Genomic DNA, 115,343 nt, shown 5'->3' on the forward strand with positions numbered 1-115,343 from the left:
ACGCGCACCGTCGCCGTCTCCTGGGCGGGGCACGCGAGTTGGGTGATCCGCACAGGTGGGCTCACCGTCCTCACCGACCCGGTCTGGTCCCGCAGGATCCTCGGCACCCCGGCCCGGATCACACCCGTCGGGGTGGCCTGGAGCGCGTTGCCGCGCGTCGACGCGGTCGTCATCAGCCACAACCACTACGACCATCTGGACGCCCCGACCCTGAGCCGTCTCCCGCGCCACACACCGGTGTTCGTGCCGGCCGGACTCGGGCGCTGGTTCCGGCGCCGCCGGTTCACCCGTGTCACCGAGCTGGACTGGTGGGAGGCGGCCGAACTCGGCGGCGTGCGCTTCGACTTCGTCCCTGCCCACCACTGGTCCAAGCGCGGTCTCACCGACACCTGCCGGACCCTGTGGGGCGGTTGGGTCCTGACGGAGCCCGGGGGACAACGGGTGTACTTCGCGGGGGACACCGGGTACGGCCACTGGTTCGAGCACATCGGCCGGCGGTATCCGGGCATCGACCTCGCCCTGCTGCCCATCGGCGCGTACGACCCCCGGTGGTGGCTCAGCGACGTCCACTGCGACCCGGAGGAGGCCGTCCGGGCCGCCGCAGACCTCGGCGCCCGCCGGATGGCGCCCATGCACTGGGGGACGTTCGTGCTCTCGGCGGAGCCGGTGCTGGAGCCCCTGACCAGGGTGCGGGCGGCCTGGGAGCGGGCGGGACTCGAGCGGGTGGACCTGTGGGATCTGCCGGTGGGGGGTTCCCGGGTGCTCGGGTGACGATGCTCGGGTGAGGGCAGGGGGTGACGGTGCCCTGACGAGGACGAAAGGCGAGGACCAGGACTAGGAACGAGGACGAGGGCGACGGGAGGGCGCCCGGGCGCGGGCCGTCAGCGGTTGCCCGGGTCGCCCGCGGGGTTCTCCGTACCCTTGCCCGGACGCTCGCGCGGCTCCGTCCCGCGCACCCGGCGCCACAAACCCGGCGCCAGGCTGAGAGCCACCGTCAGGACGACCGCCGCCACCACTCCCTCCCAGGGTTCGTCGAAGAGGGATCCGCCGAGTATGCCGATGACCTGGTAGGTGGCCGCCCAGGCCAGGCACGCGGGTATGTCGCCGCGGGCGAAGGCGCGCAGCGGCATCTTCGCCAGCAGGCAGGCCAGCATCACCGGTATGCGGCCCGCCGGGACCAGCCGGGACAGCACGAGGACGGTGGCGCCGTGGTCGCGCAGCTTCTCCTGGGCCTGGGCGAGACGGTCCTCGGGGGCGCGGACCCGGATCGCCTCCAGCCAGCGCGAGCCGTTCCTGGATTTCATGCCGCGCCGGCCGAGCCAGTACAGCGCCACGTCACCGAGGAACGCGGCGAGGGAGGCCACCGCGAACACCAGCAGCAGCGCGAACGGCGTCGTCTGGTGGAAGGCCACCACGGCCGCCGAACTCACCAGCGCGCCCGTCGGCACCACCGGCACCAGCGCGCCGATCAGCACCAGCAGGAACAGCGACGGATAGCCGATCGCCTGCTGCGTGGTCTCCGGTGTGACGGCCGCGCCCGTGGCGGCGAGGAACACCGTCGCGGCGCTGTTCCTCGCGGACAGGAACAGCATCGGGGTGGTGCCCGCGGCGGACAGCGACATCACCGCGCGACCTCCGGCCGAACGCTCTGGCCGTGGTCGAGCCGGTGCACCGCCACCTCGGGCGCGGACTCGGCGGCCAGGCGCACGAACTCATCACCCGGCGCATGGAATTCATGGGGGCGCACACCGTCCATGCCGATCGGCCAGTATGTGCCGTAGTGCACCGGCACGGCGCTGCGTGGCATCAGACGGGCCAGCGCCTGCGCCGCCCGCCCCGCGTCCAGATGCCCCTCCCCGAGGAAGGGGCCCCAGCCGCCGACCGGCAGCAGCGCCACATCGACCGGTCCGACCTCCTCGGCCATCGAGTCGAACAGCCCGGTGTCCCCGGCGAAATACGTCCGCGCCTCGCCCTCGACCACGAAGCCCAGCGCGGGCGAGCGGTGCGGTCCGACCGGCAGCCGTCGCCCGTCGTGCCGCGCCGACACGGTACGTACCACCAGGTCACCGACCTGGATCCGATCCCCGGGCGCCACTTCGGTGAGCCGCAGATGGTCCAGTCCGCGCAGCGCGGGCACCGCACGGCTCGCCCCCTCGGGGACCAGCAACAGCGTGCCCGGCGCGAGCCGCCGCAGCGAGGGCACGTGCAGATGGTCGGCGTGCAGATGCGAGACCAGCGCCACCTCCGCGGCCGCCGCCTCGGGAGGGGGCGGCGCCCCGCGCCTGCGTCGCAGATGCGCGAGCCGGCGCGCGAAGAGCGGATCCGTGAGGACGCGTGTACCGGAGTCCTCCAGCGTGCAGGTGGCGTGCCCCCACCAGGTGATCTCCACCGGCACCTCTTTGCCTCCTTCGCGCGACTCCCCCCGAGCCTACGGGCAGGAGTAGGGTCGGCGGCGAAACCCGGAGGTGAGGGGGACGCCATGGGAAACGCGCGCAGTGCCTCCGCCGTGCCGAGCACGGTGCGCGTCACGGCCATCGCGAGCCTGACACCCCTGGAGGAGCTCGAAGCGGACCCCTTCCTCGTCGACTCCCGCAGCCAGCACGCGATGTGCGCCCGCTGGGCCGCCGAGCGCGGCTACGTCGTCACCCGCGAGCTTCTCGTCCGGGGACTGCGGCCCGACCATCGCACCCTGTGGACCGATGTCGAGGCGGGCCTCGTCGACCTGTTCGTCGCACCGAGCCACCGTGTCCTGGAGCGCGCCCTCGCCTCCGTCGACGAGTTCACCGCCGAGTGCGCCCGCCGGGGCGTCCGGATCGAGACGGTGGGCAGCGCGGAACCCTCGTACGACGCCCAGATGAAGGCCCGGGTCCACCGCCGGCTGTCGATGCCGACCGCGGGGTACGACGGCCGCTGACCGGCGCACGACGGCCGCCGGCCGGCGCTCGCGACGGGACCGCGATCGAGGAGACGGGCACATCCGGCCGTGTCCGCCCGTTGTGACAGGGTGGGAGCAGGCCTCGCGGACCGGGCGGGCCCGGGACGTGAGGTGGGACAGGGCGTGGGTGGCGGACGGTGGCGACGGGTCCTCAGCGGGGTCTGGCGGAGCATCGCGGTGTGGGCCGTGTCCACGGTCACGATGCTGGTGCTGGCCGGCGCGCTGCCCGACTTCCAGCTGCAGTCCGACAACGGGGACAGCGCCACCCGCATCGCCGTCACGGCGGCGGCGGGCGCGGGTGTCTTCGGTCTGCTGTCGTCGCTGGTGTGGCCGCTGCTCGTGCGGGCCCTGCTGCTCGTGCCCGCGCTGATACTCGGTCTGCTCGTCTTCTTCCTCAACGGGTCGCTGCTGCTGCTCGCCCTGCGCATCAACCCCTCCGGACAGGGTGAGGCCGCGCCGGAGACCGCCGTGGTCGTCGCCGCCGTGATGTCCGCGGTCGCCTCCGCCGCGGGGGGCGCGCTCGCCGTCCGGGACGACGACGCCTACCGGCGCAGGCTCTACCGGCTCGCGGCCCGCCGCCGGAGCCGCTCCGACGGCCACCTCGGGCCCTCGACCCCCGGCATCGTCTTCGTCCAGCTCGACGGCGTGGGCCACGACGTGCTGGAGGAGGCGGCGGGCAAGGGACTCATGCCGGCCCTCGCGCGGTGGCTCGGCACCACCCACCGTCTCACCCCCTGGCGTACCGACTGGTCGAGCCAGACCGGCGCCAGCCAGCTCGGCATCCTGCACGGCAGCAACCACGACATACCGGCCTTCAGGTGGTACGAGAAGGAGAGCCACGAGGTCATGGTCTGCAACCGGCCCAGCAGCGCCGCCGAACTCCAGCGCCGGGCCATCGGGTACACCGGCGACGGGGGACTGCTCACCGTCGACGGGGCCAGCCGCGGCAACCTCTTCAGCGGCGGCGCCGACGAACTGGCCCTCGTGCTGTCCATGGCGGCGCGCAGAGGCCGGGAGAACCGTTCCCGCTCGGGCTACTTCGCGTACTTCTCCGACCCCGCCAACGCCGTCCGTACGGCGCTGTCCTTCGTCGCCGAGGTGCTCCGCGAGATGGGCCAGTCCACCCGCGCCCGGTTGCAGAAGCGGCGCCCGCGGGTCGGGCGCGGCGGGCTGTATCCCTTCGTCCGCGCCTTCGCGACCGTCGTCGAGCGGGACGTCGTCGTCGCCGCGGTGATCGGCGACATGCTCGCCGGGCGCAACGCGGTCTACGCGGACCTGGTGGCGTACGACGAGGTGGCGCACCACTCCGGGCCGCGCGGCCGGGACACGGAGAAGGTCCTTCAGCGCCTCGACCGCTCGCTCGCGCTGATCGAGAAGGTCGCCGAACACGCCCCCCGGCCCTACCGGATCGTCGTGCTGTCGGACCACGGGCAGAGCCCCGGCGAGACCTTCCTGACCCGCTACGGCCTCAGCCTCGGCAACCTGGTCCGGGCCGGCTGCGGGCTGCCCGTGCCGCGCCGGGCGCGGGGTACGCACAGCGGCGCCGAGGCCCGGGCGGCGGTCCGGGCCGCGCTGCGCCGACCCGTCGAGGAGGGCGGCGAGCGCCACCGCCCCTCGCGCCGCTCCGAGCCGGTCGTACTGGCCTCCGGCAACCTCGGCCTCGTCTCCTTCCCGGACATGCCGCACCGGATGAGCCGCGAGGAGATCGACCGCCGCCACCCCGCGCTGCTGTCCACGCTCGCCAACCACCCCGGCGTCGGCTTCCTGCTGGTGCGCAGCGAGGAGCACGGCGGGCTGGTGCTCGGCGCGCACGGCGCGGAGGCGCCCGTCGACACGCTCGACGACGAACACCCGGGCCCGCTCGCCGACTTCGGCCCCGGCGCCGCCGACGCCGTACGGCGCACCCACACGTTCCCGCACACGGCCGACATCATGGTCAACTCCTGGTACGACCCCGAGGAGGGCGAGGTGCTCGCCTTCGAGGAGCAGATCGGCTCGCACGGCGGACTCGGCGGCGCCCAGGGGCATCCCTTCCTGATGTCGCCGCTCGCCCTGTCCGAGCCGATCGACGACGGCGCCGACCTGGTGGGCGCGGAGCGGGTGCACCGCGTCCTGCGCGGCTGGCTGCGCGAGTGCGACGGACCACAGGTGCCGCTGCCGGCGGCCGAGAGCGAGCGCGCCGCCTGAAAAATGGGCTGCGGTGCACGGACTCGCGCGCACACACTGGTCGTTCCGGACACCGCGCAGCCGCGCGCTCCGCTCCCACACCTCCCAGGAGTCCGTGCGTGCACGCAGCCGTCACCGTCACCCCCGCCCGCCTCCCGGAGCTGCTGCTCGGTCTCGCCACCGTGCGGCCCGTCTTCATCTGGGGCGCGCCCGGCATCGGAAAGTCCTCCCTGGTACGGGAGTTCGCCGACTCGCTGGGACTGGAGTGCGTGAGCCTGCTCGGCACCCAGCTCGCCCCCGAGGACCTCATCGGTGTCCCGCAGATCCGTGACGGACGGTCCGTCTTCTGCCCGCCGGAGGCGATCGCCCGCGACGAGCCCTACTGCCTGTTCCTGGACGAGCTGAACGCGGCGACGCCCGACGTCCAGAAGGCCTTCTACTCGCTGATCCTGGACCGCCGCATCGGCACCTACGAACTGCCCGCCGGGTCGATCGTCATCGGGGCGGGCAACCGCGCGACCGACAACGCCCTGGCCCGCCCGATCGCCTCCGCGCTCGTCAACCGCCTCGCCCATGTGCACCTGGCGGCCTCGCCGAAGGACTGGCTGGTCTGGGCCGCGGGCAACGGCATCCACCCCTGGGTCCTGGACCACCTCACCGACCGCCCCGACCACCTGTGGTCCAAGCCGCCCAAGACGGAGGAGCCCTTCTCCACGCCCCGCTCCTGGCACATGCTCTCCGACGCGCTGCACTCCTTCGGTCCCGCCCTCGACGAGGCCACCCTGGCCGTCATCGCGCACGGCACGCTGACGCCCGCGCACGCGGTCGCCTTCAGCGGCTACGTCAAGATCGTGCGCAGCCGGTTCGGCATCGAGGCCGTCCTCAAGGGCGACGCCCGCTGGCCGCACCGCCCGGAGGACCGCGACCTGCTCTACTACCTCGCCGAGTCCTTCCGCGGACGTCTGGTCAAGGAGCTGCCCGCGAGCAAGGACCACCTCTCGGCGGCCGGACAGCAGACCGCGTTCCGTGCCAAGTCGCTGCTCGTGCAGCTCGCCGAGATCTCGGTGGAGGTGGCGCAGAGCGTGATCTCGCCGGACACCGACGGCAATCCGGTACTGCCCGCGTGGTTCCTGGTCGAGGCGGCCCGGGACATGCCCCGGCTGGTGGAGGCCCGCCGGTGAGCCGCGGGCGCGGCCGGGACCGGCCCAAGAAGGATCTGGCGGGGGAGGCGTTCGCGGAGGGCATGCGCATGGTCCGGGCCAACCGCGCGCTCGCCGCCATCGGGTTCAGCACCTGCCGCCAGGAGGACTGCGCCGCGTCGCCCCGCGAGGGCCTCGTCCGTGTCGACTCCGACGGCGTGCTGCACGTCCACCCCACCCGCCGGGCCGAACCCGCCGAGTGGGCCTGGGCGGTCGCGCACGGCGTCATCCACCTCGGCTTCGGCCACGTCCCCGCGGCGACGGGCCGGCGCGAGCAGCCCGATCGCCACGACCTCGCCGCGCGCTGCGCCGTGGTCAACCGCTTCCTGCTCGGCTTCCCGGTCGGCAGCACTCCCGAGGACCTGCCGCCGTCGTACCCCGACGGCGACGAGGAGCAGCTCGCCGCCCGCTGGCGCCGCGACGGGATCCCGGCCGCGTACGACCGCTGCGGTACGGCCGGCTCCGACCCGGACCAGCTGCTGGTGCCCTGGGACACCTGGAAGGGGGGCACCGCGCCGGACTGGCAGCTCGCCTTCGCGCACGCCCTGACGCGCACCGTGGCCACGGCGATGGATGTGGCAGGCGGCCGTCGTTCCTCGATGCGCGGCGGACCCACCCGGCTGCAGCCCTGGGAGCGGGCGCTGAGCTGGTTCATCTCCTCCTACCCGCTGCTCGGCGGCATCGCGGCGGGCATCACCCTGGTCGCCGACGCCGAACTCGCGCGCGCCCACGACATCTCCGTCGCGGCGGTCGACGCGGAGGCGGGCGAGATCTACATCAACCCGCTGCGTGAACTCGACGACGAGGAATGGCGGTTCGTCCTCGCCCACGAGATGCTGCACGCCGCCCTGCGCCACGGCGACCGGTGCGGCACCCGCGACCCGTACCTCTTCAACGTCGCCTGCGACTACGTCGTCAACGGCTGGCTGTGCGCCATGCAGGTCGGCACGATGCCCGACGGGCTGCTGTACGACGCGCAGTTGACGGACCTGTCGGCGGAGGAGGTCTACGACCGGATCGCGAGCGACCTGCGCCGGATGCGCCGCCTGTCCACGCTGCGCGGCAAGGGCGCCGGCGACATCCTCGGCGGCCCGATCGGCTCGCCGCGCGACTACGTCGACCTCGACGAGCTGTACCGCCGCGGGCTGGCCCGGGGCCTCGACCTGCACCAGCACCAGGAGCGGGGCTTCCTGCCGGGCGGTCTGGTGGAGGAGATCCGTGCTCTCAGCCATCCGCCGCTGCCCTGGGACGCCCGACTCGCCCGCTGGTTCGACGAGTTCGTGCCGCGCCCCGAGCCCGTACGGACGTACGCGCGTCCGGCGCGGCGGCAGGCCTCGACCCCCGACATCCCGCGCGCCGGACGGTACTTCCCGCCCGAGGAGATCGCCCGCTGCACCTTCGGTGTCGTCCTCGACACCTCCGGCTCCATGGACCGCACGCTGCTCGGCAAGGCGCTGGGCGCGATCGCCTCGTACGCCGAGGCCCGTGACGTACCCGCCGCGCGCGTCGTGTTCTGCGACGCCGCGCCGCACGACGCGGGTTATCTGCCGGTCACCGAGATCGCCGGACGTGTGCGGGTGCACGGCCGCGGCGGTACGGTGCTGCAGCCCGGCATCGACCTGCTGCACCGCGCCGACGACTTCCCGCCCGGGGCGCCGGTGCTGGTCATCACGGACGGCTGGTGCGACGTGCTGCGGGTGCGGCGCGAGCACGCGTATCTGATCCCGGACGGCGCGCGGCTCCCGTTCACGGCGCGCGGGCCGGTCTTCCGCGTGCAGTGAGCTGTCATTCTGGGTGAGCGGCGTGCGGGTGTGATCGGATGGTGCGCACGGGCCCGGGAAACGGGACCCGATCGCCCCATCGAAGGGAATCATCGTGGCAACCACGCGCACCGCGCACACCGTGTGGGAAGGCAACCTGCTCGAGGGCAGCGGCGTCGTCACCTTCGACTCCTCCGGCATCGGCGAGCAGCCGGTGACGTGGGCGTCGCGGGCGCAGGACGCCAACGGCAGGACCAGCCCCGAGGAGCTGATCGCCGCGGCCCACTCCAGCTGCTTCTCCATGGCGCTGTCGCACGCCCTCGCGGGCGCGGGCACCCCGCCCACCAAGCTGATCACCAACGCCGACGTCACGTTCCAGCCCGGTGAGGGCATCACCGGCATCCACCTCACCGTCGAGGGCACGGTACCGGGCCTCGACAACGACGGCTTCGTGGCCGCGGCCGAGGACGCCAAGAAGAACTGCCCGGTCAGCGCGGCCCTGACGGGTACGACGATCACCCTGACCGCCAAGCTGGCCTGACACCCCGTACGCCACGGTGCCGCGGTCCCACGGGGGCCGCGGCACCGCTGTGTCCGGACCCGCCGGAGAAGCACGCCCCATTGACAAGACGGCACTCAAGTTTTGTGCTGGAGGCCGGGCAGCACCCCGGCGGAAGGGGACGGACATGGCACGTGCGGTCGGGATCGACCTCGGTACGACGAACTCGGTGGTGGCCGTCCTCGAGGGAGGCGACCCCACCGTCGTCACCAACGCGGAGGGCGCGCGCACCACACCCTCCGTCGTGGCCTTCGCCAAGAACGGCGAGGTGCTCGTCGGCGAGGTCGCCAAGCGGCAGGCCGTGACGAACGTGGAGCGCACCGCACGGTCGGTCAAGCGGTACATGGGCGACGCGGACTGGCGCTTCCCGGAGCACGGCTCCGTCGACGGCACCCGCTACCGTGCCCAGGAACTGTCGGCGCGCGTGCTGCAGAAGCTGAAGCGGGACGCGGAGGCGTATCTCGGCGAGGACGTCACGGACGCCGTGATCACCGTGCCCGCCTACTTCGACGACGCCCAGCGCCAGGCCACCAAGGAGGCCGGCGAGATCGCGGGCCTGAGGGTCCTGCGGATCATCAACGAGCCGACGGCCGCCGCCCTCGCGTACGGGCTCGACCGGGGCGAGGAACAGACCGTCCTCGTCTTCGACCTGGGCGGCGGCACCTTCGACGTGTCGCTCCTGGAGATCGGCGACGGCGTCATCGAGGTCAAGGCCACCAACGGCGACACCCGGCTCGGCGGGGACGACTGGGACCAGCGGATCGTCGAACACCTCGCCCAGCGCTTCAAGGGCTCCCACGGCATCGATCTGGGCCGCGACAAGATGGCGCTGCAACGGCTGCGCGAGGGCGCCGAGAAGGCCAAGATCGAGCTGTCCAGTTCCTCGGAGACCACCGTCAACCTGCCCTACATCACCGCGTCCGCCGAGGGGCCCCTGCACCTGGAGGAGAAACTGACGCGCGCTCAGTTCCAGGAGCTGACCGCCGATCTGCTGGACCGCTGCAAGACGCCCTTCCACCGGGCGGTCAAGGACGCGGGTGTGCAACTCGCCGCGATCGACCACGTCATCCTGGTCGGCGGCTCGACGCGGATGCCCGCGGTGACGGACCTGGTCCGCGAACTCACCGGCAAGGACCCGCACAAGGGCGTCAACCCGGACGAGGTGGTGGCGCTCGGAGCGGCTCTCCAGGCGGGTGTCATCCGGGGGGACGTCAAGGACGTCCTGCTGCTCGACGTCACCCCGCTGTCGCTCGGCATCGAGACCAAGGGCGGCATCATGACCAGGCTCATCGAGCGCAACACCACGATCCCGACGCGTCGTTCGGAGATCTTCACGACGGCGGCCGACAACCAGCCGTCGGTCGGCATCCAGGTCTACCAGGGTGAGCGGGACATCGCCGCGTACAACAAGAAGCTCGGTGTCTTCGACCTGACCGGGCTGCCGCCCTCGCCGCGCGGGGTCCCGCAGATCGAGGTCGCCTTCGACATCGACGCCAACGGGATCATGCACGTCTCCGCGAAGGACCTGGCCACCGGGCGCGAGCAGAAGATGACGGTCACCGGCGGCTCCGCACTGCCCAAGGACGCCATCGACCGGATGATGCGCGAGGCCGAGCAGTACGCCGACGAGGACCGCGAGCGCCGCGAGGCCGCCGAGACCCGCAACCAGGCCGAGCAACTCGTCTACCAGACCGAGAAGTTCCTCCGCGAGAACGACGAGCGCATACCGTCCGACACCGGGCCGGAGGTCGAGAGCGCGATCGCGGACCTCAAACGGCTTCTGGTGGACTCGGCCGACGACACGACCGCCCTGCGGGCCGGCGTCGAGAACCTGGCCTCCGTGAGCCAGCGGATGGGCCAGGCGATGTACGCGCAGGCCGCGCAGACCCCCCGGGACGAACCGGCCGACGAGCACGCCCCGGCCGAGGAGGACGGCGTGGTGGACGCCGAGATCGTGGACGACGACAGGGAGGCGAGGGGCGGCGCGGCCTGAGGCCTGTCGGCTGGATCACATGGCGGGACGCGGGGGAGTTCCGCGTGCGGGCACGCATGTCGGTCAGGGGCAGCGATACATGCCCGCCGGGCCCGAACCCGAACCCGGGCCCGGACCGGTACGGGGAGTGGTCAGCGCCCTTCGTAGTCCATTTCGTGGTCCGGGCCGTCCGCCAGGAACGCCGCGACGGCGCGGCGATGGTCAGTGGTGCCGGCGACTTCGGCGGCGACGGCCGGGAGGGCGGAGTCCGCCGCCGGCACGCCGCCGGCGAGGTACCGGCGCACGATGTCCTTGCTGGCCTCGTGGGCGCGGGTGGGGCCGGTGGCGAGGCGCATGCCGTAGGCGTGGGCGTCGGCGTGGAAGGAGGCCGGCGGGAAGAGGGCGTTGACGACACCCCAGTCGGCGAGCACCGTCCCGCGATAGAGGTCGCCGGTCATGACGAGTTCACGGGCGCGGGACGGACCGACGCGCTGAGCCAGGCGTTGGGTGCCGCCCATCGCCGGAGTGAACCCGATCTTCCGTTCGACGAGGCCGAACCGGGCCTGTGGTGTAGCCACCACGAGGTCGCAGGCCAGCGCCAGTTCGAAGGCCGCGGTGAGGGTCAGCGAGTGCGCGGCGAACACGGTGGGACAGGGCAGGGCCTCCAGGGCCTGCGTGATACCCAGCCGGCTGCCCCAGAAGGATGCCGCGTCCGCCGCGTCGAGCCCGGCGAAGACGCGCACGTCGACACCCGCGCTGACCACCCGCCCCTCGGCCCGGACCAGCAGGGCGCGGGGCGGACGGGCGGTCAGCCACTCGACCGCGTCCGCCCACGCACCCCACATCGCCTCGTCGAACAGGTTCATCGGCGCGCTGTCCATGGTGAGGACGGCGAGCGGACCGTCGAAGGTCAGCCGCAGCACCGACGTCGCGCCCGCGAGGGACGAGGGGAGTGTCATGAGACGTTCCGGAAGATACTGATCGCGTTGTTGCCGCCGAAGCCGAAGGCGTTGTTCTGGACGTGGCGCAGATCCGGCAGGGACAGCGGTTCTCCGGTGACCAGGTTGATGTCCAGCTCGATATCGTCGGGATCGACCGCGGTGGGCGGCACCAGACGGTGACGCAGCGCCAGGCATGCGGCCACGGCGCCGGCCGCGCCGGCCGCGCCCATCAGATGCCCGATGGTGCTCTTGATCGCGGTGACCGCGGCTCGCGGGTACCGCTCCGCGAAGATGCCGCCCTCGATGGTGTCGTTGGCCCGGCTCCCCGTGCCGTGCGCGAAGATCACGTCGATGTCGTCGGCGTTCAGTCCGGCTTCGTCGAGCGAGCGTCGGTGGCAGGCGGCGACGCCGTCGCGGTCGGGGGCGGTCGGGTGGCTCGCGTCGTTGCTGACGGTGGTGGCCAGCACCTCGGCGTACGGTGTCGTCCCCGGGCGCAGGGCGCGCTCGGTCTGCAGGACGTACATGCCCGCGCCCTCCGACGGCGTGACATGACGCCGGCTCCTGGTGAAGGGCTTGCAGGGCGTGCGGCCGATAGCCTGCAGGGTGTTGAACCCGATGATGTTCTTCTCGGAGTACGGGTCGCAGCCCCCGACGACGGCGGTGTCGGCGATGCCCGCGCGGAGCATCTCCAGGGCGCAGGACAGCGCGACGTTCGCGGAGGCGCACGTGCTCTGCAGCAGGAAGGCCGGGCCGTGGGCGCCCACCGTGCGTGCCACTCCCTGGGCGATGGAGTAGCTGGAGAAGCCACCGGTCTCGGCGATGTCCCGGCGCCCGGCGACCACGTCCTCCAGCGCCTCGGCCTGCCCGTCGCTGCTGCCGACACAGACGACGGCGTTCCGCAGCGTGTCGTCCCCGGGGGCCAGCCCGGCGTCCCGCAGCGCCTCCAACGCGGCGAACTCCGCGAAGAGCGAAGCAGCCCGGGGGCGTTCCCGGGTTACCGCGTCCACGCGGGCCAGGGCGATCTCGCGGGCCTTCTCGGGCACGCGTCCACCGAGGATTCCGGGCTTCATGCCGGCGTAGAGCGGGGGCAGTTCCTCGAAGCGGCTGCGGCCCGCGCACAGGTCGTCCCAGAAGGGCTCGACGCCCGCACCGGCCGGCGAGATGACGCCGAGCCCGGTGATGAAGACCCTTGCTGTTCCCTGGTTCACCAGGACCTCCCGTTGGTGCTGCTCGCTTGCCGCCGGGTCACCGTCACGGTGGCGTGACGGCCGTCCGGGGCATGGCATTCGAGGACCGCCCGCTCGGCGGGCGCCAGGGAGTGGACCAGGTCCAGGAAGGCGCGGGTGGCGAAGGCGCTGTTGCGCTCCGCGAAGGCGATGGGCTCCGCGGTGACGGGCCGGCCGTCGGGGGCGCCGATCCCGCACACGGTACGCACGGGGCCCGGGTGCGGGGCGTCGGTGGTGCCGAAGCCGAACTCGGCGGTGAAGTCGGCGCCCTTGTGCAGGAAGGCGTGGGCGACGCCGTCCCGGCAGGACACGTTCCGGGTGTCGAGCGCCGCGTCCTCGACGGCCTCCGGCGCGTAGATATCACCGATGAGGAGCCGGCTGACGGCGGAGCGCTCCTGTTCGAGGGCCGACAGCGCCTGCCACAGGGCCATGACCGGGGTGAGCACACCCGCGTTGATCGTCATGTTGCGTCCGGTGGCCCCGACGCGGAGGTTGACGAACGCCGAGGCCGAACTGGACGTGGCGTTGGGGAAGTGCTGGGCGGACAGCAGTTTCCCCTTGGTCGCCGCGTCGCGCTGCAGGCGGGCCAGCGCGGCGGTGTTGCCGTACTCGGTGCCGATCACGATGGTGTCGTCCGTGCGTTCTTCGGAGGTCTCCGCCGAGCTGAGGACGAGGTAGAGGCAGATCCGCGTGAACGCGTCGCGGAACTGGTCGCCGACGGTGCCGATCACCTCGCGCAGATCGGGTGGCAGGCCGTCGTGTCCGTTCTGGCCGTCCGTCGGCCCGGGGGCGCACAACGCGACCGAGCCAAGGGTGAACTCAAACAACACAATTCTCCGTGGCGCTGGAATCGGGTGGGCAGGGCACGCGGTGCGTCAGCCGCTGATCTGCTCGCTCACGTGTCGTTGCAGGTCCCCCACGGTCACGAGGTCGCGCGAGAAATCGTCACCGAGCTCGATGTCCAGAGCCGCCTCCACCTGGACGACGACATCGATCAGTTTCAGGGAGTCAATATCCAGGTCGGCCCTGAGGTCCTGATCGGCTGAGATCTCGAAGGAATCGGGAAGTTCGGCGATCTGCTTCAGTATCTCGGAAATTCGCCCGTCGATCACGGTGGTCGACATTCTTTTCCCCCATTTTTTCAGGATTCTTTCGATCAAGATAATCGTGGGGTGAACGACATGTCAACGAAACGCCCGTGAAACATTTCATCCCTGGGTGTGCAGAGCGTCCCGTTTTCGACCGTCTTTCAATATGGCCGAAAACGGGCGCCCGATGGGCGTCCGATCGGCAGATTCGGCCAAAGGCACGAAAAATCGGCGCCTTTTCAGTCAGGAAGGCGATTTTTTTCTGCCAGTCGGACAGCTTGGCCGAAAATGTTCGTGACCTTTATTACATTGCGCTGCTGTATCCGTTCAACTAATCTCTGGCTTTCGAAAGGCTCATTTGCAACGGGGGGATTTCTGCTGTGCCCGAAAACATTTCGACTCTCGCGCGCCAGGGGTACGACCGCTGGGATCTCGGTACGCATTTCGGTGTCGACGAGGAAAGCGCGGTCTACAAGGAACTCAAGGCGGCTTACGAGGATCTCCCCGAGGATCCGTACGCGATCGGCTCGGGCCGGTACCGCCGATACGCGCGCGGCGTGTTCCTGCCCTGGTCGAAGGAATTCTTCTGGATGCCGGCCACGGAGAGCCAGGCGCGTGAAGGGATGAACGGTTACTACCAGGGCGACAACAACCCCGAATACGTCAACGTCACCCGCGACCTTCCCGCCATCAGTGACGAGGTGTGCAACAACAAACTTCTCCTGGACCTGATCCAGTTCGACTTCTCCCAGACTCACTGGAGCGAGGACGACGCGGTCTGGCCGCTCTACGTCGGGGTCCACCTGATCAAGCTGCACATCGCGGACGACGGCCACGAGGCCGTGTCGTCCCCCAACGAGCTGCACCAGGACGGCGAGCCCTACGTCTTCGCCCACCTGATCCACCGTCACAACGCCGAGGGCGGGGCGAACCTCATCGCCACCCCCGAGTACCGCGGCAAGCAGCCCGAGGACGTGCCGCCCGCGGACCGGCTCGCCGAGTTCGACATGCGGCGTCCGCTGGAGGCGTACGCCATCACGGACGACCTCGTCAGCCACTACGTCGGCCCCATTCGCAAGGGCAGCGCCCAGGAGCCTGGCGAGCGTGCCATCCTCCTGGCCGACTGGGTCCCCATGCGCCACCGCATCTGAAAGGGCACCACGTGACCGGCGTGCGATACCGCTACGAGCGCCCGGTGGACGCCGGGGCCGCTGACGAACTGCGCAAGGCCCTGGCGTTCCACTACGGCGACGTCACCGTGGAGCGGCTGGACAAGGGCGTCGACGTCGTTGTACCGGCCGGCCCGACCGAGCGGGAACTGGGCGAGATGGTCCGCCACTTCCTGCGGGGCCACCGGGAGGTGGCGGCCACGGTCATCACCGAGCACCCGGGGCGCCCCGGCCTCTCCTGCGCGCTGCCCGACGACGACCGGATCGCCGTGGCCAGGGGCGCCTATCTGCACGGGCCGGAGTGGACGGCGGCGATGGACCACGTGCGCCGACTGTGCCGGGAGCGGTTCGCCGAGACGTTCGGCGCACCGCTGCTGGCCGGATCGGCTCAGATCGCCCGCGACGTCCTCGTGCGGGCAGGCTACTACCAGAAGTTCCCGAACCTCGTGAACGCGGTCGCCCGCATCCGCGACCGCTACTGGGACGGCGTCACCGTCTCCCAGCTGAGGCCCAACCAGACCGAGGCGCTGGACTCCTTCTACGCGCCGGCCGACACCGTCCTCACCCCGGTCACGTGTTACCACGTGTACGCGAACGCGGCCGAGCTGAAGGACCGCTACGACACCGGGCTGTTCGCCATCGACGGGCCGGTCTTCCGGCACGAGTCGCACAACCACAACGCCACCCGGCTGGGCGAGTTCAGGATGTTCGAACTCGTCCGGATGGGCAGCGCCGAGGACGTCGCGTACGACTACGAGCGGATCCTGAAGGCGTTCACGGCGTTCTTCGCGGAGCTCGACGTGCCGCACCGCATCGTCAGCGCCTCCGACGCGTTCTTCGGTGACGCGCCGACCATGACCCGCGAGGCTCAACTGCTCAACAAGAGCAAGTTCGAGGTGCGGGTGCCGCTCGGGGACGGCGAACTGTCCGTGGCCAGCGTCAACGCGCACGGCGAAGTGTTCGCCGACGCGTTCGGGCTGCGCGACCTGGGAACCGACGCGACCTGCTGCGCGGGGATCGGACTCGACCGGCTCACCTACGCCCTGCTGTCGTACGGCCTGCTCGGCACATCGGTCTGATCGGCCGCCTCCCGCACCCCGACCCATCGAGGGAATGAATTCCATGCAAGACCTGAGGAACGTCGTCGACGACCTGCTCCGGCAACTCGCCGCCGCGCGGGATGTCCCGGCCGACGCCGAACTGTCGCAGATCATCATCAGCTCGCTCGACCAGATGCGGTTTCTGGTCGGCCTGGAGGAGCGGCTCGACGTGATGCTGGACGTCGGCGACGTGCTGCCCTTCGACCTGTCCGACCGCGACGCTCTGCTCAAGAGCGTGCGGGAACTGCTGGTGGAATCCGGAGTGGCCCTGTGACCGGCGCCCGTCCGTCCGCCGCGCTCCGGCGCGGCGGGCACCCCGGCCGCGGTGGCCACCGATGAGCGCTACCCGGGCGCGGTTGCTCGACCTGGACACGGTGCGCGAGGTCGTGCGCGTCTCGGTCCCGCTGATGTTCGGCATGCTCGGGAACCTGATCCTGCTGCTGGTCGACCGGATCTGCCTGGCCCGCTACTCGGAGGACACCCTCACCGCGTCCGGCCCCGCCGTCTTCACCGCGACCACGGTGATCATGGTGACCACGGGGGCGGTCGGCATCACCCGCTCCTACGTGGCGCAGGCCCGCGGCCGCGGGGAGAAGCGCGAGGCGATGGACGAGGGCGCCAACGGCTTCGTCCTGGCCCTGCTGCTCTGCGCGCTGCTGTTCGCCTCCACCCCGCTGCTGATGTGGGTGCCCACGCTGAGCGGGCAGCCCACGCACATCCAGGAGCTGGAGGCGCAGTTCCTCGGCCTGTCCACGCTCTACGGCGCGGTCATGACCCTCAACATGGCGCTGTCCTCCTACTTCAACGGCATGGGCCGGACCCGGGTGCCGATGGTCGTCGGCATCCTCGGCCAGATGGTCGGCGTCGTGATGACGATCGGCCTGGTCTTCGGCCGCTTCGGCCTGCCGGAGCTGGGCATGCGGGGCTCCGCGCTCGGCACGCTGAGCGCGGTGTCCGTCATGTTCGTCGGCTACGCCGTGTACCTGCCCAAGGGGTACGCCGCGGGCTTCGGCCGGCTCGTCCGCCAGGGCGGCCGCCGGGCCGCCGGGACGCTGTGGCTGCGGCTGCGGCGCGGCGCCCCCGCCGGCGGCTCCCTGAGCCTGGAGGAGCTGGGGCAGACCGCGTTCGTGTGGCTGGCCGGCGTCCTGGGCCCGGTGGCGCTCGCCGCCAACAACGTGGCGCTGGCCCTGAACTACGCGGCCGTCATTCCCCTGATCGGCCTCGGCATGGGGTGCAACATCCTGTGCGGCAAGGCCGTCGGCGCCGGAGCGCACCGGAACATTCCGCACATCATGCGGGTCACCCTGAGCATCTCGGGCCTGTACGTGGCCGTGGTCGCGCTCTTCCAGATCGTCACCCCGACCCTGCTGCTGAGTCCGTTCGGTCTCGACGGAGCCGACTCCGCCGTCACCGCCCACGCCGTGGCCACCTCGCGGGTGCTGTGGACGTACTCCTTCGCGTTCATGTTCTCGATGGTCGGTTCGGCGGTCCTGGAGTGTCTCGGCCTGGCCCGCTTCGGGTTCCTGGCGCGCGTCGTCCTCATGTGGTGTCTGTGCGTTCCCACGATCATCGCGTTCGTGCTGCTCAACCGTGATGACGCGGACATGCTGCCGGCGATGTGGGTGATCTTCTCGGCCTTCGAGGCCGCGATGGCCGCGGTCTGCCTGTGGCGCGTCAGGCAGGCCGTCGCCAACGAGGAGAACCGGCTCCACCACACCGAACCGGTCCAGCAGACGATCTGACCGACCACCCGACAGAGAGTGTGGCCTTTTCCGTGAACGTATTGATCCTCGGCCGCGAGGAAGACTGCCGCGACTACCTCGACTACGCGCACCAACGAGGCTTCACCGTCCGGTTCTTCGCCCCGCCGCGGCTCACCGCCGACGACCGGGCGAACTGGCAGCGGACCGTCGCCGACGCCGCGCGCGAGACCGTGGACCTGAGCACCGTCGACGACATCATCTCCTTCCACGACAGCCACCAGATCCAACTGGAGCTGCTGCGCGGCGAACTGGGTATGCCCACTCGCGACATCGACACCCTGCTGTGCCTCGCCGACAAGACCCGGTTCAAGGCGCACCCGGCGGTCCGTGACCACATCACCCGCCACATCGAGCTGGACACGTCGGCGAAGGCGCCCGCGGCGCTGGCGGCCGTCGACGCCGCCCTCACCTTCCCGGTCGTCGTCAAGCCGTCGAACGGCTTCTACAGCGCGGGCGTGGTGAAGGCCGCGACGCCCGAGGAGTTCCCCAAGGCGTTCATCCAGACCAAGCGGGTCTGCACGGTCCTGCGGGAGAGCTCCGGCGAGTCGCGGATGCTCGCCGAGGAGTACCTCGAGGGCAACGAGTACGCCATCGACGGCATGGTCAGCGAGGGCCGGGTCATCCCCCTCCAGATCCACCGCAAGCTGCCGCCCCTGGTCGGCCCCCTCTTCCATGAAGTGGCCTACCTGACCGAGCCGTTCGACGCGGAGCTGGGCCGCGACTTCACCGCCCTGCTGGAGAGCATCGTCCCGGGCGTCGGCCTCGACAATTCCCCCTTCCACGCGGAATTCCGCTTCGACGGCCAGGGCCGGCTGCGCGTCCTGGAACTCGCGCCGCGGCTGTGCGGCGGCGGCACCACCACCTATCAGCAACTGCGCATCTGCACCGGCCTCGACGCGTACGACCTGCTGCACCGGCTGGGCCGTGAGGCCATCGCCCCCGAGCCGCTCTACCACCGGGTGGCGCTGGAGTACGACGCTCCCATCGAGAGCAGCGGCTTCCTGAAGAACACCGCCCGCGCGGTCGAGGTGTGCCACAAGAACGATGTCACCACCGTGCATCTGCACCGCCCGGACGGCCAGTTCGTCCTCGCCCCGCCGCTCAACTTCGAGACGGTCCTGACCGCCTACTTCGCCCGCGACACCCGCGAAGAGGCCGAGGCACTGCTGGACGTCCTGATGATCGACTGCACGATCGACACCGAAAAGGAAAAATCCTCATGAGGCCGGAAATCAAGCGCGCCCAGCACGTCATCCCCATCGGCGCCAGCTCGCCGCTGCGCGCCTGCCGCAACGTGGAGACCGACCCACTGGTCGTCGCCGAGGCACACGGCCAGTACCTGCACGACATCGACGGCACCCGGTACGTGGACTTCATGTACGGGTTCGGGCCGTTGATCCTCGGACACGCGCCACCGGCCGTCAGCTCCGCCATCGCCCGGCAGGCCGCCAACGGCACACTGTTCGGCACGTACTCCACGCAGGAGATCGAGCTCGCCGAGCGCATCGCCGAGACCGCCGAGCACCTGGAGCAGCTGCGTTTCGTGTGCAGCGGCACAGAGGCCGTGATGTCCACCCTGCGGCTGGCCCGCGCCTACACCGGGCGCACCCGCGTGCTGCGCTTCAACGGCGGCTACCACGGCCACTTCGACCTGGTCCAGAACAAGGACGAGGCCCGTATGCGCGACGCCGGCCTCGACCCGGACGCCATGCGCTCCAACGTCTTCGCGGAGTACAACGACGCCGAGAGCGTCGAGCGGGCCTTCGCCGACCACCCCGGCGAGATCGCGGCAGTCGTCGTCGAGCCCGTCGCCTGCAACATGTCCCTCGTCCTGCCCGAGGAGGGGTTCCTCGCCGATCTGCGGCGCATCTGCGACCGCGAGGGCGCCCTGCTCGTCTTCGACGAGGTCATCACCGGCTTCCGGCTCACCTACGGCCCGGTGAGCAACCTTCTCGGCGTCTCTCCCGACCTCACCGCCTTCGGCAAGATCATCGGTGGTGGCACGCCCGTCGGCGCGTTCGGCGGCCGCCGCGACATCATGCGGCTGCTCGACGAGGAGCGGGTCCTGCAGGGCGGCACCCTGGCCGGCAATCCACTGACCATGGCGGCCGGTCTGGCCACCCTCGACGTCCTGGCGCAGCCGGGCTTCTACGAGGAGCTGGAGCGCAAGGGCGCCCTCCTGCAGGCCGCCGTGGAGCGCCACCGGGCCGAGCAGGGACTCGACTTCACCTTCACCCGGACCGGCAGCATCTTCGCGTTCATCTTCGTCCCGCAGCGCTCGCCGATCCGCGTCAAGGCGGACGTCGCCGCGCAGGCGCACTCGCCGTACACCACGCTGTACGCGGGCATGCGGCAGGCCGGCTACCACCTGGCGCCGGACATCGAGGAGCCGATGTACGTGTCCGCCGAGACGACGGACGAGACGATCGAGGACTTCGCGGCCCGCGCCGTCGCGCTCCTCGCCACGGACCCGAACACGCCGGTGGCCACCGCGGCCTAGTGCCGCCGCACCAGCCCGCGTTCGACCCTTCGTGCCGCTCAGCGGGTGCCGTCCGGTGCCGTGCGTCGCAAGACGGAGGATCTCCCGCGTACCGGGCGTACTCGGGTGATCCGACGACGCGGCGAGGCGCCGTGCCGGCGCCGACCGTCTGACCGGAATCGTCAGGAACCAGCCCCGTCCACGGGCCGTGCTCCTCGGAGCGCGGCCCCCACCGCCCCGCACCGCCGTACGGCCCCGCGTCACCGCACGGCACGTGCGGGCCCTCCGCCGCCCGGCCCATGCCGCCCGCAACGCCGGACCTCCGCGCTGCCCGCCCCCTGCCGACGGGACTCCACCATGAACGACGAGGCCAGGAACCTCCCCCTCCTCCCTGCCCAGGAGAGCATGCTGTTCGCCGAAGCGGCGCACGGCCGACCGGGCACCCACAACCTGGCTCTGGCGCTGCGGCTCACCGGGCCGCTCGACCGGCGCGCCCTCGACGCCGCACTGCACGCCCTGACCGAGCGGCACGAGGCGCTGCGGGTGAGCATCACCGAGCACGAGGGCGTGCCGCGGCAGACGATCGCCGCCGAGGTGAGCGTCACCGTCGAGGAGGCCGACCTCACCGCCCCGGACCCGGACACCACCGACCTCGACGGGCACTTCGCCGCGGCGCAGGACCGCCCGTTCCCACTCGACCGGGCGCCACTGCTGCGGGCCACCGTGTTCCGGCTCGGCGAGCGGCAGCACGTCCTGCTGCTCGTCGCGCACCACAGCGTCGCCGACGGCCACTCCATGGACGTCCTCGCCCGCGAGTTCGAGACGCTCTACGAGGCATTCGCCGAGCACCGGCCGAACCCGCTCGGGCCACCTGCCCTGAGCTACAGCGAGCACGTCGCCGCCACCCTCGCCGGCGTCTCCGACCGCCGCCGGGCCCGGGCCCTCGACCACTGGCGCACCGAACTCGACGGCGCCCCCGCCACCCTCGACCTGCCCATGGCCCGACTGAGCGGCACCACCCGCCGACACGCGGCCACGCACCGCCGTGACCTGCCCAGGCCCGTCGTGGCCCGGCTGCGCGAGCTCACCGGCGAACACCGCACCAGCCTCTTCGCGGGGCTCGCCGCCGGCGCCTTCGCGCTGTTGGGCCGCTACACGGGCGAGAGCGACCTCGTGCTGGGCGTACCCCTGTCCACCCGCACGGAGGCGGGCTCGGAGAGCGTGGTCGGGCTCACCGTCAACACCATGCCGCTGCGTGTCGGATACGACGCCCGTGAGGGCTTCCTGCCCCTGCTGCGCCATGTCCAGGGCCGCACCTTCCAGGCGATGCGCCACCAGAACACTCCTTTCCACGAGCTGGTCCAGGCGCTCAACCCGCCCCGCTCCGCGCACCGTCAACCGGTGTTCCAGCTGGGCCTCAACCACGTACGGACCGGCCCCGCGGCCACCCCGCGGGCCGGGCTGCTCATCGAGGCGATGCCGATCGCCAACGCGACGGCCGCGTTCGAACTGATGCTGACCTTCGTGGAGTCGGACGACGACGTCCGGGTGTACGTCGAGTACGACACCGAGCGCTTCGACGCGAACGCCGTCCACGCCCTCGCCGACCACCTCGCGAACCTCCTCGCCGGGGTCTCCGCCGACCCCGGCGTCCCGCTCGCCGACATCGAGCTGATGGACGAGGAGGAACGGCAGCGCGCCCTGCACCTGTGGAACGACACCGCAGCGCCCCTCACCGACGACACCGTCGTGTCCCTGTTCGCCCGGCAGGCCGCCCGGCGCGGTGACGCCACCGCTGTCGTCTGCGGCCAGCACAGCCTCGGCTACGACGCCCTGGACCGGCGCTCCGCACGCCTGGCGCGGCTGCTCGCCGAACGCGGCGTGGGACAGGGCGCCTTCGTCGGCATCTCGCTGCACCGTTCCACGGCCACCGTCGTGGCCGTGCTCGCCGTGCTCAGAGCGGGCGCCGCTTATGTGCCGCTGGACCCGGCCTACCCCGCGGAACGGCTGGCGTTCATGGTGCAGGACGCCGCCCCCGCGCTGGTGATCACCGAGTCGTCGGCCCTCGGCAGCTTCGGTGCCGGTCCCGGCACGCCCCCCGTGCTCCTGCTGGACGACCCCGCCGTGCAGGCCGCCCTTGACGCGTACGACGACACGTTCGAGCGGGAGGTGACACCCGACCACACCGCCTACGTGATCTTCACCTCCGGCTCCACCGGCCGGCCCAAGGGTGTCCGCGTCACCCACCGTAACGTCGCCAACCTCACCGCGTGGGCGGCGGCCGCCTTCGGCGACGGGCTGCAGCGGGTGCTCGCCGCGACCTCCCTCAATTTCGACGTCTCCGTGTTCGAGATCCTCGCGCCGCTGCTCAACGGCGGCAGCGTCGAGATCGTCCGCGACCTCCTGGAGATAGGCGAACGCGGCGGATGGCAGGGCACGCTCGTCAGCGGCGTCCCCTCGGTGCTGGCCCGGCTGATCGCCGACGGTGCCCTCGACCTGCGCGTCGACCACCTCGTCCTCGCCGGCGAGGCGCTGACCCCGCAGGTGGCCGGGCGGCTGCGGGCCGCCGTGCCGGGGGCCCGGCTCGTCAACGCCTACGGGCCCACCGAGACCACCGTGTACGCCAGCGCGTCGGCCACCGGCAGCCACGGCACGGACGTGGCCGAGGAGGACACCCCGCCCATCGGCAGCCCCCTGCGCAACACCCGTCTGTACGTGCTCGACGACCGGATGCGGCCCCTGCCCCTCGGGGTGCCCGGCGAGCTGTACATCGCGGGTGCCGGCGTCGCCCAGGGCTATCTGCACCGCCCCGACCTCACCGGATCCCGCTTCGTGACCGACCCCTTCGGGGCGCCCGGCGAGCGCATGTACCGCTCCGGCGACGTGGTGCTGCGCCGCTTCGACGGACAGCTGCAGTACGTAGGCCGCTCCGACGACCAGGTCAAGCTGCGCGGCTTCCGCGTGGAGCCCAGCGAGGTGGAGGCGGTCCTCGCCGAGCAGCCCGAGGTCGCACAGGCCGCCGTCGTGCTGCACGAGGACCGGCACAGCGAACGCCGGCTCGTCGCGTACGTCACTCCCGTGCCCGGCGCCACACCCGACCCGGCACGGCTGCGCGCCGCCGCCGCCCGGCTGCTTCCCGAGTACATGGTCCCGGCGGCCGTCGTACCCCTGGACGTACTGCCGCTCTCGCCCAGCGGCAAACTCGACCGCGACCGGCTGCCCGGCCCCGGCTTCGGCACCTCCGCCGGCCGGCCGCCCGCCACCCCCGACGAAGTCGCCCTCGCGACCCTGTTCGCCGACGCGCTCGGCCAGCCCGACGTGTCGGCCACCGACAGCTTCTTCGACCTCGGCGGCCACTCCCTGATGGCGATCCGGCTCGTGGAGCGCATACGCGCGGAACTGCGCACCGAACTGACCGTGCGCGACCTCTTCGAGACACCGACCGTCCAGGGCCTGGCCCAGCGGCTGCGCCCGGACGGCACCGTACCCGAGAACACGCCGGCCGCCGGCAGCCCGGCCGACGACTTCGCGGTCCTCCTTCCGCTGCGCACCCGGGGCAGCAGGCCCCCACTGTTCTGCTTCCACCCCGGATTCGGGCTCAGCTGGAGCTACGCCGCACTGATGCGCAGGCTCGACCCGGACCAGCCGGTGTACGCGCTGCAGGCGCGCGGTGTCGCCTCCGGTGAGCAACTCCCCAGCACCTTCGAGGAGTTGCTAGAGGACTACGTGCGGCACATCCGCGCGGTCCGCCCGCACGGACCGTACCGGCTGCTCGGCTGGTCCTTCGGCGGCCTCGTCGCCCACTCGCTGGCCACCCGGTTCCAGGCCGAGGGCGAACAGGTCGAGCTGGTCGCGATGCTGGACACCCTGATGGTCGGCACCGACGAGGAACTCGATCCGCAGGAGATGCGCCGGCTCATCGAGTCCGAGACCGCCGCTGTGCGCCAGGTCGTGCCCGACGCCCGGCGGTTGCTGGCGGTCATCGAGAACCTGATCCGGCTCCGTGGCCAGTTTCGTCCCGGACGGTTCCGGGGCGACGTGCTGTACTTCACCGCCGCGCACGAACCGGGCCGGTCGGAGTCGGTCAGCGAACCGTGGGAGCCGTACGTCGAGGGGCGGCTGGTGGAACACCGAGTCGCCTGCGCCCATCTGGAGATGATGAACGCCCACCCCGCCCGCGAGATCGGCAACGCGGTGAGCAAGGCACTGGACGCGCTCGGAGGCACCGCACCGGAGCAGGACGCCCGCGGCACCGGCGCCCCCACCGCGTGAACACCACCGGGACGACTCACGCACCAAGCCCTGGAAGAACGACGAAGGAACCTCACATGCCCCGTACTGCCCTGGTCCTCGGTGGGAACCGCGGCATCGGCCTGGCCGTGGCGCGCCATCTGGCCGCCCGCGGCGACCGGGTCGCGGTCAGCCACCGTACGGGCGAGCCGCCCGAGCAGCTGTTCGGCGTGCGCTGCGACGTCACCGACGCCGAGGCGGTGACCGCGGCCTGCGCGCGGGTCAAGGAGGAACTGGGCCCGGTGGAGGTACTCGTCCTCAACGCCGGCATCACCCGCGATCGGCTGTTCGCCGTCATGACCGCCGAGGACTTCGAGGCACCGCTGCGCACCAACCTGCTCGGCGCGTTCCACGGGGTCAAACCGGTGCTGCGGGGCATGATGCGCGCCCGGTGGGGGCGGATCGTCCTGATGTCCTCGACCGTGGCGCTGTCCGGCGCGACTGGCCAGACCAACTACGCGGCCTCCAAGGCCGGTCTCATCGGCTTCGCCCGGTCGCTGGCGCTGGAGGTGGCCGCCCACGGCATCACCGTCAACGTCGTCGCTCCCGGCTACACGGACACTGACATGGTCGCGGCCATGCCCGAGGAGCAGCGCAGAAGCCTGCTGGCGACCGTCCCGATGCGCCGGATGGCCACCTCCGACGAGATCGCGGCCGCGGTCGGCTATCTCACCGGCGAGGACGCGGGCTACGTCACCGGCACGGTCCTGCACGTCGACGGCGGCATCGGCATGGGCCACTGACCCGGCGCGCTTCCCCGCACACCACCCGGCGCCTCACCTCAGGCGGCCGGACGAACCGACACACGGAGGGACCGCCAGTGCTCACCCGACCGCCGCAGCCACCGCGCACCGGCCCCGGCACGCCCACAGACGCGCTCACCCGACCGGCCGCCGCGCCGTCCCCCCGGTCCCCTTCGCGGCCGGCCGGCCACCTGCCGTACGACGCCCCTCTCGTCATGTTCCGCCCCACCGCGGAGGTCCTGCGGCTCATCGGCTCGGTCACTCTCGCCCCCTACGAACAGCAGCGCGCCGCCCGGCTTCCCGTCGGCCCCCACGAGGACTACCTGGCCGCGCACATCCTGGTCCGGCTGTGCGCGGCACGCCTCACCGGCGTACCCCTGGCCACCCTGGTCCTCGGACAGCTCTGCGGCGACTGCGGGGGAGAGGACCACGGCAGGCCCTTCCTCCGGGGCCGTCCCGGCATCCAGGTCAGCCTCTCGCACGCCCGGGGCGCGGTCGCCGCCGCCGCGGGCGCGGACCCCGTCGGCGTCGACGTGGAGGACGTCGCGACCGCGGCCTTCGACCCGCGGGTCGCCGCCCGGGTACTGGCGCCCGCCGAACTCGACGCCGTCCGCGCCGACCCCGACCCCGCACGGGCCTTCCTGTGCCTGTGGGTCCGCAAGGAGGCCCTGGTGAAGGTGGGCGTCGCGACGCTCGGCCGACTGCGCGATCTCGACCTCACGGCCCCCGGCGCGCTGCCCGGCTGGCGGTTTCTCGAATGGAACAGCCCGGACGGCGGCGTCACCGCCGCCGCCGTCGCCCGCACCACGCCGGCCGCCGACGGCGCCCATGACCTCGGCCCCTCTCGTTTCCCCTACCAAGGAGAGCAACAGACATGACTGCGAACCAGTCCGTCGCACACGACAGGACCCGCACGGCGACCCCGCGCCGGCTCCTGATGTGCCCTCCCGACCACTTCGACGTCACCTACTCCATCAACCCGTGGATGCACCCCGGCAAACCCGTGGACGGCGGCCTCGCGCTGCGCCAGTGGGAGGGGCTGCGCGCCCTGTACCAGGAGCTGGGCCACACGGTGCTGGAGATCGACCCCGTCCGCGGGCTGCCGGACATGGTCTTCGCCGCCAACGGCGCGACCGTCGTCGACGGCAAGGTGTTCGGCGCCCGCTTCCGCCACGTCGAGCGCACCGCGGAGGGCCCCGCCTATCTGGAGTGGTTCCGGCGCCAGGGGTTCGAAGAGCTCTACTGGCCCGAGCACATCAACGAGGGCGAGGGGGACTACCTGGTCGCCGGCCGCCGACTGCTCGCCGGCACGGGCTTCCGCACCGACCAGCGCTCGCACTTCGAGGCCCAGGAGTTCTTCGGGCTGCCCGTCACCGGCCTCCGGTTGGTGAACTCCTCGTACTACCACCTGGACACGGCGCTAGCGGTGCTGTCGGCCGACGAGGTGGTGTACCACCCCGAGGCGTTCTCCGAGGGCAGCCAGGCGGTGCTGCGCGAGATGTTCCCGGACGCGATCCTGGCGAGCGCCACGGACGCGGCGGTGTTCGGGCTGAACATGTTCTGCGACGGCCGGCACGTGCTGCTGCCCAAGGCGGCCACGGGGCTCGCGCGGCAACTCGCCGAGCGGGGCTTCGAGCCGATCGGAGTGGACCTCACCGAACTCCTCAAGGCCGGCGGCAGCGTGAAGTGCTGCACGCTCGAACTGCGGGGCTGACGCCGATGAACAGCCACATCCTCGAGCGGTTCGAGCAGACGGCCGTCAACTGCCTGACCGGAAGCTACTCCGTCCTCGCCGGCATCGCGGGCCGCACGGTCGAGGAACGGGCCGTCTTCGAGCGGGGGGACGGCTACCTGTTCCAGGCGGGCCTGGACGAGTCCGGGTACCCGGAGTACATCTTCCCGGTGGAAGAGGCCGGCGCGCTCGGCATCACCCGGTCTGCCTTCACCGTGCACAAGGAACCCGTCGACTTCGACGCGACGGGCCCGCAGCTCGCCGCGCTCCTGAAGCGGTACCGGGCGGTCATCGTCTGGGTCAACACAGCCCACCTCAACTACGCCGACGTGTACCGCGACAACGCCCCGTATCTGCACGCGGTCGTGGTCGACAAGATCGCCGACGACCACAGCCATGTCGAGGTCCACGACTCGCTCGTCGTCGACCTGAAGCCGTTCAGCTGCCGGGCCGTGGTGACCCTCGACGACCTGGTCCGGTCGGCCGCCGACCGGATCAGGAGCGAGGCCCACGACGCCATGGGCTTCTTCTACGCCATATCCGACGACGCGACCGGCCTTCCCGGCGAAGGACGCCCGGACGAGGCGGCGTTGAGCGGCGCACTGACCCGCCAGGCGGAGCGCTTCTTCGCGGAGGACCGCTTCCGGGAGGCCATCCGCCGCTACCAGGCGCTGTGCGAGGAGTGCTTCGCGGGCTCACCCGAGCGCGCCGCCCGCGGCGCCCGCCGTCTGTTCCACCACGCCTCGGTCCTCTACGCGGTGCCCAGCCTGAAACTGATGGCCGAGTCCCTGCACGCCGCAGGCGCGTCGGCGGACAGCCTCGCCCTGCACGCGGCGGCCACGCGGCACTGGGAGGCGATGGGTGTGCTCGCGCTGCGTCATGAGGCGACGTCCTCTCCGGCGGTGCTGCATCGGATGACGCAGCGATTCGGTCTGCTGGACGAGGTGACCGTGAAGCTGTGGGAGTCCGTCGCGGCGGACACCGGGGCGCGCGACGACGCACCCGGCGCTCCGACACGGACCGCCGGGCATCGGACGGCGACGACCGGGACACCGCAGGGCGCGGGACTCCCTCCTGGACAGGGGCTCCGTCAGTAGGAGTCGCGCAGTTCCCGCAGGATCTCCTTCGTGCGGGGGACGGAGGCGGCCTGGGCCGACATGTGGTCCAGGACCTCCAGATGCGTGGCCACCTCGCGCCGCGAGTCGAGATAGACGGCACCGGTCAGGTACTCGCTGTAGACCATGTCCGGCAGTTCCGGCTCCGCGAAGCGGAACAGGGCGAAGGACGTGTACGTCCCCGGATGCGGCCCGCTCGCGTACTCGGCGACCTGGAGGGAGATGTCGTCGCTCTCCAACTCCCTCAGGAGCCGGTCGATCTGGTGGCGCATCACCTCGCCGCGGATGCTCACGGGCCGCCGCAGCGCCGTCTCGTCCATGATCACCCAGAGGTGGGGCCGGTTCTCCCGTCCCAGCAGCAGTTGCTGCCGCGTCATGCGCAGCGTGACATGCCGCTCGATGGCCTCCGGACCCCTCTGCCCGACCGTCCCGGCCTCCAGCACGGCCCGCGCGTACTCCTCGGTCTGCAGCAGACCGGGCACGAAGTGTGGCTCGTACGAGCGGATCATCCGGGCGGCGCCCTCCAGACTGACATGCAGGCTGAACCAGTCCGGCAGTACGTCGTGGAACCGCTGCCACCACCCCGGCCGGTTCGCCTCCTCGGCCAGCGCGACGAAAGCGGCGACCTCTTCGTCCGCCACCCCGTACGTCGTCAGCAGCACCTGGAGGTAAGGGATCTTGAGGGCGACCTCGGCCATCTCCATGCGCCGCACGGTCGCCGGAGCCACACGCAGAACACGCGCGGCCTCCTCCCGCCGCAGACCGGTCGCCTCCCGCAACTCCTGCAGCCGCCGTCCGAGCACCACTTGCCCCACGGTGGGCGCAGCCCGCCGTTCACTCACGCCACGCCCTCCCCACGCGCCGAAGCCCCCCGAGCAGTGTGTCATGCGCCCCGGGACCTCCATGGGGTCCGACAGGACGAGAATGACTCAAACGGATCGTTGACCGTTCGTCAAGACGCAAGTGACTGAAGGTATTTGGCTGTGGCCGGGTCGGCGGGCAGGAACGTCTCGATGGCCAGCTCGGCTACCGTCACGTCCATCGGGGTGTTGAAGGTGGAGATGGACGAGACGAACGACAGGATCCGGCCGTCGTGTTCGATCCGCATCGGCAGCGCGAAGTACGGAACCGGCTCGGCGGCCTCCGCGCCGGCGGGCTCCGGATCCACGGGCGGAACCGGGTACGCGGCCACCTCCTCGTACAGCGCGCGCAGCGGCTCGGAGCGGCGCAGGGCGATCTGACGCTCCATCTGCGCGAGCAGGTGCTCACGCCATTCCCGCAGGTTGCGGATGCGCGGAGCCAGGCCCTGGGGGTGCAGGGTCAGCCGCATCGCGTTCAGCGGCGGCGCGAGCAGCGACTCGGGGACACCGTCGAGGAACATGGCGACGCCCCGGTTCGCGGCGAGCACGGTGTACGTGGCGTCGACGACCAGCGCCGGGTAGGGCTCGTACCCCTGGATCAGCCGCTCGACGCCCTGACGCACCGCGTCCATCGCCGGGGCGTCGAGCGGGGTCTCCGGGTAGTGCGGGGCGTAACCGGCGGCCAGCAGCAGCGCGTTGCGTTCGCGCACCGGCACGTCGAGGTGTTCGGCCAGCCGCAGCACCATCTCCTCGCTGGGACGGGAGCGTCCCGTCTCGATGAAGCTGATGTGCCGGGCGGAGGAGTCGGCCCGCAGCGCCAGCTCCAGCTGGCTGACCCGACGCTGCTCCCGCCAGCCGCGCAGCAGCGGGCCGACTCCCGCCCCGGCCCGGGGGATCGGGGACGTGCTGGAACCGGACGTGACCATGGGCATACGCCGACCGTAGTCCAGGAGCGGGCGTCTACGACAACTTGAACCGGGGCCCGCCCTGGGAGACCGCGACCGTTTCCTCGTCCCCGCCGTCCCCGCCGTCCCCGCCGACCCGCTCAGACCTGGGGGGGCTCGGCCCCGGACCCCCGTCCGGCCTGAACGTCCTTGTTCTCAGGCGCCGGACGGGCCGGGACGGCTGGGCCCGGCCGGCATCTCCCGCCGGGATCGGAGACGATCCCGCCCGGCCGGAACCATCCGGCGCGGGCCCGCATCCACAGCCCGTCCGGCGTTCGAGGACGAGCCGTCGGGCGCGAGGCCGGTGCGTTTCGAGGGTCACCGCCGCGTTCGAGGCCCCCCTGGGCCGGAAGAGGCGAGGCGGCGGCACGGGGGTTCAGGGAAGGAGGACGACCTTGCCCTTGTTGCGGCGGGCCTCGATGTCCCGGTGGGCGATGACGGCCTGGTCGAGCGGGTACGTACGCCACACGGGGATGTCGAGTCCGCCGGCCGCGGCCAGCCGTACCAGCTGGGGCAGGGGGTCTTCGGCGTGGTCGGCGCCGCCGGCGCTGAAGCGGACACCGTGGTCGGCGGCGGACAGGTCGGCGATGGTGATCACGCGTGCGCTGTCGCCGGCCAGGGCGACGGATTCGGGGAGGACGCCGGCGCCCGAGGCGTCGAGGACGAAGTCGACTCCCTCGGGGGCGGCGGCCGTCACCCGGTCCGGCCATCCTTCGCCGTAACGGACCGCGGTGGCGCCCAGCGCGGTGAGGCGCTCGACGTCGTGCTCGCCGACGGTCCCGACGACGGCGATCCCGCGGGCGACGGCCAGTTGCACCGCGATGGTGCCCACACTGCCCGCGGCGCCGTGGACGAGCAGGGTCTGCCCGGCCCGCGCACCCAGCTGGCGCAGGACGCGGGACGCGGTCTCGCCGACCGTGACCAGCGAGGCGGCGACCTCCCACGACAGGGTCCGGGGCCGGGGCACCGGCCGCTCCAGCAGGGCGTACTCGGCGTAGCTGCCGCCGACGGCGGCACCGAGGACCTCGTCCCCCACGGCCGCACCGGCTCCCTCACCGACGGCATCGACGACACCGGCCGCGTCCAGGCCGGGGACCACGGGGAAGCGCGCCGGGACGGCCTTGGCCATCAGGCCCGACCGGATCTTGAGGTCGAGGGGGTTCACGGAGGCGGCCCGCACCCGGATCCGGACCTGGCCCGGCGCGGGCTCCGGCGGGGTGACCTCGGACGGCCGCAGCACATCGGGCGCGCCGTACTCGGAGAAGGTGATCGCTTTGGACATCGGAAACTCCTGGTCGGATTCGAGAAGGGTGGCAATCGCACGCGCCACGGCTCACGGTGCGGCTGCCTGGGGGCGGTCGCCGCTCAGGCGGTGAGGGTGGGGTAGTCGGTGTAGCCGCGGTGGTCGCCGCCGTAGAAGGTGGCCTGGTCGGGGTCGTTGAACGGGCCGCCGGAGGCGAGGCGCCGGGGCAGGTCGGGGTTGGCGAGGAACAGCGCCCCGTAGGCCACCATGTCCGCGCTCCCGTCCTCGATCAGACCCAGCGCGTCGGGGCCGGTGACGTCGGGATAGGTGAACGGGTTGATGACGAACGTGCCGGGCCAGACCTTGCGCAGCCGCGGGGTCAGGTCGCGGTGCGGGCCTTCCATCAGGTGCAGGTAGGCGAGGTCCAGGCCGGCGAGCCGGTCCAGCAGGGCGAGATAGACCTCGTCCGGGGTGTCCTCGGAGATGTCGTTGAACTGGTTCCCGGGTGAGATCCGCAGCCCCACCCGGTCGCTGCCGATCGCCTCGGCCACGGCGGTGACGACCTCCACGGCGAAGCGGATCCGGCCCTCGGTGGTGCCGCCCCACTCGTCGGTGCGGTGGTTGGTGTTGGGCGCGAGGAACTGGTGGATCAGGTAACCGTTGGCGCCGTGCAGCTCCACGCCGTCGAACCCGGCCTCGACCGCGTTGCGGGCGGCGTCCGCGAAGTCGGCGACGGTCTGCCGGATCTCCGCCCCGCTCAGCTCCTTCGGCGTGACGAACTCCTTCGGCCCCGCGTGGGTGTAGACCCGCCCCTCGGCGGCCACCGCCGACGGCCCCACCGGCACCAGCCCGTCGGGCAGCAGGCTCGGGTGCCCGATCCGGCCGGTGTGCATCAGCTGCGCGAAGATCGCACCGCCCTCCCGGTGCACGGCGTCGGTCACCGTCCGCCATGCCCGTACCTGCCCGGGCGTGTGCAGCCCGGCGGTGTCGGGGTAGCCCTGGCCGAGGGGTGAGGGCTGGATGCCCTCCGTGACGATCAGCCCGGCGGTGGCGCGCTGCGCGTAGTACGTCGCCATCAGCTCGGTCGGCTCCGCGCCGGGACCGTGGGCACGGCTGCGGGTCATCGGTGCCATCACGAGGCGGTTCGCCAGGCGCTTGCCGCCCAGGACGATCGGATCGAAAGCGGTGGTCATGGTTTCTTCCTCCGGGGGAGTGGTGCTCCGTGGCAGCGCGCTCACGAGCCGCACCAGTGGATGCCTGTCCGAACAAGTAAATCACCTGTCCGAACAGGTAATCACCCGGAATGCATTCCCGCTCCCCTCTGTGAACCACGCAACATGGTGCTGGCTGCTCTTATGTGCCCTGGTGGTGGCGCAGGTGCCGCCAGGTGTCCCTTGGGAGGTAGGCTTATCCTGCCCAAGCAGGAAAGTGAGGTTCCGATGACGCAGTCCACGCCCGGCCTCGGGAAGGGCCCCGCGGAGCAGGAGGTCACCGTCCCGGTGCCGGCCGCCGCCGGCAGCGGGCCGGTCAGTCACGCGATCTTCCGCCTGGCCCGCCTGCACCGCATGTTCGCCGGACAGCTGCTGCGCCGGATCGGGCTCCATCCGGGCCAGGAGCTGGTGATGATGCACCTGTGGGAGCTCGGCCCCCAGAGACAGGCCGACCTGGTGCGGCTGATGGACTCCGACGCCGCCACCATGACCCGTACCGTCCGGCGCCTGGAGCAGGCCGGCTTCGTCCGCCGCCGCCCCTCGCCCACCGACAGGCGCGCCTCGCTCATCGAACCCACGGCGGCCAGTCATGCCCTGCGCCGCGAGGTCGAGCAGGTCTGGAGTCACCTGGAGGACCTCTCCACGGCGGGCCTCTCCGCCGACGAGCGGACCGCCGCCCTGCACACCCTCGAACGCCTGGAACAGAACCTCGTCCGGGCTGCCGCCGATCCCGACGGAGCGTGCGGGGAGAACTAGTGCCGCGGCAGGCAACGTTCGCCCCGTCGCGACGCCCGGCACGCACTCTCGCCGCACCGGCCGAAAGCCCAAGTACGTCCAGTACGAGGACTTCCGGCCGGCACGCCGAGAGCACGCACCGGACGCCGCTCCTCGAAGGGCGAACGTTGCCTGCCGCGGCACTAGCACCTCGACGGCTCCCATGGCGGTAGAGCCGGTGCGGGCAAAGGAGACTGACCATTGGTCAGTGGCCGCCCGGGCTGTCGTCGGCGCCCTGGGTCGGGTAGGGGCGACGGGGGCGCGGAACCCGGGTGACGAGAGCGGACACAAGGACTGTGGCACGCTGAGAATCGGCCCCGCCCAAGGACACCCCCGCCGTACCGAAGGAGCAACGTCATGCCCGTCGAACCCCTGTCGCAGAAGGAGATCGAGACGCGCCTGGCGGACCTGCCCGGCTGGTCGCTCGACGGCGACCACCTCACCCGCTCCTACCGCCTCGCCTCCCACTCCGCCGCGACCGCGATGGTCGTGCACATCGCCCAGGTGCAGGATGAGCTCGACCACCACTCCGACCTCACACTCGGCTACAACACGATCACCCTCACCGTGAACACGCACAGCGTCGGCGGCGCCGTCACCGACCTCGACCTCGCACTCGCCCGCAGGGTGGAGAACCTCGCCCCGGGACACGGCGCGGCCTGACCCGCATGCTGGACTACGAGAAGGAAGCCGCCGCCTACGACGCCAGCCGCGGCGGTGAACCCCGCGCCGAGGCGGCCGCGACGGCGGTGCTCGGCCTCGTCCCCGAGGACGCGCGCAACCTGCTCGACACGGCCTGCGGCACCGGAACGGTCACCCGCCGACTCGCCGTCGCACGCCCCCGGCTGCGGGTGACAGGCGTGGACGCGGCGCACAGCATGACCCGGATGGCCGCGGCACGGCTCCCCGGCCGCGTGATACGCACCGACAGCCGCCGACTGCCTTTCGCCGACGGCTCGTTCGACGCCGTCGCCAGCGTATGGCTGCTGCATCTGGCCGACAGCGGCGCGGACGTCCGGGACATCGTCGCCGAGTGCGCGCGGGTGTTGCGCCCGGGCGGGGTGTACGTCACCACCGTCGACAAGGCCGCCGCGCACGACGTGGGCAGCGACATCGACGCCGTACTCGCGCCGCGCCCGCGTCGATCCGCCCGGGACGCGGCGGACCAGGTGACGGCGTACGCCGGCGAGTACGGCCTCGTCCCGGCCGGCCGGAGCCGGTTCCGGGGCCACGGACAGGGCCGCAGCCCGCGCAGCACGGTGGCGGACCTGCGACGCGGCTGGTTCACCCGGCTGGCGCCCGGCGATCCGCTGACGGAGCACTTCGTCACGCTGCTTGAAGCACTGCCCGGTCAGGAAGTCCCGCGCCCCGAACCCCGGTTCGCGCTGCGCGCGTTCAGGAAGGCGCCGGCCGGGTGAACTCCATGACCCAGTTGGTCACCCAGGTTCTCTCCCCGTCCACGGAGAAGGCCTGTTCCCAACGGGCCGTGGTCGCCGAGATCCCCGACCACACGAACCGCACCCGAACGTCCTTCCCGTCGTACGTGTCGTCGCCGAGGAACACCCCGCGTCCATCGCTCCCGAACGCCCCGGTCACCGGCGGGTACAGCTTCCCGCTGCGGCTGGAGGACCAGTTCAGCGACCACGCCCGCGCCACCGGGTCGAACAACCGCAAGGTGAGTCCCTTCCAGCCCTGACCCGGTACCGCCATCTCGTCGATGTTCGCGGCCGCGTCGAACAGACTCCAGCAGCGGCTCGTGGCCGGGAACTCCTCCCAGCCGCTCTCGTCGTCGAGGAAGTCCGCCCGGCGCCGGTTGCGGACGTTCCAGTCGCCGTGCAGGAAGTCGAAGTCGTGCGGGCCGCTCATGAACGGTCTCCCGTGGTGCCCCCGGGAAGCGAGTCGGCGAGATAGGCGGCGAGGTCGGGGACCGCGGGCGAGAGCAAGTGCCGTACCCAGGCGTCACGTTCGTGCAGGATCGGTGGCAGTTCCCAGACGCAGCCGATCCAGGGCATCGCGAGCGTCCCGAAGTGGGCGGGGTCCCGGTCCGGGCAGCCCAGGACCGGCTGGCCCGCCGCCGCGCCCCGGAAGTGCAGGACGTTGTCCCACACCCAGCTGTAGGCGTTGAGGTAGGCGCCGTCGTCCCCGCCCCGGTGCAGGACGACGAACGTCGCAGGCGGGGTGCCGTCCGGTTCCGGCAGCAGGGCCGGCAGCAGCGCGTACGCCGCCTCCTCGACCTCGGGCGCGATGCCCGCCGGGTCGGCGGTGACGTGATACCGCTTGATCCACCGTCCCGCCACCTCGATGGGCGGCGGTACGGTCAGCAGCTTCTCCTTGAAGCCCGTGGGGGCCGCGGCGTCCGCGGGCGCCGCGCGGGACCCGGATGCCGCCGCGCGGGTCGCGGCCGTCGTGGACGTCGCCGCGGTCGTGGCGATCGGAGGGCGCGCCGGTGACAGGGGATGCGCCGGACTCGTCGAGGTGCTCGGATTCGCTGGGGTCGTCGAGGTCATGGCAGGACGGTAGAGCCGCTCCACTGACATCCTGTGTCAGTGAAGTCCAGCCGCCTGGTGTCCATTCTTCTGCTGCTGCAGACACGCGACCGGATGACGGCCGCCCAGCTCGCCGAGGAACTGGAGGTGTCGGTGCGGACCGTGTACCGGGACGTGGAGTCGCTGCACGCGGCCGGCGTGCCGCTCTACGGAGACGCGGGCCACGCGGGCGGATACCGGCTCCTGGACGGCTACCGCACCCGGCTCACCGGACTCACGGCCGGCGAGGCCGAGGCGCTGTTCCTCGTGGGCGTGCCCGGCCCCGCCGCCGAACTAGGACTCGGCCGGGTCCTCGCCGCCGCCCGGCTGAAGGTCCGCGCCGCCCTCCCGCGCGAGCTGCGTGCGCACGCCGACCGGATCAGCGACCGCTTCCACCTCGACGCGCCGGGCTGGTACGCGGACGCCGACGACACCCCGTACCTGCCCGCCGTCGCCGACGCCGTCTGGAACGGCCGTGTCCTGAGCGTCCTGTACCGGCGATGGCGCGAACCGACCGATGTGCGGCGCCGCCTGGAGCCGTACGGCCTGGTCCTGAAGGCCGGGCGCTGGTACGTGGTGGCGGGACCGGGGCCGCGAACCTTCCGCGTCGACCAGATCCTCCGACTCGACCCGACGGGGGAGGAGTTCGCGCGACCCGAGGCCTTCGACCTGGCCGCGTACTGGACCGCGTACCAACGGGACTTCCACGACCGGCTGCACCGGGGTGAGGCGGTGATCAGGGTCGCGCCGGGAACCCGGCTCACCGGCGTGGCGGGCGACGCCCTGGCGGACAACGGCACCAGGGAGGCGGACGGTTGGACCCGGGCCACCGTCCCGATCGAGTCCGTCGACCGCGCCCACGACGAGTTCCTCGCCCTCGGAGCCGGAATCGAGGTGCTGGAGCCCGCCGAACTGCGGAACCGGATCGCGCGGACGGCGACCGCGCTCGCCCGTCTTTACGCCTAGAGCTCGCTTGAACCGGGCGCATGTCCTGGTTCCTCCCTGCAACGGAACACCGGCGGCCAGTGGTTCGGGCGGCTTCGGCTTCAACGCCTCCTACGGCGGCACCGACGCCCTGCCCACCAGCTTCACCCTCGACGGAGTGACCTGCAACGTCGACGACGGAGGGGGCGGCGGAGGCGGCAGCGACCCGTCCGGCAGGGTCGACAACCCGTACGCGGGCGCCAAGGTGTACGTGAACCCCGAGTGGTCCGCGAAGGCCGCGGCCGAGACCGGTGGCGGCCGTGTCTCCGGCCGGCCCACCGGAGTCCGGCTCGACCGGATCGCCGCGTTCCGGCGTGCCGGAACCCGTCGACTGGAACCGCCACGTCGACGAGCTGTCCTTCGGACACTGGATCCCGGCGCAGTTCCAGCAGCTGCTGACGAACGCGTATCCGCCGCTGTAGGCCCTGTGACCCGGTGATCCGCCGGAGGGTCAGGCCTTCTTGGCCAGCCCCCGGCGGATCGCCGACTCCACCGCCGAGTAGCCGCCGTCCGCCCGCTCCAGCTCGTGGGGCACCGCCGGGTACAGCGGTGGCTGCGCCATGAGACGCGGGCGCGTGCCGTGGTGCGGCTGCGCCGCGTGCACCAGGAACGGGTGGCAGAGGTACACGTCGCCGGGGCGGCCGGTGGCCAGGGCGAGCGGGCGGTGCGCGGACGCGCCGGCCACCTTCGGACCGAGTTCGAGGAAGGAGGCACCATCCTCGCCGTACGGCTCCAGGACCGGCGGCACGTCGAGGTGCGAGCCCACCCTGATGCGGGTCGGGGCGTCGTCCTCGGTCACCTCGCTGAACAGGAAGAGCATCAGCAGCGCCCGGCCCCGTGAGGAGAGGTTGGAGTGGTACAGCGACTGGCCGTCGGGGAGATAGCTCCCCTCGATGTGCCAGCCCGCGTCGTCCGGCTCGTCCGGGTGCGGGAACCGCAGCGGGAAACTGCCCAGCGCGTAGCGGGGCTGCCAGCGCCGCTCGCCGACCAGCAGGTCGAAGGCGCGGTGCAGCGCGGGGGAGTTGGCCGCGGCGGCGAACGGGCCCTGCGCCATGCTGCTCACCCAGCGCACGGGGTCCTCCCAGGTGCCGGGGTCGTCCGGGTCGTATCCCGTCTCCTTCCACAGCAGCCGCGCACCGTCCTCGGCGACGCGGGGCGGGAAGGCGCCCTCGATCCTGACGAACCCGTCCTCGACGAACCGTTCCACCATCTCGTCGTCCATGGGGCCATGGTCGGGGACGGGCCGCCCGGGCCGCACCGGATTTTCCCGGCGCGGTTTTGCTGTTCGAGCAACACGATTGGCCGTTTCCGGGATCCGTGGAGCACGCTGTGCACCAACCCGGACGAGAGGCCGACCACCATGGCGCACGACCACGACCACGAGAACACCCATCGGCACGACCACGCGAGCACTCCCCGGCACGCCCACGACCACTCCTACATGGACTTCGCCGACATGGTTCCCATGCTGGAGCAGGAGGCGGAGCTGTTCAGCCCGCTCTACGCCGAGGCGGCGGCCTGGCTGCGGGAGCAGCGCCCCGGCTCCGGGCTGATAGTGGACGCGGGCAGTGGCCCCGGCGTCATCTCCTGCCTTCTCGCGGGCGCCTTCCCCGCGGCGCGGGTCGTCGCCGTGGACGGTGTGGAATCCCTGCTGGAGCGCGCCCGCGCCCGCGCCGGCCGGCTCGGCGTCGGCGACCGCTTCAGCACGGTGCGGGCCGACCTCGCCGACGGACTGGGGGACGTGGAGTACCCGGCCGACCTGCTGTGGGCCAGCAGGTCCCTGCACCACGTCGGTGACCAGGGCGCCGCACTGGCCGGGTTCGCGCGCGCCCTCGCGCCCGGCGGCATCCTCGCGCTCCTGGAGGGTGGTCTGCCTCCTCGCTACCTCCCGCGTGACATCGGCATCGGCCGTCCCGGTCTGCAGTCCAGGATCGACGTGGTCCACGACGAGTTCTTCGACCGGATGCGCGCCGAGCTGCCCGGAGCGGTGGCGGAGACCGAGGACTGGCCCGCGCTGCTGACGGCGGCCGGTCTGCGTCACACGGCGACCCGCACCTTCCTCGTCGATCTGCCCGCCCCGCTGTCGGAGGAGGCCCGCGCGTTCGTCGTCACGGCCCTCACCCGCCTGCGCGATTCCCTCACCGACGGGCTCGACCCGGACGACCTCGCCACCCTCGAGCGGCTCCTCGACCCGGAGGACAAGGCGAGCGTGCACCGGCGCCCGGACGTGTTCCTGCTGACGGCGCACACGGTGTACGTCGCGGAGAAGCCGGAGTAGCCCGGGCCGGCGGGCACGCGCCCGGCGGCCCGGTCCACCGACGTCCAGGGCGGTCCGCCGACGTCCAGGGCGGTCCGCCGACGTCCAGGGCGGTCCGCCGACTGCCGAGTCCGACCGCCCCGCTCGCCGTGCCGCCGCGGTCGTCCTTGACTTCGAGAGCGCTTCAAGTGATGTACTCCCGCGGTCGACCGGATGCATACGGGGGTACTCATGAACGACTCGCCTGTCGCGCTCATCACCGGTGGCGGCAGCGGTATCGGTGCCGCGGTCGCGCGACAACTGCTCGATGCCGGGCACCGGGTCACGGTCACCGGGCGCGGTGCGGAGCGGCTGCGGGCCTTCGCCGAGGAACTCGGGCGTCCCGAAGGGCTGTTGACGGTCGTGGGGAACGCGGCCGAGTACGACCAGGTGCGGGCGGCCGTCGAGTTGACGCTCAAGGAGTTCGGCCGCCTGGACACCGTCGTCGCCAACGCCGGTTTCGCCACGCACGATTCCGTGGCCGGGGGCGACCCGGCCGGCTGGACCGAGATGGTGCTGACCAATGTGCTGGGTCCGGCGCTGCTGATCAGGGCCTCGATCGACGCCCTGAAGGAGACGCGGGGCCGGATCGTGCTGGTCGGGAGTGTGGCGGGCCACGTCCACACGCCGGGCAACATCTACGGGGCCACCAAGTGGGCCGTGACCGGGCTCGCCGAGAACGCCCGCCGGGAGGTGACCGAGTTCGGTGTCGGCGTGACCCTGATCTCGCCGGGCCGGGTGGAGACCCCGTTCTGGGACAGCTACGGGAGCCTTCCGCCCGGCGACCTCCTGACGGCCGATCAGCTCGCCCAGTCGATCGTCTGGGCGATCGGCCGGCCGGCCGGCGTCGATGTGAACACCGTGGTGGTACGGCCGATCGGTCAGCCCAACTGACCTGCCCCGTAGGCATCTTTGGGGTGTGGGCCGGTGAACTGTGTGCTTCGGCGGGTGGGCGCCGCACCGGCCCACGACGACCCGCGCCCACCCGCCGAACCCGCGCGCGCCTCAGTTGCTCTGCAGGAACTGCTTCGCCAGGGAGTCTCCGAGCGACACGGCCGCGGTGTGACTCTCGATCGGCGACACCTGTGAGTTCTTGAACAGGATGTACGTCACGCCGGAGTCCGCGCCGCCGGTCTCCGGGTCGGGGTCGACGCCGAGGGCCTTGGCGGTGGCGTACGAGGCCTCACCGATGATCTGTGTCGGCCCTGTGTCGCCCACGACGGCGTACTCGACCTTGTTGTTGTAGATCACCGCGACGACTCCGCCGCCCTTGATCCCGTAGCTCGTGTACTTCCAGATGCTGCTGGTGCTCGGCACCACGACGTACGGCAGCGACTCGGCCCGCAGCGGCTTGCCGTCGGACTGGTGGAAGGCGGTGTCGTCCTGGAACCAGGGGTCGGTGTCGCCGTTGCACTGGGTGGTGACCTGGCCGTCGCAGTCGATGTCCATGTCGGCCTTCCAGAACACGGCACCGTTCTTGCCGCACACCGGGATGGTGGCCGAGGTCTCGTCGTCGGTCTTGTACTTCCCGCTCGATATCTGCGAACAGGACGTCACCTTGGCGAGCAGGTCGGCCGCGCTGACCGAGCCCTCCTGGGCGGACGCAGGGGTTCCGGCGCCGGACGGGGCGGCGGTGGCCGGGAGTGCGGCGGTGGCGAGGAGCGCGGCACCGGCGACGGCCGCGAGGGTCAGTGTTCGAGAACGCATGTGGGGGATCCCTCTGGTTAGGAAAGTTTCCTTACCGGGTTGCCGTACAAGGTGGCCCCGTTTACATGACCCCGTCAAGACCTTCGGCGGAGTTGGTCCGGTCCAGGAATCGGATCACGGTGCGTTCCGGGGGCTGACGCCGGTTCAGGGGGTCGGAAAGCCGCCGGCCCGGCCACGCAGGGCGTGTCCGGGCCGGCGGATGGGTCGGGGCTGGTCAGCCCACGTCGAAGGTGGCCGGGTCGGGACCGATGCGCCGGTCCTCGTTCAGTGCGCTGATCGCCGCGATGTCCTCGGCGTCCAGGGAGAAGTCGAACACGTCGATGTTCTCCGCGATCCGGGCCGGGGTCACGGACTTGGGGATCACGACGTTGCCCAGCTGGATGTGCCAGCGGAGGACGATCTGCGCCGGGGAACGGCCGTGCTTCTGGGCGATGGCGACGATCGCCGGGACCTCCAGCAGGCCCTTGCCCTGGCCGAGCGGGGACCATGCCTCGGTGGCGATGCCCTGCTCCGCGTGGAACTCGCGCGCCGCGCGCTGCTGGAGGTGCGGGTGCAGCTCGATCTGGTTGACGGCCGGGATGACGGACGTCGCCTCGATCAGCCTCTCCAGGTGTTCCGGAAGGAAGTTGGAGGTGCCGATGGCCTTGGCGCGGCCGTCGGCGTGGATCTTCTCGAAGGCCTTGTACGTGTCGACGTACCGGTCCCGGGACGGCAGCGGCCAGTGGATCAGATACAGGTCCACGTATTCCAGGCCGAGCTTCTCCAGGGAGACGTCGAACGCGCGGAGCGTGGCGTCGTACCCCTGGTCGCTGTTCCAGAGCTTGGTGGTGACGAAGAGGTCCTCGCGGGCGACACCGGAGGAGGCGATCGCCTTGCCGGTGCCCGCCTCGTTGCCGTAGATCGCCGCCGTGTCGATGCTGCGGTATCCGCTCTCCAGCGCCGTGGCGACGGCTCGCTCCGCCTCGTCGTCCGGGACCTGCCAGACGCCGAAGCCCAGCTGCGGCATCTCGACGCCGTTGTTCAGGATGATCGGGGGGACCTTGCTCACGAGCTCTCGATCCTTCAGTCGTCGGGTGGTACTGCCATCGTCAACGATCATCGGCCCTGATGCATTCCTGACCGGCTGATTCCCGGTGGATTGACGGCGGGTCCCGGAGATTGGCCGGAAATGAGCCCGGCCGTGCCGGTGCGGGCGTCGACGGGGTCGAGGGGGGCAGGACGCTTCCGGTCGGAGGTGTCAGGTCACCGTGGGACGGAGGCGTCGGGTCGCTCGGGTCGGGTGCGGGAGGGCCGGGATCCCTATGCCTGGTACAGCGCCTCGACCTCCGTCGAGTAGGCGTTCTCGATCGCCTTCCGCTTCAGCTTCAGCGAAGGCGTCAGCAACCCGTGCTCCTCGGTGAACTGGTGGGCCAGAATCCGGAAGGTGCGGATCGACTCGGCCTGCGAGACGAGGGTGTTCGCCGCGACCACCGCGCGCCGCACCTCGGTCTCCAGGTCGGGATCGCGTACCAGGTCGGCGCTGGACAGCGGGGGCTTGCCCCGCATCTGGAGCCAGTGTTCGACGGCCTCCCCGTCGAGGGTGACGAGCGCCGCGATGTACGGCCGGTCGTTGCCGACGACGATGCACTGCGCGACCAGCGGATGATCGCGCACCCGCTCCTCCAGGACGCCCGGCGAGACGCTCTTGCCGCCGGAGGTCACCAGGATCTCCTTCTTGCGCCCGGTGATGGTGAGATAGCCGTCCTCGTCGAGGGAGCCCAGGTCGCCGGTGGCGAGCCAGCCGTCGTGCAAGGTGGCGTCGGTGGCCTTGGGGTCGTTGAGATAGCCCTGGAAGACGTTCCCGCCGTTCAGCCAGACCTCCCCGTCGTCCGCGATGTGCACGGTGGTGCCGGGGATCGCCTGGCCGACGGTGCCGAACCGGGTGCGCTCGGGCGGGTTGGCGGTGGCGGCCGCGGTGGACTCGGTGAGTCCGTACCCCTCGTACACGACGACACCCGCGCCGGCGAAGAACAGTCCGAGCCGCCGGTCCATCGCCGAACCGCCCGACATCGCGTGTCTGACCCGGCCGCCCATCGCGGCCCGCACCTTGGCGTACACGACCTTGTCGAAGAACTGGTGCTGCACCCGCAGGGCCGCCGAGGGGCCGGGTCCGATGCCCCAGGCCTTCTCCTCGACCGCGTCCGCGTAGCGCACGGCGACCTCGACGGCCTTCTCGAACGGCCCAGATCTGCCCTCTTTCTCGGCCTTGCGGCGGGCGGCGTTGAACACCTTCTCGAAGATGTACGGCACCGCGAGGAAGAACGTCGGCCGGAACGCGGCCAGGTCGGGCAGCAGGGCCGCCGCGTTGAGCTGCGGCTGGTGGCCGAACTTGACCTTCCCGCGGAACGCCGCGACCTGCACCATCCGTCCGAAGACATGCGCGAGCGGCAGGAACAGCAGGGTGGCCGCCTGGTCACCGCGCCGTGAGTGGAAGACCGGCTCCCAGCGCTCGATGACGGTGTCCGCCTCGAACATGAAGTTCGCGTGCGACAGGACACAGCCCTTGGGACGCCCGGTGGTTCCCGAGGTGTAGATGATCGTCGCGATGGACTCGGGCGTGACCGCGCGCCGGTGCCGGTGCACCACCTCGTCGTCGAGGTGCGCGCCCGCTTCGTACAGCTCCTGCACCGCGCCGGCGTCCAGCTGCCACAGCTTGTGCAGCTGCGGCAGCCGGTCGACGACGGTGGCGACCGTCATCGCGTGGTCCTCGTGCTCCACCATGACCGCCGACACCTGGGCGTCGTACAGCATCCAGAAGACCTGCTCGGCGGAGGAGGTCGGGTAGATGGGCACGACCTGGGCGCCGATCGTCCACAACGCGAAGTCGAAGAGCGTCCACTCGTAGCGTGTGGGGCACATGATCGCGATCCGGTCACCGAACCGGATGCCGTGGGCGAGGAGCCCCTTGGCCAGGGCGAGGACCTCGTCACGGAACTCGGCCGACGTCACGTCGCGCCACTGTCCCTGCTCGTCCTTGCGGCCGAGCGCGATGTGCAGCGGATCCTCCCGGGCATGGTCGAACACGACGTCGGCCAGGCCGCCCACCGGCGGCGCCGACGCCAACGGAGAGTTGGTGAACTCGCGCAATCCCGCTCCTAGTGGTGCTCCGCACAGCGCCGTGAAAGCTACCCCACCGGGCCGTCGGACGGGAGGGGCGCCGGAGTGGGGGAGCACGCGGCGTCCGCACAGGTCAGTCACGGAAATGCCCGCACATGGGGAAGGGTCGGACAGAATCCCTTACGGCTCCGTAGGTTTCGATCCCGTAATCTCCACGGAATCTGTACGACCGAGCTGGCCCCGGCGGCGGGATGCCGGGTGCCGGATTTGTCGGCCTCGCGCACCGGCGGGAACGCGTGCGACGGCCCCCGCCGGGCGGCCGCGGCGAACGGCCGGGCCATGGTCAGGGGCGGTCTACCCCTGGAACTCCGTCAGGTCGATCCCGAACACCCGCAGGTCGTGCCCGTGCACCGGATCCACCGCGGTGCCCTCCGGCCGCATGTCGAGCTTGCCCAGCACGTTCGTGGACGCGGTGTCCGCGGTCCGGCACACGGCGACGACCCGGTCGAGGCCGCGGTCCTGCAGGGCGAACTCCAGCGCGCCGTGGGCCGCCTCCGACGCGTATCCCTGCCCCCAGAACGCCCGCCCGAGCCGCCAGCCGATCGCCACCTCGCCCGCGATCCCGGGCGGGGTGTCGGCCAGGTACAGTCCGACCGCCCCGGCCAGCTCCCCGGAGCCCAGGAGCTCCACGGCGAAGATCCCGAAGCCCTCCTCGTCCCACTCCTCCTCCCACGCCTCGATGTCCTCGGCCGTCTCCTCCAGGGAACGCGGCGTGCCGTCGCCGATCCACCGCATCACCTCGGGGTCGGCGTGGATCTCGGACAGGGGGACAAGGTCGTCGTCCAGCCAGCGGCGCAGGAGAAGACGGGGGGTGTGGATCTCGCTCATGGCCCCCATCCTGCCGATCCGCGGACGGGAGGGCGAATGACAGCGGAATCGGATCGAGGCTGCGGGATCATCCAGGTGGCGGCAGCGGGCGGCCCCGCGGTCCCGGCTGTCCCCGGTGCAGCCGGTCCCCGCCGCCCAGGATCGCCGCCGCCAGCGCGTCCGCCGCCTCCTGCGCGGACGCCGGCCGCTGTCCGTGGACCAGGACGAAGTCGACCCCGGCGAGCTCCGGCAGTCCCGCCCGCTCCGGGACCGTGACCAGGCCGGGCGGTACGAGTCCCCGGGAGTGGGCCATCACGCCGAGGCCCGCGCGGGCCGCCGCGACCAGGGCGTTCAGGCTGCCGCTGGTGCAGGCGATGCGCCAGGGCCGGCCCTGGCGCTCCAGTGCCTCCAGGGCCAGGGCGCGGGTGATGCCCGGGGGCGGGTAGACGATCAGCGGGACCGGGCGGTCGGGGTCCAGGCGCAGGCGTTCCGCCCCGATCCAGACCAGGCGGTCGTGCCGGACCAGCTCGCCGCGCGGGTCCTCGGGCCGCCGCTTGGCCAGCACCAGGTCGAGTCTGCCCGCCGCCAGCTGCTTGTGCAGCGTGCCGGACAGCTCGACCGTCAGCTCCAGATCCACTTCGGGATGGTCGTACCGGAACCCCTCCAGGATCTCCGGCAGCCGGGTGAGCACGAAGTCCTCCGAGGCGCCGAAGCGCAGGCGCCCGCGCAGCCGGGTGCCCGTGAAGAACGCGGTCGCCTGTTCGTGCACCTCCAGGATGCGGCGCGCGAAGCCCAGCATCGCCTCGCCGTCCACCGTGAGCTCCACGGAGTGCGTGTCGCGCGAGAACAGCTGCCGTCCGGCGGCGTCCTCCAGCCGGCGCACGTGCTGGCTGACCGTCGACTGGCGCAGCCCCAGCCGCCTGGCGGCCTGGGTGAAGCTCAGGGTTTCTGCCACCGCGAGGAAGGTACGCAGCTGGGACGGGTCGTACATAGCCACAGGTTATCGCGCGTCATGATGGCAGTCAGAACGGTATGACGGATTCCCGATCACGGAGAGGAGGAGGACGATGGAGAGGGCACGACCCGCCCCCGGCGGACGATCTACGACAAGCGAGCAGTGGAGCACCGTGAAACGCCTGCAGTGGCCGAGTTGGATGCCGATCGACCCCTACATCCTGCTGTTGCTCGGGACGGTGGGTCTCGCGGCCCTCCTCCCGGCGCGGGGCACGGGCGCCGATGTCGCCTCGGGCGGGTCCACGGCGGCGATCGCCTTCCTCTTCTTCCTGTACGGTGCCCGGCTCTCCACACGGGAGGCGCTGGACGGGCTCAAGCACTGGCGTCTCCACGCCACGGTGCTCGCCTGCACCTTCGTCGTCTTCCCGCTGCTCGGCCTCGCCGCCCGCGGACTCGAACCGGTGTTCCTGACCCACAACCTCTACACCGGGCTGCTCTTCCTGACGCTCGTCCCCTCGACGATCCAGTCGTCGATCGCCTTCACCTCCATCGCCCGTGGCAACGTGCCCGCCGCGATCTGCGCCGGATCCTTCTCCTCGCTCGCGGGCATCGTCGTCACCCCGCTGCTCGCGGCGGTCCTGCTCGGCAACAGCGGCGGTGGGTTCTCCGCGGACTCGCTGATCAAGATCGTGCTGCAACTGCTGGTGCCGTTCCTCGCCGGGCAACTGCTGCGGCGCTGGATCGGCGGGTTCATCACACGGCACAAGAAGGTCCTCGGGTACGTCGACCGCGGCTCGATCCTGCTGGTCGTCTACACCGCGTTCAGCGAGGGCATGGTGCAGGGCATCTGGCACCAGGTCAGCGCGGTCCGGCTGGCCGGGCTGCTGCTCGTCGAGGCCCTGCTGCTCGCGGTGATGCTGGTGTTGACCTGGTACGGCGGCAAGGCCCTCGGCTTCGGCCGGGGCGACCGGATCGCGATCCAGTTCGCCGGGTCGAAGAAGTCCCTCGCGTCCGGGCTCCCCATGGCCAGCGTGCTGTTCGGCGCGCACGCCTCGCTCGCCGTGCTGCCGCTGATGCTCTTCCACCAGATGCAGCTCATGGTGTGCGCGGTGATCGCGAAGCGCCGTGCCCGAGATCCCGAGGCGATCGAGGCCGCCGGAGAGGCGGGGGACGCCGGGGACGCCCGGACGGGCCGGCCGGGCACGGATCGGAACCGGGGCGCGGGCTCACGCACCGCGGTCGGTACAGCACGACGTTCCGACTGAGATCCCCCTGCGCCGCCGGGGGCGGAGCGTACGGCCGTGCACGCGCCGCCGCCCTCCCCGTCGTCGTGGGGGAGGGCGGCGGGCGGCACGCCGAAGCCGGCCCCGGGCCGCCGTCGTGCGTGTGCGTCGTGGGCGGGGACGGGACGTCAGTGGCCCCCGTCCACATGGTCCAGGGGCAGATACACCACGGTGTCCCGGGTCACCTTCCGGTCCGGTGCGGCGGACAGTTCCGCGTCGCTCAACGCCCGGTCGTAGACCCGGACCTCGTCGATCGCTCCGGTGAAGTAGGCCCGGCTGTCCATCCGCTGACCCACGTGCACCCCGAACGGTGAGTTGCGGCTGACCGATCCGGGCACGTCCGGCGTGCTCACCGACGTACCGTCGACGAAGAGCGTGAGCAGCCCGGCGCCCTGGTCGCGGCGCAGCACCAGATGGTGCCACTGGCCGTCGTTGCGGGCGCCGGGGACGCGTACCGACGCGGTGGCCGGGGCCGTCGCGCCGTCGCGGGTGGTGATCAGCGCGGTGATCCGGTCCGACGCGGGCTCGGCGCGCATCCACACCTGCGGCTGGGTGGTGCCGATCCCGCCCATCCACAGCAGCGGCTGCTCCCCGGTGGTGGCCGTGTAGCGGAACCACAGGGACGCCGTGAAGTCCTTCGTCCCGAGCGGGAGGCGGTCCTGGTACGGCAGTCGTACGGCGTCGTCGGTGCCGTCGAACTCCAGGGCGCCGCCCAGGACGCCCGCCGCCTCGTGGGCGCCGCCGAGCACCGCGGCCCGTGCGGTGCGCGGGGCGAGGTCGACTGTCGTCGGGTCCGGTCCGCGGCGCGGCGCGAGCCAGCCCTCGGTGAAGCGGGCGAAGCGGATCTCGTCGCGCGCGTCGACCGCGCCGCCCTCGTACAGCAGGCCCACGGTGTCGCCGTCGATCCGGGCCAGGTCCGAGTAGCCGGACCAGTCCGTGGTGACGACCGTGCCGCGGTCCACGCTGTCCCAGGTGCGGCCGCCGTCGTAGGAGGAGCGGATCATCATGGTCCTGCGCCGGTCGGGATCGCCGGGGCAGGCCAGCAGGATCCGGTCGTCCAGGCGCAGGACGGAACCCTGGACCTGGGGTGCGTAGAGGTCCGGGAGGTCGCGGAAGGGGGCGGTGAAGCTGTCGCCGCCGTCACGGCTGACGGTCTGGGTCCTATGGCCGAGATCGGTGCCGTCCTGTTCGCGCCCGCTCACCAGGACGGCGCCGTCGGCGCGTTGGGTGAGCGTGAGCTCGGACGGCTTCTGGCGGAAGGTGCCGTCGTCGGCGATCGGCCACGAGTCCGTCGCGCCGATCCTCCAGTGGTCGCCGCCGTCGTCGCTGGTGATGAGGGCGGCGTTGTTGGCGGTGACCCGACTGCCGTTCCAGGTCTCGGTGTTGACGCCGAAGACGAGACGTCCGGGGTGCCGGCCGCGGGTCAGCTGGATGCCGTGCACGGGCCCGGTGGCGTACCAGGAGTTCCAGTTCGGAGGAAGGATCTCGTCACTCAGGTCCCGCGGCCGGGACCAGCTGAGACCGTCGTCGTCGCTGTACTGCAGATGCGGGGTGCGGTCACAGGGGACGTCGCAGCTGCGGCCGTCCGTCCGGCCCGTGTTGTACGTCTCCGCCAGCACCACGCGGCCGGTCTCGCGGTCCACGACGGGCGCGGGGTTGCCGTGCGTGTCGCCCGCGCCCTCGTTCACGACCTGGAGCGGGCCCCAGCTGCGGCCGCCGTCCGTCGACCGCTTGACGACGATGTCGATGTCGCCCGCGTCGCCGCAGTCGTGGACGCGCCCCTCGGCGAACGCCAGCAGGGTGCCCCGCGAGGTCCGTACGACGGCGGGGATGCGGAAACAGGCGTAGCCGGGGTCCTGGGCGGCCTTGAAGAGCACCTGTTGCTCGAACTCGGCCGGGGCGGCGGCCTGTTGGGCTCCGGCCGGGCTGGGCAGTGCGATCAGCGCGGCTGCGGTGAGGGCGGCCGTGAGAACGGCTGCCGCGGTGGATCTCAGACGTGCGCGGAGGCTTGACGGCATGGTGCGACCTGCCCTTCATGCGTCTGGGCGACCTGGGTGTGGTGGAGGTCGGACATCCGACATCCGACGTCCGATGTGCGGGCCACAGACGCTACTTGGGCTCTCAAGCACCCCACAAGGAGCATGCACCGGTCGTGTTCGCGCCAGATTTGCGGAGCTCGTGCCGCACCGTTCGCGGGCTGCGCGGGTACGGGACGCACCGTCGACCGGGCCGCGGGCGACGGACCGGCGGTGCGAGGCGAACGGCGTACTGCCCTCGCCGCTGCTGACGGCCGAACGGGCTCAGTTCATGGGTTTGTTGATCCGGATTTCCGGTACGGACGGCTGAGGACGGCTAACGTTCCGTCATGACCGCACCTGAAACCGCACCCCGCCTCGCCCTCGATCCCGCGCGCACCGCCCTGGTGCTCGTGGATCTGATGGACCGTATCGTCGGGCTGCCCGTGGAACCCCGCGACGGCACCGCAGTCCTCTCCGCCGCCGAGGAGCTGGCGACCGCCTTCCGCAAGGCGGGCGCGCTCGTCGTCCTGGTCCGGGTCGAACGGCCCGGGGCGGCCGAGCAGCCACCCGGCAGCGGCCTGGTCGCCGGACTCTCCGCGCAGGGCGACCTGGAGATCGTCAAGCGGTCCATCGGCGGATTCCAGGGCACCGGTCTGGACGCGCGGCTGCGGGAACGCGGCATCTCCACGCTGGTGTTCGGCGGGATCGCCACCAACCTGGGGGTCGAGTCCACCGCCCGCGCCGCCGGGGACCTCGGCTACGACCTGGTCTTCGCCGAGGACGCGATGGCCGCCCTCACCGCGGCCGAGCACGAGGCCTCCGTCCGCCTCGACTTCCCCCGGCTGGGCACGGTCGTGACCGCCGGGCAGGTGCGCTTCAGCGCCGGGTGAGCGAACCGGGGGTCCCGGCACGTGGCCCGGCGCGTCCCGGAGGCGGCCGGGCAGGACACAGCGGGACCCCTTCGGCGCAGGGGGCGCTCCCCGCCGGTCGGGGCCCCGCCGCCGTGTCGCGGGGAGCCGGTCAGCCCTGGGCGGCCGCGGCCCGCAGGGCGATGCGGTGCTCGCCCGCGTACACGTTCATGGAGGCGCCGCGCAGGAACCCGACCAGGGTCAGGCCCGACTCCGCGGCGAGGTCCACGGCGAGGGACGAGGGGGCCGAGACCGCCGCGAGCACCGGGATGCCCGCCATGACAGCCTTCTGCGCCAGCTCGAAGGAGGCCCGGCCCGACACCAGCAGCACGGTCCGGGAGAGCGGGAGCCTGCCGTCCTGCAGGGCGCGCCCGACCAGCTTGTCGACCGCGTTGTGCCGGCCCACGTCCTCGCGTACGTCGAGGAGCTCGCCGTCCTCGGTGAACAGCGCAGCGGCGTGCAGACCCCCGGTCCGGTCGAAGACCCGCTGCGCCGCACGCAGCCGGTCGGGGAGGACGGCGAGGAGTGCGGGCTCCAGCCGGACCGGGGGAGCGTCGTCACCGTCGTCGATGGTCCAGCGCGCCGTCGTGCGGACCGCGTCCAGGCTCGCCTTGCCGCACAGACCACAGGACGACGTCGTGTAGACGTTGCGTTCGAGGGTGATGTCGGGCATGACGACGCCGGGCGCCGTCCGTACGTCCACGACGTTGTACGTGTTCGAGCCGTCCACCGTCGCTCCCGCGCAGTAGACGATGCTCTGCAGCTCGTCCGCCCTGCCGAGGACCCCCTCGCTGACCAGGAAGCCCGCCGCGAGCGCGAAGTCGTCGCCCGGGGTGCGCATGGTGATGGCGAGCGCCTTGCCGTTGAGGCGGATCTCCAGGGGTTCCTCGGCGACCAGCGTGTCGGGGCGGGTGCTCTCGGCCCCGTCCCGGATGCGGATCACCTTGCGTCGTTCCGTGACTCGTCCCATGTCCTGATCAGTCCCGGTTCTGTACGTGCTGGTAGCCGAAACGGCCCTTGATGCAGAGATTGCCGTGGGTCACCGGGTTGTCGTGCGGAGAGGTGACCTTGACGATCTCATTGTCCTGCACGTGCAGCGTGAGGTTGCAGCCCACACCGCAGTAGGCGCACACCGTGGTCGTCGCGGTCTGCGCCGACTCGTCCCACGTACCCGCCTCCCGCATGTCGAACTCCGACCTGAAGGAGAGCGCGCCCGTCGGGCACACCTCGATGCAGTTCCCGCAGTACACGCACGCCGAGTCGGTCAGCGGGGCGTCGTGCTCCACGGCGATCCTGGCGTCGAAGCCGCGCCCGGAGACCGAGATCGCGAAGGTGTTCTGCCACTGGTCGCCGCAGGCGTCCACGCACTTGTAGCAGAGGATGCACTTGTCGTAGTCGCGCACGTACAGGGTGTTGTCGATCCGGGGTTCCTCGTCGACGCGGGCGGCGTCGGGGCCGAACCGGTCCGGCTCGGCCCCGTACTCCTCGATCCACTCCGCAACCCGCGCGGTGGTCGAGAGATCCACCGAGGAGGCGAGCAGTTCGAGGACGACACGGCGACTGTGGCGGACGCGCTCCGTGTCCGTCCGCACCCGCATGCCCTCCTCCGCCTTCCGCGAGCAGGCCGGAGCGAGGGTGCGGGCGCCCTCGACCTCGACCACACAGACCCGGCAGGCGTTCTTCGGGGTCAGCGTGTCGCCCTGGCACAGGGTCGGGACGTCCTTGCCCGCGGCACGGCAGGCGTCGAGGACCGTCGATCCCTCCGGTGCGCGCACCGGTTCACCGTCGAGGGTGAATGCGAGCAGCAGGCGGGGAGTCCCGAGCGGTATCGCGGTCATTCGTACGCCCCCAGACGGTCGATCGCGGATTCCACGGCGTTCCACGCGGTCTGCCCGAGACCGCAGATCGAGGCGTCCCGCATCGCGCGGCCGACCTCCCTGAGCAGGGCGACGTCGTCCGCCGCGGCCGCGCCTGCGCGCTCGGCGATCCGGTGCAGCGCCTCCTCCTGGCGCACGGTCCCGACCCGGCAGGGCACACACTGCCCGCACGACTCGTCACGGAAGAACGCGGCGATCCGCAGCAGCAGACGGGGGAGGGGGACCGTGTCGTCGAAGGCCATGACCACACCCGAGCCGAGGGTCGTGCCCGCCTCCCGGGTGCCCTCGAAGGTGAGCGGGACGTGCAGTTCGTCGGGCCGTACGAAGCCGCCCGCCGCGCCGCCGAGCAGCACCGCCCGCAGACCCTCCCGTACACCCGCCAGTTCCAGCAACTCGCCCAGCGTCGCCCCGAAGGGCAGCTCGTAGACGCCGGGCCGTTCCACGCTCCCCGACACGCAGTACAGCTTCGGGCCGGTGGAGCCAGGGGTGCCGATCGCCGCATACGCCTCGGCTCCCCCGGTCAGGATCGGCAGGACGTTCACGAGCGTCTCGACGTTGTTCTCGGCGGTGGGCCTGCCGAACAGACCCTTCTCCACGGGGAAGGGCGGCTTGGAACGCGGCTCGCCCCGGTACCCTTCGATCGAGTTGAACAGGGCGGTCTCCTCGCCACAGATGTACGCGCCCGCGCCGCGCCGGATCTCGATGTCGAAGGCGTATCCCTGCCCGAGGACGTCGTCGCCGAGCAGCCCCCGCGCACGTGCCTGGCCGATGGCGTGCTCCATCCGGCGCAGGGCGCGCGGGTACTCGCCCCGCAGATACAGATAGCCCTTGTGCGCGCCGATCGCGTACGCCGCGACGGTCATCGCCTCGACGAGCGCGTACGGGTCTCCCTCCATGACCACCCGGTCCTTGAAGGTGCCCGGCTCGGACTCGTCGGCGTTGCACACCAGGTAGTGCGGGGTGTCGGGCTGGGAGGCCGTGGCCTGCCATTTGCGGCCGGTCGGGAAGGCGGCCCCGCCACGCCCGACCAGGCCCGCGTCGGTGACCTCGCGGATCACCCCGGCGGGCCCGAGCGCGAAGGCCCGCCGCAGCGCGGCGTACCCGCCGTGCGCCCGGTAGTCGTCCAGGTCGGCGGGGTCGACCACGCCGACACGGCCCAGCAGCATCAGGGAGGGGTCGCCGGCCTGGGGGAGGGCCCGCGCCGCGGGCGGCTCCTCGGCCGCCGAGCCGGGCGCGCCCGCCGTCAGCACGGCCCGTTCGACGGTGGCGGGCGCCGCCACGGCCGTACGCACCGGATCGCCCGCCCTGACCGCGAGCGCGGCCGGAGCCCGTTCGCACAGGCCTAGGCAGGGGCCGCGCTCCACGGTCACCCCACTGCCGGGGCCGAGCCGGGACTCGACCCCCTCGCACAGCTCCGGGGCCCCCGCCGCCATGCACGCCAGGTCCGTGCAGACGTGCAGCACGGTCGCCGGGCGCGGCTTCACCGAGAACATCGCGTAGAACGTCGCGACGCCGTACGCCTCCGCGGGCGGTACGGTCAGCCGGCGGCACAGATAGCCGAGCGCACCCTCACTGATCCAGCCGACCCGGTCGTTGACGGCGTGCAGCCCCGGCAGCAGCAGGTCCCGGCGCGCGCGGGCCTCACGGCCACCGCGCGCCCACCTGAGGTCCGCGTCGGACCGGTCGGCGCCCTCCCACGAGGACTCCGGAGGGCCGAGCAGCGTGTCGACGGCCGCCCGCTCCTCGTCCGTCGGCTTGCTGTCACCGAAGTGCAGATCCATGTCCCGCCTCAGCTCCTCACGGTCGTGGCCGGCAGCTTGTCGATCCGGATCGCCGACGCCTTGAACTCCGCCGTCCCCGCGATCGGACAGTTCGCCTCGATCGTCAGCCGGTTGGTGTCCACGTCGTCGGGAAAGTGCATCGTCATGAACGCCAGTCCGGGGCGCAGCGCGGTGTCGATCCACACCGGCGCCAGGACGGAGCCCCGGCGCGAGGAGATCCGGACCTCCTCGCCCACCACGACCCCGTAGCGCTCCGCGTCCTCGGGGCACAGCTCGACGTACTCGCCGCGCCGCAGCGGTGAGGCGAAACCGCCGCTCTGCACACCGGTGTTGTAGGAGTCGAGCCGCCGCCCGGTGGTGAGCCGGATCGGGTACGACTCGTCCGTGAGGTCCACCGGCGGGTCGTGCCGGACGAGCCCGAAGGGTGCGCGCCGACCGCGCTCGGCGGGGTCGGCGGCCCACAACCGGCCGTGCAGATAGGTGGGTTCGATCCGGTCCGGGGCCGGGCAGGGCCACTGGATGCCCTGCTGCTCCTCCAGACGCGCGTACGTCATCCCGTAGTGGTCCGGGGAGAGCGAGCGCAGTTCGTTCCAGACTGCCTCGGAGTCGGCGTACTTCCACTCGTGTCCGAGGCGCGCGGCGAGGTCGCGGAGGATGTCGATGTCCTCCCGGGCCTCACCGGGCGGGGTCACCGCCGCACGCACCCGCTGGACGCGCCGTTCGCTGTTGGTGGTGGTGCCCTCCGTCTCCGCCCACCCGGCGGTCGCGGGCAGCACCACGTCGGCGAGTTCGGCCGTCCTGGTGAGGAAGATGTCCTGGACGACGAGGAAGTCGAGGGCGCCGAGCCGCCGGACGGCCTGCTCGCTGTCGGCCTCCGACTGCGCCGGGTTCTCCCCGATGCAGTAGACCGCCTTGAGGGTGCCCTCCTCCATCGCCTCGAACATCTCCGTCAGGTTCAGTCCGTAGTGCGGCTCGATGACGGTGTCCCAGGCGGTCTCGAACTTCAGCCGCGCGTCCGGGTCGAGGATGTCCTGGAAGCCGGGGAGCCGGTTCGGGATGGCGCCCATGTCGCCGCCGCCCTGCACGTTGTTCTGGCCGCGCAGCGGCTGCAGCCCGGAGCCGTGGCGGCCCACGTGGCCGGTCAGCAGGGACAGGTTGATCAGCGCGCGGACGTTGTCGGTGCCGTTGTGGTGCTCGGTGATGCCGAGCGTCCAGCACAGCTGGGCGCGTTCGGCGCGGGAGTACGCGTGGGCCAACTCCCTTATGGCGGACGCCGGTACGCCCGTCACCTTCTCCGCGAGGGACAGCGTCCAGGGTTCGACGAGCCGCTCGTACTCGTCGAACCCGCTGGTCGCCCTCCGGATGAAGGCGTGGTTGGCGAGGCCCGCGTGGATGATCTCGCGGCCGATCGCGTGCGCCATCGGGATGTCGGTGCCGACGTTCAGGCCGAGCCAGCCCTCGGCCCACTCGGCCGTCGACGTGCGGCGGGGGTCGACCGCGTACATCCGGGCCCCGTTCCTGATGCCCTTCAGTACGTGCTGGAAGAAGATGGGGTGCGCGAAGCGGGCGTTGGAGCCCCACATCACCACGAGGTCGGTCTCCTCGACCTCCGCGTACGAGGAGGTCCCGCCGCCGGAGCCGAAGGCCGCCGAGAGACCGGCGACGCTCGGGGCGTGACAGGTGCGGTTGCAGGAGTCGACGTTGTTGGTGCCCATGACCACCCGCGCGAACTTCTGGGCCACGTAGTTCATCTCGTTGGTCGCACGGGCGCAGGAGAACAGGCCGAACGCCCCGCGCGCGGCACGCAGCCCCGCGGCGGCGCGGCTCAGTGCCTCGTCCCAGGTGGCCTGCCGGAAGGGTTCGTCGCGGCTGTCCCGCACCAGCGGATGCGTGAGCCGGGTGTAGATCCTCGGGTCGCGTTTCCTCATGCGGCGGTCCTCGATGCGAGCAGATCGGAAAGGGCGTGCACGGTACGGAGGGTGGGGACCGGGACCCCGGTGATCTCCGCCAGTTCCACGACGGCCGCGAGCAGCACGTCGAGTTCGAGCGGCTTGCCGCGCTCCAGGTCCTGCAGCGTGGAGGTGCGGTGGTCGCCGACGCGTTCGGCGCCGGCCAGCCGGCGTTCGATGGAGACGCCGACCTCGCAGCCGAGGGCCTCGGCGACGGCGAGCGTCTCGGCCATCATGATCTCGATGACCTTGCGGGTACCGCCGTGCAGACACATCTGCCGCATGGTCGCGCGGGACAGCGCGCTGATGGGGTTGAAGGAGATGTTGCCCAGCAGCTTCAGCCAGATGTCGTTGCGCAGGTCCGGCTCGACGGGGCACTTGAGGCCGCCCGCCCGCATGGCCTCGCCGAACGTCCGGCAGCGGGTGGAGAGCGAGCGGTCGGGCTCGCCGATGGAGAACCGGGTGCCTTCCAGGTGGCGGACGACTCCCGGTCCTTCCAGTTCCGTCGCGGCGTAGACCACGCATCCGACGGCCCGTTCGGGCGCGAGCACGGCGCTGACGGCGCCGTCGGGGTCCACGCTCTCCACACGGTGGCCGTCGTGGGGGCCGCCGTGCCGGTGGAAGTACCACCAGGGGATGCCGTTCTGGGCGGCGATCACCGCCGTGTCCCGGTGCAGCAGGGGCTCGATCAGCGGCCCGCACGCCGCGTACGAGTTGGCCTTCAGACCGAGGAAGACGTAGTCGACGGGCCCGACGTCGGCCGGGTCGTCGGTGGCATGGGTGCGCGCGGTGAAGTCGCCGCGCGGGCTGCGTACATGGACTCCGTGCCGCCTCATGGCCGCCAGGTGCGGTCCACGGGCGATGAGATGCACATCGGCGCCTGCGCGGTGCAGCGCGGCCCCGACATAGGCGCCGATCGCACCGGCGCCGAGAACGGCGACTTTCACTGTGGCTCGCTCCGTTCGGTCGAGGGTACCGAGGAACTGCCGAACTCTGTCGACGAAATATTGTCTACAGTATGGAAGTTGGTGCGGCAAGGCTTCGCGCAGCACCCGGGGCGGCCGCGGCCTTGTGGAGAGCGGGCCCCGCTCCGACGAACCGCTGGCGGACGCCCTCGTCGCCCCGCTAGAATGACGGGAATCAAGTGAGCCTTCTCGGCGCGGACCGCCATCCGCCGGAAGGCTTTTTTCATGCCCGGAGCCGGCCTGCCTCCGGAGCCGGCCCGCCCCGCCTCGGCTCAGGCGCAACCGCCTCGAAGGCAGTCGCCCCGCCGGGCGGCCTGAACGGCCCGCGCCGCCCACCGGTCGCGCCTTCCCAGCCCCGCAAGAGGAGAGACCCCTGTCATGAGCGCACGAACGAAACCCGCAACGGCCGCCGGTACATGGCGACTCGGTGACCTGACCGTCAACCGTCTCGGGTTCGGCGCGATGCGCCTGACCGGTACCGCGCCCTTCGACGGCGGTGTGCCGCGCGACCGTGAGCGGTCGATCGGCGTGCTCCGGCGAGCGGTGGAGCTCGGCGTGAACCACATCGACACCGCCGCGTTCTACTTCTCGGCTGCGCGCTCCGCCAACGAGCTGATCAACCGGGCGCTGGCGCCGTACCCGGAGGACCTGGTCATCGCCACCAAGGTCTGGCCGGGCCGCGATCCCTCGGGCGCCTGGTGGTGGGCCACCCCGGCACAGCTGCGCGGCCAGGTCGAGGAGAACCTGCGCCAACTCGGCCGCGATCACCTGGACGTGGTGAACCTGCGCGTACCGCCGAGCCGGCGGACCGGCTCGATCGGCGAGCACTTCGGCGCGCTGGCCGAGCTGCGCGAGGCCGGGCTGATCCGCCACCTCGGTGTCTCGCACGTCACCGCCGGGCAACTGGCCGAGGCCCGGGCCATCGCTCCGGTCGTGTGCGTGCAGAACCCCTACGGGATCGGTGCGTCGGGCGAGGACAGGTCCCTCCTGCGGCTCTGCGGCGAACTCGGCCTCGCCTTCGTCCCGTTCTTCGCGATCGCCGGTTCCGGACGCGAGGCGGGTCCGGCCGCCCGCGACAGCGAGACGGTGTACGCCGTCGCCCGCGCCCACGACGTGTCCGTCGCGCAGGTCCGACTGGCCTGGACCCTCCAGCAGGGGCCGCACGTGCTGGCGATCCCGGGCACCGGCGATCCGGACCACCTCGCGCAGAACACGGCGGCGGCCGCCCTGCGGCTCTCGGAGGACGAGTCGGCCCGCCTCGGCGCGCTGGGACGCCGACGGGCAGCGGCCGTTCCGGAGCCGACCGGCCCCTCCAGGTGAAGCCGCCTCCCCCGCCCCGCTGTTGACCGGCGGGCCGAGCCCGCCCCCCGCCCGCTGGAGCGACCGCTCTCCGTCGTCACCGTCCGGGGGACGAGGGTGGGACCGTGGCTCGGCACGACGGTCGTGAGGCCCGTGCGCAGGGCGCCCTGATGGTCCGGTTCCGGCCGCCGCACGCTCCCGGCCGACCGTTCGTCGCACCACGGATACCGTTCACCGCATACGGTCGACGAGTTGGTGCCGTACGGCTTCCCAACCGGACAACCGCTTCCTATCGTCCGGGATCATGAGTCCCCCTGTCGCGCCACCCGGCTGGAGCCGCTGGCTCGTCCCGCCCGCCGCCCTGTCGGTCCACCTCTCCATCGGCCAGGCGTACGCCTGGAGCGTCTTCAAGCCACCGCTCGAATCCGCGCTCGGCCTCAGCGGCACCCAGAGCGCGCTGCCCTTCCAGCTCGCCATCGTCATGCTCGGGCTGTCCGCCGCGTTCGGCGGCACCCTGGTGGAACGCAACGGGCCGCGCTGGGCGATGACGGTCGCCCTGGTCTGCTTCTCCACCGGCTTCCTGATCGCCTCGCTCGGCGCCGCCACCGAGCAGTACTGGCTGATCGTGTTCGGCTACGGCTTCGTCGGGGGGATCGGCCTGGGCATCGGCTACATCTCGCCCGTCTCGACCCTGATCAAGTGGTTCCCGGAACGGCCGGGCATGGCCACCGGTATCGCGATCATGGGCTTCGGCGGCGGCGCGCTGATCGCCTCGCCGTGGTCCGCGCAGATGCTGAAGTCCTTCGGTTCCGACTCCTCCGGCATCGCCCTCGCCTTCCTCGTGCACGGCCTGTCGTACGCCGTCTTCATGACGCTCGGCGTGCTGCTGGTACGGGTGCCGCGCAGCGAGAAGCCGGTCGAGGCCCGCCCCGGGCCCCTCGACGGGGTACAGGTCTCGGCGAAGAACGCCGTGCGCACTCCGCAGTTCTGGTGCCTGTGGCTCGTGCTGTGCATGAACGTGACCGCGGGTATCGGCATCCTGGAGAAGGCCGCCCCGATGATCACCGACTTCTTCGCGGACACCTCCACCCCGGTGTCGGTGTCGGCCGCCGCGGGCTTCGTGGCGCTGCTCTCGGCGGCGAACATGGCGGGCCGGATCGGCTGGTCCTCCACGTCCGACCTGATCGGGCGCAAGAACATCTACCGCGTCTACCTCGGCGTCGGCGCGCTGATGTACCTGCTGATCTCGCAGTTCGGGGACTCCTCCAAGCCCCTGTTCATCATCTGCGCGCTGGTGATCCTCTCCTTCTACGGGGGTGGCTTCGCGACCGTCCCCGCGTACCTCAAGGACCTCTTCGGCACCTACCAGGTCGGCGCGATCCACGGCCGGCTGCTCACCGCCTGGTCCTTGGCCGGTGTCCTCGGTCCGCTGATCGTCAACTGGATCGCGGACCGGCAGAAGGACGCGGGCAAGCATGGCGCCGCGCTCTACGACACCTCCTTCCTGATCATGATCGGGCTGCTCGTCGTCGGCTTCGTCGCCAACGAGCTGATCCGCCCGGTCCACGCCCGCCACCACATCCCCGCACCGAGGGAGGCCGCCGATGACGACTCCGTCCAGTCCCAGCAGTCCGCCTGACCGACGGCCCCTGATCGCCTTCTCCTGGCTCTGGGTGGGGGCACCGCTCTGTTACGGCCTGTACGAGCTCGTTCTCAAGGTCAAACAGCTGTTCACGGGGTGAGACCCGGGCGTCCGTGCGGACCGTGCTCGCGCGTCCGAGGGTCTGACAGAAGCCGACAAGCCTGGCGTCGCTTTCCTGTGGCATCACCTGACGTCGTACCCATGGGTCACTGATCAGACTGGAGGATCTCGCTACCCAAGGCAACGAGGGAGACCCCCCATGAACGGCTCACGCATCGCGGCCGTCGGCCACTACCAGCCCGCCAAGGTCCTCACCAACGAGGACCTGGCGGGCCTGGTCGACACCAGTGACGAGTGGATCAAGAGCCGGGTGGGCATCCGTACGCGCCACATCGCCGGACCCGACGAACCCGTCGACGAGCTGGCCGGGCACGCCGCCGCCAAGGCGCTCGCGGCCGCCGGACTGGCGCCCGGCGACATCGACCTGGTGCTGGTCGCCACCTCGACGGCCGTCGACCGTTCCCCGAACATGGCCGCCCGGGTCGCGCACCGCCTCGGCATCCCGTCTCCCGCGGCGATGGACGTCAACGTGGTCTGCGCGGGCTTCACCCACGCGCTCGCCACGGCCGACCACGCCGTGCGCGCGGGGGCCGCGACCCGGGTCCTGGTCATCGGCGCGGACAAGATGTCGGACGTGACGGACTGGACCGACCGCACGACCTGCGTCCTGGTCGGGGACGGAGCGGGGGCCGCCGTGGTCGAGGCCGCCGCGCCGGGCGACGAGCCGGGGATCGGGCCCGTGCTGTGGGGCTCGGTGCCCGAGATGGGGCACGCCGTACGCATCGAGGGCACGCCGGCGCGGTTCGCGCAGGAGGGCCAGAGCGTCTACCGCTGGGCGACGACCCGGCTCCCGGCGATCGCCCGGCAGGCCTGCGAGCGGGCCGGACTCACCCCCGAGGAACTGGCCGGAGTCGTCCTGCACCAGGCGAACCTGCGCATCATCGAACCCCTCGCGCAGAAGATCGGCGCCGTGAACGCGGTGGTCGCGCGCGACGTGGTGGACTCCGGGAACACCTCCGCCGCCAGCATCCCGCTCGCCTTGTCGAAGCTCGTCGAACGCGGTGAGATCGGCACGGGCGACCCCGTGCTCCTCTTCGGCTTCGGCGGCAACCTGTCCTACGCGGGCCAGGTCGTCCGCTGCCCCTGAACCCCGTGACCTGCGGCGGAGAACCGATGTGACGCGCACGACCGCCCCACCCCCTGGCTTTTGTGCGCCGTAGACTGTAGACGAAAGACAATTGATACTGGCTTTCCGAAGAATCTGGCTCACCGGAGACCGCGGTTCCGGCGACGAAGACGTTCCGGCGACGGAGACGCTTCCGAGGCGGAGACGTTCCCTGGACGGAGACGTTCCGGCCGCTGTGTCCACCGCTGCCCAGGAGGGGGACCGCGATGTTGTCGACAGGACTGCCGCAGGGGGCGGTGCCCAGGCTCGAGCGGCCCGGCCCGCTGCGCGACCGCGTCTACGAGGCGCTGCTCGAACTCATCACGACACGCGCCCTCCAGCCGGGCCAGCACCTGGTCGAGAGCGAACTCGCCGGGCACCTCGGTGTGTCCCGGCAACCCGTACGCGAGGCGCTGCAGCGGCTGAACACGGAGGGGTGGGTCGATCTGCGGCCCGCCCAGGGCGCGTTCGTGCACGAGCCGACCGAGGAGGAGGCCGACCAGCTCCTCACGGTCCGTACGCTCCTGGAGGCCGAGGCCGCCCGGCTCGCCGCCGCCAACACGGGCTCCGCCGGCATCACCGCCCTGGAGGAGCTGTGCGCCGAGGGCGAGCGCGCGGTCGCCGCCGACGACGTGGACGGCGCGGTCGCGATCAATGCCCGCTTCCACGCGAAGGTCATGGAACTGGCCGGGAACACGGTCCTCGCCGAACTGGCCGCTCAGGTCGACCGCCGGGTGCGCTGGTACTACACACCGGTCGCCCGGCAGCGCGGCGGACAGTCCTGGATCGAGCACCGCGACCTCATCGCCGCCATCGCCGACCGCGACGAACCCCGCGCCACCCAGGTCATGCGCGACCACACCGAGCACACGCGCAAGACGTACCACGAGCGCGAGAAGTAGCCGGCCCGCCGACGCCGGTCCGGAACGCCGACGCCCATCGGGAACACGCCCTGAGTTCCACACGTCCCGCTCTTTGTCCTCTCAGTGGAGAAAGTTGACGGCAATCTCTGCGCGACTTCTTCCCACTCCCGGCAGCCACTGCTACGTTCCCCTCGAAAGCAAGCCACGGCGATGTGGCCAAATCCCGTTGGACACAGGCCGATCGAGGCGGGGAGGGGCTCGTGAGACGTATGACGGCTCGACCCGCGAACGCACACCAGGCACGACTGCTGCGCCTGTTGCGTGACGGCGGCCCCAACTCCCGCGCCCAGCTCGGCGATCAGGTCGACCTCTCCCGGTCGAAGCTGGCCGTCGAGGTGGAACGACTCCTGGAGACCGGGCTCGTCGTCGCCGACGGACTCGCCGCATCCCGCGGCGGCCGCCGCTCCCACAACATCCGGCTCGCCCCTGCGCTGCGCTTCCTCGGCGTCGACATCGGGGCGACCTCGATCGACGTGGCGGTCACCAACGCCGAGCTGGAGGTGCTCGGACACCTCAACCAGCCCATGGACGTCCGTGAGGGCCCGGTCGCGGTGTTCGAGCAGGTGCTCGCCATGGCGGCCAAGCTGAGGTCCTCGGGGCTCGCGGAGGGATTCGACGGCGCCGGGATCGGTGTCCCGGGGCCCGTCCGCTTCCCCGAGGGCGTCCCGGTCGCACCGCCGATCATGCCGGGCTGGGACGGCTTCCCGGTCCGCGAGGCGCTCAGCCAGGACCTCGGCTGCCCCGTCATGGTCGACAACGACGTGAACCTGATGGCGATGGGGGAGCAGCACGCGGGCGTCGCACGCTCCGTGGGCGACTTCCTCTGCGTCAAGATCGGTACCGGAATCGGCTGCGGCATCGTCGTCGGCGGAGGGGTCTACCGCGGGACGACGGGCAGCGCGGGCGACATCGGGCACATCCAGGCGGTGCCGGACGGCCGCCCGTGCGCCTGCGGGAACCGCGGCTGCCTGGAGGCCCACTTCAGCGGTGCCGCACTCGCCCGGGACGCCACGGACGCAGCCCAGCAGGGGCTCTCGGCGGAACTCGCCGCAAGGCTGGACGCGGCGGGCGCTCTCACCGCCGTCGATGTCGCCGCCGCGGCCGCGGCCGGCGACGCCACCGCCCTCGACCTGATCCGTGAGGGCGGCAACCGCACCGGCCAGGTCATCGCCGCTCTCGTCAGCTTCTTCAATCCGGGCCTGGTGGTGATCGGCGGTGGGGTGACGGGCCTCGGCCACACCCTGCTCGCCGCGATCCGCACCCAGGTCTACCGTCAGTCGCTGCCGCTCGCGACGGGCAACCTGCCCATCGTCCTCGGGGAGTTGGGCCCTGCCGCCGGAGTCATCGGCGCGGCGCGGCTCATCAGCGATCACCTCTTCTCGCCCGCGTAACCGCACCCCCAGCCGTACCTGTATCCGCATCCGCGCCACGCGTTCCGCCGCTGCACCGCTCCGGTCCGCCCTGCCCTGCTCTCCGCGCTGCTCCGCCCTGCCCTGAAACCGGCCCGCACGCCCGCCAAGGGGAACCGTCATGGCACCAGAACCACCGCTGCTCACCATGTCCGGCATCACCAAGTCGTTCCCCGGCGTCCGCGCCCTCGACGGCGTCGACCTCGACGTACAGGCCGGCGAGGTCCACTGTCTGCTCGGCCAGAACGGGGCCGGCAAGTCCACCCTCATCAAGGTGCTGGCCGGCGCGCACCAGCCCGACGACGGCACGATCGGCTGGCGCGGCGCACCCGTCGCGCTTCGCTCCCCGATCGCGGCCATGCGCCTCGGCATCGCCACCATCTACCAGGAACTCGACCTGGTGGAGGGCCTGTCGGTGGCCGAGAACGTCCACCTCGGACACGAACCCACCTCGGCCGGCTTCGTCGTACGGGGAAAGGCGGCGCGCGCGTCGACGGCCGCGCTCCTCGAACGGCTCGGACACCCCGAGATCGATCCGGCCCGGCTCGTCGGTGAACTCTCCGCCGCCCAGCGGCAGATCGTCTCCATGGCACGGGCGCTGTCCCACGAGGTACGCCTCATCGTCATGGACGAGCCGTCCGCGGCCCTCGACCCCGACGAGGTCGACAACCTCTTCCGCATCGTCGCCGGCCTCACCGCGGACGGCGTCGCCGTCGTCTACATCTCGCACCGGCTGGAGGAGATCCGGCGCATCGGCGACCGCGTGACCGTGCTCAAGGACGGGCGGGCGGTGGCGGTCGGACTCCCCGCCAAGTCCACCCCGACCCGCGAGGTCGTCGCGCTGATGACGGGCCGCAACGTGGAGTACGCCTTCCCGGACCGGCCCACACGGGAGTCCACGGCCGAGCCCGTGCTACGGGTCCGTGGCCTGGCCCGCGCCGGGGAGTTCGCGCCGCTGGACCTCGATCTGCGCCCCGGCGAGATCGTCGGCCTGGCCGGGCTCGTCGGCTCCGGACGCTCCGAGATCCTGGAGACGATCTACGGCGCGCGCAGACCGACCGCCGGCCAGGTCCATGTGGACGGACGCCCGTTGCGGCCCGGCAGCGTCCGCGCCGCCGTCCGCGCCGGACTCGGGCTCGCCCCCGAGGAGCGCAAGGCACAGGCCCTGCTGATGCTGGAGTCCGTCACCCGCAACGTCTCCGTGTCCTCCATGTCCCGCTTCGCCCGCGGGGGCTGGATCGACCGGGGCGCGGAACGGGGAGCGGCGCGGGCGGCGACCCGCGAACTGTCGCTGCGCCCCGACAACCCGTCGGTCCCGGTCCGCACACTGTCCGGCGGCAACCAGCAGAAGGCGGTCCTGGCGCGCTGGCTGCTGCGCGGCTGCCGGGTGCTGCTGCTCGACGAGCCGACCCGCGGTGTCGACGTCGGCGCCCGCGCCGAGCTGTACGCGGTCGTCCGCCGCCTCGCCGAGGAGGGCCTGGCCGTCCTGCTGGTGTCGAGCGAAGTGCCCGAGGTGCTGGGGCTCGCCGACCGTGTGCTGGTGCTGCGCGAGGGCCGGGTCGTGCACACCGCCCCCGCCCGGGAGCTCGACGAACACCGTGTACTCGACCTCGTCATGGAAGGAAGTCCGGCATCATGACGCAGCCCGTGTCCCCGCCCCGGGACAGCACCGGCAAGGTGCCACCGATGGGTGAACTGCCCGCCTGGCGCACGCTCGGAGCCCGCGCCGACGTGCGCACCCTCTCGCTCCTCGGCGTGCTCGTCGCCCTGATCGTCATCGGCGGGATCACCAAGCCCGACGAGTTCCTCGACACCCGTAACCTCCAACTCGTCCTCACCCAGGCCTCGGTGATCGGCGTGGTCACCGTCGGCATGACCTTCGTGATCACCTCGGGCGGCATCGACCTGTCGGTCGGCGCGATCGTCGCGCTCTCCTCGGTGTGGGCGACCACGGTGGCCACCCAGGAGTACGGCTTCGCGGGCATCCTCTTCACCGCGGTGCTGGTCGGTGTGGGCTGCGGTCTGGTCAACGGTCTGCTCATCGCGTACGGCGGCATGGTGCCGTTCATAGCGACGCTCGCCATGCTCGCCTCGGCCCGCGGCCTCGCGCTCCAGATCACCGACGGCAGGACCCAGGTCGTCACCGTGGACGGGATCCTGAACCTCGGCGAACGCGACTCGTACGTGCTGGGTGTTCCCCCGCTGGTACTGGTCTTCGCCGTCGTCACGGTCATCGGCTGGCTGATCCTCAACCGCACCACCTTCGGCCGCCGCACGGTCGCGGTCGGCGGCAACGCGGAGGCGGCCCGGCTCGCCGGCATCGACGTACGACGCCAGCGGCTGTATCTCTACCTGCTCTCCGGGCTGTGCTGCGGCATAGCCGCCTTCCTGCTGGTCATCCTGTCCGGCTCGGGCCAGAACACCAACGGCAACCTGTACGAACTCGACGCCATCGCGGCCGCGATCATCGGCGGCACGCTGCTCAGCGGAGGCCGCGGCACCATCACCGGCTCCGTGCTCGGCGTACTGATCTTCACCACGATCACCAACATCTTCGCGCTGAACAACCTGCAGAGCGACGTCCAGCAGATCGCCAAGGGCGCGATCATCGTCGCCGCGGTCCTGGTCCAGCGGCGCACCGCAAGCACGACCTGACACGGGAAGGGTTCACCGCCATGCCAGCACCCACGCACGTCACCAGCCGCCGAGGACTGCTCCTCGGGACCGCCGCCGTCTCGGCCGGCGCGCTCCTGACCGGCTGCACCAGCAACGACACCAAGGACGAGAAGCCGGCCTCCGACGACCGGCCGGCCGCCGACGACAAGCCCGGCAAGCACGTCACCATCGGCTTCGCCGGCCCGCAGGCCGACCACGGCTGGCTCAACGCGATCAACGACAACGCGAAGAGCCGCGCGAAGAAGTACTCGGACGTGACCCTGGAGATCACCGAGGGCTCCAACGACACCGCCGCGCAGATCGGCCAGATCGAGACACTGATCAACAAGAAGGTCGACGTCCTGGTGGTGCTGCCCGCCGACGGCAAGGCGCTCACCCAGGTCGGACTGAAGGCGATGCGCGCCGGAATCCCCGTTGTCAACCTCGACCGGATCTTCAACACCCCCCAGGCGTACCGCTGCTGGATCGGCGGCGACAACTACGGCATGGGCCTGAGCGCCGGTCGCTACATCGGCGAACAGCTCAAGGACAAGCAGGGCGCCCGGGTCATCGAACTGGCCGGGCTCGACAACCTGGAGCTGACCAAGCAGCGCACCCAGGGCTTCGACGCGGCCCTGAAGAACTACCCGAACATCAAGAAGGTGGCCCGCCAGGCCGCCGAGTTCACCGTGGAGTCCGGTCAGGCCAAGATGTCCCAGCTCCTCCAGGCCCAGCCGAAGTTCGACGCCCTGTGGAACCACGACGACGACCAGGGAGTGGGCGCGCTGCGCGCGATCGAGCAGGCCGGCCGTGACGACTTCCTGATGGTGGGCGGCGCGGGCGCGCTCTCCGCCTTCCAGGCCATCGAGGCCGGCAACAGCGTCCTGAAGGCCACCGTCCTGTATCCGCCGACCATGGCGGCGTCCGCGATCGACCTGGCCCGCGCCCTCGGTCAGGGCAAGGGGGTGGGCGGCCTAGCCGAGTTCGAGATCCCGGCCTCGATCACGCTCTACTCCGCCGTCGTCGACAAGGACAACGTCGGCCAGTACATGTCCACCGGCTTCAAGTGATCCGCCACGTCCACAGCCCCCACAGCGTCACGACGACTCACGACGACGAGGAGGACATCCGCATGGGAGAGCCGCACCAGGGCGAGCCGGCCGGGGCGGAGGCGGCCCGAGTGGATCAGGCCGGGGCGGCGGCACCCGCGGGGGACGCCGCCGTGCGCGAGGCGGCGGCACCCGCGGGGGAGGCGGCACCGGGGGAGATCCCGGTGCGGGGGACGCCGGCAGGGAGCACCGCGGTACGGGGGTCCGGGGTGCGGGAGGCGGACAAGCCGGTGCTCGGCGTAGGCATGGTCGGGTACGCGTTCATGGGCGCCGCCCACTCCCAGGGCTGGCGCACGGTGGGCCGCGTCTTCGACCTGCCGCGCCGCCCGGTCCTCGCCGCGGTCTGCGGCCGTGACGCGGAAGCCGTCCGCGCCATGGCCGACCGGCACGGCTGGGCGGCGGCCGAGACCGACTGGCGCGCGCTGATCGCCCGTGACGACGTCGACCTCGTCGACATCTGCACCCCCGGCGACAGCCACGCCGAGATCGCGCTCGCCGCCCTCGCCGCCGGCAAGCACGTGCTGTGCGAGAAGCCGCTCGCCAACACGGTCGAGGAGGCGGAGGCGATGACGGCGGCCGCCGAAGCCGCCACCGTCCGCGGCCAGGTGGCCATGGTGGGCTTCAACTACCGCCGGCTGCCCGCCACCTCGCTGGCCCGGACCATGGTCACGGAAGGGCGGCTGGGAACCCTGCGGCACGTACGGGTGACGTACCTTCAGGACTGGCTGGTGGACCGGGAGTTCCCGCTCACCTGGCGGCTGCGCAGGGAACGCGCGGGGTCGGGCGCGCTCGGCGACCTCGGGGCGCACATCGTCGACCTCGCCCAGTACCTGGCGGGCGAGCCGGTCGTCGGGGTCTCCGCGCTCACCGAGACCTTCGTACAGCAGCGGCCCCTTCCCGCCGCCGCGTCGAGCGGACTGTCCGCGGTGCCGGACGCGGCCGGTCTCGGCACCGTCACCGTCGACGACGCCGCCCTCTTCACCGGCCGATTCGCCTCCGGCGCCCTCGCCTCCTTCGAGGCGTCCCGGTTCGCCACCGGACGCAAGAACGCCCTGCGCATCGAACTCAACGGCGAGCGCGGCTCGTTGGCCTTCGACCTGGAACGGCTCAACGAACTCTCCTACCACGACCACACCGAGCCCGGCACCCACGCGGGCTTCCGCCGCATCCTCGTCACCGAGCCCGACCATCCCTACCTGGACGCCTGGTGGCCGCCGGGGCACGGCCTCGGCTACGAACACACCTTCACCCACCAGGCCCACGACCTGGTGCAGGCCGTAGCGGCGGGCCGGCGGTCCGTGCCGTCCTTCGCCGACGGTCTGCAGGTACAGCGCGTGCTCGCGGCGGTCGAGGAGAGCGCCGAGAAGAACTCCGTCTACACCCCGGTGGCCGTCACACCCGTGACAGTCGCGTCCCCAGCGGTTCGAGGAGACCTCTAGCCATGCCGCGCACCTTCACGCTCTTCACCGGCCAGTGGGCCGACCTGCCGCTCGAGGAGGTCTGCCGGCTCGCCCGCGACTTCGGCTACGACGGGCTCGAACTCGCCTGCTGGGGTGACCACTTCGAGGTCGACAAAGCGCTCACCGACCCCGCCTACGTCGAGTCCCGGCACGCACTCCTCGACAAGTACGGCCTCAAGTGCTGGGCGATCTCCAACCACCTCGTCGGCCAGGCCGTCTGCGACGCCATCATCGACGAACGCCACCGGGCCATCCTGCCCGCCCGCATCTGGGGCGACGGCGAGCCCGAGGGCGTCCGGCAGCGGGCCGCCGCCGAGATCGCCGACACCGCGCGCGCCGCAGCGGCCTTCGGCGTCGACACCGTCATCGGCTTCACCGGTTCTTCCATCTGGCACCTGGTCGCCATGTTCCCGCCCGCGCCCGAGTCGATGATCGCCCGCGGCTACGAGGACTTCGCGACGCGCTGGAACCCGATCCTGGACGTCTTCGACGCGCAGGGCGTGCGGTTCGCGCACGAGGTCCACCCCAGTGAGATCGCCTACGACTACTGGACCACTCACGAGGCCCTGAAGGCGGTCGACCACCGGCCGGCGTTCGGGCTGAACTTCGACCCCTCGCACTTCGTGTGGCAGGACCTCGACCCGGTCGGCTTCCTCTACGACTTCCGCGACCGCGTCTACCACGTCGACTGCAAGGAGGCCCGCAAGCGGCTCGACGGACGCAACGGCCGCCTCGGATCGCACCTGCCCTGGGGCGACCCGCGCCGCGGCTGGGACTTCGTCTCCGCGGGCCACGGCGACGTGCCCTGGGAGGACGTCTTCCGCATGCTGCGCTCCATCGACTACACGGGTCCCGTCTCGGTCGAGTGGGAGGACGCCGGGATGGACCGGCTCCAGGGCGCACCCGAGGCCCTGACCCGCCTCAAGGCCTACGACTTCGAGCCGCCGTCGGCGTCCTTCGACGCGGCGTTCGGCGGCAACGACTAGAGCCGCAGGCGGCGTTCGCCCCGACGGGCGAACCCTGCCCGCCGCGGCACCGGACCGCGGCGCACGGTTCACATGCTTCCGGGGTGACGGCGCACCCCGGCGTACCGCACCCGCCCGTACGACCAGCCCCTTCATGGAGGCATTTCGTGCACCCGAACGACCGGAACAAGAGCCGCACAAGCCACTTAAGACGTCCGAGGCTCCGCGGAGCACTCGCCCTGGTGAGCGGCGCGCTGCTGGCAGCCGCGTCCCTCACGCTCACCGCCCCCGCGGCCGGCGCAGCCGTCGCCGGTCCGGGTGAGGCTGCCGCCGATGACTTCCAGCAGGTCACCCTCGCCAAGGGCGAACCGGAGGTCGGCGAGCCCATGTCGCTCGCCGTGCTTCCCGACCGCTCGGTCCTGCACACCTCGCGCGACGGAGAGCTCCGCCTCACCGACGCCGCGGGCAACACCAGGCTCGCGGGCAGACTCGACGTCTACACCCACGACGAGGAAGGCCTCCAGGGTGTCGGCGTCGACCCCGGCTTCGCGACCAACCGGTTCGTCTACCTCTACTACGCACCGCCGTTGAACACCCCGGCGGGCGACGCGCCCGAGACCGGGACGGCCGCCGACTTCGCCCCCTTCGACGGGGTCAACCGGCTCTCCCGCTTCGTCCTGAAGACCGACGGCACGCTCGACAACGCGAGCGAGAAGCAGATCCTCGACGTCAAGACGTCCCGGGGCATCTGCTGCCACGTCGGCGGCGACATCGACTTCGACGCGGCGGGGAACCTCTACCTCTCCACCGGCGACGACTCCAACCCCTTCCAGTCGGACGGCTTCACGCCCATCGACGAGCGCTCCGACCGCAACCCGGCGTTCGACGCGCAGCGTTCGGCCGGCAACACCAACGACCTGCGCGGCAAGATCCTGCGCATCAAGGTGAACGGCGACGGCTCGTACTCCATCCCCGACGGCAACCTCTTCGCGCCCGGTACGGACAAGGCACGCCCCGAGATCTACGCGATGGGCTTCCGCAACCCGTTCCGCTTCAGCGTCGACAAGCAGACCGGCATCGTCTACGTCGGTGACTACGGCCCGGACGCGGGCACGGCCGACCCGGCGCGGGGCCCCGGCGGCCAGGTCGAGTTCGCCCGTGTCACCGCCGCCGGCAACTTCGGCTGGCCGTACTGCACCGGCAGGAACGACGCCTATGTGGACTACGACTTCGCGACCGGAACCTCCGGCGCGGCCTTCGACTGCGCCGCCCCGAAGAACACCTCCCCCCACAACACCGGCCTCACCGACCTGCCCCCGGCCCAGCCCGCCTGGATCCCCTACGACGGCGCGTCCGTCCCCGAGTTCGGCGACGGCTCCGAGTCCCCGATGGGCGGCCCGGTCTACCACTACGACGCCGCGCTCGACTCGCCGGTGAAGTTCCCGCAGGCCTACGACGGGAACTTCTTCGCCGGGGAGTTCGGCCGCCGCTGGATCAAGCGGATCGACTCCGACACCGACGGCACCGTGCGGTCCGTCAACTCCGTTCCGTGGACGGGCACCCAGGTGATGGACATGGCCTTCGGTCCGGACGGCGCGCTCTACGTCCTCGACTACGGCACCGCCTGGTTCGGCGGCGACGAGAACTCCGGCCTCTACCGCATCGAGAACGCCACCGACGGACACTCACCCGTCGCCCAGGCCGCGGCGGACCGTACCTCGGGACAGGCGCCGCTCAAGGTCGCCTTCTCCTCCGCCGGTTCGACCGACGCGGACGGCGACGCCCTCACCTACAGCTGGGACTTCGGTGACGGCGGCACATCTACGGCAGCCGACCCGTCGCACCAGTACAAGAGGAACGGCACCTACACGGCGACGGTGACCGCCAGGGACAGCACCGGGCGCACGGGCGGCGCGAGCGTACAGATCGTGGTCGGCAACACCGCGCCCAAGGTGACCGTGGAACTGCCGGGTGACGGGCAGCTGTTCGGCTTCGGCGACGCCGTGCCGTTCAAGGTGAGGGTCACCGACCCGGAGGACGGCCGCGCGATCGACTGCGCCAAGGTGAAGGTGACCTTCGTCCTCGGCCACGACAGCCACGGCCATCCCCTCACCTCGGCGAACGGCTGCTCCGGCACCCTGCAGACCAGTGCCGACGGCGGCCACGACGAGGACGCCAACATCTTCGGGGTCCTCGACGCCGAGTACACCGACGGGGGAGGCGGCGGGCAGGCCGCGCTGACCACCCACGACCGCAATGTGCTCCAGCCCAGGCACCGCCAGGCCGAGCACCACGGCGACGCCTCCGGCATCACCGTCCAGTCGAAGGCCACCGCGCACGGCGGGAAGACCGTCGGCGACATCGACAACGGCGACTGGATCTCCTTCACGCCGTACGTCCTGGGCGACGCCGAGAAGATCACGGCGCGTGTCTCGTCGGCCGGCGCGGGCGGCACCCTCGAGGTCCGCGCGGGTTCCCCGACCGGCCGCGTGCTGGGCAGGGCGACGGTCCCGGTCACCGGCGGCTGGGACACCTTCCAGGACGTCAGCGCGGACATCTCACGCGCTCCGCGCGGCACCACCACGCTCTACCTCGTCTTCAAGGGAGGCGCCGGCGCGCTCTACGACGTGGACGACTTCACCTTCACCACGGGCTGACAGGAGGAGCGACGGTCATGCGCACATCGGCACGGATAGCGACCACGGGTGCCGCTGCCGCCCGGCTCCTCGGGTGCGTGTCGGGACCGGCCGCGTCGAAGGGCGCGGCCGGCCCCGGCGGGCGCCGGGTGCTGGTCTTCTCGAAGACGGCGGGCTTCCGTCACGACGCCGTACCCCAAGGGATCGCGGCCGTGCGGGAGCTGGGGGCGGAGAACGGCTTCACGGCCCACGCCACCGAGGACGCGGGCGCCTTCACCGCACGCAACCTCGCGCGGTACGACGCCGTGGTGTTCCTCTCCACCACCGGTGCCGGTGCCCGGATCAACGATTTCACCCATACCGATCCGGGCCGGAGCCTGCGCGACGGGCACATCGGCGTCCAGAACCACGGAGCCGACGACCAAGTGTCGTTCCGTGACGTCCGGATCAGGGAACTGCCCGCGAAGCCCGTGGCACACACGGTGTCTCCGGGCGACTGAGCGGCGGCGGGCGGGGGACGCCGGACCCCCGCCCGCCGTCTTGTCCGCACCGCACCCGTCTCCGGCGGCACCACCCCCGCACCACCCCCTCACCCAGCTCCGCCCTGACTTCCCTGACGTCCCCTGACCTCATTCCTCTCCTCCGTCTCTCCTCTGTGGCGGACGTACGACCAGGAGGCTGCCCATGTCCGCGTCCTCTTCCGAACCCCGGGTGGGTGTGTGGCTGATCGGAGCGCGCGGTTCCGTCGCCACCACCGTCGTCGCGGGCTGCGCGGCCGTCACCGCCGGCCTGCACCCTCCGACCGGCATGGTCACCGAGACACCACTCTTCGCCGGGTGCGGCCTGCCTCCGCTCTCCTCCCTCGTCTTCGGCGGCCACGACACCGTGGACTGCCCGCTGCCCAAACGCGCGGAGGCCCTCGCCTCGGGCGGTGTCCTCCCGACCGGGCTGCCGGCGGCGGTCGCGGCCGAACTGGAGGCCGCCGACCGGGAGATCCGGCCGGGCGGCCCGGTCCCCGGCGGCACCCAGGACACCGCGGACCTGGTGGACGGCTTCGCCGCCGACCTGCGGGACTTCTTACGGCGACGGGGGCTGACCCGGGCGGTCGTGGTGAACGTGGCCTCCACCGAGCCCGCACCCACCGGCACCGCGCTGCCCCCGAGCTCGCTGTACGCGGCGGCGGCGCTCAAGGCCGGATGCCCGTACGTGAACTTCACCCCGTCGACCGGCCTGCACCACCCCGCGCTGGCCTCGGCGGCGCGGACCGGCGGCGTGCCGTACGCAGGCCGGGACGGAAAGACGGGCCAGACCCTGCTGCGGTCGGTGCTGGGCCCGATGTTCGCGCAGCGTGCGCTGGAGGTCCGCGCCTGGTCGGGCACCAACCTGCTCGGCGGCGGTGACGGAGCCTCCCTCGCCGATCCCGCCGCCGCGGCCGCCAAGAACGCCGGCAAGGAGCGGGTGCTCGCCGACACGCTGGGCACGGCCCCGCAGGGCGAGGTGCACATCGACGACGTACCGGCGCTCGGCGACTGGAAGACCGCCTGGGACCACATCGCCTTCGACGGCTTCCTCGGCACCCGGATGATCCTCCAGACCACCTGGCAGGGGTGCGACTCCGCACTGGCGGCGCCCCTCGTCCTCGACCTCGCACGCCTGGTGTCCCGCGCCCACGAGGTGGGCCTGTCGGGGCCGCTCGACGGCCTGGGCTTCTACTTCAAGGACCCCCTGGGGGAGGGGCCGGCGGCGCTCGGCGAGCAGTACGCCGCGCTGGCGCGGTTCGCGATCCGGCTGCGGACACCGCGCCCGGGACGCCGGGAGCCGCACCCCGAACACCGCGCGCAGCAGCCGGGACGACGGAACCCGCAGCCCGAGCGGCGGCCGTCGCACGCGCCCCGGGAGGAGCGGTGACGAACCCTCGCCCGGACGCGGGAGCGACCGGTCCCGTGCCGCCCGCTGCCGGTCCGCATCTGCTCGCCTGGGCCGAACTGCTGCGGCTGCCCGCCCTGTTCACCGTCCCCGGCGACGCCCTCGCGGGAGCCGCTGCCGTCGGCGGCCGCCCCGGACCGCGCACGCTGCTCGCCGTCGGCTCCTCGCTGTGCCTGTACGAGGCGGGCATGGCCCTCAACGACTGGGCCGACCGGGCCGAGGACGCCGTCGACCGCCCGCACCGCCCGCTGCCGTCCGGCCGTGTCCGGCCGACCGCGGCCCTCGCGGCGGCGGGCGCCCTGACAGCGGCCGGCCTGGCCCTCGCCGCCCGCGCCGGCCGAGGCACCCTCGCCGTCGCGTCACCCCTCGCGGCCACCGTGTGGGCGTACGACCTCGTGCTCAGGCGAACTCCCGCGGGGCCGGCGGCGATGGCGGCCGCCCGGGGCCTGGACCTGCTCCTCGGTGCGGCGGCGTCGGGCGGCAGCATCCGCCCCGCCCTGCCCTCCGCCGCCGCCCTGGCCGGCCACACCCTCGCGGTGACCGTGGTCTCCCGCGGTGAGACCCGGGGCGGCTCACCGGTCGCACCGCTGGCCGCGCTCGCCGCGACGGGGGCTCTGACCTGGGCATTGACGCGCGGACCGGCCTCCGCCCGCGCTCCGCGGGACGCCGCGCACGTCCTGTGCGGGGTTCTCACGGCCGCCTACGCCGCTACCTCCGCCCGCCCCCTCCTGCACGCCGCTCTCAACCCCTCGCCCCCACTCACCCAGCGAGCAGTCGGCGGCGGCATCCGCGCGATGATCCCGCTCCAGGCCGCCCTCGCGGCCCGCTCGGGCGCCCTCACCTCCGCACTCCTCACCGCCGCACTGGCTCCCGCGGCCCGCAGGTTCGCGAAGAAGGTGAGCGTCACATGAGCCCCACGCCGCGCTCTGCGGCCGCCGCACCGCGTTCCACGACTCCGGTGCCGCGTTCCACGGCTCCGGTGCCGGGCTCCGCGGTTCCCGTGTCGGGTTCCGCGGCTCCGGCGCCGCGTTCTACGGTCGCCGTGTCGGGGTCCGCGGCTCCCGCGCTGCGTTCCGCGGTTCCCGTGTCGGGTTCCGCGGCTCGGGCGCCGCGTTCCACGGTCGCCGTGTCGGGGTCTGCGGCTCCCGCGCTGCGTTCCGCGGTTCCCGTGCCGCGTTCCGCGGTTCCCGTGCCGCGTTCCGCGGTTCCCGTGTCGGGGTCTGCGGCTCCGGCGCCGCGTTCCACGGTCGCCGTGTCGGGGTCCGCGGCTCCCGCGCCGCGTTCCACGGCTCGCGTGCCGAGGTCCGCGCCCCCCGCCCCGCGCTCCGCGCCCCCCGCACCGCACCCTGCGACCTCCGCGCCCGACCCCGCACCCCCACCCCCCAACCCCCTGCGCTTCGGCTACGGCACCAACGGGCTGGCCGACCTCCGCCTCGACGACGCTCTCGCCCTCCTCGCGGACCTCGGCTACGACGGCGTCGGTCTGACCCTCGACCACATGCACCTCGACCCGATGGCCCCGGACCTCGCCGCCCGGACCCGGAGGGTGGCCCGCAGACTGGACGCCCTCGGTCTGGGCGTCACCGTGGAGACCGGCGCCCGCTACGTCCTCGACCCGCGCCGCAAACACGGACCATCGCTTCTCGACCCGGACCCGGCGGACCGGGCGCGCCGCGCCGGCCTGCTGCACCGCGCCGTGCGCACCGCCGCCGACCTCGGCGCGCACGCCGTGCACTGTTTCAGCGGCGTGCCCCCGGCCGGCACCGACGAGGACACCGCCTGGAAGCGGCTCGCCGAGGCGCTGGCCCCGGTGCTGGACGCGGCCACCCGCGCCGGTGTCCCGCTCGCCGTCGAACCCGAACCGGGCCATCTGCTCGCCACCCTCGACGACTTCCACCGCCTGCGCCGCATCCTCGGCGACCCGCCCGCCCTCGGCCTCACCCTCGACATCGGCCACTGCCAGTGCCTGGAACCCCTCCCGCCCGCCGACTGCGTACGTGCCGCCGCCCCCTGGCTGCGGCACGTCCAGATCGAGGACATGCGCCGCGGCGTCCACGAACACCTCCCGTTCGGGGACGGGGAGATCGACTTCCCGCCCGTGCTCGAAGCCCTGGCCGCCACCGGCTACCAGGCCCTGACCGTCGTCGAACTGCCCCGCCACTCCCACGCGGGCCCCCACTTCGCCGAGGAGTCCCTCCCGTTCCTCCACCGCGCGGCCCGGGCGATCCCCGACAGCGCCGAAGGGAGCACTTCGTGAACCACCACCCGCGCGCACCCCACGGCGCCGGCACCCCACCCACCGCCGCTCCACCCACCACGGCCGCACCCACCACTGCCACGCCCGCCCTCGCCTCCGTGCGGGCCCGGCTCGACTCCCGCCTCGACGCCCCCGCCCGAGCGTGGCTCGACCGAGCTCTCACCGAAGCCGCCGACCACCCCGGGACCCACGGGCCGATCTCCGTCTGGGAGCTGCGGATCGCGGAGGCCGGCCGGCGCTGCGGCCACGAGAACGCCGACGGCGTCCGCGTCCTCCTCCTGCACGCCGCCCGCGCCGATCCCCAGGCGCTCTCCCGTGTCTACCGCCAGGGCACCGCCGCCGAACGCAGGGCCGTCCTGCACGCCCTGCCCCACCTCGTGCCCGGCCCCGACGCCCTGCCCCTCGTCGAGGACGCCCTGCGCACCAACGACACCCGCCTCGTCGCCGCCGCCCTCGGCCCGTACGCGGCCCGCCACCTGGACGCCCACAACTGGCGGCACGCCGTCCTCAAGTGCCTGTTCACCGGCGTCCCCGTCGACGCCGTGGCCGGGCTGGCCGAGCGCGCCCGCGCGGACGCCGAACTCGCCCGGATGCTCGGCGACCACGCCGAGGAACGCACCGCCGCGGGCCGTCCCGTCCCCGAGGACCTCCGGCGCGTACTGGCCCTGACCGAGCCCGCCGCCACCCCCACCGGCATCCCCGGCCGATCCGGCAAGGAGTCCTGATGCGCATCTTCGACCCCCACATCCACATGACGTCGCGGACCACCGACGACTACGAGGCCATGCACGCCGCGGGCGTCCGCGCCGTCGTCGAGCCCGCCTTCTGGCTCGGCCAGCCCCGCACCTCGGCCGCCTCCTTCCTCGACTACTTCGACTCCCTGCTCGGCTGGGAACCCTTCCGCGCCGCCCAGTACGGCATCGCCCACCACTGCACACTCGCCCTCAACCCCAAGGAGGCCAACGACCCCCGCTGCGTCCCCGTCCTGGACGAACTGCCCCGGTATCTCGTCAAGGACCAGGTGGTGGCCGTGGGCGAGATCGGCTACGACTCCATGACCCCCGCCGAGGACAGCGCCCTGTCCGCCCAGCTCCAGCTCGCCGCCGACCACGGTCTGCCCGCGCTGGTGCACACCCCGCACCGCGACAAGCTCACCGGCCTGCGCCGCACCCTCGACGCCGTCCGGGAGTCCGCACTGCCCCCGGACCGTGTCCTGGTCGACCACCTCAACGAGACGACCGTCAAGGAGGCCAAGGACAGCGGCTGCTGGCTGGGTTTCTCCGTCTATCCCGACACCAAGATGGACGAGGAGCGCATGGTCGCGATCCTCCGCGCCCACGGCCCGGAGAAGGTTCTCGTCAACTCGGCCGCGGACTGGGGGAGGAGCGACCCCCTCAAGACCCGCCGGGTCGGCGACGCCCTGCTGGCCGCGGGGTTCACCGACGACGACGTCGACCGGGTGCTGTGGCGCAACCCCGTCGCCTTCTACGGACTCAGCGGACGTCTCTGCCTCGACCTGACCGGCACCGACGCGACCCACGAGGGCAACTCCGTCCTGCGCGGCGGGGAGTGAGCGATGCGCTTCCGCCACCCCGACGGCTCCACCGTCCACCTCGCCTACTGCACCAACGTCCACCCGGCCGAAACCCTCGACGGCGTGCTCGCCCAGCTCCGCGACCACTGCGAACCCGTCCGCCGACGCCTCGGCCGCGACCGCCTCGGCATCGGCCTGTGGCTCGCCAAGGACGCCGCCCACGCCCTGGTCACCGACCCCGCCGCGCTGCGCGCCCTGCGCACCGAGCTCGACCGCCGCGGCCTCGAAGTCGTCACCCTCAACGGCTTTCCCTACGAGGGCTTCGGCGCCGAAGAGGTCAAGTACCGCGTCTACCGCCCCGACTGGGCCGACCCGGAACGCCTCGTCCACACCACCGCCCTCGCCCGCGTCCTCGCCCGGCTCCTCCCCGACGACGTCACCGAAGGCAGCATCTCCACCCTGCCGCTGGCCTGGCGCACCGCGTACGACGACGACCGCGCGGCGACCGCCCGGGCCGCGCTGACCACCCTCGCGGAACGCCTCGACGCCCTCCACGAACTCACCGGACGCTCGCTGCGCGTCGGCCTGGAACCCGAACCGGGCTGCACCGTCGAGACCACCGCCGACGCGATCGCCCCGCTCACCGCCATCGGCCACGACCGCATCGGCGTCTGCGTGGACACGTGCCACCTCGCCACCTCCTTCGAGGACCCGCACACCGCCCTGGACGCCCTCGCCGAGGCCCGCGTCCCGGTCGTCAAGTCCCAGCTCTCCGCGGCCCTGCACGCCGAACACCCCCGTCACTCCGATGTCCGCGCGGCCCTCGCCGCCTTCGACGAACCCCGCTTCCTGCACCAGACCCGCACCACCACCGCCACGGGCCTGCGCGGCACGGACGACCTCGGCGAAGCCCTGACCGGCGACGCGCTGCCCGACACCGCCCCGTGGCGCGCCCACTTCCACGTCCCGCTGCACGCGGCCCCCGCCGCACCCCTCACCTCGACCCTCCCCGTCCTCAAGGCCGCGCTGACCCGTCTCGTCGGCGGCCCGCACCCGCTCACCCGGCACCTGGAGGTCGAGACCTACACCTGGCAGGCCCTCCCGCCCGAGCTGCGCCCCCGTGGCCGCGCCCAGCTCGTCGACGGAATCGCCGCCGAACTCACCGTCGCGCGCGATCTGTTGACGGACCTCGGCCTCAAGGAGCTGCCGTGACCCACCCCTCGCGCGAGCGTTCCGGGCCCACCCCCCTCCTCGTCCTCGACGTCGTCGGCCTCACGCCCCGTCTGCTCGACCACATGCCCCGCCTCAAAGCGCTCGGCCGCTCCGGTTTCCGCGCCCCGCTCGGCACCGTCCTGCCCGCCGTCACCTGCGCCGCCCAGTCCACCTTCCTCACCGGCACCCACCCCGGCGAGCACGGCATCGTCGGCAACGGCTGGTACTTCCGCGAACTCGGCGACGTACTCCTGTGGCGGCAGCACAACGGCCTGGTGTCCGGCGACAAGCTGTGGGACGCCGCCCGCCGCGCGCACCCCGGCTACACGGTCGCCAACATCTGCTGGTGGTACGCCATGGGCGCCGACACCGACATCACCGTCACTCCCCGTCCCGTCTACTACGCCGACGGCCGCAAGGAACCCGACTGCTACACCCGGCCCCCGGCCCTGCACGACGAACTCACCGGGAAACTCGGCACGTTCCCCCTCTTCCACTTCTGGGGCCCCGGCGCCGACCTCGTCTCCAGCCGCTGGATCATCGACGCCACCCGGCACATCAACCGCACCCGCCGTCCGGACCTGACCCTCTGCTACCTCCCTCACCTCGACTACGACCTGCAGCGCTTCGGCCCCGACGACCCACGCTCCCACCGCGCGGCCGCAGACCTCGACGCGGCCATGGCACCTCTTCTCGACGAAGCCGAGGCGGAAGGCCGCACCGTCGTCGCGCTCTCCGAGTACGGCATCACCCGCGTGGACCGTCCCGTCGACATCAACCGCGCCCTGCGCCGCGCCGGCCTGCTCGACGTGCACACGCAGGACGGCATGGAGTACCTCGATCCGATGGCCTCCCGTGCCTTCGCGGTCGCCGACCACCAGATCGCCCATGTCTACGTGCGACGCCCCGAGGACCTGGAGGCCACCAGGGCCGCGCTGGCCGGCCTGCCCGGCATCGAGCGGCTCCTCGACGACGAGGGCAAGAAGGCCCACCACCTCGACCACCCGCGCTCCGGCGAACTCGTCGCCGTCGCCGAACCGGACGCCTGGTTCACGTACTACTACTGGCTCGACGACGCCCGCGCCCCCGACTTCGCGCGGCTCGTCGAGATCCACCGCAAACCCGGCTACGACCCGGCCGAACTGTTCATGGACCCCCTCGACCCCTACGTCAAGGTGAAGGCCGCCACGGCGCTGGCCCGCAAGAAACTCGGGATGCGCTACCGCATGGCGGTCGTGCCCCTCGATCCCTCGGCTCTTCGCGGCAGCCACGGCCGCCTTCCCGCGAGCGACGACGAAGGTCCGCTCCTCATCTGCTCCACCCCCCGCACCGGCACCGGCCGCATCGCGGCCACCGAAGTGAAATCCCTGCTGCTCGGCCTGGCCGGTCTCGCGTGACGCGGCCGGACGAGCGACCACGGAAAGTGAAACACGCGCCACTGACAACGCCCCGGCACCGCTGAACACCGACCCGAAAGAGAGAACCGTGACCGCGTTCAACGACGAACCCGTGCGCAACGACGAACCCGCGACCGGCGAAGCCCTGCGTCGCACGCTCGGAGTCGGCCGCCGCCGCTTCCTCAGCACCTGCACCGCCGCCGCGACCGCGGCGATCGCCGCACCTGTCCTCGGCGCCTCCCCCGCCCTCGCCCACGACCGGGGCAGAGGCCACGACCACGGCCACGGCGGTGACGTCCTCGTCCCCGCGAACCGGCGCGGCATCATCCTCTACACCGTCCGTGACGCGACGGGCCGTGACCCGCTCTCCACCGACCTGCCCTCCGGCTTCCTCGAGGTCTTCAAGCAGCTCTCGCGCTACGGCTACCGGCAGGTGGAGTTCGCCGGATACGGCCAGCACGCCAACGCCCCCGGCGGAGCCGACCTCGAGTCCGTGGCGGGCGCCAGACTGCTGCGCTCCTGGCTCGACGACCACGGACTGCGGGCCCAGGGCAACCACGGCTTCATACCGTCGTCCTGGCCCCTCACCACACCCGACCTGGACACCTTCAAGAAGCACCTGGAGATCGCCAACATCCTCGGCATGGCGCACGTGGGCACCGGTGGCGACCCCACCGGCAGCGTCTACCGCGCCGACTGGGACGTCGCCGCCGACAAGTGGAACGCGCTCGGCGGGATCGCCCGGCGCGCCGGCCTCAAGCTGTACACCCACAACCACGACGCGGCGTACGGCTTCCTGCTCGACGGGGGCCCGCTGGACGACCAGGGCCGGCCGACCCGCAGTTCGGGCATCCGCAAACTGGAGTACTTCCTGAAGGTCACCGACCCGAAGGTCGTCTGGCTGGAGATGGACGTCTTCTGGGCGCACGTGGCCCAGTACAAGTTCCACACGTACACCGCCCACGACGGCTCCACCCGGGAGAAGATCTTCGACCCCGCGGGGCTCGTCGTCCGCAACAACAAGCGCTACCCGCTCTTCCACGCCAAGGACGGCAGCGTCAACACCACCAACGGCATGGGCTACGACATGGTGCCGTTCGGTACCGGCGTCATCGACTACACCACGTTCTTCTCCCGTGTCGGCGACCGGACTTACCACAACCCGATGGTCGAGCAGGACAACGCCCCGAGTGCCACCGACCCCGGGCAGTCGCTCCAGCACGCGAGGATCGGTTACGACCACCTCGCCGCTCTCCGCGAGAAGTGCCACTAGATCCGCGGCGCCACGTCAGGCGGCCCTCCCCACACGTGTCACGTGGGGAGGGCCGCCTGATGTCCGTGCAACCGTGGGCGTTCCGTGCTGTTCTGCTCCGTCCCGCCCTGTCAGCCGGCCGGCTGCGGCCGCGGAGCCCCGCCCAACTCGCCGTCGCGTCCCGGCTGTTTCAGCAGCAGCGCGATCGCCGCGGCCGCCATCGAGATGCCGCCGGCCAGCGCGTACGCGCCGTTGTAGCCCCAGGCGGCGACCACCATCGAGCCGAGACCGCCGCCGAACAGACCGCTGACCAGCTTGCCGCTGTACACCAGCCCGTAGTTGGTGGCGTTGTAGTTCTCGCCGAAGTAGTCCGGGGTCAGGGCCGCGAACATCGGGTAGAAGGCCCCGCCGCCGAACCCGGAGAGGAAGGCGAAGAACAGGAAGAGCCACTCGCTCTTGACGTCCCCGGCCCAGATCACGCCGAACTGCGCGAGCCCCAGGACGACGATGACGAACACCAGGGTCAGTTTGCGTCCCCAGGTGTCGGACAGCCAGCCCACCACGGCGCGGCCGATCCCGTTGATGACGGCCATGATGCCCATGGAGGACGCCGCCACCAGGGGACCGAAGCCCACCTCCTTGGCGAAGTCGACCTGGAAGGAGATCCCGAAGATGGACACGCCCGCGGTCATCACGAGGGTGACCCACATCAGGGGGAGCACGCCCGTCCTGACGGCCTCCTTCGGGGTGTACTGCTTCACCGCGGGCGGGTTCTTGGCGAGACTGGCCGCGGTCTTGGTGTCGCCGCCGTGGGTCAGCGGGTCGATGTCCGCCGGCCACCAGTTCTTCGGCGGGTCCTTGAAGAAGAACGCGCAGGACAGCACGACGATCATCACGTAGCACCCGATGAGGTCCAGGACGCGATGGTAGTTCCCGGTGTCGAACGCGTAGTTGAAGATGAAGATGAAGGGCAGGGAGCCGTAGGCGAATCCGCCGTTGACGAAGCCCGTCCTGGCGCCCCGCCGTTCGGGGAACCACTTGCCGACCATGTTGATGCAGGTCGCGTACACCAGGCCGGAGCCGAGGCCGCCGATGACGCCGAAGCCCAGGATGGCCAGCAGCACGTTGCTCAGGTGCGACAGGGCGAGGAAGCCGAGTACGCACATGACCGCGCCGACGTACATGGCCCGGCGGGCGGTGAGGATGCCCTTCTCCCGCATCCAGCCCGCAGGGAAGGCTATGCCGGCCTGGAAGAAGACCCAGACGCTCAGGATCCAGAAGGTGTTGCTCTGCGTCCAGCCGTGCGCGTGGGACAGGGTGTCCTCCGCGGAGCCGTACGCGTACTCGAAGACGCTGATGGCCATCATGGCGATCCACGGCAGGTACACCATGAACTTGCGTGAGTGGCCCAGGATGTCCCGGTCCGTCTCGCCGATCCGGTAGACACGGCCCCGGGTGTCGGTGACTTCGCGGTACGAGCGGTTCGGGGCGCCGGTTCCGGCCGACGCGCCCTCGGTGGCGATGGGGTCCGCCGTCATGTCACGCCATCTCCTCGCCGAGCGGTTGCGGGTTGGGGACGATGCTCCGGGCCTTGGGGGAGCCCGGGGATTTCAGGAACAGCGCCAGTACGGCGGAGGCCAGGCCGATGGAGCCCGCGAGCACGAAGGCGCCGTGGTAGTCCCACGCGCCGACGACGACCGCCCCCATGCCGGAGCCCACCAGGCCCGAGATCAGCTTCGAGCTGTAGACCATCCCGTAGTTGGAGGCGTTGTTGTTCTCGCCGAAGTAGTCCGCCGTCATGGCCGCGAAGAGCGGGAAGATCGCCCCGCCGCCGAAACCGGAGACCATGGAGCAGAACAGGAAGAACGGCATGCTGCCCATCTGGCCCGAGACCAGCACGCCGAACTGCGCGGAGCCCAGCACCAGACAGACGATGATCAGTGTGTTGCGGCGCCCGAAGCGGTCGGATATCCAGCCGATCACCCCGCGCCCGGTGCCGTTGACGATCGCCTTCAGGGACATCGCGGTGGCCACGATCCCGCCCGCGAAGCCCATGTCCTTGCCGAACGGAACCTGGAAGGCGATGCCGAAGATGTTGATGCCCGCGGTGCACAGCAGGCAGAACCACATCATCCACAGGACGGGTGTGCGGGCGGCCTCCCTCGGGGTGTACTGCTTCACCGCCGGCGGGTTCTTCTCCAGTGCCCGCCGGATCCTGGGATCGGACGACACCTTCAGCGGGTCCACGTGCGGAGGCCACCAGCCCTTGGGCGGGTCCTTGAAGAACCAGCCCGCGAACGCGACCACCGAGCAGCAGACCAGGCCCACCATCACCAGGACGGTCCGGTAGTTGCCCAGGTCCATGTACGAGGTGAACAGGAAGACGAAGGGCACCGAGCCATAGGCGAAACCGCCGTTGACCAGGCCGGTCTTGCCGCCCTTGCGCTCCGGGTACCACTTGCCGACCATGTTCACGCAGGTCGCGTAGACGAGGCCGGCGCCGATGCCGCTGAACATCCCGAAGCCGAGGTACGCGACACTCACGTGCGGTGCGAACGCCAGCGAGAGATAGCCCAGCACCGTGCCCAGCGCGCCGAGCATCATGGCGTACCGCGCGGGCAGCCGTCCGCTCTCGCGCAGTCGCCCGGCCGGGAAGGCCACGGCCGCCTGGAAGAAGATCCAGACGCCCATCAGCCAGAAGATGTGCCCACTGCTCCACAGGTGGGCGTCGTGCAGGGTGTCCTCGGCGGAGGTGAACGCGTACTCCGAGGAACTGATGCCCAGCATCCCCATCCAGGGGAAGAGCACCATGGTCCAGCGTGGTCGCCCCATGATGTCCCGGTCGGTCTCACCGATGCGGTACAGGCGGCCGTTGCGATCCGTCACCTCCCTGTAGGGGACGGATGTCGATAGGTCGGTGGTCGTCATGTCGGTTCAGCACCCCTTGCGTCGAAAGATCTGGCCAGCGCCCCCTGTCCAAATGCCTTTCGTGTGCGCACGGGTCCTGGGGGCGGCCGACGCGCACCGTCGGCCGCTCCCGCCCTGGTTCACCTCATGAACCGCCCCCCAACAGGCCGGCCGCGCGCGCCCAGCGGTACTTGGCGCCCAGGACCGCCACCGGCGTCTCCGTCGTGTACGGGTACGCCACGACCCCGCGCTCGTACAGGTACTGGCAGGCCTCCTCGACCTCGACGTCACCCGCGAGCGACGCCACCACCGGCTTCTCGACGCCCCGCTCCCGGAACTCGGCCACCACGCGCGCGGTGAGCTCGGCGAAGACCATGGGAGGGGTGACGATGGTGTGCCAGTAGCCGAGGACGAGGGCGTGGACGCGCGGATCCTCCAGGCCCAGCCGGATCGTCGCCTCGTACGTCGACGGCGGCTCGCCGCCCGTGATGTCGACCGGGTTGCCCGCGGCTCCGAAGGGCGGGATGAACGCCCTGAAGGACGCGTCCAGGTCCGGCGGTATCTCCATCAGGGTCAGGCCGTTGTCCATCACGGCGTCGGAGAGGAGGACGCCGCTGCCGCCCGCGCCCGTGATGATCACGACGTTGTCGCCCCGGGGAGCCGGCAGCACCGGCAGTCCGCGCGCGTACTCCAGCATGTCGCGCAGCCCGGGAGCCCTGATGACGCCGGCCTGTTTCAGGATGTCCTCGTACACGGCGTCGTCGCCCGCGAGCGCGCCCGTGTGCGAACCGGCGGCCTTCGCCCCGGCGGCGGTACGGCCCGCCTTCAGGACCACGACCGGTTTCTTGGGGACCGTCGCGCGAGCGGCCTCGACGAAGGCGCGGCCGTCCTTGAGGTCCTCCAGGTGCATCGCGATGCACTCGGTGTGCGGGTCCTCGCCGAACCAGGTCAGCAGGTCGTCCTCGTCCAGGTCCGACTTGTTGCCGAGCCCGACGATCGCGGAGACGCCCGTCTTTGTGGTGCGCGCGAAGCCCAGGATGGCCATGCCGATGCCGCCGGACTGCGAGGTCAGCGCGACACCGCCCTTGACGTCGTACGGCGTGCAGAACGTGGCGCAGAGGTCCTGCCACGTCGAGTAGTAGCCGTAGATGTTCGGCCCGAGCAGCCGGATGTTGTGCCGCTCGGCGATCGCCACGATCTCGTCCTGGAGCGCCTGCTCACCGGTCTCCGCGAATCCGGAGGGGATCAGTACCGCGTTGGGGACGCCCTTGCGTCCCACCTCCTCCAGGGCCGAGGCCACGAACTTGGCGGGGATCGCGAAGACCGCCACATCCACCTCACCGGGAACGTCCGTGACACTCTTGTACGCCTTGCGGCCCAGGATGTCGTCGGCCTTGGGGTTCACCGGGTGGATCTCGCCGGCGAAGCCGCCGTCGACGAGGTTGCGCATCACCGAGTTCCCGATCTTGCCCTGCTCGTTGGAGGCGCCGATCACGGCCACCGAGGAGGGCTGCATCAGCCGGCGCATCGAGGTGAGGATCTCCTCGCGGGTGTACTTGCGCCGCTCCTTGGGGAGCGACTCGGCGAGGATCACCCGGATGTCCGCGGCGACGGCGCCCTCCGGCGTGGCGATCACCGGGTTGAGGTCGACCTCGGCTATCTCCGGGAAGTCCGCGACGAGTTCGGAGACCCGGCGGATCTGTTCGGCGATCGCCCACCGGTCCACCGGCGGCGCGCCGCGCACCCCGCGCAGGATCTCGGCCGCCCGGATCGAGTCCAGCATCGACAGCGCCTCGTCGGCGTCCACGGGGGCGAGCCGGAAGGTGACGTCCTTGAGGACCTCGACCAGGACGCCGCCGAGCCCGAACGCCACCACCTTCCCGAAGGTCGGGTCGGTCACCGCGCCGACGATGACCTCCTGCCCCTGGGGGAGCAGTTCCTGCACCTGGACGCCCTCGATGCGGGCCCGCGGGTCGTACGCCTTCGCGTTCTCGACGATCCGGTGGAAGGCCGCGCGCACGTCCGTCGCGCCCTCCACCCCGACGACGACACCGCCGGCATCCGTCTTGTGCAGGATGTCCGGGGAGACGATCTTCATCACGACGGGGCCGCCGAAGCGCGCCGCGTACGCCACCGCCTCGTCGACGTCCCTCGCCAGTTCCTCGCCCGGTACGGCGATCGCGTACGCGTCGGCGATCACCTTGCCCTCGGGCGCGGTGAGCGCGCCGCGTCCCTCGGCCCGTACGGCGTCGAGGAGCGCACGCACCCTCAGCACCCGGTCTTCGGCCATCACTCAGATCACTCCGTTCGACTTGAGCAGGCGCAGTTCCTCGTCGCCGAGGCCGAGCTCGCCGATGTAGACCTCTTCGTTGTGCTCGCCGAGCAGGGGTGAACTGGTCACGTCCACGGGGGAGTCGGAGAGCTTCAGCGGACTTCCGACCGTCACGAACTCGCCCCGCTCGGGGTGCGGCACGGTCACGACCATCTCGTTGGCGACCAGGGATTCGTCCTCGACGATCTCCTTGGTGGACAGGATCGGGCCGCAGGGGATGTTGTGGGCGTTGAGCTTCTCCAGCACCTCCCACTTGGGGAGGGTGGCCGACCACTCCTCGATGAGCTGGAACATCTTGGTGAGCTGGGGCAGCCGGGCCTCCGGGGTGGCCCACTCGGGGTCGTCCGCCAGCTCCGGCCGCCCGATCAGCTCGGTGATCGGCTTCCAGCCGACCGGCTGCACGATGACGTACACGTAGTCGTTGGGTCCGCCCGGCGCGCACTTGACCGCCCAGCCGGGCTGACCGCCGCCGGACGCGTTGCCGGACCGGGGCACCTCGTCGCCGAAGTCCTCGTTGGGATATTCGGCCAGCGGCCCGCGCGCCAGGCGCTGCTGGTCCCGGAGCTTGACCCGGCAGAGGTTGAGCACCGCGTGCTGCATCGCCACGTTCACGCGCTGCCCGCGTCCCGTGCTCTCCCGCTGGAACAGGGCGGCGAGGATGCCCGCGACCGCGTGGACACCGGTGCCCGAGTCGCCGATCTGCGCGCCCGTCGCCAGTGGCGGCCCGTCCTCGAAGCCGGTGGTCGACATCGACCCGCCCATGGCCTGCGCGACGACCTCGTACGCCTTGAAGTTGGTGTACGGGCCGTCCCCGAAGCCCTTGATGGAGGCGTAGACGATCCGGGGGTTGATCTCCTGGATGCGGTCCCAGGTGAAGCCCATGCGGTCGACGGCGCCCGGCCCGAAGTTCTCGACCATGACGTCGGAGCGCCGGATCAGTTCGGTGAGGATCTCCTTGCCGCGCTCGGTCTTGGTGTTGAGGGTGATGCTGCGCTTGTTGCAGTTGAGCATCGTGAAGTAGAGGGAGTCGACGTCCGGGAGGTCGCGCAGCTGCCCCCGCGTGATGTCGCCGGTCGGCGCCTCCAGCTTGACGACGTCCGCGCCGAGCCAGGCGAGCAGCTGGGTGGCGGAGGGGCCGGACTGGACGTGCGTCATGTCGAGGACGCGGATTCCTTCGAGAGCCTTGGCCGACGTTCCCGGGCTCGGGGTCGTCGCGGTCGTCGGTGTCATCGGGGGCACCTCACTTGTACATCGTCTGGTTCATGGTTCCGGGGGCGTACGCGTCCGGGTCGACCCAGACGTTGATGAGCGACGGCTTGCCCGACTCGCGGGCGCGCCGCAGCGCGGGGCCGATGTCGGCGGGGTCGCGGACCTCCTCGCCGTAACCCCCGAGCATCTGCGCGAACTTGTCGTAGTGGACGTCGCCGAGGGTGTTGCCCACCCGCTCGCGCTCCAGGCCGTACTTCTGGGCCTGGCCGTAACGGATCTGGTTCATCGAGGAGTTGTTGCCTACGATGCCGACGAAGGGCAGGTCGTAGCGGACGAGTGTCTCGAAGTCCCATCCGGTGAGGGAGAAGGCGCCGTCGCCGAAGAGGGCCACGACCTCCTTGTCGGGGCGCGCCTTCTTCGCCGCGAGGACGAAGGGGATGCCGACGCCGAGGGTGCCGAGCGGGCCCGGGTCCATCCAGTGGCCCGGTGACTTGGGCTGCACGACCTGCCCGGAGAAGGTGACGATGTCGCCGCCGTCCCCGATGTAGATGGAGTCCTCGGTGAGGAAGTCGTTGATCTCGCTCACCAGGCGGTACGGGTGGATGGGCGAGGCGTCCGACCGCAGACTGGGCAGCCGCTTGTCGAGAGCCGTCTGTTCGGCGGCCCGCAGTTCGTCGAGCCACTCCTTGCGCCTCGACGCGCCCCCGTTGATGCGTCCGGAGGCGGCGTCGGCCACCGACTTCAGGACCAGCCCCGCGTCCCCGACGATCCCCAGGTCGATGTCCCGGTTCTTGCCGACGGTCCGGTAGTCGAGGTCGATCTGTACGACGGTCGCGTCGGGGGAGAGCCGTTTGCCGTAGCCCATACGGAAGTCGAAGGGTGTGCCCACGATCACGATCACGTCGGCGTGGGAGAACGCGTACCGGCGCGAGAGCTGGAAGTGGTGCGGGTCCCCGGGCGGCAGGGTGCCGCGACCCGCGCCGTTCATGTACGCCGGGATGTTGAGGGCGCGTACGAGGTCGATGGCCGCCTCGGTGCCCCGGGTCGTCCACACCTGGCTGCCCAGCAGGATCGCGGGCTTCTCGGCGTGCACGAGCAGATCGGCGAGCCGCTCGATCGCCTCGGGGTCACCGGCCGAGCGGGTGGAGGCCCGGTACCGGCCGGCGGCGGGGATCCGCGCCTTGTCGACCGGCACCTTGGCGTCGAGGACATCGCGCGGGATCTCCAGGTAGGAGGGGCCGGGTGCGCCGTGGTAGCACTCCCGGAACGCCATCGACACCATGTCGGCGGCGCGCGCCGTGTCCGGGACGGTCGCGGCGAACTTGGTGATCGGCGTCATCATGTCGACGTGCGGCAGGTCCTGGAGGGACCCCATCTTGTGCTGGGTGTGCGCTCCCTGTCCGCCGATCAGCAGCATCGGGGACTCGGCGCGGAAGGCGTTCGCGACGCCCGTCACGGCGTCGGTGGTGCCCGGCCCGGCCGTGACGACCGCGCATCCGGGTTTGCCGGTGATCCGCGCGTAGCCGTCGGCGGCGTGGGCGGCGACCTGCTCGTGACGTACGTCGACGACCTCTATGCCCTCGTCGACACAGCCGTCGTAGATGTCGATGATGTGGCCGCCGCACAAGGTGTAGACGACCTCCACGCCTTCCGCTCTGAGTGCCTTGGCGACCAGGTGCCCACCTGAGATGAGGGTCGAGTTGGTGTCGCTGCTGCCGTCGGGCATGGCGAAGTCCTGTCCCTTCGTAGGGGGTTGGAACGCTCTCGCGTACATTGCATACAGTCGACGAATACTGTATGAAGCTTGTTATCCCGCATCCGGTGGGTGGTGTCCAGGGGGCGTGCGGCACTTTTAGACAGGAGCCGAGGTATGGACCTGTACGAGCACCAGGCAAGGGAACTCTTCGAGGAACACGGCATCTTGGTACCGAGGGCCGAGGTCACCGACTCGCCCAAGGAAGCCCGCGGGATCGCCCGCAGGCTCGGCGGCCGGGTGGTCGTCAAGGCACAGGTGAAGACGGGCGGGCGCGGCAAGGCCGGCGGCGTGAAACTCGCCGCGGACCCCGCCGCGGCAGAACTGACGGCGCGCCAGATCCTCGGCATGGACATCAAGGGCCACACCGTCCGCAAGGTGATGCTGGCCCAACCCGTCGACATCGAGAGCGAGTTCTACGTCAGCTACGTCCTCGACCGCGCGGCGGGACGCTTCCTCGCCATCGCCTCGGCGGAGGGCGGCATGGACATCGAGGAGGTGGCCGCGACCCGCCCGGACGCCGTCGCGCGCATCCCCGTCGACCCCGCCGAAGGCGTCACCTCGGCCAAGGCGGCCGAGATCGCCGAGGCCGCCGGCCTCCCCCAGCGGACCGTCGACGTCCTGGTGCGCCTGTGGGAGGTGCTGACCCGCGAGGACGCACTGCTCGTCGAGGTGAACCCCCTCGTACGCACCGCCCAGGGACAGATTCTCGCGCTGGACGGAAAGGTCACCCTCGACGACAACGCCCGCTTCCGGCAAGAACGTTGGGGAGAGAAGGACGCCCCGCACGACGACCCCCTGGAGGCGGCCGCCGCGGCCAGGGGCCTGAACTACGTCAAGCTGGACGGCGAGGTCGGCATCATCGGCAACGGCGCGGGCCTGGTCATGTCGACCCTCGACGTGGTCGCCGGCTGCGGCGCCCGCCCCGCCAACTTCCTCGACATCGGCGGCGGAGCCTCCGCCCGGATCATGGCCGACGGCCTGTCCGTGGTCCTCTCCGACCCGGCGGTGAAATCGGTCTTCGTGAACGTCTTCGGCGGCATCACGGCCTGCGACGCCGTCGCCGACGGCATCGTGCAGGCCCTGGAGAGCGTCCGGTTGACCAAGCCGCTCGTGGTCCGCCTCGACGGCAACAACGCCGTACGCGGCCGGGCCATCCTCGACGAGCGCGCGCACCCCCTGGTCCAGCAGGCCACCACCATGGACGGCGCCGCGCGCCGCGCCGCCCGACTCGCCACCGCCGACTGAAGGAGTGGGACATGGCCGTCTTCCTCAGCAAGGAGAGCAAGGTCCTCGTCCAGGGCATGACCGGCGGCGAGGGCATGAAGCACACCCGGCGGATGCTCGCCGCCGGCACGGACGTGGTCGGCGGCGTCAACCCGCGCAAGGCGGGCCGCAGCGTCGACTTCGACGTCCCCCGCAGCCCCAGCGGCCGAGGCGGCACTCCCGTCACCGTGCCGGTCTTCGGTTCGGTGCGCGAGGGGATGGCGGCGACCGGCGCCGACGTCACCGTCGTCTTCGTGCCGCCCGCCTTCGCCAAGGCCGCCGTGCTGGAGGCCGCGGACGCCGGGATCGCACTGGCCGTCGTCATCACCGAAGGCATCCCCGTGCACGACGCCGTCGCCTTCCACGCGTACGCCGCCGCGCAGGGCACCCGCGTCATCGGCCCCAACTGCCCCGGCCTGATCAGCCCCGGCCAGTCGAACGCGGGCATCATCCCCGCCGACATCACCAAGCCCGGACGCATCGGCCTGGTCTCCAAGTCGGGCACACTGACCTACCAACTCATGTACGAGCTGCGCGACATCGGCTTCTCGACCTGCGTGGGCATCGGCGGTGACCCCGTCGTCGGCACCACACACATCGACTGCCTGGCCGCCTTCCAGGACGACCCGGACACCGACCTCGTCGTCCTCATCGGGGAGATCGGCGGCGACGCGGAGGAACGAGCGGCCGCCTACATCCGCGACCACGTCACCAAGCCGGTCGTCGGCTACATCGCCGGGTTCACCGCGCCCGAGGGCAAGACGATGGGGCACGCCGGCGCGATCGTCTCCGGCTCGTCCGGCACCGCGCAGGCGAAGAAGACGGCCCTGGAAGCGGCCGGGGTACCGGTGGGAGGCACCCCGACCGAGACGGCCCGGCTGGTGCTGGCCCGGCTGGAGGCGGAGCGTGTCGCCACCGGCGGGTGAGGTGAGACGTCACTCATAGTTGAGGTGCGGTGACTGTCACAAGCGGACCCGCCTCAGTACCTTCCTCGTACGGACGCGGCCACCCTCCCGCGTACGCACCCCGTCCACCCTCCTCCGTACGGACCCGACCACCGTCGTCCTCCGTACGGACCCGACCACTCCTCGTGCGAGCCGATGGACCATGCAGGTCCGGCACGAGCCAGGCACCTCCCGCCCCCGACTGTGCACCGAGAGCGGAGACATCCGAATGGCATCCACCCCCAACACCTCCCTGGTCCTGAAGCCCGGGACGTCCTGGGCCGACGCCTGGCAGCGCTGCCTCGCCGTCGCGCCCGAGGCGTTCCAGCAGGACCGGGTCCTCAACCTCTGGGACACCTCCTGGCGACCCGACGGCCGGGCACTGCCCGCCACCAGCCCCGTCGACGGAAGCCCCATCGCGGGCCCGCCCCGCCTGGACGGCGCCACCGCCCAGCAGGCCGTACGCGCCTCACTCGACCAGCACCGGGCCTGGCGCCACGTCCCCCTGCCCGAACGCCGCGCCCGCGTCGCCGCCACCCTCGACGCGCTCACCGAGCACCGGGAACTGCTCGCCCTTCTCCTGGTCTGGGAGATCGGCAAGCCCTGGCGGCTCGCGCAGGCCGACGTGGACCGGGCGATCGACGGCGTCCGCTGGTACGTCGACGGCATCGAACCCATGGTCGAGGGCCGGGCCCCGCTGGACGGCCCGGTGTCCAACATCGCCAGCTGGAACTACCCGATGAGCGTCCTCGTCCACGCCATGCTGGTCCAGGCCCTGGCAGGCAACGCGGTCATCGCCAAGGCCCCCACCGACGGCGGCGTCGCCTGCCTCACCCTGGCCTGCGCGCTCGCCGCGCGCGAAGGGATCCCCGTCACCCTCGTCAGCGGCAGCGGCGGCGAGCTGTCGGAGGCGCTCGTGCGCGCACCCGAGATCGGCTGCGTCTCCTTCGTCGGCGGCCGCGACACCGGCGCCGCGGTGGCCACCGCCGTCGCCGACCTCGGCAAGCGCCACATCCTCGAACAGGAAGGCCTCAACACCTGGGGCGTCTGGAACTACACGGACTGGGACGCGCTCACGGCCGTCGTCCCGAAACTCTTCGACTACGGCAAGCAGCGCTGCACCGCCTACCCGCGCTTCGTCGTCCAGCGCGCCCTGTTCGACGAGTTCCTCGCCGCCTACCTGCCGGCCGTCCGCACCCTGCGGATCGGCCACCCGCTCGCGGTGGAGAACCCCGACGACCCCTTTCCCGCGCTGGACTTCGGACCCGTCATCAACGCGGCCAAGGCGAAGGAGCTGGACGACCAGGTCGCCGAGGCCATCAGCCGCGGCGCCGTCCCCCTGCACCGCGGCAAGCTGTCCGACACGCGGTTCCTGCCCGGCCAGGACACCTCGGCGTACGTCCAGCCCGTCACGCTGCTCAACCCGCCGCCGTCCTCACCACTGCACCACGCGGAGCCCTTCGGCCCCGTCGACACCATCGTCCTGGTCGACACCGAGGCGGAGCTGCTCGCCGCGATGAACGCGTCGAACGGCGCGCTCGTGGCCACCCTGTCCACGGACGACGAGGCGACGTACACGCGACTGGCGCCGCAGATCCGCGCGTTCAAACTGGGCCGCGGCAAGCCCCGTTCGCGCGGTGACCGGGACGAGCTGTTCGGCGGGCTCGGCGCGTCCTGGCGCGGGGCGTTCGTGGGCGGCGAACTGCTCGTCCGCGCCGTCACGCAGGGTCCGGCGGAGGAGCGGCTGCCGGGCAACTTCCCGGAGTACCAACTCGTTCCGTGACCCGCGGACAGCCGCTGTCTCGGTGACACCGGGGTGGCGGCTGTCTCCGTGACGGAGGGAGCGGCACCTGTCTCCGTGACGGAGGAGCGGCAGTTGTCTCCGTCACGGGGGAGCGGCAGTTGTCTCTGTGGCGACGGAGTGGGCGGGCTCGCGGCCGGTGGTTGCCCGGTCAGGGGCGCCGCCCGCTCTCCGGCACCTCCGCCGGCACCCGCGTGATGATCTCGTCCACCAACCACCGAGCGACCCCCGGCGGGTAGGGCTGGGGCAGGCTGAGCACGACGTGGTTGGTGCCGACGCCGATGAGGCCGGTGACGGCGGTCCGGGTGGCGGCGGGGTCGTCGTAGGAGACGACGACCTGCACCGACCGGGTGATCTCACGCGGGTCGCGCCCGATCTCCGCGCAGTGCGCGTCCAGTACCCGGCCGCGCTCGGCGACGAACTCCACGCCGTTGTGCGGTGGTCCGGGGATGTTCCAGATGTCGGCCCGCTCGGCGACCAGCCGCAGCAGCCGCGTCCCCCAGCCTCCGATCAGCAGTGGAGGTCCCGGCCGCTGCACGGGCTTGGGCTCGTTGCGCGTGCCCCGGAGCCGATAGAGGCGCCCCTCGAAGTCGAAGACGTCCTCGGTCCACATGCGCTTCAGGATCTCGACCGTCTCCGCGAGCCGGGCGACGCCCTCACCGGGCGGGACGAGCGTCAGCCCGTACGCCGCGTACTCCGCGACCGCCGGGTTCTCGCCGCTGACCCCGCCCGCCCCGGGCGGCTGACGGGTGCCCCCCACGCCGATCCCCATGACGAGCCGTCCGCCGGAGATCACGTCCACGGTCGAGGCGATCTTCCCGAGGACGGCGGGCGGGCGGACGCGGTTGCTGGTGACGAGCAGCCCGAGCCGCAGCCGCTCGGTCTGCGCGGCGAGAGCGCTGAGCAGCGTCCAGCCCTCGTGTGTCCGGCCGTCCTTGGGCCCGCGCAGCGGAAGCAGATGGTCCCAGAGCCAGGCGTCCTCGATCTCGGGGAGGGTGTCGGCCTCCTGCCAGACACGGCGGATGTCCTCGTAGGAGACGTGCATCGGGGTGGTCTTGATACCGAAGCGCACACGCTGTTCGCTCATGTCGATCAGCGTAGCGAATCATCAGGGGAGCTGACAATCAGGAGTGGGTACAGTCCTGACATGACCGGCGAGCAGCCCTCTGGGTCCCCCGTGCCTTCCACGCCCCCTGTGTCTCCCGCGGCCCCCGTGCCCCTCGAGGCCCGGCTCGGCTATCTCCTCAAGCACGCCCAGCAACGGCTGGCACGCGCATCCGCCGAGGCGCTGGCGCCCTTCGGGATAGACGGACACGAGCTGGCGGTCCTGGCGGTGCTGGCCGCCGAGTACCCGCTGTCGCAGGTCGAGGTGGCGGGACGGCTCGGCGTCGACCGCACCACGATGGTCGCGCTCGTCGACGGCCTGGAGGACCACGGGCTCGTCGAGCGCCGCCGCAGCGCGCAGGACCGGCGCAAGAACATCGTGGAGCTGACCGCGACGGGCCACGACTGCCTGCGGCAGGCCGAGCTGGCCCGCCGGGAGACGGAACGGCGCTTCCTCGCTCCGCTGGGTGAGGAGGCGGGGGCCGCGCTCGTGCGCGCGCTGCGGGTTCTGGTGGTGGAGCGAGGGGGAGGAGTGACGGCTTGAGGGTTCGAGAGGGGGGGCCGACGACCGTGCCTGACCGGCTCGCCCGGCGAGCCGCAGCGACCCTGCGGACCCTCGGCGACCGTTCCCTCACCCGGGGTATCCGACCGGATCTACCCGCGTCCGGCCCCGCGCAGCCGCTGTCAGGCCCCGGATATGCAGGTGAAAGGCACCCTGAAACCTTGGTATTGTTGTCCATGTCGCCGCGGGGAACACCCCCGGCCAGGCGGCAGACACCTGGTCCGGGTGGCGGAATGGCAGACGCGCTAGCTTGAGGTGCTAGTGCCCTTTATCGGGCGTGGGGGTTCAAGTCCCCCCTCGGACACAACCAAACAACCACAACCACTGACGATACGGTGATGAGGGCCTCGACCTGACGGTCGCGGCCCTACCTGCGTGCTCGTAACTGATCGTGATCCCGGGTGCTTCGTAGAGCGGCGCCACTGGACGATCCGTCGCTGGGGGCCGGGTGCGGGTGCACTTTTTCCGGCGCTGTCACCGGTTCCCGGCCCGCCTGCCGTCCAGCAGTCCGTGCAGGTGCGCGGCGGCGTTCTCGATGTCCGCGTATTTCTGCTGTCCGGCGCGCACCTCGGCGGAGAGCACACCGCAGCGGTGGACGCGCTCGAAATCGCCGTAGGGGAACTTGTACCGGCCCTTGGTCTCCTCTCCCATCTCGTCGTCGATGCCCAGGTACCACCCGGCGTACTCGTTGAATCCGTGCTCCTCGAGGTAGGCATTCTCGTCCGCTGCCGAAGGCCGGTGCTCGCTCCACTCGCCCCGGTCGTCCAGGACGATCCGGCCCTCTTCGGTCAGTTTCTTTGCGTGGTCGAACGCCATCGCGTTCAGTTTCACCGTCATGCCGTTTACCGCCGCATCGACCGTTGGGTTCAGATGTCGGCTGCTGCCGCCCGGATATCCTGCCGAGCCTGCCCCATCAGCTCGTCCAGGTCGACGACCTCAGGGTTGAGTTCCCGCGCCCGTGGCGCGATCTGCTGCAGCCATGCCGCTGTGGCCAGGGCCAGTTCGACGGCCTCCCGGGTCCGCTCCTCGCTGAGCAGTTTCTCGACCTTGAAAGCAATGCTCGCGAGTGTGGCGTCATCGGTGGCAGGCACCAAGTAGGGCTCCAGGCCCGGCGGATACGGTGTCCGCTCCCGGTACTCACGCATCGCGGTCACGACCGCGGGCACCGCGCTGTACCAATCGAGGAGGCCCATGAAGACGTACAGGCGTGCCACCAGCCGTGGCAGGCCGGGGTGCCGATCCAGCCAGGCCATCAGCTCACGCTGATCACCGAAGTGGTCCATGATCTGCGACATCGCCTCCGCGACCCGGTTGGGCCAGGTCCAGTGGAAGGGCAGCAGCCGCGCCACCTGATGGGCGAGCGCCGCCTCGCCCTCCGCGTCCAGCGTGCCGGCGACGAATTCGGCGACCTGCCCGTGGTCCAGTCCGTAGCCGGCCGGCGCCACCCGGTCCTGTGAGCTCTGCGACGAGTCGTGGCGCAGACGCAACAGCCGTGTGCCGATCTTGCTCAGTGTCCGGTTCCGCATTGCTCCTCCAGGCTCGCGATGTGTTCTTCATCGTCCGGAGCGGCCGAACGACCAGCTCCTGCTCGCCTCCATGCGATCGCCCCACCACCCCCGCAGTTCGCCGGACCGCGCAGCATCCGCTGACGCTCGGGCTGCCGTCGTCCACAGGCGGTGTCTGACACCTTCTCGGCCCCTTCGAGGCCGGTGCCGAAGGCCCCGCCGATCATCGCAATGGCGGTGATGAACCAGGCCAGGAAGAGGTAGTCGCCGACGCCGACCTGCCGTCCGATGAACTTGCCCAGGACGGACGCGTCCAGCAGCAGGAAGGAGACGGCGACCAGAGTTGCGAACAGGGCCGTGCCCAGCACCACCACCGCGAGCGCGACGGTGACCAGGTTGCAGGGGTCCAGGGCACCGCGCTCCCGGAGCGGCCTGCCGCACCCGGCGTCGCAGGCGGCGGCCCCAAGGGCGGGAAGGGGGCGGGAAGGGAGACGAGCGCGGCCCGGAGCGCGGTGTCGACCTCTGCGCTGATCGGGCAGAGCCGGACCCGCCGCGGAAGGCCGGTGCGAAGGATCGCCATGTCCCATTCGGCACCGTCCAGGTGGCTTCTGACGGCGTCGGCGATGTCGGAGACGTCGGCCTGCTCGCTCACGCTGAGCGGGGCTGTCATCGTGCCGACCTGCCCTCTGACCCGAGCACGGACCGCCCGGCGGAGATGATCGTGCAACCGGGGGCGCGAGAGCCCGGGCGATCTCCGACGGCAGGCCGGGGTCGGTCACCAGCACGACGCACACGGCAGCGTCCGGGCCGCTTGCGCCGTGGCGCGGTTGGTGTGCCGAAGGATCCGGGGTCACCCGGCGGATTCGAGGGCCTGGGAGAAGTCCGTTCCGAGCTGCGACATCAGGTCGTTGAACTCCTTCTCGCTGATCGCCTCCCGGAGCAAGGCCAGTACAGTCCGCACACCCCGGTCGGCTTCCTCCTCCTTGAGCATGGTGCGTTCGGCCACGCGCCGCACGGTGTCGTGGTGGCCGAAGCGCTCGATGCGGTCGGTGGTTCCCCGGCGCACCGCCTCCGCGAGGTCCTCGGGAAGCTCGGTGATCAGGTCCCTGGCCTCGCCCCGGCTCAGCCGGTGGGCCAGCGTCTCGAGCGTGGCCCAGGTGAGGTCCGCCGCCTCCTGCCGGCTCAGTCCGGTGCGCTCGGCGACGGTACGGACGAATTGGTTCTGATCCATGCGTCGTACCCCTTCGCTGCTGTGTTGCGACGAACGGCGCGGTCCCCCCCTGCAAGCCTGCCACGCCGACCCGGCCCGTGCCCGCGCACGGACGGCGGTGACCACGACCACCCACAGCTTGACGCCTCCGTGCACCGTGGTGCGCAGGGCCTCACCGGCCAGGACGGTGTCGAAGACGTTGAATCCGGCGCATGGCACAGAGGCGAAGAGCCACACCGTGGGGCAGGACGATATGGTCTCCCACTCACCCCAGGGCCTGCGGCTGGGGCTGCCCCAGAGGATGCAGTCGCTCGAACACCTCACCCGACTGCTCCGGTGCCGTCTCGCGAGAGGCCGGATTCCTGACCCATGCGCGGTGCATTGCTGACCTTCCGAGAACTGCCGGCTCGTCCGCGGAGTCTCAGCCCGCCGGGTCGATTCCGACCGCCCGATTTGGTCACCGTGCACCGATGCCGATCGCATACCCGGCGCGCAGCATGGCATTCGTCGACCGCCGAGTTGATCGCCGCGTACTCATGCCGATGCCGGCCCCGGTGAGCTCATCCCGGCCCGCAACCGCGGACAGGTCGACCTGACCGTCAACAGCAGCTACTGGGTCGGGGACGCCCGTCGGGAGCTGGGTGCACTCGCCCCGCTGAACACCGCCTGGTTCCCCGGCGGACGTCGGCTGACGGGTGGCCTTCGGCAACGGCGGCTTCCTCGGACTGGGGACCATGCTGGTCCGCCGCAACGTTGCTGGGAGCCCTCGTTGGCCGTTCATCCACGGGCGCTGCTGGGCCTGGCCCTCTTGGTCGGGCAGGCGTTCCTGTACAACGCCGTGCGCTTCGACCTGGGCACCTGAAGGACACGGTCGAGGAGACCTGGGCGCAGCGGCTGTCCTCCGGTGCCTCTACCCGGCCGGCCCGGGCCGGCCGCTGACGGGAGGGATGTGGAAGATGTCCGACGATACGTGCACCCGGCCCGCGGCGTTTGTCTTCGACCTGGACGGGACACTCGTCGACAGCGTCTACCAGCACGTCATCGCCTGGCAGCAGGCGTTGAGCGAGATGGGCATCGGCCTGGCGGTCTGGCGGATCCACCGGAGGATCGGGATGAGCGGTGGCCTGCTCGTGCAGGCCACGCTGCGCGAGACCGGCGTACGGCTGACGCCGAAAGAGGCCGACGAACTGCAGAACGCCCATCACCGCCACTTCGAAGGCTGGACGAACGCCATCCGGCCGCTGCCCGGAGCCGCCGAGCTTCTCCGGACGCTGACGGACCGCGGCGTCCCCTGGACGATCGCCACCAGCGCCCGCCGGGACGACGCGGCACCCATGCTCGCCAGGCTCGGCGTGCCGCCCGACGTGCCGACGGTCACCCGTGAGGAAGTCAGCCGCGCCAAACCCGACCCCGATCTGTTCCTGGCGGGCGCGGCGCGGCTCGGCATCCCCGCCCGCGACTGTGTCGTCGTCGGAGACAGCGTGTGGGATCTGCTGGCTGCGCGGCGGGCGGGGGCACTCGGAGTGGGGCTGCTGTCCGGAGGATACGGGCAGGACGAACTGGAGCGGGCCCAGGCGTTCCGGGTGTACACCGACCCCCTCGACCTGCTGGGGCACATCGACGAACTCGGCGTCCGGGACGCGCACGGCGCCTGAGCGCGACGCATCCGTCGCCGGGCGGTCCGGCACCCGGGGACGATGAGGATGGCGGCACTGCTCAGGAGGCCGGTGCGGTTCCGCCGCCGGCCACGCTGGTCTTGACGCGGACCACCACGTCTTCCGCCTCTTCCATGCTGTGGTCCAGGTTGTCGAAGAACCACTCGTGGTCGGTGCGGATGCCCCTGAGCGTGTCGGCGTCGAGGCCGTCGCCGATCTCATCGGCGAAACGCTCTGCCGCGCGGGCGGCCGCCGCCCTGGCCGCGACGGCGAACTCCCCCTCGATTCATTCAGGAGGCGTTGCGGAGTGTGACCATCGTGCCCGGTCCGCACGGCTGACGGCAGCCCCGCCATCAGCCGCCACAGCACGCGGCCGGTGCTCACGGCCTGACCGCCCAGGGCGATGAAGGCCTCGGACAACGGTCCTCGGGCGGTCAGCTGCTCCAGGCGGCGATTGAGCTCGTGGATGTGGTCATCGACCTCCTGGACGTGGTCCTCCAGGGTCTGCCGGTGGTCCCTCGCGGGTTCGGCGGCCAGATCCGCCCGCAACTGGCCGACGACCGGTTCCTCGGCATCGCGGACGTCGCGCAGCAGCGGGATGACCGCTTCAGTGGTGACTGCCATCAGGACTCCTCACCCGCGCCGGGGCTGCTCCGCGCGGCGCTCAGGTCCAGGTCGGATGTCGGGCCGACGCGCACCGACCTGGCCACCTCATCCCGGTTGCCGTAGTCGTCCGGGGGATCGGCGCGAAGCGCCTTGACCACTTCCTCCGGCGTTCTCGGCGGCCTGGACCAGTTCCTCTTTGCCGGCAGGGAAGTCGTCGTCCTGCAGCGGGTCCAGTACGTCCGTACGCTTGTGGAAGACGTATCTCCTCCTCAGTTTTTGTCCCGGGACACTTCGTCTCGTGCCCTACCAGTGGCATTCCCGGCAAAACCGGCTGCTGGCGATGCCGAAGCACTCCGGGGAATCCTGTGCCCGCCAGCCGAGTTCATGGGAGATCACATGCCCGGCAATATCGAACGTGCCGCGCTGCGCGCCGCGGCTCAGGCCGCCGAGCAGATCCTGGCGAACGCCGCCGAGCGGGCCGCGCAGGCCGAGCCGCAGGATCCGTACGCGCAGCGCGTCGCCGAGCTCGGGATGGTGACCGGTGCGTTGAGGGCCCTGCTGGACGCGGTGCGCCCCTTTACCGAGGAAGGCGAAGAGGACGGGCGGTGACCGGCGCGCCGGCATTTCGATCACTGTTGGGGGCAGTGCATGCGGGGTCCCCGTGACGGGCTGCAGGATTGGAGGCGCCATGGACAGCGACGAGTTCGTCCGGCTCGTCAGCCGACGGGCCCACGTGCCCCAGGAGCAGTCCAGGGAGCCGACCCGGGCCACGACGCTGACGCTGGCCGAGCGGATCACCGGCGGCGAGGCCAGGCACTTGGCCGGCGTCCTGCCCACCGAGATCGCCCCTGCCCCTGGTCCCATCGGAGGATGCCGCCCCGAAATTCGGCGTTGCCGAGTTCGTCCGGCGAGTGAGTGAGCGTGCGGGCGTCGATGAGACCGTGGCGCGCAGGGGCGTTGCGGCGGTTTTCATGACTCTGGGAGAAGCCGTCCCCGCCACGGAGTTCCAGGATGTGATGCCGCAACCGCGAACGAGTTCCAGATTATCTAGCGTCGGACATCACGGCGCCCCGAACACGGATGCGCGCACCCCATGAGAACCGCTCGCAAGCGCTTGAGACTGGCGAGCGCATCGACGTCCGCCGCCGACGCCCTGGAACGGTGACTGCGCGAGCACCCCGGCGTCGAGATCGTCTGCCGCGACGGCTCGGGCCCCTACGGTGAGGGCGTTCGCAGGGCCCTGCCCGAAGCGGTGCAGGTCAGCGACCGCTGGCGCCTGTGGAAGAACCTCTGCGACAAGGCGCTGGCCGAGGTCCGCTCCCACAGCGCCTGCTGGGCCACCGCCAAGGGGTCGCGCATCGTTGACCTCATGGCAGGCCCGGATCGCCGCCACGGCCGTTCGAGGCGAGCACGTCGTGTTGCCCGACGCGGGCCACTACATACACGACAGCCGGCCTGAAGCCGTCACGACAGCGGTCCTCACCGTTGTCGATCTGGCACGGGGCAGCCGGGCCTCGTAATGAGGAACGCCTCCATGACGCTCGTCCCGAGGGGAAGCCACGCCGGAGTCCGGTCACGGATCGGGTCAAGGACGCATGACGGGGCAGGCGGAGCGGACCCCCGGTCATCACCTGACGCGGAGAATTTCCCTTGGTCGAGTGAGGCGTGCCGGCCCGCCACCATCGCCTGATCCGGTACCTATTGGCGGTCTCACCGGGTGCTGGACGCCGTGCAGAGGCGGCGTTGCTCCTGGAGTTCGGTGGTGTCCGCGTCCGGCAGGGTGAGGGCCTGGTCGAAGTCCCTGAGGGCCAGGTCGGGGCGGCCGTCGGCCAGGTGGGCGATGCCGCGGTTGAGCAGGATGTCGGGGTCGTCACCGACGGCTTCGAGTGCGGTGGTCAGGTCCGTGACCGCCATCGCCGGGTGCGACTGCCGGAAGTGCACCACGGCGCGGTTGATCAGTGCGGCCGGGTAGCGCGGGTCCTTCTCGAGCGCTCCGTCGAAAGCGGCCCGGGCGCCGTCGAGTTGGCCGCGTTGCAGGAGAACCGTGCCCTTCAGGCAGAGCAGTTGGAGTTCACCCGGGTGGAGACCCAGTCCGGTGGCCGTGTCGGTCTCCGCCGCGTCGAGATCGCCGGTCTCCAGCAGCAGTTCCGCTCGCGCGATCCGGGTGTCGAGGTCGCGCGGCTCCATCTCGAGCACGAGGGTGAAGTCCTCGAGGGCCCCCCGGTGGTCCCCGACCTGCGCGCGGGCGGTGCCACGGTTGTAGTACAGCTCGGGGAACGGAGGCGCGAGCCGCACCGCACGGTCGTAGTCGGCCAGGGCGGCGTCGAAGTCGCCGCGGTCGCGCGAGATCCTGGCCCGCTCGGAGAGGTAGTCGGTGTAGTAGGGGTCGATGTCGACGAGTCGGGTGTAGTCGGCGTGGGCTTCGTCCGGCCGGCCGAGCGCCACCAGCAGCCGGGCGCGGTTGTAGAGCAGTTGGGAACGGTGCAGGGCCCACTGATCGTCGTCGAGTCGCTCGTCGAGCCGGGTGATGCACGACTCCACGAGCGCCAGGGCACGGTGCAGGTTGCCCCGGTGCATCTCGACAAGTGCCAGGCCGTTGTCGTGGAAGACGCTGTACGTCAGTCGTTCGGCCGGATCCGGGAGGATTCCCGCGAGGGCGACGGCGTTGTGCTGCCACTGCACGGCCAGTTCGTGGTCGCGGGGTTTCAGGAACCGGGTGTGCAGCATCGCGATGGCGTAGCTGGTCATCATGTGGATCTTGGGGTCGGTGAAGCGGCGCAGCAGGCTCTGGTACAGCTCCATGGACTGTTCCAGGCGTCCGACCGGTATGCAGGCCGCGGCCGCCTCGCGGGTGAACTCCCAGTAGTCGTGTTCGTGCGAGCGCGGGTCGGTCAGGCCGCGGCCGCGCAGGCCCAGGTCGACCACGGCGGCGGAGAAGCCGGTGGCCACGGCATGGCGCTGGGCCGCGAGCAGGGCGGCCCGCCCCGCCCCGGCGGGGTCGCTGCCGTGTTCGCGGTGGTGGGCGACGGCGCCCATGCGGATGCCCCATGTGGCCGTCTGTTCAAGGGATTCGGCACGCCGGTCGTGGAGGCGGGCGCATGTCTGCGGGTCGGTCTGCTGGTATCCGCGGAGGGCGCGAGGGTCGTCGTCGGTGCAGTCGCCGTCCACATAGACGGCGGCCCAGTCGCGAGGGGTCCGGTCCTCGACCGGCTGCTCGGCGGTGCGCGGGGCGGGCAGGACGGTCACGTCGGCCAGGGCGTCCTGGAGCTCGTCGGAGAGTGTGCCGCCGGCGGCCGAGACCACCACGCGCAGTCGGCGTGGGTCCGCCCGGCGCAGAAGCAGGGCGATCAGTTCCTGTGTGGTGGCCTCGGAGGCGTGCGCTTCCTCGAAGGCGATCTCGAAGGCGGTGTCGCTGTGGATGCGCCGGGCGTATTCCAGCAGGAAGCCGACGATGCCCTGACTCATGCAACGGACCCAGCCGGCGCCGAAGAAGCGGGTGCGTTCCTCGTAGGGGGCGTCGTCGGCCAGGGTGCGCGGTGGCGGTCCGATGAGGTGGGCCAGCTCGGGCATTCCGTACAGGAGGGCCACGCGATGGTCCTCGACAAGGTCCGGCCAGCGCCGGTAGGCCTCGGGCAGGACTGCTCGTAGCACCGTGTCCACGCCGGTGTAGGGACCGCGCAGCCGCTGGTGGCAGCGGACCACGAGGGCCTTGCCGGTGTGGGCTGCGATGGCGCGCAGGCGGTCGTCGCGCCTGTCTCCGACGATCCGCAGATGGCCCGTCATGCGAGTTCAACCTCCGGTGAAGAGGACGTGAGGGAGTGGGCGGACTTCTTGTTCCGGCGTTTCCTCCGGGACAGCACGACGAGTGCGACGATCTGGGCCACGTTCATGCACAGGGACAGCACGGCGTCCCAAAAAGCCGCGTCCAGGCCGCCGGAGCCGAGGGCGCGCCCGGCAATGCTGACGTAGTTGACCGTCACGGGGACGCTGACGAGGACGGTGATTGCGGCGAACGCGCCATATCCCAGGACGATGAAAGGCCCGTAGAACGCGCCGACCCGGCGGTCACGGGGCGTCCACTTCTCCTCGTCCACGATACGGTCCGGGCGATTCATGAAACGCCGCACACGATTCTTCAGCAGGGTCATACCCGCGTCGTGAAGGTCGTAGCAGTTCCAAGCGGTGGCCGCGACGTAATAGAGATCGGTGCGCAGATAGAGCTGGAGCTGCCACAGCACGCGAACCGCGACGGTGAATGCCAGCCCGAGACAGAGCCGCCCGGTCAACGAGAACGATCCGCCCGGATTCCGGGTCAGATCGGCGACGAGCCCGAGCGCCGCGAATACGACGCCGTCGCAGACCATCCCGGCGAAGAACGGGAGATAGCGCTTCGCCCTGGGAACACTGAGCAGCCCGTTGATCTGGGTTTCGGCGACTATGTACGTCAGACGGTTGCTCACACTCAGACGCGTGGGCAGACCGAGCCGCCGGCCGGCGAGAATGTGGAAGCCCTCGTGCAGCAGCAGAAGCGGCACCTGCCCGAGGGTGATGACCAACTGGACCACGAGGAGGGAGTGCGTGAAGAAGATCTGCCCGGGATGGGGTGCGAGGTCCGGCCGCGCGATCGCGGCCCACGTCCAGCCACCGACCACGGCGCCGTACAGCACCCAGGCCGGCGGAGAGAAGACGGCTCGGCCCAGGCCGCGCAGCCGTACCCGTGGGGCGGGGCCGGCCGGCTGCGCACTGTCCTCCTCGCTGACGAAGCCGAGCTCGCGCAGAGTGGTCACGAAATCCTGGAGATCGGCATCCTCTCCGAAACTGGTTTCGTACCAGTCGGCGGCGGCGCCGAGCGTCATTCCCCGCATGAGCTGGCGCAGCAACTCCGCGCCGTCGGCCGGGAAAACCGCATAGGAACCGGTGTCCAGGCGGCCGACCACCACCTCGTCGCCTTCGGGAACGAAACTCAGTTCGTGGAAAACGAGGCCGTCACCGGCCACAGGCCCTCCTCCAGCGGAATTCCGGATAAGAGACCCGGGTGCGCCGACAGGCGGCGCACCCGAGCGTGGTACCGCGAAGCGATCAGGCCTGGACGGAGTACGGGCACTGACAGGCGGCCGACGTCAGGCGCACGTCGCCGGTGCGGCGCACCGCAATCTTCTTGGAGCCGGCCTTCTTACGCATGGCGACAGTCGACTTCATGACGGTCCTTTCTCGACGGGTGGCACACCGACCGGCGGTCGGCGGCAATCAAAGATCTTCCAGCCGGACCGCGGGAGCAAGGTCCGATCGCGCCAATCGGATCGCCCGGGAGGCTCGTCTCGAGGGCAGGGTTCGCAAGAAAGCGTTTCCGCTCCGCGGCGCGGTGCCGAGGCCGCGGTTCGGTGCTGATTCCGTCGCACGTACACCTCCGACATCGTTGCCAGGCGGCAACGGAAGCCTGTTTTCCCATCTGGGACCACTCGAAGTCCGGGTGCGGAAAGAGGAATCCTCCGGCCGTGGTGCAAAAAGCGGAGCGCACCCCGCCGGATTCCGTTTTTTTCGAGCTCTGTTTTCCTGGGCTTAAAGGAGAGCAATGAAATCGCCAAGTATCGGCCCGGTCACACTCCGTACATCGCCGCCTCGTCGCCTGTACCTGAAGAAGGACAGCGGTTTCCGGATATCGGACACATCGGCCGGACGGTGAGGGTCGCCATCGGCCACCGCGTCTCCTCCTCCGCTTCGGCCATGGGCGTTCCTGCCGGCCCCTCCGCGGTGCTCGGGCCTCACCGGCCCCGTGCCGTCTCTGGGCATGTCCCCGTCAGTCGACCGCTTTCGGGCTCGTGTCGTCGTCGGACGACACCGACGCGGAACCGGGCCTGCGGCGATCCCCGCACCCCGTGTCCGTCCAGGAGTGAGCGGGACGGGCTCACCGATGGGGCCGGAGATCCGGAGACACCCAGCCCACACACACTCAAGTGCCCGGGTGCGGGCGGCCGTCGTCCTCGTCCTCGGTCGCTCTCGGATCCGTGGGCGCCGGAGCGGTCGACGGCGGATCCGGACCGGACCGACGTGGCCGATACGGGTCGGCGGCGGCAGCGTCAGCCCCTGCGGGCGCGCCCGATCTGACGGGTGGTCCGCCTGGCGGCGCGGGAATCTCCCCTGCTCCTGGGGGCCTTCGTGCCGGCGGCGGCGACGTCCAGGGGGTGTGCCGGACGTCCTAGAGCCCCGGACGGTTCACTTCCTCCAGCACGGTCACCAGCCCGCCCCCCTCCAGGGGCTCGCCGCACCGGGCGCAGACGACCCGGGTCTCCACATCGGCACCGCACGTGTGCAGGAACCGAGGTGCGGGGGGTGGGTCCTGCAGGTGCCGAAGGCCCCATTCCCGGAGCCCGATCAGGACCGGCTCCAGCGCCTGTCCCGCGGCCGTCAGGTGGTATTCGAAGCGGGGCGGGCGGTCCTGGTACTGGCGGCGCTCCAGGATCCCGGCGGCCTCCAGGGATCGCAGCCGCTTGGTGAGAACGTCGCGCGGCGCTCCGGTGTTGGCGCGGATGTCGGCGTAGCGCCGGACTCCCATGAACACCTCGCGCAACACCAGGAGCGACCACCGCTCTCCTACGAGGTCGAGGGTCCCGGCTATGGGGCAGGCGCGTGGCTGGGTGTCGGACATGCCGTAATCCTAGTTGGTTTGTTTTGCGAACTCACTGCGCATAGCATCGACCGTAACCCCATGTCCGGTCCGGAGGCATTCGATGAACCACAAGCGCGCCGGAACCGACCCGCTCCTCGTGACGATCTTCGTTTTTCCCGGCGTCCGACTGCTGGACGTGACCGGTCCGATCGAAGTGTTCACCTCGGCGAACGACTTCGGCGCCCACTACCGGTTGAGCATGGTCTCGGCCGACGGGAACGAGGTGACGACGTCGGCTGGGACCCGTCTCGGCGTCGACATGGCCGTCGCGGACGCGCAGGAGGCCAGCGACGTCCTGGTCATTCCCGGTGGGCCGGGCTGGGATCGGATGATCAAGGACGACGCGCTGCTGGACATCGTGCGGGGGCTCGACGCGAACTCGCGCTGTACGGCTTCCGTCTGTACCGGCGCCTTCCTGCTGGCCGCCGCCGGTCTTCTGGACGGCCGCAGCGCCGCCACCCACTGGCGCCACTCACGGCAGTTGGCCCTGCGTTTTCCCGCCGTCGAGGTCAAGCCGGACGCGATCTTCGTGCGGGACGGCAAGGTGATGACCTCGGCCGGGGTCACCGCGGGCATCGACCTCTCGCTGGCTCTGGTGGAAGAGCACTACGGGGCCGAAGTGGCCCGCGCGGTGGCCAAGGACCTGGTGGTCTTCATGCAACGGCCCGGTGGACAGTCCCAGTTCAGCGTTCGCGCCCGCGCCGCGCACACCCGCCAGGACATGCTCCGCCGGGTGCTGGACGCCGTCGCGGAGGACCCCGCCGCCAACCACACGCTGTCCGCCATGGCGCGCCGGGCCGGCATCAGCTCCCGCCATGTGACCCGGCTCTTCTGCGACGAGTTGGGCATGACACCGGCCCGGTACGTGGAGCAGGTCCGGATGGAGGCGGCGCAGGCGATGCTGGAATGCGGGGACGACCCCATGGCCGTGATCGCCCGCCGTACGGGGTTCGGATCGCCCGAGTCGCTGCGCAGGGCGTTCGTACGGAACCTCAAGGTGACTCCGGGTGTGTTCCGGGCGCGGTTCCACACCACCGGAGTGGCGGCTGCCGGGGCCCAGGAGGGACCGGGCGGAGAGGGTTGAGCCGGCACTCGGAACGGGAGACGGCCGGTACCGTGAGCGGACTTCTCCTCGCGGCACCATGACAGGTGCTCGCGGCACCATGACAGGTCCTCGCGGGGAGTGAGCGGTCCTGGTGGCACGTGACGTCAGGCAGTGCAGTTGCCCGGCCGAGGAGCCGGAACCCCAACAAGCCTCCGCGGAGGGCCTCTTGCACCTCCTGCCGAGACCTCGCCGCAGCACCCCCTGAGGCAGTACCCCGCCGCAGCACTTCCCCCCGGCGGCCCCCGCCGCCCCCGCCCGGCGTGACTCCCCGCGCCGGGCAGTGGCTGCCCCGGCCGGTCCCTTGTTCCGGCCGGGCTTCCATGTCCGTCAGGCGAACGCCCGCCCGACGAGGTCCCGCTGTTCGGCGGTGTGACGGCGGGCGGACCCGACCGCCGGAGCGGAGGCCGCCGGGCGGCTCACACACCCCACAGGGGCGGTGACCAGAGGAGTCACACGCGGTGCGACGAAGGTCCACGCGCCCTGGTTGGCCGGCTCCTCCTGGACCCAGCGCACGTCGACGCCGGACGGATACCGGGACAGTTCCGCCCGCAACTCCTCGGCCGGGAAGGGGTACAACCGCTCCAGCCGGACGATGGCGGTCCCGTCCTCTCCCGAGTCACGCCGGTGCGCGTCCAGGTCGTAGAAGACCTTGCCCGAACACAGCAGAACCCGTTCGGTCCGCGCGGGGTCCTGCGTGGTGTCCGGGACGACCGGGCGGAAGGAGCCTTCGGTGAACTCCTCCAGGCCGGAGGTCGCGGCCTTCGACCGCAGCATGGACTTGGGGGTGAAGACCACCAGCGGCCTGCGGGCCGCGTCGAGGCCCTGTTCCCTGAGCAGATGGAAGTAGTTGGCCGGTAGCGAGGGGTTGGCGACGGTCAGGTTGTCGTCGGCGCACAACTGCAGGAAGCGTTCCATGCGGGCGGAGGAGTGGTCCGGCCCCTGTCCCTCCAGGCCGTGCGGCAGCAGCAGCGTGACCCCCGACCGCTGCCCCCATTTCTGCTCCGAGGAGGAGATGTACTCGTCGACGACGGTCTGGGCGCCGTTGGCGAAGTCGCCGAACTGCGCCTCCCACAGCACCAGGGCATCCGGGCGGGCCAGGGAGTAGCCGTATTCGAAGGCGAGCACGGCGAGTTCGGACAGGAGGGAGTCGTACGGCGTGAACCGTGCCGCTTCCGCACCGAGCGAGTCCAGGGGTGTGTGCTGCCGCCCCGTACGACGGTCGGTGAGGACGGCGTGCCGCTGGCCGAAGGTGCCCCGCCGGGAGTCCTGCCCGGACAGCCGGACCGGCACTCCGTCCAGGAGCAGCGATCCGACCGCGAGCGCCTCCGCGGTGGCCCAGTCGACCTTCCCGCTGTCGAACATGGCAGCCCGCCGCTCCAGTTGGGGCAGGACGCGCGGGTGCGGGGTGAACTCCCGCGGCAGGTCGATCTGGGTGCCCAGGATGTGCCGCAACGTCATCTCGGCGACGGCCGTCACGGGCCGGCGGACCGGGGGAGCCGCGACTCCACCGGCCGGAAGCGACTCGTGGTCCGGCGAGGACGCCCCCGCCGTCTCGGTGAAGGCTCGCTGGAGTTGGTCGCGATAGCTCTGCCGGGCGCATTCGGCCTCCTGCTCGCTGATCACGCCCGTGCTGTGCAGCGACTCCGCGTACAACTTCCGTACGGACGGCCGCGCGGCGATACGGTCGTACATGGCCGGCTGGGTGATGGAGGGGTCGTCGACCTCGCTGTGCCCGTGGCGCCGGTAGCAGACCAGATCGACGACCACGTCCTTGTGGAACGTCTGACGGTAGTCGAAGGCCAACTGCGCGACCCGGGCGACCGCTTCGGGATCGTCCCCGTTGACATGGAAGATGGGAGCCTCGACGGTCCGCGCGACATCGGTCGCGTACGTACTCGACCGGCCGACGGCGGGAGCGGTGGTGAACCCCAGCTGGTTGTTGATGACCAGGTGGACGGTACCGCCGGTCGCGTAGCCCGGCAGTTGGGACATGTTCAGCGTCTCCGCGACCACTCCCTGCCCCGCGAGGGCGGCGTCACCGTGGACCACCACGGGCAGTACGGAGAACAGCCCCTCCCCGTCCTCCGTGAGATCCTGCCGCCCCCGCACGACTCCCTGCGCCACGGGCCCCACGATCTCAAGGTGAGAGGGGTTCGCCACCACGGAGACCGCGATCGCGTGGCCGTCCGGGGTGTGGAAGGTGCCGGCGGCCCCGAGGTGGTACTTCACGTCGCCCGAGCCCTGTGCGGACCGGACGTCGACCGCGTCCTCGAACTCGTCGAAGATCTGGGCGTAGGGCTTGCCCACGATGTTGGCGAGTACGTTCAGCCGGCCGCGGTGCGCCATCCCGATGACCACCTCGCGCAGCGCCAGCCGCGCGGCACGCTCGAGGACCGTGTCCAGCAGGACGATCGCCGACTCCCCGCCCTCCAGCGAATACCGCTTCTGCCCGACGTACTTGGTGTGCAGGAACGTCTCGAACGCCTCGGCGGATCCCAGACGGTGCAGAATCCGCAGCTGCTCGGCGCGTCCCGGGCGGGGCGGCGGAACTTCGACACGCCGCTGGATCCAGAGCCGCTCCTGCTGGTTCTGGATGTGCATGTACTCGATGCCCGTGGGGCCGCAGTACGCGTCACGGAGTGTCCGCAGGACATCACGGAGCGCCATCCGCTGGTTCCCCGCGAAGCCGTCGACGGGGAACTCGCGGGCGGTGTCCGCGGCGTCGAGGCCGTGCCCCGACGGCTCCAGGTCCGGGTGGCCGGCGGACGGCTCGGCGGACAGGGGATTGGTGGCGGCCGCCAGGTGTCCGCGGACGCGGTACGAGTGGATCAGTGCCGCGACACGGACCGCCTTGACCACGAGGTCGGCGTCCCTCTCCCGCTCCGTCGGCGTGTGCACGGCCGCGCCGACAGGCGGAGGTACGGCCTCCGGCTCCGTCGCGGACGCCCGGAAGAAGTCCCGCCAGACCCGCTCGACCGAGTCGGGATCGCGGAGATACCGCTCCCGGAACTCTTCGACGAGCCATTCGTTGATACCGAATTCCGCCTGGTGCGGGATGGAGAGAGCAGTGCCTGATCGTGATGCCACGGCGTAGAACGCCTTCTTTCCACATACGGAGACCGTCGCGGGCGGCGTGGCCAGCCGACCACGCCGCCGTTGGGGCCGAGGTGGTCCGCGGCGATGAGGACCGTCGACCTCGTGCGCTGTCCACGAGGCTACGAGGGCTCCACGGCACGACGGGATACGCGAGCGTGCCAGGACTGCGGCAGATCAGGACGTGACCCCCGCGCGTCCACGGCATGTCCGGATGTGAGGGCCCGGTGTCCTCCGGCACGGCCATGGCCGTCGCCCCGAGCCGCGTTCCACGGAAGAACTCCGTCTTCACCCGGACCCGGGAGGGACCTGTATGACTCCGAACGAACACACCGGCGGCGTCGCCCCGGAACTGATCGTCATCCCCTGCGGGGCGCGCAAACTGGACCACCGCGCCAGGGCGGCGGACATGTACATCGGCTCCTACCACCGCGCGTGCCGAAGGGCCGCCGAGGCACTCCGGCCGGATCGGCTCGTGATCCTCTCCGCCCGCTACGGTCTGCTCGGCCTCGACGACGAGATCGACCCCTACGACACGGCGCACGGCGCCGCCGACGCGGTGACCGCCCGCCTGCTTCAGGACCAGGCGGCGGAGCGCGGCATCACGGACCTCGACCCCGTCGTGGTGCTCGGCGGTGCCCGTCATGTCACTCTCGCCAAGACGGTGTGGCCGCACGCCCTGACCCCGCTGAGCGGAACGCGCGGCATGGGCGAGCAGGTGGCGCGACTCGCGGCGATGGCGCGCTCGGCGCGCTGACGGCTTCCCCTGGACGGGGAGCGAGGAACGGATTCCGTGGGACGGGTGGCGCCGGACGGGTGGCGAGGGGCGGATCCGTCGTGCCCGAGCGGACGGGATGGCTCCGGCACGACGGAGTACGCGGGACAGGGAGAGCGGCATGACAGGCCCCATCGTGGCCCGGGCTCGGGCGGCATCCGTCGCCAGGTCCTGATGTGAGGGCGTTGTGGCACTCGCTGTTGTGCGGCGGGAACGAGAGGCGGCCATAGCCTCGGGAGGCCAACGGGCCGACGGACTTGGCCGCGACCCGCGTTCTGTTGGGCTGGGGCCCCGGACGGCCGGTTCACGACGGTGACCACCCAGACGAGGAAAGAGGCGTTCCACGCCGTGACACCCCATCCCAGCAGTGCCCGAGCCGTCCCGATCGAGGGCGACGTGGCCCCCGGAGTTCCCCTTCCGGCCCGTCCACCGCTGCCCACGGCGAACGTGACAGGTCGTCCGCTGTTCGGCCCCAGTTGGTTCGCGGCCGTCATGGGCACCGGCATCGTCGCCAACGCGGTGGTCACCCTGCCCCGGAGCCTGCCCGGACTGCGGACCGCCGCCACGGTGGTCTGGTCGGGAGCGGGCCTGCTGCTCGTCGTACTCGCGGTCGGCTACCTACGTCAGCGGGCGCTGCGCGTGCACGCCGCCGATCCGACGCAGGCTCAGTTCTTCGGCGCGCCCGCCGTGGCCTTCCTGACGGTGGGCGCCGGCGCGCTGCAACTCGGCCGGCCGGTGATCGGCGAACGGGCCGCGCTGGACGTGGACTTGACGCTGTGGTCGCTCGGTACCGCACTCGGTCTCGCCACGGCCGCCACGGTGCCGTACCTGATGGTCACCCGGCACCGGTTCGCACCGGACGCGGCGTTCGGCGGCTGGCTGATGCCGGTGGTACCGCCGCTGGTGTCCGCCACGACGGGCGCGCTGCTCGTCCCGCACATGCCCGCCGGGCAACCGCGGCTGGCCCTCGTGCTGGGCTGCTACGCGATGTTCGGGCTCGGACTGTTGGCCGCCCTGCTGGTGCTGGCCATGGTCTACAGCCGCCTGGTGCACCATGACGCGCCCACCGGCGCGATGGTGCCCACGGTGTGGATCGGGCTGGGTGCGCTCGGGCAGATCGTGACGGGACTGGGCGCGCTGGCCACGGCGGCGCCAGCCGCGCTGCCCGTGCCGTACGTGCACGGCACGGCAGTTCTCGCGCTGCTGGGCGGGGTCGGGGTGTGGGGCTTCGCCATGCTGTGGCTGGCACTCGCCACGGCGCTGACGGTACGGGAGTTCAGGGCGGGGCTGTCCTTCGCGCCCACCTGGTGGTCTTTCATCTTCCCCCTCGGCGCCTGCGTCACCGGCACCTCGGCCCTCGCGGCCCGTACCGGCTCACAGGTGTTCGTCTGGGCTGCCGTCGTCCTCTACGTACTGCTCGTCGCCGCGTGGGTCGTGGTGGCCTACCGCTCACTGCGGCACGCCGCCGCGCACACGGGCGGGCCGCGGAACCGCGCGTAGCCCAGCGCCTCGGCGAGGCCGTCGACATCGCGCCTGGCGCCCGCGTCCAGAGCTTCAGAACTTCCAGTCCAGTTCACGGGTGTCGACGACGACACGTTCGTAACACTCGAGGAGTTCACCGCTCTCCAACGCGGTGGCCGTCATGTCCAGCAGAGCAGGCAGCGAGGCCCACATCGGGTGGGCCTCGAAGCGGCAGCCCGACTCGTGGTCGGCATCCCCGATCCGGCCGCGGACGCGGGTCGGGCGCTGGTCGATCACCAGGTGATCACCGGCCCCGTCCGCGGCGAAGGGGATCCACTGCCGGTGCCACCACGGCCCGAACTCGGACTCCGCGTCGCCGTCGTCCGCCGCCTCGGTGGCGGAGAGGTCGGATTCGTAGATCCTGGTCCGCCTCTTCCACGCGTCCACGATGAGGCGGGTGCTCAGCGGCATCCAGAACGGTGGCAGAAGAACGGCGTGCTCGGTCCCGTCGTGCCTCAGCAGCGACTCTCTCAGAGGGTCGGGAAAGGGTGAGCCGATGGTCTGCTCGGCCGCGGTGATCTCCGCGGGGTCGGCGGGTGGCCCCAGCCGTGCGAAGGTGTGCGGCGCGTGTTCCGCGAGCCATGCCTCGATCCGGTTCCAGGATCCTGCCGTCGACGAAGTCATGCGTCGATCGTGTCAGTCGGCACTGACAGTGCATCAGCCGTCATCTCGCCGCGCGGGCGGTGAGCCGTCGTTCGTCAGTCGCTCAGGATCCTGTGCTTCTGGTCCGTGAACTCGGCCTCGGTGAGCAGGCCCTGGGCCTTGAGTTCACCGAGTCGCTTCAGTTGGTCGATCTTGTCGTTCATGTCGTCGGTCAGCGGCGCCGACGGAGAAAGCGGGGGAGTGGCGACGGGGAAGGGCGACGGGGACGAGGCGGGGGTGGGTTCCGGAGCGGCCTGCCGGGCCCAGCGGCCGTGCTGGCGGCGTGCGACACGGTTCGAGACGGCCGTCGCCGTGCCCGCCACCGCGGCGGTGCGGGCGACTCCGCGGAGGAGACCTGGCATGGCGGTTTCCTTTCTCACAGGAGCCGTAATAAGTGAACAGCTCCGCCTGTCGGCGCGCGCACCTCGGCGCGGGACGCTTCCGTGAGGCGCGTCCATAAGACACGTTCATTGGACCACCGCGGGAATTCCCGCGCACTTCCGCAGCGCACTTCCGCGGCGCACTTCCTGCCGTGCGTCGTGCCCGTGCGCAGGGCGTGAATGGCGACGTTCTGCCGGTCGGTGATTCTCATGGCAAGCTGAAATGTGGCCACCGGCCGTGACAGGTCGGTGGCGAGGCCTATGCGGGAGGAGCTCGAAATGGCCACGACCGGAATGCACCAGCACGACACCGGAAGCCGTAGCGAAAGCCACGGTGAAGGAATCTGGGTGTCCAGCTGGACCGCCTTCGCCGCAGTCATGATGATCTTCGGCGGAGCGATGGCGATATTCCAGGGGATCGCCGCCATCGTCAAGACCGATGTCTTCGTCGTCACCCGCAACTACGCCTACACCTTCGACATGGCGGGCTGGGGCTGGATCCACCTCGTCCTCGGTGTTCTGGTCGTCCTCGCCGGTGTCGCGCTGTTCCGCGGGGCGATGTGGGCGCGCATCACCGGAATCGTGCTGGCAGGCCTGTCGATGATCGCCAACTTCGTGTGGCTGCCGTACTACCCGGTCTGGGCCATCGTGCTGATCGCCGTGGACGCCTTCGTCATCTGGGCGCTGTGCATCGGAGCCCGGGACACCCGGGACGCCGGGGGTACCCGGGGCACCCGCATCCAGTAGCCGACCGCGCCGTCCTGGACGGCCCGACGACCCGCCGGACGGGCGTCGGGCCGTTCGGCTCGGAACGGGCGGTCGGACCGACCGAAGGCACCGACAAGGAGAGTCGAGTGGAAAACAGCGGCAGTGACGGTCGCCCTCCCTTCGCCCACCAGCTCCTCAAGGGGCAGAAGGCGTTGGTG

100 protein-coding genes, 1 tRNA gene and 4 pseudogenes (2 of these 105 cut by a window edge) are annotated in these 115,343 nt (G+C 71.4%); 64 read left to right on the forward strand and 41 right to left on the reverse strand.

Annotation, left to right across the window (positions count from 1 at the left end; genetic code table 11):
• Positions 1–771, forward strand: the 3' portion of a protein-coding gene (locus tag OHB41_RS36795; RefSeq protein ID WP_266703402.1) for an MBL fold metallo-hydrolase. The gene continues 363 nt to the left of window position 1, outside the view; 771 of the gene's 1,134 nt are visible here — the last part of the coding sequence; the start codon falls outside the window, past its left edge; its stop codon occupies positions 769–771.
• Positions 772–881: 110 nt separating this feature from the next.
• Here OHB41_RS36795 and OHB41_RS36800 read toward each other — a convergent pair whose 3' ends face one another.
• Entirely contained in the window at positions 882–1,592 is a 711-nt protein-coding gene (locus tag OHB41_RS36800; RefSeq protein WP_266706416.1) for a DedA family protein, read from the reverse strand.
• 29 nt (positions 1,593–1,621) lie between these two features.
• Positions 1,622–2,395 carry an MBL fold metallo-hydrolase gene (locus tag OHB41_RS36805; protein ID WP_266703404.1) on the reverse strand — a complete coding sequence of 258 codons (774 nt, stop codon included), beginning with the start codon at positions 2,393–2,395 and terminating at the stop codon, positions 1,622–1,624.
• An 84-nt stretch (positions 2,396–2,479) separates the two neighbouring features.
• Between OHB41_RS36805 and OHB41_RS36810 the strand changes: the two genes are divergently transcribed.
• From OHB41_RS36810 to dnaK, 6 genes are all read left to right on the forward strand, one after another.
• Complete coding sequence (locus OHB41_RS36810; RefSeq protein WP_266703406.1) at positions 2,480–2,914, forward strand: hypothetical protein; 435 nt, start codon at positions 2,480–2,482, stop codon at positions 2,912–2,914.
• A gap of 144 nt (positions 2,915–3,058) precedes the next feature.
• A complete protein-coding gene (locus tag OHB41_RS36815) occupies positions 3,059–5,122 on the forward strand; it encodes a phage holin family protein (protein WP_266703408.1) in 2,064 nt (687 codons plus the stop codon).
• A 98-nt stretch (positions 5,123–5,220) separates the two neighbouring features.
• A complete protein-coding gene (locus tag OHB41_RS36820; RefSeq protein WP_266703410.1) occupies positions 5,221–6,282 on the forward strand; it encodes an ATP-binding protein in 1,062 nt (353 codons plus the stop codon).
• A gap of 62 nt (positions 6,283–6,344) precedes the next feature.
• Complete coding sequence (locus OHB41_RS36825) at positions 6,345–8,081, forward strand: vWA domain-containing protein (protein WP_526025077.1); 1,737 nt, start codon at positions 6,345–6,347, stop codon at positions 8,079–8,081.
• A gap of 94 nt (positions 8,082–8,175) precedes the next feature.
• Positions 8,176–8,601, forward strand: coding sequence for an OsmC family protein (locus tag OHB41_RS36830; protein WP_266703414.1), 426 nt, complete (start codon positions 8,176–8,178; stop codon positions 8,599–8,601).
• Positions 8,602–8,746: 145 nt separating this feature from the next.
• Positions 8,747–10,612, forward strand: a complete 1,866-nt coding sequence (gene dnaK, locus OHB41_RS36835) for a molecular chaperone DnaK (RefSeq protein ID WP_266703416.1) — start codon at positions 8,747–8,749, stop codon at positions 10,610–10,612.
• A 131-nt stretch (positions 10,613–10,743) separates the two neighbouring features.
• Here dnaK and OHB41_RS36840 read toward each other — a convergent pair whose 3' ends face one another.
• From OHB41_RS36840 to OHB41_RS36855, 4 genes are read right to left on the reverse strand one after another with little or no spacing between them, the layout of a single operon-like run.
• The gene (locus tag OHB41_RS36840) at positions 10,744–11,550 is read right to left on the reverse strand and encodes an enoyl-CoA hydratase/isomerase family protein (protein WP_266703418.1); all 807 of its coding nucleotides are present in this window, start codon (positions 11,548–11,550) and stop codon (positions 10,744–10,746) included.
• Complete coding sequence (locus OHB41_RS36845; RefSeq protein WP_266703420.1) at positions 11,547–12,740, reverse strand: beta-ketoacyl synthase N-terminal-like domain-containing protein; 1,194 nt, start codon at positions 12,738–12,740, stop codon at positions 11,547–11,549. The genes OHB41_RS36840 and OHB41_RS36845 overlap by 4 nt, the downstream gene beginning before the upstream one ends.
• Positions 12,737–13,585 carry a hypothetical protein gene (locus OHB41_RS36850; protein WP_266703422.1) on the reverse strand — a complete coding sequence of 283 codons (849 nt, stop codon included), beginning with the start codon at positions 13,583–13,585 and terminating at the stop codon, positions 12,737–12,739. The genes OHB41_RS36845 and OHB41_RS36850 overlap by 4 nt, the downstream gene beginning before the upstream one ends.
• A gap of 48 nt (positions 13,586–13,633) precedes the next feature.
• Positions 13,634–13,882, reverse strand: a complete 249-nt coding sequence (locus OHB41_RS36855) for an acyl carrier protein (protein ID WP_266703424.1) — start codon at positions 13,880–13,882, stop codon at positions 13,634–13,636.
• 344 nt (positions 13,883–14,226) lie between these two features.
• Here OHB41_RS36855 and OHB41_RS36860 point away from each other — a divergent pair, with 344 nt between their 5' ends.
• The 11 genes from OHB41_RS36860 (at position 14,227) to OHB41_RS36910 (ending at position 28,219) form a co-directional block, all read left to right on the forward strand.
• Entirely contained in the window at positions 14,227–14,997 is a 771-nt protein-coding gene (locus OHB41_RS36860) for a 2OG-Fe dioxygenase family protein (protein ID WP_266703426.1), read from the forward strand.
• Between the two features lie 11 nt (positions 14,998–15,008).
• The gene (locus OHB41_RS36865) at positions 15,009–16,094 is read left to right on the forward strand and encodes a class-II aminoacyl-tRNA synthetase family protein (RefSeq protein WP_266703428.1); all 1,086 of its coding nucleotides are present in this window, start codon (positions 15,009–15,011) and stop codon (positions 16,092–16,094) included.
• Between the two features lie 43 nt (positions 16,095–16,137).
• A complete protein-coding gene (locus OHB41_RS36870) occupies positions 16,138–16,389 on the forward strand; it encodes a hypothetical protein (RefSeq protein ID WP_266703430.1) in 252 nt (83 codons plus the stop codon).
• A gap of 61 nt (positions 16,390–16,450) precedes the next feature.
• Complete coding sequence (locus OHB41_RS36875; protein WP_266703432.1) at positions 16,451–17,857, forward strand: MATE family efflux transporter; 1,407 nt, start codon at positions 16,451–16,453, stop codon at positions 17,855–17,857.
• A gap of 32 nt (positions 17,858–17,889) precedes the next feature.
• Complete coding sequence (locus OHB41_RS36880; RefSeq protein WP_266703434.1) at positions 17,890–19,101, forward strand: ATP-grasp domain-containing protein; 1,212 nt, start codon at positions 17,890–17,892, stop codon at positions 19,099–19,101.
• Positions 19,098–20,378: an aspartate aminotransferase family protein gene (locus OHB41_RS36885; protein WP_266703436.1), complete on the forward strand. Its 1,281-nt coding sequence runs from the start codon at positions 19,098–19,100 to the stop codon at positions 20,376–20,378. Before OHB41_RS36880 ends, OHB41_RS36885 begins: the two co-directional genes overlap by 4 nt.
• Positions 20,379–20,714: 336 nt before the next feature.
• Complete coding sequence (locus OHB41_RS36890) at positions 20,715–24,629, forward strand: non-ribosomal peptide synthetase (RefSeq protein ID WP_266703438.1); 3,915 nt, start codon at positions 20,715–20,717, stop codon at positions 24,627–24,629.
• Positions 24,630–24,685: 56 nt separating this feature from the next.
• Positions 24,686–25,390 carry a 3-oxoacyl-ACP reductase FabG gene (fabG, locus tag OHB41_RS36895; protein WP_266703440.1) on the forward strand — a complete coding sequence of 235 codons (705 nt, stop codon included), beginning with the start codon at positions 24,686–24,688 and terminating at the stop codon, positions 25,388–25,390.
• A gap of 215 nt (positions 25,391–25,605) precedes the next feature.
• Positions 25,606–26,268: a 4'-phosphopantetheinyl transferase family protein gene (locus OHB41_RS36900; RefSeq protein ID WP_266703442.1), complete on the forward strand. Its 663-nt coding sequence runs from the start codon at positions 25,606–25,608 to the stop codon at positions 26,266–26,268.
• Positions 26,265–27,104 (forward strand): dimethylargininase, encoded by an 840-nt coding sequence (gene ddaH, locus OHB41_RS36905; RefSeq protein WP_266703444.1) that lies wholly within the window; start codon positions 26,265–26,267, stop codon positions 27,102–27,104. The genes OHB41_RS36900 and ddaH overlap by 4 nt, the downstream gene beginning before the upstream one ends.
• 5 nt (positions 27,105–27,109) lie before the next feature.
• A complete protein-coding gene (locus OHB41_RS36910) occupies positions 27,110–28,219 on the forward strand; it encodes a hypothetical protein (RefSeq protein WP_266703446.1) in 1,110 nt (369 codons plus the stop codon).
• On the opposite strand, the gene OHB41_RS36915 is transcribed toward OHB41_RS36910, so the two are convergent.
• The 4 genes from OHB41_RS36915 to OHB41_RS36930 all read right to left on the reverse strand — a co-directional run bounded on the left by OHB41_RS36915 (position 28,213) and on the right by OHB41_RS36930 (position 32,477).
• Positions 28,213–29,079 (reverse strand): Sco1979 family transcriptional regulator, encoded by an 867-nt coding sequence (locus OHB41_RS36915; RefSeq protein WP_266703448.1) that lies wholly within the window; start codon positions 29,077–29,079, stop codon positions 28,213–28,215. The two genes, OHB41_RS36910 and OHB41_RS36915, sit on opposite strands and share 7 nt — an antisense overlap.
• Before the next feature lie 110 nt (positions 29,080–29,189).
• Positions 29,190–30,029: a helix-turn-helix domain-containing protein gene (locus tag OHB41_RS36920; protein ID WP_266703450.1), complete on the reverse strand. Its 840-nt coding sequence runs from the start codon at positions 30,027–30,029 to the stop codon at positions 29,190–29,192.
• 388 nt (positions 30,030–30,417) lie between these two features.
• Complete coding sequence (locus tag OHB41_RS36925) at positions 30,418–31,323, reverse strand: NADP-dependent oxidoreductase (protein WP_266703452.1); 906 nt, start codon at positions 31,321–31,323, stop codon at positions 30,418–30,420.
• Positions 31,324–31,406: 83 nt separating this feature from the next.
• Positions 31,407–32,477, reverse strand: a complete 1,071-nt coding sequence (locus tag OHB41_RS36930; RefSeq protein ID WP_266703454.1) for an alkene reductase — start codon at positions 32,475–32,477, stop codon at positions 31,407–31,409.
• Positions 32,478–32,723: 246 nt separating this feature from the next.
• Between OHB41_RS36930 and OHB41_RS36935 the strand changes: the two genes are divergently transcribed.
• The 3 genes from OHB41_RS36935 to OHB41_RS36945 all read left to right on the forward strand — a co-directional run bounded on the left by OHB41_RS36935 (position 32,724) and on the right by OHB41_RS36945 (position 34,687).
• Complete coding sequence (locus tag OHB41_RS36935) at positions 32,724–33,251, forward strand: MarR family winged helix-turn-helix transcriptional regulator (RefSeq protein ID WP_266703456.1); 528 nt, start codon at positions 32,724–32,726, stop codon at positions 33,249–33,251.
• Between the two features lie 375 nt (positions 33,252–33,626).
• Positions 33,627–33,932 carry a 4a-hydroxytetrahydrobiopterin dehydratase gene (locus OHB41_RS36940; protein ID WP_266703458.1) on the forward strand — a complete coding sequence of 102 codons (306 nt, stop codon included), beginning with the start codon at positions 33,627–33,629 and terminating at the stop codon, positions 33,930–33,932.
• Positions 33,933–33,937: 5 nt separating this feature from the next.
• A complete protein-coding gene (locus tag OHB41_RS36945) occupies positions 33,938–34,687 on the forward strand; it encodes a class I SAM-dependent methyltransferase (RefSeq protein ID WP_266703460.1) in 750 nt (249 codons plus the stop codon).
• Here the strand turns inward: OHB41_RS36945 and OHB41_RS36950 are convergent.
• Positions 34,665–35,135, reverse strand: a complete 471-nt coding sequence (locus OHB41_RS36950) for a hypothetical protein (protein ID WP_266703462.1) — start codon at positions 35,133–35,135, stop codon at positions 34,665–34,667. The genes OHB41_RS36945 and OHB41_RS36950 overlap by 23 nt on opposite strands.
• The gene (locus OHB41_RS36955; RefSeq protein ID WP_323138457.1) at positions 35,132–35,593 is read right to left on the reverse strand and encodes a hypothetical protein; all 462 of its coding nucleotides are present in this window, start codon (positions 35,591–35,593) and stop codon (positions 35,132–35,134) included. Before OHB41_RS36955 ends, OHB41_RS36950 begins: the two co-directional genes overlap by 4 nt.
• A 222-nt stretch (positions 35,594–35,815) precedes the next feature.
• On the opposite strand from OHB41_RS36955, the gene OHB41_RS36960 reads away from it, so the two are divergent.
• Positions 35,816–36,760 carry a helix-turn-helix transcriptional regulator gene (locus tag OHB41_RS36960; protein WP_266703466.1) on the forward strand — a complete coding sequence of 315 codons (945 nt, stop codon included), beginning with the start codon at positions 35,816–35,818 and terminating at the stop codon, positions 36,758–36,760.
• Between the two features lie 7 nt (positions 36,761–36,767).
• Positions 36,768–37,085, forward strand: a pseudogene (locus OHB41_RS36965) (hypothetical protein); the annotation flags it as partial.
• Positions 37,086–37,229: 144 nt separating this feature from the next.
• Here the strand turns inward: OHB41_RS36965 and OHB41_RS36970 are convergent.
• Complete coding sequence (locus OHB41_RS36970; RefSeq protein WP_266703468.1) at positions 37,230–38,000, reverse strand: phytanoyl-CoA dioxygenase family protein; 771 nt, start codon at positions 37,998–38,000, stop codon at positions 37,230–37,232.
• 138 nt (positions 38,001–38,138) lie between these two features.
• Here OHB41_RS36970 and OHB41_RS36975 point away from each other — a divergent pair, with 138 nt between their 5' ends.
• Together OHB41_RS36975 and OHB41_RS36980 are read left to right on the forward strand one after the other, a co-directional pair.
• The gene (locus OHB41_RS36975; RefSeq protein WP_266703470.1) at positions 38,139–39,056 is read left to right on the forward strand and encodes a class I SAM-dependent methyltransferase; all 918 of its coding nucleotides are present in this window, start codon (positions 38,139–38,141) and stop codon (positions 39,054–39,056) included.
• Positions 39,057–39,266: 210 nt separating this feature from the next.
• Positions 39,267–39,968 (forward strand): SDR family oxidoreductase, encoded by a 702-nt coding sequence (locus OHB41_RS36980; protein WP_266703472.1) that lies wholly within the window; start codon positions 39,267–39,269, stop codon positions 39,966–39,968.
• Positions 39,969–40,079: 111 nt separating this feature from the next.
• Here OHB41_RS36980 and OHB41_RS36985 read toward each other — a convergent pair whose 3' ends face one another.
• The 5 genes from OHB41_RS36985 to OHB41_RS37005 all read right to left on the reverse strand — a co-directional run bounded on the left by OHB41_RS36985 (position 40,080) and on the right by OHB41_RS37005 (position 45,735).
• Positions 40,080–40,781 carry a glycoside hydrolase family 75 protein gene (locus tag OHB41_RS36985; protein ID WP_266703474.1) on the reverse strand — a complete coding sequence of 234 codons (702 nt, stop codon included), beginning with the start codon at positions 40,779–40,781 and terminating at the stop codon, positions 40,080–40,082.
• A gap of 214 nt (positions 40,782–40,995) precedes the next feature.
• Positions 40,996–41,787 (reverse strand): aldo/keto reductase, encoded by a 792-nt coding sequence (locus OHB41_RS36990; protein ID WP_266706418.1) that lies wholly within the window; start codon positions 41,785–41,787, stop codon positions 40,996–40,998.
• A gap of 293 nt (positions 41,788–42,080) precedes the next feature.
• A complete protein-coding gene (locus OHB41_RS36995) occupies positions 42,081–43,907 on the reverse strand; it encodes an AMP-dependent synthetase/ligase (protein ID WP_266703476.1) in 1,827 nt (608 codons plus the stop codon).
• Between the two features lie 324 nt (positions 43,908–44,231).
• Entirely contained in the window at positions 44,232–44,765 is a 534-nt protein-coding gene (locus tag OHB41_RS37000) for a GNAT family N-acetyltransferase (protein ID WP_266703478.1), read from the reverse strand.
• Between the two features lie 67 nt (positions 44,766–44,832).
• Positions 44,833–45,735 (reverse strand): LysR substrate-binding domain-containing protein, encoded by a 903-nt coding sequence (locus OHB41_RS37005; RefSeq protein WP_266703480.1) that lies wholly within the window; start codon positions 45,733–45,735, stop codon positions 44,833–44,835.
• Between the two features lie 136 nt (positions 45,736–45,871).
• Here OHB41_RS37005 and OHB41_RS37010 point away from each other — a divergent pair, with 136 nt between their 5' ends.
• Complete coding sequence (locus OHB41_RS37010; protein ID WP_266703482.1) at positions 45,872–46,963, forward strand: bile acid:sodium symporter family protein; 1,092 nt, start codon at positions 45,872–45,874, stop codon at positions 46,961–46,963.
• Between the two features lie 146 nt (positions 46,964–47,109).
• Here the strand turns inward: OHB41_RS37010 and OHB41_RS37015 are convergent, their stop codons facing one another.
• Entirely contained in the window at positions 47,110–48,999 is a 1,890-nt protein-coding gene (locus OHB41_RS37015; protein WP_266703484.1) for an exo-alpha-sialidase, read from the reverse strand.
• Between the two features lie 347 nt (positions 49,000–49,346).
• Here OHB41_RS37015 and OHB41_RS37020 point away from each other — a divergent pair, with 347 nt between their 5' ends.
• A complete protein-coding gene (locus OHB41_RS37020) occupies positions 49,347–49,889 on the forward strand; it encodes an isochorismatase family protein (RefSeq protein WP_266703486.1) in 543 nt (180 codons plus the stop codon).
• 130 nt (positions 49,890–50,019) lie between these two features.
• On the opposite strand, the gene fdhD is transcribed toward OHB41_RS37020, so the two are convergent.
• From fdhD to OHB41_RS37045, 5 genes are read right to left on the reverse strand one after another with little or no spacing between them, the layout of a single operon-like run.
• On the reverse strand, positions 50,020–50,877 hold the full coding sequence (fdhD, locus tag OHB41_RS37025; RefSeq protein ID WP_266703488.1) for a formate dehydrogenase accessory sulfurtransferase FdhD: 858 nt from the start codon (positions 50,875–50,877) through the stop codon (positions 50,020–50,022).
• 7 nt (positions 50,878–50,884) lie between these two features.
• Complete coding sequence (locus tag OHB41_RS37030; RefSeq protein ID WP_266703490.1) at positions 50,885–51,745, reverse strand: 2Fe-2S iron-sulfur cluster-binding protein; 861 nt, start codon at positions 51,743–51,745, stop codon at positions 50,885–50,887.
• Complete coding sequence (locus OHB41_RS37035; protein ID WP_266703492.1) at positions 51,742–53,565, reverse strand: NAD(P)H-dependent oxidoreductase subunit E; 1,824 nt, start codon at positions 53,563–53,565, stop codon at positions 51,742–51,744. The genes OHB41_RS37030 and OHB41_RS37035 overlap by 4 nt, the downstream gene beginning before the upstream one ends.
• An 8-nt stretch (positions 53,566–53,573) precedes the next feature.
• Positions 53,574–55,493 carry a molybdopterin oxidoreductase family protein gene (locus OHB41_RS37040; RefSeq protein WP_266703494.1) on the reverse strand — a complete coding sequence of 640 codons (1,920 nt, stop codon included), beginning with the start codon at positions 55,491–55,493 and terminating at the stop codon, positions 53,574–53,576.
• Positions 55,490–56,461, reverse strand: coding sequence for a 2-dehydropantoate 2-reductase (locus tag OHB41_RS37045; protein WP_266703496.1), 972 nt, complete (start codon positions 56,459–56,461; stop codon positions 55,490–55,492). Before OHB41_RS37045 ends, OHB41_RS37040 begins: the two co-directional genes overlap by 4 nt.
• 396 nt (positions 56,462–56,857) lie before the next feature.
• On the opposite strand from OHB41_RS37045, the gene OHB41_RS37050 reads away from it, so the two are divergent.
• The 15 genes and pseudogenes from OHB41_RS37050 to OHB41_RS37115 all read left to right on the forward strand — a co-directional run bounded on the left by OHB41_RS37050 (position 56,858) and on the right by OHB41_RS37115 (position 74,639).
• Positions 56,858–57,799, forward strand: coding sequence for an aldo/keto reductase (locus OHB41_RS37050; RefSeq protein WP_266703498.1), 942 nt, complete (start codon positions 56,858–56,860; stop codon positions 57,797–57,799).
• Between the two features lie 283 nt (positions 57,800–58,082).
• On the forward strand, positions 58,083–59,417 hold the full coding sequence (locus tag OHB41_RS37055; RefSeq protein WP_266703500.1) for an OFA family MFS transporter: 1,335 nt from the start codon (positions 58,083–58,085) through the stop codon (positions 59,415–59,417).
• Complete coding sequence (locus tag OHB41_RS52705) at positions 59,383–59,520, forward strand: MFS transporter small subunit (protein ID WP_187285946.1); 138 nt, start codon at positions 59,383–59,385, stop codon at positions 59,518–59,520. The genes OHB41_RS37055 and OHB41_RS52705 overlap by 35 nt, the downstream gene beginning before the upstream one ends.
• 159 nt (positions 59,521–59,679) lie before the next feature.
• Positions 59,680–60,627 carry a beta-ketoacyl-ACP synthase III gene (locus tag OHB41_RS37060; RefSeq protein WP_266703502.1) on the forward strand — a complete coding sequence of 316 codons (948 nt, stop codon included), beginning with the start codon at positions 59,680–59,682 and terminating at the stop codon, positions 60,625–60,627.
• A gap of 245 nt (positions 60,628–60,872) precedes the next feature.
• Positions 60,873–61,547, forward strand: a complete 675-nt coding sequence (locus OHB41_RS37065; RefSeq protein ID WP_266703504.1) for a GntR family transcriptional regulator — start codon at positions 60,873–60,875, stop codon at positions 61,545–61,547.
• A 230-nt stretch (positions 61,548–61,777) separates the two neighbouring features.
• Positions 61,778–62,959, forward strand: a complete 1,182-nt coding sequence (locus tag OHB41_RS37070; protein WP_266703506.1) for an ROK family transcriptional regulator — start codon at positions 61,778–61,780, stop codon at positions 62,957–62,959.
• A gap of 139 nt (positions 62,960–63,098) precedes the next feature.
• On the forward strand, positions 63,099–64,616 hold the full coding sequence (locus tag OHB41_RS37075; RefSeq protein ID WP_266703508.1) for a sugar ABC transporter ATP-binding protein: 1,518 nt from the start codon (positions 63,099–63,101) through the stop codon (positions 64,614–64,616).
• A complete protein-coding gene (locus tag OHB41_RS37080) occupies positions 64,613–65,632 on the forward strand; it encodes an ABC transporter permease (protein ID WP_266703510.1) in 1,020 nt (339 codons plus the stop codon). Before OHB41_RS37075 ends, OHB41_RS37080 begins: the two co-directional genes overlap by 4 nt.
• A gap of 20 nt (positions 65,633–65,652) precedes the next feature.
• Positions 65,653–66,702 (forward strand): substrate-binding domain-containing protein, encoded by a 1,050-nt coding sequence (locus OHB41_RS37085; RefSeq protein WP_266703512.1) that lies wholly within the window; start codon positions 65,653–65,655, stop codon positions 66,700–66,702.
• Between the two features lie 62 nt (positions 66,703–66,764).
• Positions 66,765–68,180, forward strand: a complete 1,416-nt coding sequence (locus OHB41_RS37090; protein WP_526025005.1) for a Gfo/Idh/MocA family protein — start codon at positions 66,765–66,767, stop codon at positions 68,178–68,180.
• Positions 68,181–68,182: 2 nt separating this feature from the next.
• Complete coding sequence (locus tag OHB41_RS37095) at positions 68,183–69,187, forward strand: sugar phosphate isomerase/epimerase family protein (RefSeq protein WP_266703514.1); 1,005 nt, start codon at positions 68,183–68,185, stop codon at positions 69,185–69,187.
• Between the two features lie 146 nt (positions 69,188–69,333).
• Positions 69,334–71,823 carry a PQQ-dependent sugar dehydrogenase gene (locus tag OHB41_RS37100; protein ID WP_266703516.1) on the forward strand — a complete coding sequence of 830 codons (2,490 nt, stop codon included), beginning with the start codon at positions 69,334–69,336 and terminating at the stop codon, positions 71,821–71,823.
• Positions 71,824–71,840: 17 nt separating this feature from the next.
• A pseudogene (locus OHB41_RS37105) lies at positions 71,841–72,131 on the forward strand (ThuA domain-containing protein); the annotation flags it as partial.
• Between the two features lie 355 nt (positions 72,132–72,486).
• Positions 72,487–73,710 (forward strand): inositol-3-phosphate synthase, encoded by a 1,224-nt coding sequence (locus tag OHB41_RS37110; RefSeq protein WP_266703518.1) that lies wholly within the window; start codon positions 72,487–72,489, stop codon positions 73,708–73,710.
• A 35-nt stretch (positions 73,711–73,745) separates the two neighbouring features.
• Positions 73,746–74,639 carry an SCO3242 family prenyltransferase gene (locus OHB41_RS37115; protein ID WP_266706422.1) on the forward strand — a complete coding sequence of 298 codons (894 nt, stop codon included), beginning with the start codon at positions 73,746–73,748 and terminating at the stop codon, positions 74,637–74,639.
• Here OHB41_RS37115 and OHB41_RS37120 read toward each other — a convergent pair.
• Positions 74,632–75,015, reverse strand: a complete 384-nt coding sequence (locus tag OHB41_RS37120; RefSeq protein WP_266703520.1) for a hypothetical protein — start codon at positions 75,013–75,015, stop codon at positions 74,632–74,634. The genes OHB41_RS37115 and OHB41_RS37120 overlap by 8 nt on opposite strands.
• Positions 75,016–75,118: 103 nt before the next feature.
• Between OHB41_RS37120 and OHB41_RS37125 the strand changes: the two genes are divergently transcribed.
• The 6 genes from OHB41_RS37125 to OHB41_RS37150 all read left to right on the forward strand — a co-directional run bounded on the left by OHB41_RS37125 (position 75,119) and on the right by OHB41_RS37150 (position 81,401).
• A complete protein-coding gene (locus OHB41_RS37125) occupies positions 75,119–75,985 on the forward strand; it encodes a sugar phosphate isomerase/epimerase family protein (protein WP_266706424.1) in 867 nt (288 codons plus the stop codon).
• On the forward strand, positions 75,982–76,710 hold the full coding sequence (locus OHB41_RS37130) for an EboA domain-containing protein (protein WP_266703522.1): 729 nt from the start codon (positions 75,982–75,984) through the stop codon (positions 76,708–76,710). The genes OHB41_RS37125 and OHB41_RS37130 overlap by 4 nt, the downstream gene beginning before the upstream one ends.
• Entirely contained in the window at positions 76,710–77,558 is an 849-nt protein-coding gene (locus tag OHB41_RS37135; RefSeq protein WP_266703524.1) for a TatD family hydrolase, read from the forward strand. The genes OHB41_RS37130 and OHB41_RS37135 overlap by 1 nt, the downstream gene beginning before the upstream one ends.
• 3 nt (positions 77,559–77,561) lie before the next feature.
• Positions 77,562–78,731 carry a metabolite traffic protein EboE gene (eboE, locus tag OHB41_RS37140; protein ID WP_266703526.1) on the forward strand — a complete coding sequence of 390 codons (1,170 nt, stop codon included), beginning with the start codon at positions 77,562–77,564 and terminating at the stop codon, positions 78,729–78,731.
• Positions 78,728–80,128 carry an alkaline phosphatase family protein gene (locus OHB41_RS37145; RefSeq protein ID WP_266703528.1) on the forward strand — a complete coding sequence of 467 codons (1,401 nt, stop codon included), beginning with the start codon at positions 78,728–78,730 and terminating at the stop codon, positions 80,126–80,128. Before eboE ends, OHB41_RS37145 begins: the two co-directional genes overlap by 4 nt.
• A gap of 88 nt (positions 80,129–80,216) precedes the next feature.
• Positions 80,217–81,401 (forward strand): sugar phosphate isomerase/epimerase family protein, encoded by a 1,185-nt coding sequence (locus OHB41_RS37150; protein WP_266703530.1) that lies wholly within the window; start codon positions 80,217–80,219, stop codon positions 81,399–81,401.
• A 110-nt stretch (positions 81,402–81,511) separates the two neighbouring features.
• On the opposite strand, the gene OHB41_RS37155 is transcribed toward OHB41_RS37150, so the two are convergent.
• The 5 genes from OHB41_RS37155 to OHB41_RS37175 all read right to left on the reverse strand — a co-directional run bounded on the left by OHB41_RS37155 (position 81,512) and on the right by OHB41_RS37175 (position 89,554).
• Complete coding sequence (locus tag OHB41_RS37155; RefSeq protein WP_266703532.1) at positions 81,512–82,918, reverse strand: OFA family MFS transporter; 1,407 nt, start codon at positions 82,916–82,918, stop codon at positions 81,512–81,514.
• Between the two features lies 1 nt (position 82,919).
• Positions 82,920–84,308: an OFA family MFS transporter gene (locus OHB41_RS37160; RefSeq protein ID WP_266703534.1), complete on the reverse strand. Its 1,389-nt coding sequence runs from the start codon at positions 84,306–84,308 to the stop codon at positions 82,920–82,922.
• Between the two features lie 124 nt (positions 84,309–84,432).
• Positions 84,433–86,577 carry an acetate--CoA ligase family protein gene (locus OHB41_RS37165; RefSeq protein WP_266703536.1) on the reverse strand — a complete coding sequence of 715 codons (2,145 nt, stop codon included), beginning with the start codon at positions 86,575–86,577 and terminating at the stop codon, positions 84,433–84,435.
• A gap of 3 nt (positions 86,578–86,580) precedes the next feature.
• Positions 86,581–87,849 (reverse strand): formyl-CoA transferase, encoded by a 1,269-nt coding sequence (gene frc / locus OHB41_RS37170; protein WP_266703538.1) that lies wholly within the window; start codon positions 87,847–87,849, stop codon positions 86,581–86,583.
• 10 nt (positions 87,850–87,859) lie between these two features.
• Positions 87,860–89,554: a thiamine pyrophosphate-binding protein gene (locus OHB41_RS37175; RefSeq protein ID WP_266703540.1), complete on the reverse strand. Its 1,695-nt coding sequence runs from the start codon at positions 89,552–89,554 to the stop codon at positions 87,860–87,862.
• A 144-nt stretch (positions 89,555–89,698) separates the two neighbouring features.
• Here OHB41_RS37175 and sucC point away from each other — a divergent pair, with 144 nt between their 5' ends.
• From sucC to OHB41_RS37190, 3 genes are all read left to right on the forward strand, one after another.
• Positions 89,699–90,829 (forward strand): ADP-forming succinate--CoA ligase subunit beta, encoded by a 1,131-nt coding sequence (gene sucC, locus OHB41_RS37180; protein WP_266703542.1) that lies wholly within the window; start codon positions 89,699–89,701, stop codon positions 90,827–90,829.
• An 11-nt stretch (positions 90,830–90,840) separates the two neighbouring features.
• On the forward strand, positions 90,841–91,773 hold the full coding sequence (gene sucD / locus OHB41_RS37185) for a succinate--CoA ligase subunit alpha (RefSeq protein WP_266703544.1): 933 nt from the start codon (positions 90,841–90,843) through the stop codon (positions 91,771–91,773).
• 247 nt (positions 91,774–92,020) lie between these two features.
• A complete protein-coding gene (locus OHB41_RS37190) occupies positions 92,021–93,574 on the forward strand; it encodes an aldehyde dehydrogenase family protein (protein ID WP_266703546.1) in 1,554 nt (517 codons plus the stop codon).
• 169 nt (positions 93,575–93,743) lie between these two features.
• Here the strand turns inward: OHB41_RS37190 and OHB41_RS37195 are convergent, their stop codons facing one another.
• Positions 93,744–94,679 (reverse strand): LLM class flavin-dependent oxidoreductase, encoded by a 936-nt coding sequence (locus OHB41_RS37195; RefSeq protein ID WP_266703548.1) that lies wholly within the window; start codon positions 94,677–94,679, stop codon positions 93,744–93,746.
• Positions 94,680–94,805: 126 nt separating this feature from the next.
• Here OHB41_RS37195 and OHB41_RS37200 point away from each other — a divergent pair, with 126 nt between their 5' ends.
• Together OHB41_RS37200 and OHB41_RS37205 are read left to right on the forward strand one after the other, a co-directional pair.
• The gene (locus OHB41_RS37200) at positions 94,806–95,240 is read left to right on the forward strand and encodes a MarR family winged helix-turn-helix transcriptional regulator (RefSeq protein WP_266703551.1); all 435 of its coding nucleotides are present in this window, start codon (positions 94,806–94,808) and stop codon (positions 95,238–95,240) included.
• A 237-nt stretch (positions 95,241–95,477) separates the two neighbouring features.
• Positions 95,478–95,562: transfer RNA gene (locus OHB41_RS37205), tRNA-Leu, on the forward strand.
• A 170-nt stretch (positions 95,563–95,732) separates the two neighbouring features.
• On the opposite strand, the gene OHB41_RS37210 is transcribed toward OHB41_RS37205, so the two are convergent.
• The 4 genes from OHB41_RS37210 to OHB41_RS37225 all read right to left on the reverse strand — a co-directional run bounded on the left by OHB41_RS37210 (position 95,733) and on the right by OHB41_RS37225 (position 97,994).
• Positions 95,733–96,095, reverse strand: a complete 363-nt coding sequence (locus OHB41_RS37210) for a hypothetical protein (protein ID WP_266703553.1) — start codon at positions 96,093–96,095, stop codon at positions 95,733–95,735.
• Between the two features lie 29 nt (positions 96,096–96,124).
• Complete coding sequence (locus tag OHB41_RS37215) at positions 96,125–96,784, reverse strand: hypothetical protein (RefSeq protein WP_266703555.1); 660 nt, start codon at positions 96,782–96,784, stop codon at positions 96,125–96,127.
• Entirely contained in the window at positions 96,766–97,134 is a 369-nt protein-coding gene (locus OHB41_RS37220; RefSeq protein ID WP_266703557.1) for a hypothetical protein, read from the reverse strand. Before OHB41_RS37220 ends, OHB41_RS37215 begins: the two co-directional genes overlap by 19 nt.
• A 479-nt stretch (positions 97,135–97,613) precedes the next feature.
• Positions 97,614–97,994 carry a DUF2267 domain-containing protein gene (locus OHB41_RS37225; protein ID WP_266703559.1) on the reverse strand — a complete coding sequence of 127 codons (381 nt, stop codon included), beginning with the start codon at positions 97,992–97,994 and terminating at the stop codon, positions 97,614–97,616.
• A gap of 935 nt (positions 97,995–98,929) precedes the next feature.
• Here OHB41_RS37225 and OHB41_RS37230 point away from each other — a divergent pair.
• From OHB41_RS37230 to OHB41_RS37250, 6 genes and pseudogenes are all read left to right on the forward strand, one after another.
• Positions 98,930–99,628: an HAD family hydrolase gene (locus tag OHB41_RS37230; RefSeq protein WP_266703561.1), complete on the forward strand. Its 699-nt coding sequence runs from the start codon at positions 98,930–98,932 to the stop codon at positions 99,626–99,628.
• A 462-nt stretch (positions 99,629–100,090) separates the two neighbouring features.
• On the forward strand, positions 100,091–100,357 hold the full coding sequence (locus tag OHB41_RS37235) for a hypothetical protein (protein ID WP_266703563.1): 267 nt from the start codon (positions 100,091–100,093) through the stop codon (positions 100,355–100,357).
• A gap of 27 nt (positions 100,358–100,384) precedes the next feature.
• Positions 100,385–100,843 carry a hypothetical protein gene (locus OHB41_RS52090; RefSeq protein WP_323138426.1) on the forward strand — a complete coding sequence of 153 codons (459 nt, stop codon included), beginning with the start codon at positions 100,385–100,387 and terminating at the stop codon, positions 100,841–100,843.
• A gap of 79 nt (positions 100,844–100,922) precedes the next feature.
• Positions 100,923–101,153: a DUF2267 domain-containing protein gene (locus OHB41_RS37245; protein WP_266703565.1), complete on the forward strand. Its 231-nt coding sequence runs from the start codon at positions 100,923–100,925 to the stop codon at positions 101,151–101,153.
• Entirely contained in the window at positions 101,146–101,331 is a 186-nt protein-coding gene (locus OHB41_RS52390; RefSeq protein WP_353962910.1) for a DUF2267 domain-containing protein, read from the forward strand. The genes OHB41_RS37245 and OHB41_RS52390 overlap by 8 nt, the downstream gene beginning before the upstream one ends.
• A gap of 92 nt (positions 101,332–101,423) precedes the next feature.
• Positions 101,424–101,522, forward strand: a pseudogene (locus OHB41_RS37250) (hypothetical protein); the annotation flags it as partial.
• A 422-nt stretch (positions 101,523–101,944) separates the two neighbouring features.
• On the opposite strand, the gene OHB41_RS37255 reads toward OHB41_RS37250, so the two are convergent.
• The 3 genes from OHB41_RS37255 to OHB41_RS37265 all read right to left on the reverse strand — a co-directional run bounded on the left by OHB41_RS37255 (position 101,945) and on the right by OHB41_RS37265 (position 106,880).
• Positions 101,945–104,017: a tetratricopeptide repeat protein gene (locus OHB41_RS37255; protein WP_266703567.1), complete on the reverse strand. Its 2,073-nt coding sequence runs from the start codon at positions 104,015–104,017 to the stop codon at positions 101,945–101,947.
• Positions 104,014–105,231 (reverse strand): hypothetical protein, encoded by a 1,218-nt coding sequence (locus tag OHB41_RS37260; protein WP_266703569.1) that lies wholly within the window; start codon positions 105,229–105,231, stop codon positions 104,014–104,016. Before OHB41_RS37260 ends, OHB41_RS37255 begins: the two co-directional genes overlap by 4 nt.
• A gap of 1,199 nt (positions 105,232–106,430) precedes the next feature.
• Positions 106,431–106,880, reverse strand: coding sequence for a winged helix-turn-helix transcriptional regulator (locus OHB41_RS37265; RefSeq protein WP_266703571.1), 450 nt, complete (start codon positions 106,878–106,880; stop codon positions 106,431–106,433).
• A gap of 82 nt (positions 106,881–106,962) precedes the next feature.
• Between OHB41_RS37265 and OHB41_RS37270 the strand changes: the two genes are divergently transcribed.
• Complete coding sequence (locus tag OHB41_RS37270) at positions 106,963–107,985, forward strand: GlxA family transcriptional regulator (protein WP_266703573.1); 1,023 nt, start codon at positions 106,963–106,965, stop codon at positions 107,983–107,985.
• A gap of 348 nt (positions 107,986–108,333) precedes the next feature.
• On the opposite strand, the pseudogene OHB41_RS37275 reads toward OHB41_RS37270, so the two are convergent.
• Positions 108,334–111,081: pseudogene (locus OHB41_RS37275) on the reverse strand (multifunctional oxoglutarate decarboxylase/oxoglutarate dehydrogenase thiamine pyrophosphate-binding subunit/dihydrolipoyllysine-residue succinyltransferase subunit); the annotation flags it as partial.
• A gap of 331 nt (positions 111,082–111,412) precedes the next feature.
• Between OHB41_RS37275 and OHB41_RS37280 the strand changes: the two are divergent.
• Together OHB41_RS37280 and OHB41_RS37285 are read left to right on the forward strand one after the other, a co-directional pair.
• Positions 111,413–111,856: a DUF6884 domain-containing protein gene (locus tag OHB41_RS37280; RefSeq protein ID WP_266703577.1), complete on the forward strand. Its 444-nt coding sequence runs from the start codon at positions 111,413–111,415 to the stop codon at positions 111,854–111,856.
• Between the two features lie 330 nt (positions 111,857–112,186).
• Complete coding sequence (locus OHB41_RS37285; protein WP_266703579.1) at positions 112,187–113,374, forward strand: TDT family transporter; 1,188 nt, start codon at positions 112,187–112,189, stop codon at positions 113,372–113,374.
• A 54-nt stretch (positions 113,375–113,428) separates the two neighbouring features.
• On the opposite strand, the gene OHB41_RS37290 is transcribed toward OHB41_RS37285, so the two are convergent.
• Together OHB41_RS37290 and OHB41_RS37295 are read right to left on the reverse strand one after the other, a co-directional pair.
• Complete coding sequence (locus tag OHB41_RS37290; protein ID WP_266703582.1) at positions 113,429–114,019, reverse strand: SMI1/KNR4 family protein; 591 nt, start codon at positions 114,017–114,019, stop codon at positions 113,429–113,431.
• A 74-nt stretch (positions 114,020–114,093) separates the two neighbouring features.
• Positions 114,094–114,399 carry an SHOCT domain-containing protein gene (locus tag OHB41_RS37295; protein WP_266703584.1) on the reverse strand — a complete coding sequence of 102 codons (306 nt, stop codon included), beginning with the start codon at positions 114,397–114,399 and terminating at the stop codon, positions 114,094–114,096.
• 297 nt (positions 114,400–114,696) lie between these two features.
• On the opposite strand from OHB41_RS37295, the gene OHB41_RS37300 reads away from it, so the two are divergent.
• Both OHB41_RS37300 and OHB41_RS37305 read left to right on the forward strand, forming a co-directional pair.
• The gene (locus tag OHB41_RS37300; protein ID WP_526025006.1) at positions 114,697–115,164 is read left to right on the forward strand and encodes a DUF7144 family membrane protein; all 468 of its coding nucleotides are present in this window, start codon (positions 114,697–114,699) and stop codon (positions 115,162–115,164) included.
• Positions 115,165–115,271: 107 nt separating this feature from the next.
• Positions 115,272–115,343, forward strand: partial view of an SDR family oxidoreductase gene (locus OHB41_RS37305; protein ID WP_266703585.1) — the 5' portion only. The gene runs 768 nt beyond the window's last position; 72 of the gene's 840 nt are visible here — the first part of the coding sequence; its start codon is at positions 115,272–115,274; the stop codon falls past the right edge of the window.

The sequence above is a fragment of the Streptomyces sp. NBC_01571 genome (assembly GCF_026339875.1).
Classification (GTDB): Bacteria; Actinomycetota; Actinomycetes; order Streptomycetales; family Streptomycetaceae; genus Streptomyces.

Coding starts and splice junctions, on each gene's coding strand:
- sucD (WP_266703544.1), top strand. CDS start 90,841: ATGGCCGTCTTCCTCAGCAAGGAGAGCAAGGTCCTCGTCCAGGGCATG.
- OHB41_RS37035 (WP_266703492.1), bottom strand. CDS start 53,565: ATGGATCTGCACTTCGGTGACAGCAAGCCGACGGACGAGGAGCGGGCG.
- fabG (WP_266703440.1), top strand. CDS start 24,686: ATGCCCCGTACTGCCCTGGTCCTCGGTGGGAACCGCGGCATCGGCCTG.
- OHB41_RS37195 (WP_266703548.1), bottom strand. CDS start 94,679: ATGAGCGAACAGCGTGTGCGCTTCGGTATCAAGACCACCCCGATGCAC.
- eboE (WP_266703526.1), top strand. CDS start 77,562: ATGCGCTTCCGCCACCCCGACGGCTCCACCGTCCACCTCGCCTACTGC.
- fdhD (WP_266703488.1), bottom strand. CDS start 50,877: ATGGGACGAGTCACGGAACGACGCAAGGTGATCCGCATCCGGGACGGG.
- OHB41_RS37230 (WP_266703561.1), top strand. CDS start 98,930: ATGTCCGACGATACGTGCACCCGGCCCGCGGCGTTTGTCTTCGACCTG.
- OHB41_RS37245 (WP_266703565.1), top strand. CDS start 100,923: ATGGACAGCGACGAGTTCGTCCGGCTCGTCAGCCGACGGGCCCACGTG.
- OHB41_RS37215 (WP_266703555.1), bottom strand. CDS start 96,784: ATGCGGAACCGGACACTGAGCAAGATCGGCACACGGCTGTTGCGTCTG.
- OHB41_RS36930 (WP_266703454.1), bottom strand. CDS start 32,477: ATGACCACCGCTTTCGATCCGATCGTCCTGGGCGGCAAGCGCCTGGCG.
- OHB41_RS36910 (WP_266703446.1), top strand. CDS start 27,110: ATGAACAGCCACATCCTCGAGCGGTTCGAGCAGACGGCCGTCAACTGC.
- sucC (WP_266703542.1), top strand. CDS start 89,699: ATGGACCTGTACGAGCACCAGGCAAGGGAACTCTTCGAGGAACACGGC.
- OHB41_RS37055 (WP_266703500.1), top strand. CDS start 58,083: ATGAGTCCCCCTGTCGCGCCACCCGGCTGGAGCCGCTGGCTCGTCCCG.
- OHB41_RS36970 (WP_266703468.1), bottom strand. CDS start 38,000: ATGGACGACGAGATGGTGGAACGGTTCGTCGAGGACGGGTTCGTCAGG.
- OHB41_RS36975 (WP_266703470.1), top strand. CDS start 38,139: ATGGCGCACGACCACGACCACGAGAACACCCATCGGCACGACCACGCG.
- OHB41_RS36825 (WP_526025077.1), top strand. CDS start 6,345: ATGCGCATGGTCCGGGCCAACCGCGCGCTCGCCGCCATCGGGTTCAGC.
- OHB41_RS37265 (WP_266703571.1), bottom strand. CDS start 106,880: ATGTCCGACACCCAGCCACGCGCCTGCCCCATAGCCGGGACCCTCGAC.
- OHB41_RS36890 (WP_266703438.1), top strand. CDS start 20,715: ATGAACGACGAGGCCAGGAACCTCCCCCTCCTCCCTGCCCAGGAGAGC.
- OHB41_RS37060 (WP_266703502.1), top strand. CDS start 59,680: ATGAACGGCTCACGCATCGCGGCCGTCGGCCACTACCAGCCCGCCAAG.
- OHB41_RS37065 (WP_266703504.1), top strand. CDS start 60,873: ATGTTGTCGACAGGACTGCCGCAGGGGGCGGTGCCCAGGCTCGAGCGG.
- OHB41_RS36980 (WP_266703472.1), top strand. CDS start 39,267: ATGAACGACTCGCCTGTCGCGCTCATCACCGGTGGCGGCAGCGGTATC.
- OHB41_RS37300 (WP_526025006.1), top strand. CDS start 114,697: ATGGCCACGACCGGAATGCACCAGCACGACACCGGAAGCCGTAGCGAA.
- OHB41_RS36925 (WP_266703452.1), bottom strand. CDS start 31,323: ATGTCCAAAGCGATCACCTTCTCCGAGTACGGCGCGCCCGATGTGCTG.
- OHB41_RS37110 (WP_266703518.1), top strand. CDS start 72,487: ATGTCCGCGTCCTCTTCCGAACCCCGGGTGGGTGTGTGGCTGATCGGA.
- OHB41_RS37160 (WP_266703534.1), bottom strand. CDS start 84,308: ATGACGACCACCGACCTATCGACATCCGTCCCCTACAGGGAGGTGACG.
- OHB41_RS36810 (WP_266703406.1), top strand. CDS start 2,480: ATGGGAAACGCGCGCAGTGCCTCCGCCGTGCCGAGCACGGTGCGCGTC.
- OHB41_RS37080 (WP_266703510.1), top strand. CDS start 64,613: ATGACGCAGCCCGTGTCCCCGCCCCGGGACAGCACCGGCAAGGTGCCA.
- OHB41_RS52705 (WP_187285946.1), top strand. CDS start 59,383: ATGACGACTCCGTCCAGTCCCAGCAGTCCGCCTGACCGACGGCCCCTG.
- frc (WP_266703538.1), bottom strand. CDS start 87,849: ATGACACCGACGACCGCGACGACCCCGAGCCCGGGAACGTCGGCCAAG.
- OHB41_RS37030 (WP_266703490.1), bottom strand. CDS start 51,745: ATGACCGCGATACCGCTCGGGACTCCCCGCCTGCTGCTCGCATTCACC.
- OHB41_RS37225 (WP_266703559.1), bottom strand. CDS start 97,994: ATGGATCAGAACCAATTCGTCCGTACCGTCGCCGAGCGCACCGGACTG.
- OHB41_RS37270 (WP_266703573.1), top strand. CDS start 106,963: ATGAACCACAAGCGCGCCGGAACCGACCCGCTCCTCGTGACGATCTTC.
- OHB41_RS37090 (WP_526025005.1), top strand. CDS start 66,765: ATGGGAGAGCCGCACCAGGGCGAGCCGGCCGGGGCGGAGGCGGCCCGA.
- OHB41_RS36920 (WP_266703450.1), bottom strand. CDS start 30,029: ATGCCCATGGTCACGTCCGGTTCCAGCACGTCCCCGATCCCCCGGGCC.
- OHB41_RS37255 (WP_266703567.1), bottom strand. CDS start 104,017: ATGACGGGCCATCTGCGGATCGTCGGAGACAGGCGCGACGACCGCCTG.
- OHB41_RS37040 (WP_266703494.1), bottom strand. CDS start 55,493: ATGAGGAAACGCGACCCGAGGATCTACACCCGGCTCACGCATCCGCTG.
- OHB41_RS36985 (WP_266703474.1), bottom strand. CDS start 40,781: ATGCGTTCTCGAACACTGACCCTCGCGGCCGTCGCCGGTGCCGCGCTC.
- OHB41_RS36945 (WP_266703460.1), top strand. CDS start 33,938: ATGCTGGACTACGAGAAGGAAGCCGCCGCCTACGACGCCAGCCGCGGC.
- OHB41_RS37070 (WP_266703506.1), top strand. CDS start 61,778: ATGACGGCTCGACCCGCGAACGCACACCAGGCACGACTGCTGCGCCTG.
- OHB41_RS37155 (WP_266703532.1), bottom strand. CDS start 82,918: ATGACGGCGGACCCCATCGCCACCGAGGGCGCGTCGGCCGGAACCGGC.
- OHB41_RS37095 (WP_266703514.1), top strand. CDS start 68,183: ATGCCGCGCACCTTCACGCTCTTCACCGGCCAGTGGGCCGACCTGCCG.
- dnaK (WP_266703416.1), top strand. CDS start 8,747: ATGGCACGTGCGGTCGGGATCGACCTCGGTACGACGAACTCGGTGGTG.
- OHB41_RS36840 (WP_266703418.1), bottom strand. CDS start 11,550: ATGACACTCCCCTCGTCCCTCGCGGGCGCGACGTCGGTGCTGCGGCTG.
- OHB41_RS37020 (WP_266703486.1), top strand. CDS start 49,347: ATGACCGCACCTGAAACCGCACCCCGCCTCGCCCTCGATCCCGCGCGC.
- OHB41_RS36990 (WP_266706418.1), bottom strand. CDS start 41,787: ATGCCGCAGCTGGGCTTCGGCGTCTGGCAGGTCCCGGACGACGAGGCG.
- OHB41_RS37280 (WP_266703577.1), top strand. CDS start 111,413: ATGACTCCGAACGAACACACCGGCGGCGTCGCCCCGGAACTGATCGTC.
- OHB41_RS36900 (WP_266703442.1), top strand. CDS start 25,606: ATGTTCCGCCCCACCGCGGAGGTCCTGCGGCTCATCGGCTCGGTCACT.
- OHB41_RS37085 (WP_266703512.1), top strand. CDS start 65,653: ATGCCAGCACCCACGCACGTCACCAGCCGCCGAGGACTGCTCCTCGGG.
- OHB41_RS37005 (WP_266703480.1), bottom strand. CDS start 45,735: ATGTACGACCCGTCCCAGCTGCGTACCTTCCTCGCGGTGGCAGAAACC.
- OHB41_RS36855 (WP_266703424.1), bottom strand. CDS start 13,882: ATGTCGACCACCGTGATCGACGGGCGAATTTCCGAGATACTGAAGCAG.
- OHB41_RS36935 (WP_266703456.1), top strand. CDS start 32,724: ATGACGCAGTCCACGCCCGGCCTCGGGAAGGGCCCCGCGGAGCAGGAG.
- OHB41_RS37050 (WP_266703498.1), top strand. CDS start 56,858: ATGAGCGCACGAACGAAACCCGCAACGGCCGCCGGTACATGGCGACTC.
- OHB41_RS37015 (WP_266703484.1), bottom strand. CDS start 48,999: ATGCCGTCAAGCCTCCGCGCACGTCTGAGATCCACCGCGGCAGCCGTT.
- OHB41_RS37000 (WP_266703478.1), bottom strand. CDS start 44,765: ATGAGCGAGATCCACACCCCCCGTCTTCTCCTGCGCCGCTGGCTGGAC.
- OHB41_RS37210 (WP_266703553.1), bottom strand. CDS start 96,095: ATGACGGTGAAACTGAACGCGATGGCGTTCGACCACGCAAAGAAACTG.
- OHB41_RS36870 (WP_266703430.1), top strand. CDS start 16,138: ATGCAAGACCTGAGGAACGTCGTCGACGACCTGCTCCGGCAACTCGCC.
- OHB41_RS37075 (WP_266703508.1), top strand. CDS start 63,099: ATGGCACCAGAACCACCGCTGCTCACCATGTCCGGCATCACCAAGTCG.
- OHB41_RS37190 (WP_266703546.1), top strand. CDS start 92,021: ATGGCATCCACCCCCAACACCTCCCTGGTCCTGAAGCCCGGGACGTCC.
- OHB41_RS36800 (WP_266706416.1), bottom strand. CDS start 1,592: ATGCTGTTCCTGTCCGCGAGGAACAGCGCCGCGACGGTGTTCCTCGCC.
- OHB41_RS36885 (WP_266703436.1), top strand. CDS start 19,098: ATGAGGCCGGAAATCAAGCGCGCCCAGCACGTCATCCCCATCGGCGCC.
- OHB41_RS37175 (WP_266703540.1), bottom strand. CDS start 89,554: ATGCCCGACGGCAGCAGCGACACCAACTCGACCCTCATCTCAGGTGGG.
- OHB41_RS37135 (WP_266703524.1), top strand. CDS start 76,710: ATGCGCATCTTCGACCCCCACATCCACATGACGTCGCGGACCACCGAC.
- OHB41_RS37290 (WP_266703582.1), bottom strand. CDS start 114,019: ATGACTTCGTCGACGGCAGGATCCTGGAACCGGATCGAGGCATGGCTC.
- OHB41_RS37295 (WP_266703584.1), bottom strand. CDS start 114,399: ATGCCAGGTCTCCTCCGCGGAGTCGCCCGCACCGCCGCGGTGGCGGGC.
- OHB41_RS36875 (WP_266703432.1), top strand. CDS start 16,451: ATGAGCGCTACCCGGGCGCGGTTGCTCGACCTGGACACGGTGCGCGAG.
- ddaH (WP_266703444.1), top strand. CDS start 26,265: ATGACTGCGAACCAGTCCGTCGCACACGACAGGACCCGCACGGCGACC.
- OHB41_RS36950 (WP_266703462.1), bottom strand. CDS start 35,135: ATGAGCGGCCCGCACGACTTCGACTTCCTGCACGGCGACTGGAACGTC.
- OHB41_RS36940 (WP_266703458.1), top strand. CDS start 33,627: ATGCCCGTCGAACCCCTGTCGCAGAAGGAGATCGAGACGCGCCTGGCG.
- OHB41_RS37165 (WP_266703536.1), bottom strand. CDS start 86,577: ATGGCCGAAGACCGGGTGCTGAGGGTGCGTGCGCTCCTCGACGCCGTA.